103 protein-coding genes, 4 tRNA genes and 1 pseudogene are annotated in these 115,343 nt (G+C 38.5%); 64 read left to right on the top strand and 44 right to left on the bottom strand.

Going from position 1 to position 115,343, the window contains the following annotated elements; genetic code table 11:
• The first annotated feature begins 71 nt into the window (after nt 1-71).
• Both B2W36_RS03465 and B2W36_RS03460 read left to right on the top strand, forming a co-directional pair.
• A complete protein-coding gene (locus tag B2W36_RS03465) occupies nt 72-2,255 on the top strand; it encodes a bifunctional alpha,alpha-trehalose-phosphate synthase (UDP-forming)/trehalose-phosphatase (RefSeq protein ID WP_209579288.1) in 2,184 nt (727 codons plus the stop codon).
• The gene (locus B2W36_RS03460; protein ID WP_293883114.1) at nt 2,255-4,066 is read left to right on the top strand and encodes a glycoside hydrolase family 15 protein; all 1,812 of its coding nucleotides are present in this window, start codon (nt 2,255-2,257) and stop codon (nt 4,064-4,066) included. Before B2W36_RS03465 ends, B2W36_RS03460 begins: the two co-directional genes overlap by 1 nt.
• Nucleotides 4,067-4,188: 122 nt before the next feature.
• Here the strand turns inward: B2W36_RS03460 and B2W36_RS03455 are convergent, their stop codons facing one another.
• On the bottom strand, nt 4,189-4,458 hold the full coding sequence (locus B2W36_RS03455) for a hypothetical protein (RefSeq protein WP_293883112.1): 270 nt from the start codon (nt 4,456-4,458) through the stop codon (nt 4,189-4,191).
• 178 nt (nt 4,459-4,636) lie between these two features.
• Entirely contained in the window at nt 4,637-5,215 is a 579-nt protein-coding gene (locus B2W36_RS03450) for a hypothetical protein (RefSeq protein ID WP_209579285.1), read from the bottom strand.
• 156 nt (nt 5,216-5,371) lie between these two features.
• Between B2W36_RS03450 and B2W36_RS03445 the strand changes: the two genes are divergently transcribed.
• The gene (locus tag B2W36_RS03445; RefSeq protein WP_293883108.1) at nt 5,372-5,689 is read left to right on the top strand and encodes a hypothetical protein; all 318 of its coding nucleotides are present in this window, start codon (nt 5,372-5,374) and stop codon (nt 5,687-5,689) included.
• A gap of 103 nt (nt 5,690-5,792) precedes the next feature.
• On the opposite strand, the gene B2W36_RS03440 is transcribed toward B2W36_RS03445, so the two are convergent.
• Nucleotides 5,793-6,032, bottom strand: a complete 240-nt coding sequence (locus B2W36_RS03440; protein WP_293883105.1) for a hypothetical protein — start codon at nt 6,030-6,032, stop codon at nt 5,793-5,795.
• Between the two features lie 392 nt (nt 6,033-6,424).
• Between B2W36_RS03440 and B2W36_RS03435 the strand changes: the two genes are divergently transcribed.
• From B2W36_RS03435 to B2W36_RS03405, 7 genes are all read left to right on the top strand, one after another.
• On the top strand, nt 6,425-6,928 hold the full coding sequence (locus tag B2W36_RS03435; RefSeq protein WP_209579282.1) for an RNA polymerase sigma factor: 504 nt from the start codon (nt 6,425-6,427) through the stop codon (nt 6,926-6,928).
• Nucleotides 6,929-7,029: 101 nt separating this feature from the next.
• Entirely contained in the window at nt 7,030-7,224 is a 195-nt protein-coding gene (locus tag B2W36_RS03430) for a hypothetical protein (RefSeq protein WP_293883102.1), read from the top strand.
• 313 nt (nt 7,225-7,537) lie between these two features.
• Nucleotides 7,538-8,521, top strand: coding sequence for a DNA topoisomerase IB (locus tag B2W36_RS03425; RefSeq protein ID WP_293883099.1), 984 nt, complete (start codon nt 7,538-7,540; stop codon nt 8,519-8,521).
• A 107-nt stretch (nt 8,522-8,628) separates the two neighbouring features.
• Nucleotides 8,629-9,384, top strand: a complete 756-nt coding sequence (locus B2W36_RS03420) for a Ku protein (protein ID WP_293883096.1) — start codon at nt 8,629-8,631, stop codon at nt 9,382-9,384.
• Nucleotides 9,385-9,553: 169 nt separating this feature from the next.
• The gene (locus B2W36_RS03415; protein ID WP_293883093.1) at nt 9,554-10,180 is read left to right on the top strand and encodes a hypothetical protein; all 627 of its coding nucleotides are present in this window, start codon (nt 9,554-9,556) and stop codon (nt 10,178-10,180) included.
• 153 nt (nt 10,181-10,333) lie between these two features.
• Nucleotides 10,334-12,502 carry a GAF domain-containing sensor histidine kinase gene (locus B2W36_RS03410; RefSeq protein WP_293883090.1) on the top strand — a complete coding sequence of 723 codons (2,169 nt, stop codon included), beginning with the start codon at nt 10,334-10,336 and terminating at the stop codon, nt 12,500-12,502.
• Nucleotides 12,503-12,614: 112 nt separating this feature from the next.
• Entirely contained in the window at nt 12,615-12,857 is a 243-nt protein-coding gene (locus B2W36_RS03405; protein ID WP_293883087.1) for a hypothetical protein, read from the top strand.
• Between the two features lie 125 nt (nt 12,858-12,982).
• Here the strand turns inward: B2W36_RS03405 and B2W36_RS03400 are convergent, their stop codons facing one another.
• Nucleotides 12,983-13,639 (bottom strand): response regulator transcription factor, encoded by a 657-nt coding sequence (locus B2W36_RS03400; protein ID WP_293883084.1) that lies wholly within the window; start codon nt 13,637-13,639, stop codon nt 12,983-12,985.
• Nucleotides 13,640-13,649: 10 nt separating this feature from the next.
• Complete coding sequence (locus B2W36_RS03395) at nt 13,650-14,369, bottom strand: hypothetical protein (protein ID WP_293886456.1); 720 nt, start codon at nt 14,367-14,369, stop codon at nt 13,650-13,652.
• A 357-nt stretch (nt 14,370-14,726) separates the two neighbouring features.
• On the opposite strand from B2W36_RS03395, the gene B2W36_RS03390 reads away from it, so the two are divergent.
• From B2W36_RS03390 to B2W36_RS22615, 5 genes are all read left to right on the top strand, one after another.
• Nucleotides 14,727-15,233, top strand: a complete 507-nt coding sequence (locus tag B2W36_RS03390; RefSeq protein ID WP_209579273.1) for an RNA polymerase sigma factor — start codon at nt 14,727-14,729, stop codon at nt 15,231-15,233.
• A gap of 209 nt (nt 15,234-15,442) precedes the next feature.
• Nucleotides 15,443-16,165, top strand: a complete 723-nt coding sequence (locus B2W36_RS03385; RefSeq protein ID WP_293883077.1) for an SIMPL domain-containing protein — start codon at nt 15,443-15,445, stop codon at nt 16,163-16,165.
• Between the two features lie 277 nt (nt 16,166-16,442).
• The gene (locus B2W36_RS03380) at nt 16,443-17,795 is read left to right on the top strand and encodes a GH1 family beta-glucosidase (protein WP_293883074.1); all 1,353 of its coding nucleotides are present in this window, start codon (nt 16,443-16,445) and stop codon (nt 17,793-17,795) included.
• Between the two features lie 323 nt (nt 17,796-18,118).
• Complete coding sequence (locus B2W36_RS03375; RefSeq protein ID WP_293883071.1) at nt 18,119-18,634, top strand: hypothetical protein; 516 nt, start codon at nt 18,119-18,121, stop codon at nt 18,632-18,634.
• Nucleotides 18,635-18,654: 20 nt separating this feature from the next.
• Nucleotides 18,655-19,050 carry a DUF2809 domain-containing protein gene (locus B2W36_RS22615; RefSeq protein ID WP_409530110.1) on the top strand — a complete coding sequence of 132 codons (396 nt, stop codon included), beginning with the start codon at nt 18,655-18,657 and terminating at the stop codon, nt 19,048-19,050.
• A gap of 6 nt (nt 19,051-19,056) precedes the next feature.
• On the opposite strand, the gene B2W36_RS03370 is transcribed toward B2W36_RS22615, so the two are convergent.
• The gene (locus tag B2W36_RS03370; RefSeq protein ID WP_293883069.1) at nt 19,057-19,575 is read right to left on the bottom strand and encodes a VOC family protein; all 519 of its coding nucleotides are present in this window, start codon (nt 19,573-19,575) and stop codon (nt 19,057-19,059) included.
• A 220-nt stretch (nt 19,576-19,795) separates the two neighbouring features.
• On the opposite strand from B2W36_RS03370, the gene B2W36_RS03365 reads away from it, so the two are divergent.
• Nucleotides 19,796-20,824 carry a threonine aldolase family protein gene (locus B2W36_RS03365; protein WP_209579268.1) on the top strand — a complete coding sequence of 343 codons (1,029 nt, stop codon included), beginning with the start codon at nt 19,796-19,798 and terminating at the stop codon, nt 20,822-20,824.
• A gap of 89 nt (nt 20,825-20,913) precedes the next feature.
• Here B2W36_RS03365 and B2W36_RS03360 read toward each other — a convergent pair whose 3' ends face one another.
• Nucleotides 20,914-21,630 carry an MIP family channel protein gene (locus tag B2W36_RS03360; protein ID WP_293883066.1) on the bottom strand — a complete coding sequence of 239 codons (717 nt, stop codon included), beginning with the start codon at nt 21,628-21,630 and terminating at the stop codon, nt 20,914-20,916.
• A gap of 125 nt (nt 21,631-21,755) precedes the next feature.
• On the bottom strand, nt 21,756-23,972 hold the full coding sequence (locus B2W36_RS03355) for a DUF4838 domain-containing protein (protein WP_293883064.1): 2,217 nt from the start codon (nt 23,970-23,972) through the stop codon (nt 21,756-21,758).
• 489 nt (nt 23,973-24,461) lie between these two features.
• On the opposite strand from B2W36_RS03355, the gene B2W36_RS03350 reads away from it, so the two are divergent.
• Nucleotides 24,462-25,454 carry a 2-hydroxyacid dehydrogenase gene (locus B2W36_RS03350; RefSeq protein WP_293883062.1) on the top strand — a complete coding sequence of 331 codons (993 nt, stop codon included), beginning with the start codon at nt 24,462-24,464 and terminating at the stop codon, nt 25,452-25,454.
• 91 nt (nt 25,455-25,545) lie between these two features.
• Here B2W36_RS03350 and B2W36_RS03345 read toward each other — a convergent pair whose 3' ends face one another.
• Nucleotides 25,546-25,884 carry a winged helix-turn-helix transcriptional regulator gene (locus B2W36_RS03345; RefSeq protein WP_209579264.1) on the bottom strand — a complete coding sequence of 113 codons (339 nt, stop codon included), beginning with the start codon at nt 25,882-25,884 and terminating at the stop codon, nt 25,546-25,548.
• Nucleotides 25,885-26,002: 118 nt separating this feature from the next.
• Between B2W36_RS03345 and B2W36_RS03340 the strand changes: the two genes are divergently transcribed.
• Nucleotides 26,003-27,400 (top strand): MFS transporter, encoded by a 1,398-nt coding sequence (locus B2W36_RS03340; RefSeq protein WP_293883056.1) that lies wholly within the window; start codon nt 26,003-26,005, stop codon nt 27,398-27,400.
• Nucleotides 27,401-27,459: 59 nt separating this feature from the next.
• Here the strand turns inward: B2W36_RS03340 and B2W36_RS03335 are convergent, their stop codons facing one another.
• The 6 genes from B2W36_RS03335 to B2W36_RS03310 form a co-directional block, all read right to left on the bottom strand.
• Nucleotides 27,460-28,407 (bottom strand): hypothetical protein, encoded by a 948-nt coding sequence (locus B2W36_RS03335; RefSeq protein ID WP_293883053.1) that lies wholly within the window; start codon nt 28,405-28,407, stop codon nt 27,460-27,462.
• A gap of 87 nt (nt 28,408-28,494) precedes the next feature.
• On the bottom strand, nt 28,495-31,635 hold the full coding sequence (locus tag B2W36_RS03330; RefSeq protein ID WP_293886455.1) for an error-prone DNA polymerase: 3,141 nt from the start codon (nt 31,633-31,635) through the stop codon (nt 28,495-28,497).
• Nucleotides 31,636-31,637: 2 nt separating this feature from the next.
• On the bottom strand, nt 31,638-33,137 hold the full coding sequence (locus tag B2W36_RS03325) for a Y-family DNA polymerase (protein WP_293883049.1): 1,500 nt from the start codon (nt 33,135-33,137) through the stop codon (nt 31,638-31,640).
• Nucleotides 33,138-33,139: 2 nt separating this feature from the next.
• Nucleotides 33,140-33,880 (bottom strand): ImuA family protein, encoded by a 741-nt coding sequence (locus B2W36_RS03320; RefSeq protein ID WP_293883046.1) that lies wholly within the window; start codon nt 33,878-33,880, stop codon nt 33,140-33,142.
• A gap of 114 nt (nt 33,881-33,994) precedes the next feature.
• Nucleotides 33,995-34,732, bottom strand: a complete 738-nt coding sequence (locus B2W36_RS03315) for a LytR/AlgR family response regulator transcription factor (protein ID WP_293883043.1) — start codon at nt 34,730-34,732, stop codon at nt 33,995-33,997.
• Between the two features lie 13 nt (nt 34,733-34,745).
• Nucleotides 34,746-36,668, bottom strand: coding sequence for a sensor histidine kinase (locus tag B2W36_RS03310; protein ID WP_293883040.1), 1,923 nt, complete (start codon nt 36,666-36,668; stop codon nt 34,746-34,748).
• A 113-nt stretch (nt 36,669-36,781) separates the two neighbouring features.
• Here B2W36_RS03310 and lgt point away from each other — a divergent pair, with 113 nt between their 5' ends.
• On the top strand, nt 36,782-37,597 hold the full coding sequence (lgt, locus tag B2W36_RS03305) for a prolipoprotein diacylglyceryl transferase (protein WP_293883037.1): 816 nt from the start codon (nt 36,782-36,784) through the stop codon (nt 37,595-37,597).
• Nucleotides 37,598-37,643: 46 nt separating this feature from the next.
• Here lgt and B2W36_RS03300 read toward each other — a convergent pair whose 3' ends face one another.
• From B2W36_RS03300 to rocD, 8 genes are all read right to left on the bottom strand, one after another.
• Nucleotides 37,644-38,312, bottom strand: a complete 669-nt coding sequence (locus B2W36_RS03300) for a response regulator (RefSeq protein WP_293883034.1) — start codon at nt 38,310-38,312, stop codon at nt 37,644-37,646.
• A gap of 212 nt (nt 38,313-38,524) precedes the next feature.
• Nucleotides 38,525-39,595, bottom strand: coding sequence for a phytase (locus B2W36_RS03295; protein WP_293883031.1), 1,071 nt, complete (start codon nt 39,593-39,595; stop codon nt 38,525-38,527).
• A gap of 13 nt (nt 39,596-39,608) precedes the next feature.
• Nucleotides 39,609-40,871, bottom strand: coding sequence for a right-handed parallel beta-helix repeat-containing protein (locus B2W36_RS03290; protein WP_293883028.1), 1,263 nt, complete (start codon nt 40,869-40,871; stop codon nt 39,609-39,611).
• A 151-nt stretch (nt 40,872-41,022) separates the two neighbouring features.
• Nucleotides 41,023-42,855, bottom strand: coding sequence for a TonB-dependent receptor domain-containing protein (locus tag B2W36_RS03285; RefSeq protein ID WP_293883025.1), 1,833 nt, complete (start codon nt 42,853-42,855; stop codon nt 41,023-41,025).
• Nucleotides 42,856-42,954: 99 nt separating this feature from the next.
• Complete coding sequence (locus B2W36_RS03280; protein WP_293886454.1) at nt 42,955-43,809, bottom strand: carboxypeptidase-like regulatory domain-containing protein; 855 nt, start codon at nt 43,807-43,809, stop codon at nt 42,955-42,957.
• A gap of 205 nt (nt 43,810-44,014) precedes the next feature.
• On the bottom strand, nt 44,015-45,637 hold the full coding sequence (locus B2W36_RS03275; RefSeq protein WP_293883019.1) for a tetratricopeptide repeat protein: 1,623 nt from the start codon (nt 45,635-45,637) through the stop codon (nt 44,015-44,017).
• A gap of 201 nt (nt 45,638-45,838) precedes the next feature.
• Nucleotides 45,839-46,804, bottom strand: coding sequence for an arginase (locus tag B2W36_RS03270; protein WP_293883017.1), 966 nt, complete (start codon nt 46,802-46,804; stop codon nt 45,839-45,841).
• A gap of 3 nt (nt 46,805-46,807) precedes the next feature.
• The gene (rocD, locus tag B2W36_RS03265) at nt 46,808-48,067 is read right to left on the bottom strand and encodes an ornithine--oxo-acid transaminase (RefSeq protein ID WP_293883015.1); all 1,260 of its coding nucleotides are present in this window, start codon (nt 48,065-48,067) and stop codon (nt 46,808-46,810) included.
• Nucleotides 48,068-48,187: 120 nt separating this feature from the next.
• Here rocD and B2W36_RS03260 point away from each other — a divergent pair, with 120 nt between their 5' ends.
• Nucleotides 48,188-48,640 carry an Lrp/AsnC family transcriptional regulator gene (locus B2W36_RS03260; RefSeq protein ID WP_293883013.1) on the top strand — a complete coding sequence of 151 codons (453 nt, stop codon included), beginning with the start codon at nt 48,188-48,190 and terminating at the stop codon, nt 48,638-48,640.
• Nucleotides 48,641-48,691: 51 nt separating this feature from the next.
• Here the strand turns inward: B2W36_RS03260 and B2W36_RS03255 are convergent, their stop codons facing one another.
• Nucleotides 48,692-48,877, bottom strand: coding sequence for a hypothetical protein (locus tag B2W36_RS03255; protein WP_209579247.1), 186 nt, complete (start codon nt 48,875-48,877; stop codon nt 48,692-48,694).
• Nucleotides 48,878-49,069: 192 nt separating this feature from the next.
• On the opposite strand from B2W36_RS03255, the gene B2W36_RS03250 reads away from it, so the two are divergent.
• Both B2W36_RS03250 and B2W36_RS03245 read left to right on the top strand, forming a co-directional pair.
• Nucleotides 49,070-49,312, top strand: coding sequence for a hypothetical protein (locus B2W36_RS03250; RefSeq protein WP_293884611.1), 243 nt, complete (start codon nt 49,070-49,072; stop codon nt 49,310-49,312).
• A 78-nt stretch (nt 49,313-49,390) separates the two neighbouring features.
• Entirely contained in the window at nt 49,391-50,047 is a 657-nt protein-coding gene (locus tag B2W36_RS03245) for an NAD(P)H-binding protein (protein ID WP_293884610.1), read from the top strand.
• A gap of 96 nt (nt 50,048-50,143) precedes the next feature.
• Here the strand turns inward: B2W36_RS03245 and B2W36_RS03240 are convergent.
• The 3 genes from B2W36_RS03240 to B2W36_RS03230 all read right to left on the bottom strand — a co-directional run bounded on the left by B2W36_RS03240 (nt 50,144) and on the right by B2W36_RS03230 (nt 50,432).
• A tRNA-Thr gene (locus B2W36_RS03240) sits at nt 50,144-50,216 on the bottom strand.
• Nucleotides 50,217-50,249: 33 nt separating this feature from the next.
• Nucleotides 50,250-50,322 (bottom strand) — tRNA-Thr (locus tag B2W36_RS03235).
• Between the two features lie 37 nt (nt 50,323-50,359).
• A tRNA-Thr gene (locus tag B2W36_RS03230) sits at nt 50,360-50,432 on the bottom strand.
• A gap of 271 nt (nt 50,433-50,703) precedes the next feature.
• Between B2W36_RS03230 and clpB the strand changes: the two genes are divergently transcribed.
• On the top strand, nt 50,704-53,301 hold the full coding sequence (gene clpB, locus B2W36_RS03225) for an ATP-dependent chaperone ClpB (protein ID WP_293886453.1): 2,598 nt from the start codon (nt 50,704-50,706) through the stop codon (nt 53,299-53,301).
• 53 nt (nt 53,302-53,354) lie between these two features.
• Here clpB and B2W36_RS03220 read toward each other — a convergent pair whose 3' ends face one another.
• A complete protein-coding gene (locus B2W36_RS03220; RefSeq protein WP_293884608.1) occupies nt 53,355-53,849 on the bottom strand; it encodes a peroxiredoxin family protein in 495 nt (164 codons plus the stop codon).
• 158 nt (nt 53,850-54,007) lie between these two features.
• On the opposite strand from B2W36_RS03220, the gene purN reads away from it, so the two are divergent.
• The gene (gene purN, locus B2W36_RS03215) at nt 54,008-54,580 is read left to right on the top strand and encodes a phosphoribosylglycinamide formyltransferase (RefSeq protein ID WP_293886452.1); all 573 of its coding nucleotides are present in this window, start codon (nt 54,008-54,010) and stop codon (nt 54,578-54,580) included.
• Nucleotides 54,581-54,630: 50 nt separating this feature from the next.
• Entirely contained in the window at nt 54,631-54,813 is a 183-nt protein-coding gene (locus B2W36_RS03210) for a hypothetical protein (protein ID WP_293886451.1), read from the top strand.
• Nucleotides 54,814-54,825: 12 nt separating this feature from the next.
• On the opposite strand, the gene B2W36_RS03205 is transcribed toward B2W36_RS03210, so the two are convergent.
• On the bottom strand, nt 54,826-56,058 hold the full coding sequence (locus B2W36_RS03205; protein ID WP_293884607.1) for an MFS transporter: 1,233 nt from the start codon (nt 56,056-56,058) through the stop codon (nt 54,826-54,828).
• 92 nt (nt 56,059-56,150) lie between these two features.
• Between B2W36_RS03205 and B2W36_RS03200 the strand changes: the two genes are divergently transcribed.
• The 9 genes from B2W36_RS03200 (at nt 56,151) to B2W36_RS03160 (ending at nt 65,619) form a co-directional block, all read left to right on the top strand.
• Nucleotides 56,151-56,648, top strand: a complete 498-nt coding sequence (locus B2W36_RS03200; protein ID WP_293886450.1) for a DUF4442 domain-containing protein — start codon at nt 56,151-56,153, stop codon at nt 56,646-56,648.
• Between the two features lie 39 nt (nt 56,649-56,687).
• Entirely contained in the window at nt 56,688-57,110 is a 423-nt protein-coding gene (locus B2W36_RS03195; protein ID WP_293884605.1) for a transposase, read from the top strand.
• Between the two features lie 95 nt (nt 57,111-57,205).
• Nucleotides 57,206-57,853 (top strand): SCO family protein, encoded by a 648-nt coding sequence (locus B2W36_RS03190; RefSeq protein ID WP_293886449.1) that lies wholly within the window; start codon nt 57,206-57,208, stop codon nt 57,851-57,853.
• A gap of 1 nt (nt 57,854) precedes the next feature.
• A complete protein-coding gene (locus tag B2W36_RS03185) occupies nt 57,855-58,274 on the top strand; it encodes a c-type cytochrome (protein ID WP_293884603.1) in 420 nt (139 codons plus the stop codon).
• A 284-nt stretch (nt 58,275-58,558) separates the two neighbouring features.
• Nucleotides 58,559-59,146, top strand: a complete 588-nt coding sequence (locus B2W36_RS03180) for a TetR/AcrR family transcriptional regulator (RefSeq protein ID WP_209579236.1) — start codon at nt 58,559-58,561, stop codon at nt 59,144-59,146.
• A gap of 8 nt (nt 59,147-59,154) precedes the next feature.
• The gene (locus B2W36_RS03175; protein WP_209579235.1) at nt 59,155-60,480 is read left to right on the top strand and encodes a TolC family protein; all 1,326 of its coding nucleotides are present in this window, start codon (nt 59,155-59,157) and stop codon (nt 60,478-60,480) included.
• Between the two features lie 28 nt (nt 60,481-60,508).
• A complete protein-coding gene (locus B2W36_RS03170; RefSeq protein WP_293884602.1) occupies nt 60,509-61,666 on the top strand; it encodes an efflux RND transporter periplasmic adaptor subunit in 1,158 nt (385 codons plus the stop codon).
• A 37-nt stretch (nt 61,667-61,703) separates the two neighbouring features.
• Nucleotides 61,704-64,874: an efflux RND transporter permease subunit gene (locus tag B2W36_RS03165; RefSeq protein ID WP_293886448.1), complete on the top strand. Its 3,171-nt coding sequence runs from the start codon at nt 61,704-61,706 to the stop codon at nt 64,872-64,874.
• Between the two features lie 133 nt (nt 64,875-65,007).
• Nucleotides 65,008-65,619, top strand: a complete 612-nt coding sequence (locus B2W36_RS03160) for an HAD family hydrolase (protein ID WP_293884601.1) — start codon at nt 65,008-65,010, stop codon at nt 65,617-65,619.
• A 70-nt stretch (nt 65,620-65,689) separates the two neighbouring features.
• Here the strand turns inward: B2W36_RS03160 and B2W36_RS03155 are convergent, their stop codons facing one another.
• Together B2W36_RS03155 and B2W36_RS03150 are read right to left on the bottom strand one after the other, a co-directional pair.
• Nucleotides 65,690-67,012 carry a hypothetical protein gene (locus B2W36_RS03155; protein ID WP_293886447.1) on the bottom strand — a complete coding sequence of 441 codons (1,323 nt, stop codon included), beginning with the start codon at nt 67,010-67,012 and terminating at the stop codon, nt 65,690-65,692.
• Nucleotides 67,013-67,026: 14 nt separating this feature from the next.
• Nucleotides 67,027-67,632: an RNA polymerase sigma factor gene (locus tag B2W36_RS03150; RefSeq protein ID WP_293886446.1), complete on the bottom strand. Its 606-nt coding sequence runs from the start codon at nt 67,630-67,632 to the stop codon at nt 67,027-67,029.
• Between the two features lie 321 nt (nt 67,633-67,953).
• Between B2W36_RS03150 and lysS the strand changes: the two genes are divergently transcribed.
• From lysS to coaA, 6 genes are all read left to right on the top strand, one after another.
• Complete coding sequence (gene lysS / locus B2W36_RS03145) at nt 67,954-69,672, top strand: lysine--tRNA ligase (RefSeq protein WP_293884599.1); 1,719 nt, start codon at nt 67,954-67,956, stop codon at nt 69,670-69,672.
• Between the two features lie 436 nt (nt 69,673-70,108).
• Complete coding sequence (locus B2W36_RS03140) at nt 70,109-71,164, top strand: patatin-like phospholipase family protein (RefSeq protein WP_293884598.1); 1,056 nt, start codon at nt 70,109-70,111, stop codon at nt 71,162-71,164.
• A 31-nt stretch (nt 71,165-71,195) separates the two neighbouring features.
• Entirely contained in the window at nt 71,196-72,428 is a 1,233-nt protein-coding gene (locus B2W36_RS03135; RefSeq protein ID WP_293886445.1) for a nucleoside recognition domain-containing protein, read from the top strand.
• A gap of 70 nt (nt 72,429-72,498) precedes the next feature.
• Nucleotides 72,499-72,879, top strand: coding sequence for a methylglyoxal synthase (locus B2W36_RS03130; protein ID WP_209579226.1), 381 nt, complete (start codon nt 72,499-72,501; stop codon nt 72,877-72,879).
• Between the two features lie 11 nt (nt 72,880-72,890).
• Nucleotides 72,891-73,292 carry an OsmC family protein gene (locus B2W36_RS03125; protein ID WP_293886444.1) on the top strand — a complete coding sequence of 134 codons (402 nt, stop codon included), beginning with the start codon at nt 72,891-72,893 and terminating at the stop codon, nt 73,290-73,292.
• A 131-nt stretch (nt 73,293-73,423) separates the two neighbouring features.
• A complete protein-coding gene (coaA, locus tag B2W36_RS03120; RefSeq protein WP_209579224.1) occupies nt 73,424-74,383 on the top strand; it encodes a type I pantothenate kinase in 960 nt (319 codons plus the stop codon).
• Here coaA and B2W36_RS03115 read toward each other — a convergent pair.
• Complete coding sequence (locus B2W36_RS03115) at nt 74,380-75,228, bottom strand: mechanosensitive ion channel family protein (RefSeq protein ID WP_293886443.1); 849 nt, start codon at nt 75,226-75,228, stop codon at nt 74,380-74,382. The two genes, coaA and B2W36_RS03115, sit on opposite strands and share 4 nt — an antisense overlap.
• A gap of 181 nt (nt 75,229-75,409) precedes the next feature.
• Between B2W36_RS03115 and B2W36_RS03110 the strand changes: the two genes are divergently transcribed.
• The 4 genes from B2W36_RS03110 to B2W36_RS03095 all read left to right on the top strand — a co-directional run bounded on the left by B2W36_RS03110 (nt 75,410) and on the right by B2W36_RS03095 (nt 82,541).
• Nucleotides 75,410-77,509, top strand: coding sequence for a heavy metal translocating P-type ATPase (locus B2W36_RS03110; RefSeq protein WP_293884594.1), 2,100 nt, complete (start codon nt 75,410-75,412; stop codon nt 77,507-77,509).
• A 163-nt stretch (nt 77,510-77,672) separates the two neighbouring features.
• On the top strand, nt 77,673-80,258 hold the full coding sequence (gene gyrA, locus B2W36_RS03105; RefSeq protein ID WP_209579221.1) for a DNA gyrase subunit A: 2,586 nt from the start codon (nt 77,673-77,675) through the stop codon (nt 80,256-80,258).
• Between the two features lie 7 nt (nt 80,259-80,265).
• On the top strand, nt 80,266-81,366 hold the full coding sequence (locus tag B2W36_RS03100; protein ID WP_293886442.1) for a tetratricopeptide repeat protein: 1,101 nt from the start codon (nt 80,266-80,268) through the stop codon (nt 81,364-81,366).
• A gap of 2 nt (nt 81,367-81,368) precedes the next feature.
• On the top strand, nt 81,369-82,541 hold the full coding sequence (locus B2W36_RS03095; RefSeq protein WP_293886441.1) for a tetratricopeptide repeat protein: 1,173 nt from the start codon (nt 81,369-81,371) through the stop codon (nt 82,539-82,541).
• A gap of 49 nt (nt 82,542-82,590) precedes the next feature.
• On the opposite strand, the gene B2W36_RS03090 is transcribed toward B2W36_RS03095, so the two are convergent.
• Together B2W36_RS03090 and B2W36_RS03085 are read right to left on the bottom strand one after the other, a co-directional pair.
• Entirely contained in the window at nt 82,591-83,028 is a 438-nt protein-coding gene (locus B2W36_RS03090) for an FKBP-type peptidyl-prolyl cis-trans isomerase (protein ID WP_293886440.1), read from the bottom strand.
• Nucleotides 83,029-83,141: 113 nt separating this feature from the next.
• Nucleotides 83,142-83,552 (bottom strand): OsmC family protein, encoded by a 411-nt coding sequence (locus B2W36_RS03085; RefSeq protein ID WP_209579218.1) that lies wholly within the window; start codon nt 83,550-83,552, stop codon nt 83,142-83,144.
• 178 nt (nt 83,553-83,730) lie between these two features.
• Here B2W36_RS03085 and B2W36_RS03080 point away from each other — a divergent pair, with 178 nt between their 5' ends.
• Together B2W36_RS03080 and B2W36_RS03075 are read left to right on the top strand one after the other, a co-directional pair.
• Complete coding sequence (locus B2W36_RS03080) at nt 83,731-83,982, top strand: hypothetical protein (RefSeq protein WP_209579217.1); 252 nt, start codon at nt 83,731-83,733, stop codon at nt 83,980-83,982.
• A gap of 52 nt (nt 83,983-84,034) precedes the next feature.
• Nucleotides 84,035-85,219: an MFS transporter gene (locus B2W36_RS03075; protein WP_293884590.1), complete on the top strand. Its 1,185-nt coding sequence runs from the start codon at nt 84,035-84,037 to the stop codon at nt 85,217-85,219.
• Nucleotides 85,220-85,324: 105 nt separating this feature from the next.
• Here the strand turns inward: B2W36_RS03075 and fabV are convergent, their stop codons facing one another.
• Nucleotides 85,325-86,527 (bottom strand): enoyl-ACP reductase FabV, encoded by a 1,203-nt coding sequence (gene fabV, locus B2W36_RS03070; RefSeq protein ID WP_293886439.1) that lies wholly within the window; start codon nt 86,525-86,527, stop codon nt 85,325-85,327.
• Between the two features lie 161 nt (nt 86,528-86,688).
• Between fabV and B2W36_RS03065 the strand changes: the two genes are divergently transcribed.
• Nucleotides 86,689-87,627: a multidrug resistance efflux transporter family protein gene (locus tag B2W36_RS03065; RefSeq protein WP_293886438.1), complete on the top strand. Its 939-nt coding sequence runs from the start codon at nt 86,689-86,691 to the stop codon at nt 87,625-87,627.
• Between the two features lie 9 nt (nt 87,628-87,636).
• Here B2W36_RS03065 and B2W36_RS03060 read toward each other — a convergent pair whose 3' ends face one another.
• The 3 genes from B2W36_RS03060 to B2W36_RS03050 form a co-directional block, all read right to left on the bottom strand.
• Complete coding sequence (locus tag B2W36_RS03060) at nt 87,637-89,427, bottom strand: ABC transporter ATP-binding protein (protein WP_293886437.1); 1,791 nt, start codon at nt 89,425-89,427, stop codon at nt 87,637-87,639.
• Between the two features lie 321 nt (nt 89,428-89,748).
• Nucleotides 89,749-90,543 carry a S1/P1 nuclease gene (locus B2W36_RS03055; RefSeq protein WP_293884586.1) on the bottom strand — a complete coding sequence of 265 codons (795 nt, stop codon included), beginning with the start codon at nt 90,541-90,543 and terminating at the stop codon, nt 89,749-89,751.
• Nucleotides 90,544-90,665: 122 nt separating this feature from the next.
• Nucleotides 90,666-91,127 (bottom strand): DUF4268 domain-containing protein, encoded by a 462-nt coding sequence (locus B2W36_RS03050; protein ID WP_293884585.1) that lies wholly within the window; start codon nt 91,125-91,127, stop codon nt 90,666-90,668.
• Nucleotides 91,128-91,235: 108 nt separating this feature from the next.
• Here B2W36_RS03050 and B2W36_RS03045 point away from each other — a divergent pair, with 108 nt between their 5' ends.
• Complete coding sequence (locus B2W36_RS03045) at nt 91,236-91,766, top strand: lipocalin family protein (RefSeq protein ID WP_209579210.1); 531 nt, start codon at nt 91,236-91,238, stop codon at nt 91,764-91,766.
• Here B2W36_RS03045 and B2W36_RS03040 read toward each other — a convergent pair whose 3' ends face one another.
• Both B2W36_RS03040 and B2W36_RS03035 read right to left on the bottom strand, forming a co-directional pair.
• Nucleotides 91,767-92,069, bottom strand: a complete 303-nt coding sequence (locus B2W36_RS03040; protein WP_293884583.1) for a hypothetical protein — start codon at nt 92,067-92,069, stop codon at nt 91,767-91,769.
• Nucleotides 92,070-92,216: 147 nt separating this feature from the next.
• Nucleotides 92,217-93,521, bottom strand: a complete 1,305-nt coding sequence (locus B2W36_RS03035; RefSeq protein WP_209579208.1) for an ammonium transporter — start codon at nt 93,519-93,521, stop codon at nt 92,217-92,219.
• 289 nt (nt 93,522-93,810) lie between these two features.
• Between B2W36_RS03035 and B2W36_RS03030 the strand changes: the two genes are divergently transcribed.
• Nucleotides 93,811-94,863, top strand: coding sequence for a porin (locus B2W36_RS03030; RefSeq protein ID WP_209579207.1), 1,053 nt, complete (start codon nt 93,811-93,813; stop codon nt 94,861-94,863).
• A gap of 117 nt (nt 94,864-94,980) precedes the next feature.
• On the opposite strand, the gene B2W36_RS03025 is transcribed toward B2W36_RS03030, so the two are convergent.
• Complete coding sequence (locus tag B2W36_RS03025; RefSeq protein WP_293884582.1) at nt 94,981-95,388, bottom strand: NUDIX hydrolase; 408 nt, start codon at nt 95,386-95,388, stop codon at nt 94,981-94,983.
• A 270-nt stretch (nt 95,389-95,658) separates the two neighbouring features.
• Here B2W36_RS03025 and B2W36_RS03020 point away from each other — a divergent pair, with 270 nt between their 5' ends.
• Together B2W36_RS03020 and B2W36_RS03015 are read left to right on the top strand one after the other, a co-directional pair.
• A complete protein-coding gene (locus B2W36_RS03020) occupies nt 95,659-96,678 on the top strand; it encodes a L,D-transpeptidase (protein WP_293884581.1) in 1,020 nt (339 codons plus the stop codon).
• A gap of 81 nt (nt 96,679-96,759) precedes the next feature.
• Nucleotides 96,760-97,518, top strand: a complete 759-nt coding sequence (locus B2W36_RS03015) for a murein L,D-transpeptidase catalytic domain family protein (RefSeq protein ID WP_293884580.1) — start codon at nt 96,760-96,762, stop codon at nt 97,516-97,518.
• A gap of 69 nt (nt 97,519-97,587) precedes the next feature.
• On the opposite strand, the gene B2W36_RS03010 is transcribed toward B2W36_RS03015, so the two are convergent.
• Nucleotides 97,588-98,286, bottom strand: coding sequence for a prolyl oligopeptidase family serine peptidase (locus tag B2W36_RS03010; protein ID WP_293886436.1), 699 nt, complete (start codon nt 98,284-98,286; stop codon nt 97,588-97,590).
• Between the two features lie 242 nt (nt 98,287-98,528).
• Here B2W36_RS03010 and B2W36_RS03005 point away from each other — a divergent pair, with 242 nt between their 5' ends.
• The 6 genes from B2W36_RS03005 (at nt 98,529) to gap (ending at nt 106,112) form a co-directional block, all read left to right on the top strand.
• Nucleotides 98,529-99,734 (top strand): metallophosphoesterase family protein, encoded by a 1,206-nt coding sequence (locus B2W36_RS03005; RefSeq protein WP_293884578.1) that lies wholly within the window; start codon nt 98,529-98,531, stop codon nt 99,732-99,734.
• A gap of 4 nt (nt 99,735-99,738) precedes the next feature.
• Nucleotides 99,739-102,777, top strand: coding sequence for an AAA family ATPase (locus B2W36_RS03000; protein ID WP_293884577.1), 3,039 nt, complete (start codon nt 99,739-99,741; stop codon nt 102,775-102,777).
• A gap of 79 nt (nt 102,778-102,856) precedes the next feature.
• Nucleotides 102,857-103,054, top strand: coding sequence for a hypothetical protein (locus B2W36_RS02995; RefSeq protein WP_293886435.1), 198 nt, complete (start codon nt 102,857-102,859; stop codon nt 103,052-103,054).
• 99 nt (nt 103,055-103,153) lie between these two features.
• A complete protein-coding gene (locus B2W36_RS02990; RefSeq protein ID WP_293884576.1) occupies nt 103,154-104,248 on the top strand; it encodes an AI-2E family transporter in 1,095 nt (364 codons plus the stop codon).
• 229 nt (nt 104,249-104,477) lie between these two features.
• Nucleotides 104,478-105,083, top strand: coding sequence for a TlpA family protein disulfide reductase (locus B2W36_RS02985; protein WP_293886434.1), 606 nt, complete (start codon nt 104,478-104,480; stop codon nt 105,081-105,083).
• Between the two features lie 6 nt (nt 105,084-105,089).
• On the top strand, nt 105,090-106,112 hold the full coding sequence (gene gap / locus B2W36_RS02980; protein ID WP_293884574.1) for a type I glyceraldehyde-3-phosphate dehydrogenase: 1,023 nt from the start codon (nt 105,090-105,092) through the stop codon (nt 106,110-106,112).
• 102 nt (nt 106,113-106,214) lie between these two features.
• On the opposite strand, the gene B2W36_RS02975 is transcribed toward gap, so the two are convergent.
• Both B2W36_RS02975 and B2W36_RS02970 read right to left on the bottom strand, forming a co-directional pair.
• Complete coding sequence (locus tag B2W36_RS02975; protein WP_293886433.1) at nt 106,215-107,000, bottom strand: TIGR02757 family protein; 786 nt, start codon at nt 106,998-107,000, stop codon at nt 106,215-106,217.
• 2 nt (nt 107,001-107,002) lie between these two features.
• Nucleotides 107,003-108,037 (bottom strand): quinone-dependent dihydroorotate dehydrogenase, encoded by a 1,035-nt coding sequence (locus B2W36_RS02970; protein WP_293884572.1) that lies wholly within the window; start codon nt 108,035-108,037, stop codon nt 107,003-107,005.
• A gap of 60 nt (nt 108,038-108,097) precedes the next feature.
• On the opposite strand from B2W36_RS02970, the gene B2W36_RS02965 reads away from it, so the two are divergent.
• From B2W36_RS02965 to msrB, 7 genes and pseudogenes are all read left to right on the top strand, one after another.
• The gene (locus tag B2W36_RS02965; RefSeq protein ID WP_293886432.1) at nt 108,098-110,017 is read left to right on the top strand and encodes an ABC-F family ATP-binding cassette domain-containing protein; all 1,920 of its coding nucleotides are present in this window, start codon (nt 108,098-108,100) and stop codon (nt 110,015-110,017) included.
• A 131-nt stretch (nt 110,018-110,148) separates the two neighbouring features.
• Nucleotides 110,149-110,221 (top strand) — tRNA-Lys (locus tag B2W36_RS02960).
• A 96-nt stretch (nt 110,222-110,317) separates the two neighbouring features.
• Nucleotides 110,318-110,617 carry a hypothetical protein gene (locus B2W36_RS02955; RefSeq protein WP_293886431.1) on the top strand — a complete coding sequence of 100 codons (300 nt, stop codon included), beginning with the start codon at nt 110,318-110,320 and terminating at the stop codon, nt 110,615-110,617.
• 227 nt (nt 110,618-110,844) lie between these two features.
• On the top strand, nt 110,845-112,425 hold the full coding sequence (locus B2W36_RS02950; protein ID WP_293884569.1) for a discoidin domain-containing protein: 1,581 nt from the start codon (nt 110,845-110,847) through the stop codon (nt 112,423-112,425).
• Between the two features lie 188 nt (nt 112,426-112,613).
• Nucleotides 112,614-113,927 (top strand): sensor histidine kinase, encoded by a 1,314-nt coding sequence (locus B2W36_RS02945; RefSeq protein ID WP_293884568.1) that lies wholly within the window; start codon nt 112,614-112,616, stop codon nt 113,925-113,927.
• A 292-nt stretch (nt 113,928-114,219) separates the two neighbouring features.
• Nucleotides 114,220-114,795: pseudogene (gene msrA, locus B2W36_RS22575) on the top strand (peptide-methionine (S)-S-oxide reductase MsrA); the annotation flags it as partial.
• Between the two features lie 63 nt (nt 114,796-114,858).
• A complete protein-coding gene (gene msrB, locus B2W36_RS22570; RefSeq protein ID WP_349676355.1) occupies nt 114,859-115,323 on the top strand; it encodes a peptide-methionine (R)-S-oxide reductase MsrB in 465 nt (154 codons plus the stop codon).
• Nucleotides 115,324-115,343: the final 20 nt, after the last annotated feature.

Raw genomic sequence — 115,343 nt, 5'->3', positions numbered from 1 at the left:
TTGGATTAAATACCCACCGTTATATTCGATATAACTCTTCTACACGACAAATAAATCGATCTAATATTCTTATGAAAAAAAAGAAGAAAATAATAATTTCAAATAGACTGCCGATACAAATAGAACGAAAAAAAGAAAAATTAATCATCAAACCCAGTGCAGGAGGACTGGCCACTGGTTTAAATTCAGCCTTTGATACAGATGCCATCTTATGGGTTGGATGGCCCGGAATTGTGCCTAAAGATGAAGAGGAAAAGGAGAAAATTGTTGAGCTCCTAAAGCCGATGAACTTACTTCCTGTCTTCTTATCAAAAGACGAAATTCGCAATTTCTATGAAGGTTATTCAAATGAGGTGCTTTGGCCTATCTGTCACTATCAACCGAGCTACATCCATTTTGATCCCGAATATTGGTCTACCTATGTAGCCGTGAATAAAAAGTTTTGTGAAGCGGCTCTTTCTATCGATGAGCTTTCTGATTTCATCTGGGTTCAGGACTATCAGCTTATGCTACTCCCCCAGTTGTTACGCTCAGAAAATCAAGAACTCAACGTTGGTTATTTTCATCATATTCCCTTCCCTTCAGAGGAACTGTTTATGAACATCCCACAACGTAAAGAGTTAGTTGAAGGCTTGCTTGGAGCAGATCTTATCGGATTTCATACCTTTGCTGACAGTCAAAACTTTCTAAATGCCTGCAAAAAAATTCTGCACGTTTCGTCGGGCTATAATCAGTTAAAATATAAAGACCGACATATATTTATCGAATCTTTTCCCATGGGCATTGACTTTCACAAATTTGTTGAAGTCAGTACCCAACCAAAAATTCAGGCTGTAGCTACCCAATTTAGAAGTCACTTTCCTGATCAAAAAATTATTATCTCAGTCGACCGGCTCGATTATAGTAAAGGAATTTTAGAAAGACTGCGCGCTTACCTGACCTTCCTTCAAAAATATCCTGAATGGCACACAAAGGTTGTTTTATATATGCTAATCGTGCCATCTAGAGATAAGGTATCGCAATACAAAAAATTGAAAGATGAGATTAATCGAACAGTAAGTGAAATCAATTCTATTTATGGAAACCTCAGCTGGACACCGGTATTGTATTTCTACAAATCGCTTCCATTCGAAGAGTTGGTTGCGTTATATGTTGCATCAGATATCTGTATGATTACTTCCACTCGCGATGGAATGAATTTGGTGAGTAAAGAATACATCGCCAGTAAGACGTTATCGAAAGGTGTATTGATATTAAGCGAATTTGCAGGCGCTTCCAAAGAACTCGTTGATGCCTTGATTATCAATCCATTTAATCGTATGGAAACTGCAGATAGTATTTATCAGGCGCTAAAAATGGCTCCTGAAGAGATTCAAGAAAGGGCCGATGCCAATATGCAAATTATACAGAAATTTAATGTACAGCATTGGGTCCAGCTCTTTACCAATCGCTTAGCTGAAACTAAGGCTATACAGCGTGACGAATGGGCGAGACGAATTTCGGACAAAGTATTTAACAGTATTTCTGAACGCTATAGCAAAAGTAGCAATAGACTTTTCTTTCTGGATTATGACGGTACGCTGGTCAAATTTCAGAACCATGCGCAAAAGGCAACGCCAACAACGCTACTCTATAATCTTTTGGACAACATTATTTCAGATCCACTGAACACGTTAGTTATCATAAGCGGCCGTTCACAGGAAAGTTTATCATCCTGGTTTGATGGCCGGTCCTACTATCTTGTTGCAGAACATGGCATATGGTCTAATTTCCCCAATTTCAGCTGGTCATATAAAAAAGGATTAGCGCTACATTGGATGCCCGAAGTAAAAAAGCTGATGGAAAAATTAGCCGATCAAACCCCTGGTGCCTTCATGGAAGTTAAGCCATATTCTTTAGCGTGGCATTATCGCAAAGTCGAACTCGGATTGGGCGAACTAAAGGCAACAGAACTTAAAGAGGTATTAAATCCAATGTTGAACGAATATGGACTACAGTTATTGGATGGAAATGCTGTCATTGAAGTTAAAAATACAGAAGTTAATAAAGGTAAGGCTGCATTGGAAATCGCTGGCCATATAAAGCCCGATTTTATGTTGGCAATTGGTGACGATATTACCGATGAGGATTTATTTCGGTACTTACCTCAGTCAACCATAAGTATCAAAGTAGGCAGTAACAAATCTGCAGCAAAATATTATTTAGATGAACAAGAAGATGTTCTTCAATTTTTGAATCAACTTATTATAAAATAATGAGCGAAAACACTACTGAAAAAAGACATACCTATCAATCTGGAATCATCGGTAACTGTTCCTATATCGCGCACGTCGGCATTGACACAAACATATCCTGGTTGTGCTGGCCTTCGTTTGAGGACAGCTTTGTATTCGGCAGCTTGATTGACAAAAATCAAGGGGGAACGTTCAGGATTAGTTCTGAAGAGCCTATTGTTGAAACGAAGCAGTATTACATCAAAAATTCAAATGTACTCTGCACAGAAATACATACCGACTCCTATGGTTATCGTATCACAGATTTTGCACCGCGGTTCGAACAATTTGGGCGGTACTTTAAGCCGCTAATGTTGATACGGAAAATTGAGCCGCTCTATGGAGCTCCAAGCGTCAACATCAAGTGTCAACCAACTGGCGACTATGGCCGTGTGGCGCTAAAGCCGACACGCGGAAGCAATCATATTCTTTATACGAGTGACCAGATCAGAGAACGAATTCGGCTGACTACTGACTTGCCCATTTCTCACTTCTTTCAGGATGAGAGCTGGACCATCATAAGTGAGAACAGATATCTTGTACTCACCTATGATTCGGCCTTTGAATCGGCCATTGAGAGTACTTGTGAAGATTTTCTTCAAAAGACAATCAGTTATTGGCAACGTTGGATTAAACGATGCAGTATTCCCAACATTTACCAAAAAGAGGTTATCCGATCAGCGTTAGTGCTTAAGCTTCACCAATATGAGGACACGGGAGCAATTATCGCCGCCTCAACCACTAGTTTACCTGAATATCCAGGCTCTGGAAGAAACTGGGACTACCGCTATTGCTGGGTACGCGACAGTTATTATGTACTGACCGCCCTAACACATATTGGTCAATTTGAAGAAATGGAAAGCTTCGCAAATTACATTGCTGGCATCACTCATCGTAATCCGGGAAGACTTCAGCCGCTGTACGGTATTCTTGGTACCACAGAGCTTACCGAACAGATCTTACCGTACTTAGAAGGCTATCAGGGAAGTGGTCCGGTACGAATTGGAAATCAAGCTTTCGAACATATTCAAAATGATGTTTATGGTCAGGCGATGATTGCATTACTACCGCTCTTCACTGATCAGCGCTTTAAAATTCATGAGAATAAAAACGTTTTGGGATGGGTGAATTTCATCCTCGAAAAGATTGAGGCTACGATCGAGGAAAAGGATGCGGGCATCTGGGAATTCAGAAACTTTGCAAACCACCATTGCTATTCTAACTTATTTCAATGGGTCGGATGTAAAGCGGCACTACTAATTGCGCGCCAAAACGGTTATCAAGACATGGAGGATCGCGCAAATATCCTCCTAAAAAAGGCAGAAGCATATATTGAGGCTTGCTATGATGATGATCGTAAGGTCTATCAAAATGCAATAAATAGCAGTAATTTGGATGCCAGCACCTTGCAGCTGATCGTAATGGACTATTTAGATCCGAAATCGGAAAAGGCGCTACATCATCTCGAAATGCTTGAGAAAGAATTAAAGGGAGAAAATGGCCTTTTCTATCGATATAAACATCAAGATGATTTCGGAAGACCCAAATCGACTTTTTTGGTCTGTGCATTTTGGTATGTAGAAGCGCTGGCTTGTGTCGGAAGGGTCGATGAGGCGAAAGAAATTTTAGAGCGTTTACTGACCTATAGTAATCACCTCGGCTTATTCAGTGAAGATGTAACCGAAGAAAATGGCAGTCAGTGGGGTAACTTTCCTCAAGCATACAGTCATGTTGGATTGATGAACGCTGTTTATCGTTTAGCAATAAAGCTAGATAAGCCAATTTTTCATTAACACAAAAATGTGCGATCAATAAAAGTTGATCGCACATTTTACATACCCTATATTTTTTACATCTATCGTATTTAGGACAGATGACCGTTTTTGAATTGTGCTTGTTTCGATGAAGTAGCTACTTAAATGAATGCCTGTTTATATTGATTAAAATGTTCACAAATCTCCTCCGTCTCAATTCGCTTACCCATCAAATCGATAAACCGATTTTTGTACAATGAAAAAATATAAAGTCCTGTTGCCAAACTTCCTACAATAAAAATGCCCTCAAATTCATTGCTTTTCACTAGCTTGTTGTTAAGATGGCACTCGTTGAGTAATGGAATATTATAAGAAGACCATTTACCCATTCTATCTTTAAGTACCAATCCAATATTTTTTGTTGCTGTCATCGTCTCACTTGTTTTTGAAGAAACATCAACTGCACCTCAATTGTTTTCTGAATTGAATGCTTTTAAAAAAGAAAGGGTCTTTCTTACCAAAGAGCACGTAGTAATACGTTCGAAAAAAAAGCATGGTCCGAATTCTTTTGGAGCCATGCTTTTTGAGGTCTTAATTAATTTTCGCTACTTAGCGCTTACCAGGTAAATAGATTTGAAAACCCACACCAAAACCTAATCCACTTGCACCGCTACCGGTATTTATATTGGCTTTACTATAGTTATAACCGAAAGTCGTTTCCAATGCGACTGTTCGAGTTATAAAATGAGCATAACCAACATTTGCCCCTACCGCAAGAGCAACATCTTTACCCTTAGAGCTTCCCGAAATACCGATATCACCCTGCCCAAAAAACCTTCCTGTGGTTGAACCAGCATTTGGAAAATAATATCGCACAAATGGTGCTATCCCATACGTCCAATCGTTATCGGCATCCTTGATAGTAGTTAAACCAAGATTAGCCTGCGCACCAATAGCTAAACCATCCGAAACAAAATAACCAGCTCTAGGTTGAAGTGCTATATTAAATGATTTTCCTTCAAAACTATAACCCAAATTACCGATCGATCCACCAACCATCCAGTTGCCCTGACGTATCGGTTCAATGCCGACCTCTGAAGACATCTGAGGAGTTGTCTCAATCTTCTGGGCTTGCGCTTGATAGCCAATACCCGCTGTTATTAATAAAAGAAGTGTAAATTTTCTCATCGTATCTCTATTATAATTTATAAATAACTTTAATTGAACTAATAACAAGATCGATAAATGAAAAGTTTTGAATTTGTTATTAAACTTTACTGGATACATTTATAAAAAAGAATCAACCAATAAGAGTTGAAGAGTGTTCTCTTTTAAAAAAAAATTATGAATGCAACGATTCGATTTAATGATACCTATTCACAGTATCTCAACAACAATGCACTATTCCTAAATGGAATAGATCCCTTAGACAGCGATCCATCTACACATGATGGTAGCCGTACATATACCCCACCCAAGGTGCCCGATCTTGATGATGTAACTCCGGATCTGTACTATCCAGAAAATGCCGATGGGCCTGATCCAAGTGAGGAAGAACAACGTGATCGCAACAATGAGGAAAAAATCCAAACAGAAGAAGATCATGACGGAGCACAACCAAATCGTTCTGAACAAGATGATGATGATTTGGAATCAATTTAAAAACAAAAAAACTTCCTCGATTGAGGGAGTTTTTTTTAGACAAACGCTTTAACAAATTTATAGGGCTTATCCTTTATAAGCCGAATCGCCGTTATCAACAATACTACTTACCACTAATACTATCTTTTCTTAGTGTATCTGATAGACTCGTATCTTTCTGCATGCTCATCTTTTGCTGCTCGCTTAAATTATACCGTGTCTCATCGGCGTCAGTCGGCGCAATGTTGTCCGATTGCCCCGCTCCCTCAGATGTATTGTTTTTGGAATTTTGACAGGAGAATAACATTACGCCCCCCATCATTAATGTCGATGCAATTAATGCAAATTTTCTAGTCTTCTTCATAGTCTAATTGTTTTTATATTAAATATTTATCTAAGAACCACAATCAAAACTAATTAGTTTAACAAAAAGACAAAAAGACTTTTAGATACCTGTGGAAGAAAATAGACGATCATTACATTTAAACAAAAACGTGGCACCCCGTAATTTAGACATTTCTTTAGGGAACAAATACCCTTTCAAAATCACATCAATTGATGCTGATTGACGATTAAGATCGAGTGCAGTTTGCCTTATTGTAGTTTTTCTGCTACAAAAGCAATTATTCTGGTTATACGTATTTTTCACATATAGTTGCTTGAACAAAGTTTTAGAAGAATTAAAATCGAAAAATTAGCACTCTAATTGTACTTACTTCCCCAAATAAAACATCCATCAATTTAACAAACGGTATTATGAGCAATTACAATTTAAATTTATTAGTCGAAGAAAAGAGAAGCCTTTTGAAACATTTTGCTGGTAAATTTACGAATGATCCAGATGAAAAAGAGGATTTAATTCAAGAAACACTTATTCGTGCATTAAAATCGATTGATGATTTTATCCGCCATCCCAAATTAATGTCTTGGCTATATGTTATCATGAAAAATGTATATATCAATCAATATCGCAAGGCTAAACGAATTACCGATATCCACGACACGTATATCGGCCTGGAGAGCAGCAATACGGTAGAAGCCAATAAAAGCGAGAATAAATTTATTGCGGACGACATTGAAAAAGCCATGTGCAGTTTATCAGAAGAGAACTACCAGGTGTTCCAGATGTTCCTTGAAGGGTATAAATATCATGAGATAGCGTCCTATTTTGGCATTCCAGAAGGTACAATCAAAACGAGAATACACATGACGAGGAAGAAACTGCAAAAGCAACTCAAGGTGTATAAAAAAGCGGCTTAAGACTCAAAATTAAACTGAAACAAGTTAAATATTGTAAGGTTATCTTATTACGAAGATCTTAACGAGATATAATGATGCGCAAATTAATAGAAATAAAAGGTATGAAATCACGAGTTAAAATTACAAATCAGCAAGATATGGTCATTATGCTCATTATTTGCGGTGGTCCTATTGGAAAAGGAACTGTTAAAACAGTCGAACAGGGAGAAGTTTTGAATGCATCAGGAAACAAACCGATCAAAACGGATCATGAGAAAGGCAAAAAGAACTCCTATGCTGATCGAGAAAATAGATAGATTGACCATACGGGATATACCGACCTTTGCAACACCGCTAACTTGTTAGAATAATATTGTTGCTTTTCTAAAACGGAACTAATGTTTATTTCGTTCTTCTAAGCAAAAATAATTATTCACTCACCAAGAAATTAAATGGAACTCAACACTATAAAGGACATTAATCGAACAGGCGATGATATACGGGTTAATAGGGATAGCATTGCGAATCTATCCTCTTAACATACCATAGCAACGCAGGAGTATATCAAGATGCTTGCAAACAGGGCTAAGCTATCTTAAACATTGGATCACGTTGACTTTAAAGAGTAATATGAAAATAAAGGCTGGATATACCAGAAAGAAAATAGGCAAGTCTTTTAAATATTTCGATATGTCCGGAACGGAAGTTTCGGATCAAAAGATTTTAGATAGAATTACGAAGTTAGTAATTCCACCCAATTGGAAGGATGTGTGGATTGCCAAAAGTGCCAAAAGCGACTTACAAGCTTTTGGGTTCGACCAGAAAGAGCGTAAACAATATATTTATCATTCGAAATTTGTTGACGAAAGGCAAGCAGCAAAATTTAGCAACGTCCTCTTTATGGGGAAATACTTGCAGGAGTTGAGAAAAATCAGCACAAAACATATTAAGCGCGAACAGTGGGACATGAATAAATTGTGTGCGATTGCTTTTAAAATTATGGATAGTACACTGATACGTATCGGCAATAAGCGCTACACCCTCACCAATAAGTCTTACGGCCTGAGCACGTTGGAAAAAAGACACGTTACTATTGCGAATAATACGATATCGTTAGCATACAAAGGAAAAAAGGGAGTTTTTCAACAAAAATCATGGTCCAATAGTCAACAGGCAAAGCTACTGACGGAACTGCTAAAAATGAAAGGGAAAAGGATATTTCAGATTGATAGCGCAGATTGCGAAAGCAGCTTCTGTGGTTCCGCTTTTAATCACTATTTACGGGAAAATTCGAAAGGCCAAATCAGCTGCAAAAGTATTCGTATTTGGGGAGCTAGCCGGGAAGCATTTTATCAGCTTGCGCAAATCAAACCGGCGGAGGCTATCAATGCGCGCAAAAGACAGCTCAATAATGTCATTAAAAATGTTGCTGAGCAACTAGGTAATACTAAGACCGTTTCACAAAAATATTATGTCCATCCTGCAATACAGCGCGTGTTTATGGAGGGACAGTTCCCAACGATTAAAAATAAATTACCTTTAGCTAAACTGGAAGATAAATTATTCCGTTTTCTGCGGAAGAATAGTCAAGTAGGTGTTGCAGCAGCGAACTAATATGCGATCGCCTTTCTAAGCAGTTGATTTAGGAAGGCTATTTCATAAAAATTTCAAACCATTTCATGCGCATCAAGGTTCTGCTAATAACACTAAAAAGATTATTTATGCGTGCAATTTGGACTGGAGCTATTGGTTTTGGATTGGTCAATATTCCAATTAAATTATACAGTGCAACAGAAAGCGCTTCCTTAGATTTGGATATGCTCGATCGGAAAGATTTAGCCAATATCAAATTTAAGCGTGTAAATGAAAACACGGGTAAAGAGGTGAAATGGGACAATATTGTCAAAGGGTATTTTATGAAAGACCATTATGTTGTTTTGGAAGATGCAGATTTTGAAGATGCAAGTCCGGAAAAAACAAAATTGATCAATTTGCATGCGTTTGTAAAGGTAGCAGATGTTGATAGTGTATATTTTGAAACACCCTATTATTTAGAACCGCAGAAAGGTGGTGAAAAAGCGTACCAACTCTTGATCAAAGCGCTGGAAAAAACAAAGATGGCTGGTTTAGGATCTTTTGTTATGCGGAACGTTGAACACCTAGCTATTATAAAGCCTTATGAAAATGCATTAGTATTGAATAAAATTCGTTATCAACAAGAGATCAGAACGCTTGATGAACTAAAACTACCGAACAAAATAAAAATTCAAAAAGCAGAGATGGACATGGCAACACAGCTGATTGAGCAACATAGCAAATCTTTTGATATCAGTAGCTATAAAAATGAGTATATGGACGACCTTTTAAAAATAATTAAACAAAAAGATAAGGGTAAGCGACCAACCATTCGAAAAATGAAAGTAAAGCATACAAAAGCGGATGATTTGCTTGCAAAACTTAAAGCTAGTTTAGGTTAATCGAAGCATGTAGCATAGACCCGTAATCGTCAAAGTAAGGTCAAGTATAGGATAAATTCCGATTAACTCCATTGAGCATTAAATAGCATTACACGTTCAATTGATAGTATAATAGCGAAAAGGCTAAAAATAACGGTTGGGTTTAATTAGTCAAAGAAAAGGAGGAACTATGAAAAATATTATTCCAGAACAGAAAGATGGCAAACGATTAGATTGTTTTGAGTCGCTGGAGTTTCCAAGCGAGGCGATTGCCAGTATGGCTTTTGATTTGGCGGTAGATAATCTAAAAAACGTTAATCATTGGTATGAATTAGCAGAGCTTCCGGCAGCAGTATTTCAGCTCACTTCCGGTTACGGTACGCCCATCGAACGCTCCTTGGAATTGCACGATTACATCAGACTAGACATTCCTGGCCCCGGACTTCCAGCTAGTGACGGTTACGACTGGGTAAACGTAGTTAATCTGATGTCCGAGAAAACCTCGGATTACAAGGTATTCGCAATCACACTAAAGCCTTGCCCCGATCCAAGTCATCCAGAAGATAAAAATACAGCTCACTTTTTTGAAGGAATTTCTTCATCGACTTTTCTGATCGAACAACGTAGAAACAGCTTGCTGTTCCAATATGCTGGGAGAAATGAAATCATTAACGTAGACAACGAGAAAGTAAGTGACAACATCCGAAATTATTTCGTTGGTTTAGCGGCCAAATTGGGGGCTTCCTATCCACAGTGGAAATCACTGATCAAAGGTATGGCTAACGTCATAGCAAAAAAATTTGATGTGCGAATGTAGTTGATTTTTCCAAACAGAAGTTGCTGTACTTTCCTATTGGTGTTGTAAAGGACTCCAAAACTTGCTTTTTATAAGCTTACCCCCGTAATTTTTAGCTGTATTACAGTAATTTATCCGTATATTTAGCTATATCATAAGGAATCTTGGGGTAGCATGAATCATACATATCAATCTAACAGCCAATTACTCAATAAGCTTCAATCTTTTGGAAGTCTCGTGGTTCTAAACCGGGATTTTATTGTTGTCGGAATATCAGAATCTGCTTTACATGTGGATTGTTTAAAAGAAAATATATTAGGAACAAATTTTTTTCATAGTGTAAGCAATCTATTTGGCGAAGCATGGGTAAAGGTCAAAAATGCAGTGACTGATTTTATTGATGGACAACAATCAAGCCATATTTTAACCATTAAAGTAAATAAAGAACGTATCTATTTAAAATTGCGAAAACATGATCAATTCATTTATTTAGAATGGGAAAGACAGCACAAAAAAAACATCGCTGCTAAAAAAATTAATGAACTTAATTTCCTGCTTGATAGTATTCAACCCAATAATTGGGATCGTGTTTGTGCTGCAGTGAGCAAATTACTAAATTATGATCGGGTTTTTGTTCTACACATCCAGGAAACAGGCTATAGCACAGTGGTTGCCGAGCATACTACCACTGGGAAATCTCATTTCAAAGGAAAGGAATTCTCAAAAGATTTTATGCCCGAAGAAGCTTTGGAATACTATAAAAGCTATTCATATCGATATGCCCCACATATTGAAATCGAGGGGCAAGAATTTTATTATACGGACAATAGGGTTGATTCTCTTTCGAGTTTGTTATCTCCATTACCAGAACTCCATCGTCTCTTTCTAAAAAAAATAGATGTGCAAAGCGCCTTGTTTTTTCGCATTTGTATCGATGACGACTTTTGGGGACTTGTAGTTGCCCAAAACAAAGAAAAATGTTTAGTTGATCTGCAACAACGAAAACTATGTACATTCGCCATCCAGGCTGCAGCCAGCAAATATGAAAGCTATATTAAACAGAATCTTTTGGAAAGAACAGAACTTCTTAAAAATGCTGAAGAAGAACTGAAGAGAAGCCTAGCCGAAAATAAGATGGTAAATTGTGCTCTTATTCAGCATATGGATATCTTGACCAAATTAGTACATGCAGATGGTTTGGCTATATTTAATCATGGTGATATTTTTAACTATGGACATGCCCCCCATAAATCACAATTTTATGAAATCATCCAATTTCTCCAAAATTATACCGATAAGCCAGTCTTTAAAGATTACAATTTTCGTCTGAATCATCAGGATAAGTTTAACGATAAACTTGAATTTGCAGGTTTAATGTATTTAAAAGTCGGTTTGGAAAATGACTATTATATTGTTTGGTTTAGAATAGAAAACCGTAGTCAGGTGATGCAGATGATGTTGAAAAATACAAAACCTGAAAACAAACGACTCAAAATTTGGGAGGACATACGTTACGATGTCGCCAAACCCTGGAATGATGCTGAAATCAATTTCGTTCTTCGCCTAAACCAAATCATCAAAGAATCTATTTTTGCCAAATTAAAAGAACGCCAATTACTGAATGAGGAGCTTCTCAGTTTAAATAATGAGTTGGAAATGTTTACCCATACCTTATCTCACGATTTAAAGAATCCATTGTCCATCTTAAAAATGGGAATACAATTCCTACAACAGCACCCGGACAATATTGACTTGACAAAAATCAACAGATGGTATCAGAATTTCAACCGAAGTGTTACGAACATAGAAGATATCATTAATAATATGGTTCAAATAAGCCAGCACCGCTCCAGCATTTTGGACAAGGAACCGATTCCGATGGCATACACGATACAGCGTATTTTTCAAGAAAACAGCATGCTGTACAATGTTAATAATTGTGAGCCCCGTTTTGGAACGCTATTACCTATCTGGGGCGAGAAAAGTGCAGCATATCAAATTTTTTCAAACTTAATTATTAATGCAATAAAATATTCAGCACAATCAGATACGCCAATAGTAACAATTGATAGTTGCCATGAAAATGACCATACGCATTATAGAATTGAGGATAACGGTATTGGAATTCCGAGCGAGCAATTGCCACATATTTATGAAATGTTTACCAGGGCCGATAATGTAGGTTCAATACCTGGTACTGGCATTGGTCTTTCACTTGTAAAAAGAATAATGGAACGGTTAAGCGGAAGAATAGAAATTGAATCTGAAGTCGGCCAAGGTACTACCGTCCACCTGTATTTCCCTATTGTTAAACCGTTCCCTGAACAAATGTTGGTCGATTGATCCCTGATCTTGAATACTTAAATCTGTCAAACTATTTTCCACTAGACATTGTTTATTTATAAAAAGAATAGCATCCCTTAAAATGGGTTGTAATCAACTAAGGAAAATCGAAATGGAAGAAATATTATCACAAAGTGCAGTAGTAAAACGAGGTATTATTATTGCCTACTATTTTAGTAACATATGGTACGGAAAAGGGTTGCTTGGGAAACATACAGCACCGGATCCAAATGACACTGATCCTAGCGAGCATCCCCAACCAGACTTAGACGAAATCGATCCCGAAGAAGAGGAAAACATCAATTATAAACATCAGAATTTATCGGTGGAAGACGATAGTAAAAAAAGAGGTTAAAACAAATCCATACTGTGTTAAACATATCGAAGATCCAACTATTCTGAAAAATACAGATTGACCGTTACGTCAATCTGTATTGGATATGACAAGTCATCAAATACAGGGTTGAATTGATAAACCTATTAATTTAAAATACCTCTTTCGAAAGCAAATTTAACCAAATGTGCGGTATTTTTCACTCCTGCTTTATCAATTAGGTTTTGCCTATGGCCTTCAACTGTACGCTTGCTTAAAAAAATCTTATCTGCAATTTCCACATTGGTATACCCCTCAGCTATGAGTTTTAATACTTCGAGCTCTCTATCCGAGATGTCGAAATCGTCATACATTTCTCCTCGCAGCTGTGTATAGCTCTGTCCGGAGCTGACTTGATCCAATAGTATCATGGCGATTTCCTCACTCAGATACCGACCACCAGCAGCAATATGATTTAATCCAAATAGTAATTCGCTATACCCCACATTTTTAACCAAATAGCCAGATAGTCCAGATTCGAAAGCTTCAATAACATAATTAATTTGGTTCAGCATGGATAATATAACCACTTTAACTTTTTCATACTGCTTTTTTATCACCTGCAGTAGTTCCATCCCATCCATTTCATCCATACTGATATCGGTCAATACAATATCCGGGAGAGGATTCGAAGCTAAGAAATGAAGAGCCTCTTTTCCATTAGATGCCTCCCCTATAACTTCAAATCCATCTTGCGATTCCAATAGTAATTTTATTCCGTTACGAACAACCATGTGGTCTTCAACCAATAGGATTTTTATCATTATTATCTGTTTAAATAGTCAATTTAATTAAAATACCGGTCGCCAGCGAATCATTCATAATGCGTGCATTGTATAGTTCAGCAATCTTTGTTAAGCGCATAGGATTATTTACAGACGGTGTTTTTGAGAGTGCATCTCCCTGTCTAAAAAAGGGAGAAATTTTAATTAAGATCTCGCATTCAATCACCTGTACTGAAATCGCAATAGCCTGTGCAGATACCTCGTCATTTAAATATTGAAATAATGCCGTTATGAATTTAAATAGATGGACTTGTGTCTCCCGATGCAACTCGCTCAAATGCGGATCAAGTAACGTATCAATTGTAAAACCTGATTGATTTTTATAACTCCCTACCAATTCATCTACAGCATGAAAAATTCCTAAGTCATTTAAAATCGGATTGTAAAGTAAAACTGCTTTATTGCGAATTTCTATAACTAAAGTCCCCAATGAATCACGTAAACAACGTAATTCTTCAAAATCTCCATATCGATTCGTAAAATTTTGAAGTGATATACGCATTCCATAGAGCTCCTGAGCCAATTCGTCACGGAAATATCGTCCTATTTTTCCAAGATCATCCTGTTGATTTTTGATAATCGATTTATAGAAGTCCTCCTGACTACCATCCCACGCCTGCTTCAATTCCGAATGATCTTCCAAACTTTCGCACTGTTCTTTCGCTCCTTCCGATACGTCAAAATATATTTTTTTATTGTCGTTCCCCATATTGCTTTCCACGTCATGTTGTACTTATAACCATTAAAATAGGGCAACAGTTTTAAAAATTAATATCTATTTCTGTAAATAAAATGTACAAATTAATGTACTGCGTATAAATACGTATAAGCGATAGATAAAAAGGGGAAATTACACAGGAAAACACTCATTGTTTAAGCAAAATTGAGCAACTAAAAAATTTTGGCACTACAAAAAAACAATTTAAAAGTCTGATTTAAAACTATTTAAAAATAAACCATACCATACCCATGACTTAAAAATCAGTACAGCTACTATTTTCATACCTGTTTTCTAGCATCCTAATTGCAGTAAATCCACCAAGATAGACACTTAAAATTTGATAAAATGGAAAATACAACAATCGATCAACTGTTTAAGGAAAAAAGACCTACATTAAAATATTTGGCAGCGCAATTTACAAATGATCCGGATGAGCGGGAGGACTTGGTGCAGGAAACCATGGTTAGGTCACTAGCATCTATCGAAAAGTTCGTGAAACATCCTAAGTTGATGTCATGGCTCTATATCATTATGAAAAATACGTATATCAATCAATATACGCGTAATAAACGACTGGAGAACTATAGAAGTGAATATATCAGCACTGGCTATCGAAACGACATGACAACAAATCGTGGAGAGAGTAATTTTGTGGCATCGGATATCCAACACGCATTAAATAGTCTTTCAAAAGACTATTACAATGCTTTTGTAATGTTCTTAGAGGGATTTAAATATTATGAGATCGCTGAGCATCTGCAAATTCCTGAGGGTACCGTCAAAACACGGATACATATGGCTAGAAAGTCATTGCAAAAGCAGCTTAAGATATATTCAAAGAGCGTTGATTAGTATAATCGATACACTAAAAAAGACAGTTTACAAAGCAGTCATGGCCAGAAGAAATTCTGGCCATTTTTATTCAAACTATTCAAATAGCCTATTAAGTTTATTCTTGCAACCAATTCCTTCAAGTGATGTTTGCTAATAGGTATCTCCTATATATTTATTATATTTAAGAGATTACTTAACTATCAATATCATATCGAACATCATAATGTATGAAAAAGCAATTCATTTATATCTTTCTAATCGGCTTAAGCGGAACCATATTTTTATCTTCCTGCGGTAAAATATCCAATGACAATCAAAATAGAATTCGTGTCAGTGGTGAGGGAAAGATCAGAATCATGCCAGATCAAGTAACCTTAACAATCAATACGGCTTTTACAAAACCAAGGATGGTAGATGCTGTACGAGAGACGCAAGCCACTGTCGACACGGTAATAGCTTTGCTGCAAAAATACGAGAATGAGAAAGAAGATATTAAAACAAGTAGTGTTTCGGCCAACAAAGACTATCAATATGTTGCTAATACCAATAAATTTGTAGGTTACCAGGCGCAGCAAACAATCGATTTCGTTTTACATGATTTATCTAAATTCACCGAATTGACAGGAAAACTGTTAGAAACTAAAATAAGTGGAATTGGATCTATTTCTTTCGGTCACTCTAAAGCAGACAGTATTTTGAGAGAAGCCGACCTCATTGCGTATGATGACGCTTTAAAATCTGCAAAAAAACTTGCTTCTCGGGCTGATATTAAAATTGGGAAACTGTTGTATTTGTCCAATGATGGAAGCGCGTCAAACGAATCAAACCAATATCGAACAGGAATGGCTTTAGAGACATTCAATAAGGGATATGGTGGTGATGGCTTCAAAATTACACCAGAAGTTTTAGAATTCAAGAGAACGATATTTACGGAATTTGAAATCAAATAGTTCTTTTCTGCCAGCTGATCGAATCACTTATTGTCGTGATATTTAATCTTTCGTTCACATCGACTTCATATAAGTTTTGTTACTTTATAGTACGATAGTTACTGAAGTTAAAAGAGATTAACGTATGTATTATGAAAACAATAAGCTATTTTGTCGGGCGGATTTTATTTAGAATCTTTTTGGGTCAATTCAGTTCATTTTATTCACCGTTAAGATTTTACAAAACTTAATGGTTTAAAAGAATTGACATTAAGATCCAATAATTATATTATCATACATGCTTTTAACCAAAGACGCCTTTGGCGAAGATTTTATATGGGGAGTTTCCACAGCTGCCTACCAGATTGAAGGGGCTCACGACTTGCATGGGAAAGGGCCGTCAATATGGGATGTGTTCGTACAAAAAAAGAATCGCGTATTCCAAAATCAACATGGTAATGAAGCCTGTGATTTTTACAATCGGTATGTCCATGATTTATATCTGATGAAGGGAATGCATATTCCTAATTACAGATTTTCTTTATCATGGAGCCGTATATTTCCAAACGGAATAGGCGAAGTAAATCAAAGAGGTCTGGATTTTTATGACCGCCTAATTGATCTATCTCTTGAACTTGGAATTACTCCATGGATTACATTGTATCATTGGGATCTACCGCATGCATTAGAGAAAAAAGGTGGGTGGGTAAACCGTGAGGTGAAAGATTGGTTTGGAGAATTCGTTTCCAAATGTGTGCAAACCTATGGCGATCGTGTCAAGAACTGGATGGTGCTCAATGAGCCTACTGTCTTCACTGCCGCGGGCTATTTCTTTGGTGTACATGCGCCGGAAAGAAGAGGCTTGGGCAATTTTTTGGCTGCAGTCCATCATGCTGCTTTAGCACAGGCACAGGGAGGGCGAATCATTAAATCAATACAAGCTGATAGTCATGTTGGCACCACATTCTCCTGTTCTCATGTAGAACCTTTTTCTTTAAGAGATAAGGATATCGTAGCGGCAAAAAAAGCAGATGTATTGCTGAATCGTCTCTTTATAGAGCCGCTTTTAGGTATGGGCTATCCGACAGAAGAGATTAAAATCCTGAATAGAATCGAAAAGTACATTCAAGTGAATGATGAAAAAGATTTGAAATTTAACATGGACTTCATAGGGGTACAAAATTATACACGGGAAGTTATACGATACGCAATGTTTGTTCCTTATCTTCGAGCGAAAATAGTATCTGCGAAAGAGCGTAAAGTTGAAATGACCGAAATGAATTGGGAGGTTTACCCAGCTTCCATCTACTATATGCTTAAAAAATTTAGTACATATCCTAATATGCCCCCTTTAATAGTCACGGAGAATGGAGCGGCGTTTGCCGACCAAGTAGAAAATGGTATCGTTCATGATCCAAAAAGAGTTACCTATTTACAGGACGCTTTACAACAAATTTATCGTGCAAAACAGGAAAATGTAAATATCAAAGGGTATTTTGTATGGACTTTTCTTGACAATTTTGAGTGGGCAGAGGGCTATCGTCCAAGATTTGGACTTGTTTATGTTGATTTCAAAAATCAACAGCGTATTATAAAATCTTCTGGGCAATGGTACGCAAATTTCTTAAATAACAACTCTAGTCATTCTTAGTATGGTGATAAGACCGATTAGTAACTTTTAATAAAATTACTGAAAAAAGTATTGCTAAAACAACGACCAAAATCGTACCTATCAAAGGACCAATGCTCGCTTGCCAATCCCAAAATATACTGACAATCCCGAGGATTGAGCATACTGTATAATTCAATAATAGAAAATAATCCGACTTCTTTAACAAGTTAGTTCGCTTAATCTCAATGATACTCTCCAATGTTGCCTATAATAAAATTAAAAAATATGTATAACTAATCTGTCTGATTACATAAATATAAATATCTTTAATAAAAAACATCGAAAAATTAAAGGCGCATTTTATGAAGACTTTTCAATTTAAATCACATCATGTAAAAAAGGGCTTAATGTTCGGATTAGGTTATTTAGCAGTATTAATTGTGGTCCTTTATGTCTTTTTTGGTGGTATAAATGGGCTTGCCGATGCGGCAAATAATTTCGGTTCCGCGAAAGGTTTAGGCATATTGGTCACGGTAGTTGTAATTGGACCACTTATTATCCTCCTGCAATTCATTAATCCTAAAATCGATATACAGGTCGACAGTAAGAATTTATCCATTCAGAGCTCGAAAAAAATTCCCAAAACTATTCCACTAGCGACAATACATTCCATGGAAATCAACCAGAAGCTGGTCAACCAGCTTCAGATATTTGATCAAAACAAACAACTACTCGCTACAATACATCCTCAAACCGACACCAATGTGATTTTTTCAATTGCCAGTACGATAGCATTACATGGTGAATTTGTAGTGACAAAAGGAAACAAGAAGATTTTCGGGAATGCTGTTCCAACGGTCTCCTATTTAAGGCAATAAACTAGGCCCCTATTATCGTGATGAAAAAAATTACAAATATTCAGTACCTTGTTCTAGCCATAGCAACTATCATTCTCGGTCTGTTGTCCCGAAAAATAGTGGTAATACCACCGATATGCGGTGATGTCCTCTATGCTGTGATGGTATACTGGCTATCACGCTTTATATTTATTAAAAAATCAATACTCTTTTCCAGCATCATCACTGTCTTATTCTGTTTTACGATCGAATTTTTACAACTCATACAATCTCCGTTCTTTTTATGGATAAGAACCAATGTGCTGTTACGTCTTGCATTTGGCCAGGGATTCGTATGGTCAGATCTAGTCGCTTATTGTTTGGGGACTATCGCAGCTACGTCTCTCGATTGCGTTAGGCATCTCATGTTAAAATCGGTTCTTACTGTACGTGACTAAAATAGCTTATTTTATAGTTGTGACTCCCATATCAATTCCCATCTTTTCGTAAACCATATCATTCGGTTGCCAAAGCTCTATTTTGTTTCCTTCAATGTCCATGATATGAACAAATTTGCCATAGTCAAATGCTTCGATATTATCAAGAACGGTAACCCCCTCCTTCTTCAATTCTTCGACTAAAAGTTCAATATCTTCCACGCGGTAATTAATCATAAAATCCTTTTCCGAAGGGTCAAAATAGGCTGTGCTTTCCTTAAAAGGACTCCATTGAGTAAATGCTTTTTTTGTACTATCTGCTCCTTGATACCATTCAAATACACCGCCATAGGAATTGGTAGTGATACCTAAATGTTGCGCGTACCATGCTCTCAGTTTTTTTGGATCTTTACTCTTAAAGAAAAATCCACCTATACCAGTTACTCTTTTAAGTTCGGCAGACTGGTTTAAATGCTTAACGGTATTGAAAGCATAGCCCATTCCAAATGCCAGCAAGATACTTCCAACAAATACAACTCTTTTCATAATTTAATATAGATAAACAAGTGATTTACAATCGCTAGCCAATTTAGTCATTCGTTTTCAAAAATGCAGCTATAGTGGTTCAAAAAGAAATCTTTTTCAAGGTTAAGATTATAAAAAAACGGTAATGTATTTATACATTTGATTCGGTCAAAATTCATTGCTAATGCTAGTAACAGTTAGAACAAAATAGTTAAGAGCAGGTCAACTAAAAAATAAATCTATGTATAGTTTTAAAAACGATTATTCAGAAGGGGCGCATCCCCGCATCTTAGATAAACTTATTGAAACAAATCTCATACAGCAACCTGGGTATGGAGAGGATGAATATGCTAAAGAAGCAAAAGCCATTTTAAAGAGAAAGATAGCTAATGAACTAGCCTCCGTTTATTTTTTATCTGGAGGGACACAGACCAATCTATTGGTACTATCGTTTCTCTTACGCGTTCATGAAGCCGTCATTAGTGCAAAGACTGGACATATATCTGCCAATGAAACTGGTGCTATTGAAGCAACTGGGCATAAAGTTATTGCCATAGAAACTATAAATGGAAAATTAACTCCTGACGATATCATAAGAACATTGAAAGAGCATGCTTTAGCGCCACACGTGGTAAAACCACGAATAGTTTATATTTCAAATTCTACAGAAATTGGGACAATTTATACCTTGGTAGAACTACAGGCGTTATTCGGATGTTGTCAGCAACATCACTTGCTACTCTATCTGGATGGTGCCCGTTTAGGACATGCATTGACAGCGGAAAACAATGATTTAGCGCTATCAGATCTTGGAAAATATTGTGATGTATTCTATATTGGAGGTACAAAAAACGGTGCGCTTTTAGGAGAGGCTGTCATTTTCAATAAGTCCGAATTGGCGATGGATTTCGATTATGCGATCAAACAAAAAGGTGCTTTACTAGCCAAAGGTCGTGTGTTATCCGTTCAGTTTCTCGAATTGTTTAAAGATAATTTGTATTTTCAACTAGCGCAAAAAGCAAATTCATATGCGATGCAAATCACCAAAGCAATTAAAGAAAAGGGCTACTCGTTTTTAACTGATTCCACTACAAACCAGCTATTCCCTATTTTACCAAAGTCTCTCATTCAGGTATTGAGTCAAAAATATCAGTTTTACATTTGGAAAGAAATAGATCATGATAATGCTGCTATTCGCCTAATTACCTCTTGGGCTACCGAAGAGGAACAGGTGGTGAACTTTATTACTGACCTATCGAATTTCAGATAGGTTTATTGCCAGCAACGTTCTACTTTCATTTAACGAGTTTAATACGTAGATGCCTGCCTATAAAACTCGTTAAATGAAAGCGGAATAAACTAATCTTTGGGCTCCAAAACTCGCCATACTGCAGCTGCAGCGATGGCCCCTACGAGTGGTGCAACAATAAACAGCCATAGTTGAGACAATGCTTGCCCTCCAGCTAAAACAGCTGGACCAAACGAACGGGCTGGGTTAACGGATGTTCCCGTCACTGGAATAGCAACTAAGTGAATTAATAAAAGTGTAAAACCGATGGCAAGTCCAGCCATGGTGCTGTTGCCAAATTTCGATGTCGTTACCAATATAACAAATACAAAGAGAAAGGTTAACACGGATTCAATTAGAAAGGCTGAAGGTGTACCATATTCATTTTGATACCCCTTCCCCCAGCCATTGGAGCCAAAGGCCCATTCACCTGCTGTAAATCCAGCCAACTGCCCCAATAAAATCTGTTGCAAAACCAAAGCGGCCAAAAGCGCACCACTAAATTGAGCAACAATATACACAACCGCATGTTTGGCAGACAGACGTCCTGCCAATAACACACCAACAGTCACGGCTGGATTGATGTGGCATCCCGATAGCCCTCCAATCGCATAAGCAAAAACGACTACCGAAAGACCGAAAGCCACGGAGATGCCCAACAGACCAAGACCAGAGAGCCCCCCCGTGGTATTGGCTCCTGCAATCGCTGCGGCACCGCAACCAAAAAGCACTAAACCAAATGTCCCAATTAGTTCAGCGAAAAATTTTGAAGATGTTTTAATTTCCATAGCATTCTATTTACAACTTAGTTAACTCTAATTTAACCACTATCCATATAAAGTTAAAGTCGCAAAATATTTATTGTAGAACAATATCTACAACTATTGGAAATTAAATAAAGTATTTCAACCGATCAGTATAACCAAATTTCATCACACGCCATCAGTGGATGCTTTGTGGGATGATTACGCCATAGCGGTAATTTTCTAAATGGGACAGCATAAATATGAATAGCAGTAACCTTGCTATTTATTGATGTTTGATATCGGACTTTATCCACCTTATAATCTTCTTTCATGGATGCATGCTTCTGAACGGATACTTCTCGAAAATCTTTCCCATTTATAGCGACAGAAATATGTAATTCGTTTGGTGGAAATATCCAATGCCGGGCATCTTTCAGAAAATTGAGTTCGATTGTATCTATTTGTGTTGGTTGTTTAAAGTGGAAAGTAATATCCATTGGCTTACCATTCCACAATAGCCAATTGTAACTATAATCCAAATAGCCCGGAACGCTATCCGTTAATGTCTTTAACCCATTTGCTGGGGATGATGGTTCAAATGGATTTTTCGATGTAATACTTGCTTCTGAAGCTTTATTTATTCTAACTCCGGTATTGAAGATGTCAGTCCATTCTTTTGAATAACTATCAGGCGATGCTCCAGCTTCGGCGAGTTCTATTACCCCTAGCCTTTTGGCATCTTCAACGAATTGAGCGACCCTGCGCGCTACACTTGGTTTCGCTACCCATCGATTACCATCCCGCACAAATATACCACGATCATGGGAGCCGTAAAATCTTGCTTGCTGCAAATAGGTATAATCCAGCCCCAATTGGATACGTCTAACGCGTGATGCCAATAAGGGATTATCCTTACTGGTAGCTTCTGCCTTTTCTAATAACATCCTATATTGATCCATGGCCTCTGGACTTAAAAAATCAATTCTATTATCAATTGGATTTCCATAAATCGACAGAGCAGAGGACGGCCCAGGCAAACGACCTCTTCGCTGTTTAAGGTATGCTTTCACAAAAGGCCCGGCCTTACCGTAATAGCCCTCGATAAATTCATTCATCAATTGATCTTCTGAGCGAACGTTCGTATCCCAGGCAAGATTGGCCAAAACATAGGCATTTAGCTCCGCCATATCACTATAAGTCCCTCCACCGCCCTGTAAAAAGATGCCTTCTACCCCTTGTGTTTTCAAATAATGTAGACTTTTCTGCATCGTTCCTTGAATTGGAAATGGTGCAAGATAATTGGTAAACTGGGTCAAATAATCCCATACAAAGACATGTTTAGCTTTGGATTTCCAAGCGCTCAATTGCCTTCTGAAAGTTGCAGCCGAGGATTCAACAGTGATATCATTTTTCCGGAAAGCATCAATATTACTTAGTATAACTGACACATTATCTGCAACACATAAATGTGCAGGTGCATTGGCCGTTTCAAGATAAGCCAATGTCGTGAATTTCTTATCTGGAAAAATTGCGGCTACCCGGTTTACAAAGTGTATCAATGAGCCTTGCGGTCCCCCTTCGCGCTTATCTATAGCCTGACAACGATCGCACGTACAGCTTCCCCTATCATCATTAGCCGCAATAGACCAATAAATAGCCTTCGGATTTTCAACCATCCTGCGCTTAAAGTAAACAACGGTATGTGTAAAGACATCTTCATTAGAGAGGCAAAGCTGAGCCGGCTGGCGCTTCCCATCAAATAGAGAATAATACTCGGGATGACTTTTAAAATAAATCGATGGTGGCAATATTTTACTGGCCGTGTGTCCCCAATCCCCCCATTTGTCTTCCAAATAATGTAGCCCATACCAATCCATGTATTCCTGATCCAGTTCTACAGGGAAGTAGACCTCTCTATACTGAAAACTTGGTTTTGAAAAAATTTTTAGATCTGCAGCTACATATAAACTAGTAGACTTAGGAATATAGGTGTTTTCATGACCTGCATACCATTTTCTTCCGCCAATGATATCCCTTACATAACGGTATGCCGCAAATAGCACTCCTTTGCCACTCCCCTTAATCCAAATCGTCTTTCCCACAACATCAATAGAATAACTATCCTCAGGAAAGGATTCCGTTATGGGTAGGCTTTCTAGGATAATAGCATCCGAAACATCAACTTTAGCTTGTATAGCATAGTCTGCACCCGTACTTTCTTTTGTGTAAGATTTGATAACACCAGCGGCTTGCATTGAAACAGGATTGTCTATATCCGCTTGAATGATATAATCTGTTTTCCCATACTCAACTAATGTAATTCGCTCTTGTGCTTGCACTATCGTTACCAATGACAATAGACCTAACATACACTTCCACATCATATAAAAATTTATCCTACGGATAGATACGAGCAAAATAGCTCACAACCGTTGATTCAGCATGACCTATCCTTAACCGTATACGCGATATCAGCTCATACGGAGAAATAGGTTTTTTAATATAATCATTGGTGCCTACCTTAAATCCTTCTAAAATACTATTATCGTCATTCTCTTCTTTTCGTTCTTCATAGGGGCTTTAATTTTAGTACTTCATAGTACGACAAAGTTTAGAAAAAAAAACAAAAGTCGTTGTAGACGCACAACTACAAGACTGCAAAAATTAATTAGCATTGATTTCAATTCATAGCATGCTTTAGCATGTTGATTTCAAGTATTCACCAAGATATTGTTCAACTTATTATTTAATAGTCTTAACACGCTAAGTGCAATAGTTTAATGTGAATGGAGTAAATTAAACCGCTGGTATATCCCCCAATTAACTAATTTATACTGTATATTTATAGTATACTAATACGCAGCAAACAATTTATGAAAATCGCCTTCTTTTCCACAAAACCATATGACAAGTTATTCTTTGAAAAGGAAAACAGTACCTATGGCTTTCAATTTAATTTTTATGAAACGCATCTAGGGCCACACATTGTGAATGCTATTGAAGACGAGAAGGTAATCTGTGCATTTGTCAATGATAAACTAAACCGACAAGTTATCGAAGTACTTGCTGAAAAAAGCGTTGAGTTGATAGCCTTGCGCTGTGCGGGCTTTAATAATGTTGATTTAGAGGCGGCACGGGAGTTTGGAATAAAAGTGTGTCGAGTTCCTGCTTATTCTCCCGAAGCAGTTGCTGAACATACAATGGCCATGTTATTGACATTAAATCGTAAAACGCATAAAGCTTATAATCGGGTTAGGGAGCAAAATTTCGCATTGCATGGACTTTTGGGCTTCAATCTTTATCAGAAAAAAATTGGGGTAATTGGCACTGGAAAAATTGGAAAGGCTTTTATCAAAATCGCCTTAGGGTTTGGCGCGAATGTAATTGCCTATGATTTATATCCAGATCCTGAGCTTGCAGCAAAAGGCGTCGATTATAAATCGTTGGATGAGGTCTTTAAGGAATCAGACATCATTTCTCTTCATTGTCCGCTCACTCCCGACAACCACTATCTGATTAATAAGGAATCATTGGATAAGATGAAGTATGGCGTTACAATTATTAATACAAGTAGAGGTAACTTAATTAATACCAATGATGTTCTCAAAGCGCTTAAAGAGCGTAAGATTGGACTACTGGGTATTGATGTGTATGAACAGGAGGAAAAATTGTTTTTTAAAGATTTATCAACGACAATTATTGAAGATGAGACCATACAACTATTAATGAGTTATCCTAATGTTTTGGTAACCGCACATCAGGCTTTCTTCACCACTGAAGCGTTAACAGAAATTTCTCAAAGAACACTGCGGAGTATTTCCGACTTATTATCTAAAGGAACCACTGATGAAGACGTCTTGCTATAAGCAAGACGTCGTAAGCATTTCAAATCATTCCGGTATATACGTGCTCAAAAAGGCAGTTGGAATTAATTCGATTATTGTATTCGTTTTCCATCTATCCCCTTTCGCCCTGGTAACTTGCCCACCACTCATCAAGACGTTCGATGACCGGCAATAAAGTTTTTCCCAACTCGCTGAGTTTGTATTCTACCCGTGGCGGAGATTCGGCATAAATCTGTCTACATAAAATTCCGTCACGTTCGAGCTCGCGCAGCTGAACAGTCAATGTCGTTTGCGCCAAATCTTCCATTTCACGCCTAAGCTCACCAAATCTTTTGGGACATTGTTTCGCTATAGCTTTAATGAGCAATACCTTCCATTTTCCACCTATTATCTTAAAAATTCCATTGACATCACAACAAGCGCCAAAATTTTCACTTTTTTTTTCATTCATAATCACCTGATACTAACCATTAGTTCATAAAAACATACCAAGTACATAATTTGTAACTACTTGACTTAAAAAAATATCCAAACTATTTTTAGCCGTAAAAATATTAAAAACTTTCTATATGAGCTTTCAAATTAAAGATCTACTTCATATTTTGTTTCTTTCAACTGCTGTATTTCTTTTCGTCATCGACCTTTTTATTTTGAATGTTTCCCTTCCGAACATTCAACATGCGCTACACTTAAGTAATAGTGATACGCAATGGATTATTGTACTTTATATTGTTGGTTACGCAAGTATTTTGATTTATGCCGGCAATGCCGGCAATCGTTATGGAAAGAAAAAGTTATATTTAGTTGGAATGGCTGGTTTTACCCTCGCTTCTTTTTTATGTGGTGTTTCAAGCAATCTCTACGCCTTATTGCTCGGAAGGCTGGCCCAGGGAATTAGTGCTGGATTGATGGTTCCACAGGGTATTGCACTGATCACTTTACTATTTGAAAATCCAGAAAAGAGATCCATGGCATTGGGCATCTATGGAAGTATAGCAGGTATTGCTTCGGTGATAGGTCAGTTATTGGGTGGAATACTCCCGGATCAAACCTGGATAAACGAAAGCTGGCGCCTTATCTTTTTAATCAATGTACCTATTGGATTTCTTGCCTTCTTTGCTATATATCGGTATACGCCTAAAGATGATTCCAGTGTAAAGTCTTCGATCTCTTTTATGCCAATGCTCACATTGTTTGCACTTTTGATGGGGATAATTTTTCCATTAATCATGGGTCCGGAGTTGAAATGGCCGTTGTGGTCACAATTCCTGTTGGGAGGAACACTTTTTTTCGTTTTATTGTTTCTAAAAAAGCAACGAAAACTACAACAAAAAGGTTATCCTACCCTACTAAATTTCTTCCTATTCAACAATCGGATTTTCAACATAGGGCTTCTCGCTGCATTAGCTTATTATATGGTTCAGGATGCCTACTTTATCATTAATTCCAATTACCTTCAAAATCAAAAAAATTATACGTCTACAATGACTGGAATTGCCTTTATTTACCAAGGCATGGGTTATGTACTCGCTAGCGTTATTGTAAGTAGATTAATACAGCGTTATGGAAAAATAGTTATACTTAATGGATTAGGAATTATGATTTTGGGCTTGTTGTCTCATCTTTTTATTTTCAATACACAGTTTTTAGATCATGATCAATTACATGCACTCTTCTTTTTTTATGGTATTGGCTGTGGCAGTGTATTGCCCGCATTAATGACACTTGCTTTAAAAGATCTCAATGAGAGATTAATTGCTGACGCCACTGCCGTTTATCTTACCATACAACAATTATCGATCTGCCTAGGCATTGCTTGTATTGTTGGTGTATTTCTCCATCAAAAAGAAAGCAATTTTTTTGGTTGGCAGCATATCTCCTCATCCTATGGCTACTCAATGTCAATATCGGTCATATTGCTGTTGAGTGTCGTGTGTGCAGTAGCATGTTTACCTTCTAAAAAGTAAAATAGAACATAGTTTAGTTCAGCATTATACTTACCATATCTTGCAGAAAATTAAAGTAGTTACTCCATTGCCTTATATTTGTTTACCAAAGCATAATCATAGGGAATGGACATGCTCAGCGGGCTCGCTTCCCATTGACCAGAACCGCTGGGCAAATAAAAATCATAGGCATTACGCAGAAAATTTTCACCATTGGGAGCTTCTTGCCAGTTTTTCTTTTCCCTATTATAAAGTAATATCATACAACTCACGCAAGCTTGCTTATCTTTCCTGGTCGAATTTTCATAACACGTTCCTATTTTTACAGTTAATTTTTGCTGACCAATAACGTCTGTCAAATGCCCATTTGTAAGTTGAATTAAAGCACGTTGCGCATTTTCATCCGTTGGTGAATGCTTCGCCGGTCTCAATTGATCCAACTGAGCACGATTTATTCGCTCTATTTCTGCGGCCCTCAAGTCAAAGGGCAGAAGGTTGGTATCGACGGGATATAAGTCTTCCACATCTGCAACCCGAGTGACACCACCCGCTCGTAAAACTTTTTGTTTGGATGTATCAGCATCAATGGCAGATGAGCCGGCACTTTTATCAAATAACTGCGTAAATTCTGAAATATGGTGCCCTATTTGGTTAAAACCCACAACGTAATTTAAGATAACAAAAGCCAATAGGGCAAGGACAGAAAATATTAAAAATGACTTCCAAATACTGGTTCGGCCACTCTCATTTGTTTCAACTTCCAAAAAAGAAGATGCCTTGGGATTTGCAGTTTTAATATCATTGCTATGAGCTACTAGATCGTAATCCACCAGAAATAGGTCTTTACCATCAAAAAGATCAATCTGGTCTTCTTTAAACATCTCTACAATATCACGGGCAGTTTTATACGTTACATTCGCTTGTATGGCAATCAGATCAATAGCACTATTTACATCGCCCTGTTTAATGAATTCCCGAATAGTGGCTTTATCAATTTCAATCGTATTTACGAGAATATTTTTGATCATATCTTTTAATTTCCTATAGATTAGAATGCTTGCTACCTACGCGGAGTAAATGCATTTACTTCAAAAATGAGATTAATAAGGGAGAGATCAATGAAAATTTCTTCCTTTATGAAAAACGCCTGCAGCATTATCATTTTCTGCTGTTAGATCCTTTAACAATCCAGACATATCAAAGCAGCGCTGAGCAATGACATGAATAACTTCTCCTTCAGCTTGAATTTTACCAGCGATCATAAGGAGCTTTGCCCGAAGGATCTCTTTCCGATATTTTTCAAACACAGTACTCCAAACCACAATATTTGCAAAACCTGTATCATCTTCAATAGTGATAAATAAAACACCTTTAGAGGTTCCTGGGCGTTGCCGAACGGTAATTAATCCACATATCTTTATCGGCATATCATTTTTTATCCCTCCCAATTTTGCTGTCGGCACTACATGGAGAAGATCTAGCTTTCCACGCAAGAAGCTCACCGGATGTGCTTTAATGGATAGCGATGTTTTTGCATAGTCTGCAACTACATGCTGACTTTCCGTAAGCAATGGTAACTGGATCTGTCCCTCGGTTATACTTTCAGAAGCTTGCCCTTTAAATAATTCAATTGGCCGATCACCTAATGCTGTAATCTCCCAAAGTGCTTGCCGGCGGTCCATATGCAGCGACCTAAACGCATCTGCATGCGCTAACTTTTCTAAGGTCGCAAGCGATAATCCGACGTCCATCATTCCTATAATGGATGAAAATCCGTTGTGCCGACCAGTAATTAGCACAACAGCCTCTTCCATGGAAAATCCTTTGATTTGGCGTAACCCCAATTGAAGGGCATGCGGTTTACCCATCTCACCCTTTAAAGTATTGTCCCAGGTTGAATAATTTACATCAATAGGATGTACCATTACACCATGTTTCTGTGCATCAATAACAATTTGAGCGGGCTGATAAAAGCCCATCGGCTGACTATTCAATAAGGATGCAGCAAAAATATCGGGATAATAATACTTAAGCCATGAGGACACATATACCAGTAATGCAAAAGATGCGGCATGGCTCTCTGGAAAACCATAACTACCGAATCCTTCCAGTTGCTTAAAGACTCGATTGGCAAATTCTTCTGAATAGTTTTTTTTGACCATGCCATCGACCATTTTTTTGTGAAAAGAAGATACCTGCCCTTTAGATTTGAATGTTGCCATACTACGCCTCAACTCGTCGGCTTCTGCAGGTGTAAATCCCGCTGCAACGATAGCAATTTCCATGGCCTGCTCCTGAAAAAGAGGAACTCCTAAGGTTTTTTTAAGAATAGCTTCGATCTCTTGACTAGGATAATCAACATTTTCTTCTTTATTTCGACGACGTAAATAGGGATGCACCATATCCCCTTGTATAGGTCCCGGGCGTACTATAGCCACTTCAATGACCAAATCATAAAATTTTCGTGGTTTTAATCGTGGTAACATCGACATCTGGGCTCGGCTTTCGATCTGAAATACACCTAAGGTATCCGCATGGCAGATCATATCGTAAACTGCTTCATCGTCATTTGCCCCAATATCGGCGAGTGTAAGCTCTTTTCCGTAATGTTTTTTTGCGAGTTCAAAAGCCTTACGGATACAGGTCAACATTCCCAAAGTCAGTACATCTACTTTCAGAAAACCGAGAGCTTCCAGATCATCTTTATTCCATTCGAGATTGGTTCGATTATCCATTCGAGCATTTATTAAAGGACAGAGTTCATGTAAATTACCTTGTGTAATTACAAACCCACCAGTATGCTGGCCCAATTGCCTCGGAAATCCAATATATTGATGCGTCAACTCCAGCACTTTTCTCAGATGCTGGTCATCGGGATTAAAGCCCTGTTCAACCAAACGCTCCAAATTGATAACATCATCCCAATGACTACTTACTATGCCTGCTAAGCGCCCTACAGCATCTAAAGATAGTCCCATGGCCTTACCAACATCACGTATAGCTCCTTTTGAACGTACTTGTGTGACTGTAGCCACAATGGCAGCTCGATTGCGTCCATATTTCTCATAAATATATTGGATTACTTCCTCACGACGCTCATGCTCAAAGTCGACATCTATATCTGGTGGTTCATCGCGCGCATCGGACATGAATCGTGCAAAAAGAAGCCTATATTTAGAGGGATCTACCGAGGTAATTCCTAAACAGTAACAAACCGTAGAATTTGCCGCTGAACCTCGCCCCTGACATAAAATTCCTTTTTCTTTGGCAAATCGAACATAATCATATACCGTCAAAAAATAAGAAGCATAATTTTTACGCTCGATAAAATCAAGTTCCATTTGAATCGTTTCCCGAATGCTATCGGGGATATCACCGTCAAATTTTTTCTTGGCTCCTTCCCAAGTTAGATAGGTTAATTCCTCCTGCGTCGTTCGCCCATTAGAAGATAACTCATCTGGATATACATATTTCAAATCATCTAAGGAAAAATGACAAGCATTGGCAATTTTTACACTCTGTTCGATAGCCTCTGGATACCCCCTAAACAAGCGTTCAACTTCAGTGATTGACTTTAGATAGCGCTCCGCATTGGGATGCAAATTAAACCCAGCAGTTTGTATCGTACATTTTTGACGGATACATGTTAAAATATCCTGCAATTCACGTCTTTCGGGTATATGATAATATACATCGCCGACAACAACAAGTGGAATATCGCATTGTTTACCCAGTTGATTTATTCTAAACAATAGTTTTGAATCATCTCCACGATAGAGTTTTTTAATACCTAGACTAAGAAAGCCCTGGAGGAACTGTTGACATTGCTGTACAAATTCAATAAAAAAAGGATCTAGCTCAAAACCAGCCACCAATTTTTCAGGTGGACAAATAATAAACATAATTCCCTCAGCATATTGAAACACATCTTTTTTATACAACGCACATCTGCCTTTTTCAGTCCTTAAGTTCCCAACAGTTAATAATGTTGAAAGTCGACCATAAGCCTCTTTATCTGTCGGGTATGCCAGTAAGCTAGGGCCATCTTGTAAGTCCAAGCGACAGGCAGGAATAAGTCGTATACCGGCTTTTTTGGCCGCTATATGTGCACGAACAATACCAGCAAGGCTATTACGGTCAGTTACTGCTACAGCATGATAGCCCAATTGAGCCGCTTGTTCAATCAATTCTTCGGGGTGTGAGGCACCTTCGAGAAAACTGAAATTACTTGTTATCTGTAATTCACAATAATTCATCTTTATGCAAAAAAGCCATGTAAAAACCATTCATCTGCCTGTCCGCCGTAATGTCCAGATCGATACAGCCAAAACCGCCGGCCTTGTAGATCTTCCACGGCATAGTAATCCCGATGTTCACCTGGATCAATCCACCATTCACGCTCAATACGTTCGGGACCATCTGCTTTTCTGATATTATAGGTATCTCCCTTATAGCGGAACAGTAAGGGAGGATAATCGGGTATAGGTGCTGTGACTATAATACGCTCGGGAACCTTTAATAGTCGTGTCGGACGTGGACGCTCGGTTTGCCATTCAGCAGTTACGACCTCATCCATAGAAGCAGCTATTTTCATGGATCGTTCAGGCCAATAGTGTGCAGATGGAACATACCGTAGTATTTCACAACTGGAATCTCTGCTTTTTAAACGATCTAAAAGTTCGGTAACCAATGGACTTTTGAGTCCAATTCGATTGTCCCAAAGATTTTCCTGAACAGGATCTGCTGCCTCTACTTTGGATGCACCCAGCGTAAATAATTCAATGCCCAATGCGGGTTCAATTTGTGGAATTTTTATTTCAAATAACTGAAGAATATGTTTTACCTGAGCTGTAGCACGACTTGTTTCAATAGTAATTGTCTCTATTTTTCCATCTACCCGATGACAGTCCAATTCGGCTGCCCGTAATCCTTTACCTTCACCCGACAATCGTTTGCACAACTTATTTATTAAATCTTCTAAAGCCAATGCAATACCATTTGGTGTACATATTGGCTCAAGACAAGGTAAACGCTCTTCATATGGTAAAATAGACTTTATAGGAATAATAAATTCGTTCTCTAATCCCATGGCCTGATCTAGTCGAAGCAGCAAACTAGCGCCAAATCTCCTGCGCAAAACTGCCCGGGGCATGTGAGCAAAACTCCCTATAGACTGTAATCCAAGCGCTTGCAACCTCTTCAATTGAATATCTTCCAACCGTAATGCTGCTGGATGTAAAGGCAGAAGAGCCTCCAATTGGCCCTGTTCTTTTATAATACTATCATCAGATCCAAAATGCGCTATCGCCCAGGCGGCACCAATGGTATCAGCAATACCTATGCGGACAGTATAACCATGGTATTTAAATGTAGAGGCAATATGTGTTAAATAAGCAAATTCTCCGCCCCAAAGATGGGCACAACCACTGATATCTAACATAATCCCATCGGGTTCATCTATCGAAACCTGCGGTGTATACCTTATGCACCAACCAGCTATAAAATGGAGTAATTTATCAGACAGTCCTGCTTGTTCATGGATAATTTTAAGTGATGGAATAAATGCCCGCGCATCCGCTATGGCCATACCCGAATATACGCCCGCTTGCTCTGCTAGTAAATTATGCGCACTAACGATCAGTTTTCCTTGAACTACGATCGACAAAACAAAGGGAATATCTTGCAAATGTGGTTTACACACAGTAAACCAATCTGTTTTTAAGTAACGAAACCATAATGACGCAAATCTTTTTTTCATGACTAACCAAGATTTTGATAATTATAGTTCCAATTTTTTGACTCGACATCCTTGTTGGAGAATATTTTAAAGCCCTTCGGAGTCCAAACTATTTTTCCTTTGGCTGCTGTACCATTTCTTACTTTAAGCAGCTCGACATTCCAACAGGGGTTGCCAATACCGGGTAACCCTTCCTCCGATTGACTAGGCAAAGAAGTGACTTTCCAACGTGCGGCACAAGTGGTGGCCAACAATAGCTTTGGATTATGTTGGAGGATAAAACCCGTAACTTTACTTTTTTCTACAGCAAGTTGAAGCCGCCTTGACTGAACAAAATCCAGTTGGTGTATTTCGGCTAATACTGCTGTTATACCAGGACATTTCAACGCTTCTTCCATCGCCCATAAAACATCTTTTTGCTGCTTCATGGAAACAAAAATAATCGATGCAGGGTCGGCCCCAAATGTGCTGATTGCAGACGGAAATACGGTTTGTACCGAGCTTATCCAAATACAAATCCCGGCATTTTGCATCAGTTTTCCAAGGATACCAACGATAAATCCACAGGATGCAGCACTATCCATACGGCTAAAACTAACAAATTCATGTATTACACCTTTGGGAAAAGTACCATTTGGAAAAGCTTTTTCCAAAGGTCCCAAATCCATAGCAATTTCATCACTTGACCTTTCAGGTACCCCCTGCCAGGCAAGCAGATCCCTTTTAAGCTTGCTGATCAAAGCCTGTTTATCTTCTAACATCATAGCCCCTCCTATTTAATAACAAACAAATATAATACTAAATATTTTAGCAATAAAGAATACTGCTACATTTTTTAGTAATAAAGCTGATGTAAAAGGTATGTGCTGGTTTAGGGCTTATATTTCATTCAGGAATTGTTGGATAACATCTTTTTTTCTTGTCGCAACGGGGATCATTTTACCATCAGACATTTCAATCTGCCCATCTTTATAATACTTTTTTATATAGTTTGCATTTACTAAATAAGATTGATGACAACGGATAAAATCTGATTCTGGAAGCATGGTTTCAAAATGTTTGAGGACTTTTGAAACCATCATAGGTTTGTTGTCTTTGATATAGAATGTGGTATAACCTTTGTCGCCATGGCAATATAGAATATCATCAATATTGACGATCTGGGTATATTCAAATGTACGCAACGCTATTTTCCGAGGTCTGTTAGGAGACTTTAGATAGTTTTCAGCCATGCTTAACTGCATACTGTTGAATCTAAATTCTGTATTTTTCTTATAACATTTTTCAATTGCTTCGATAAATTGCTCCGGAACAAGAGGCTTTAATAAATACGCAATTGCACCTATGTTGAGTGCTTCTATGGCATACTGGTTAAAAGCCGTTATAAAAATGGTATTAATGTCCAATTTCAGCTCTGAAAGAAAGGATAGACTTGATCCGTCTTTTAATTGAATATCAGCTAAAATAAGATCCGGATTGGATATGGGCAATTCGCGCTCTGCCTGAGCAATGGATGGACTATACCCTACTATTTGAACATAGGGTATCGCATCTAATAAAGACTTAATATACAAATAGATATTATGCTCATCTTCAAGAATATAAACTTTCATCATTTCACGTATTTAATTAAAATGTAAAAACAAGTGGGATATGGATTTCTACACAATATCCGCTATTATCTTCCCTATAATTGGGTTTTATTTCAATCGTTGCTTTTTGCATCGGATCATTAAACATAAGCTCAAGACGCTCTTTAGTGATAATCTGTGATAAAGAAGTCTTATGCCCAGTATTTATCTTATCAGACTGCACTCCCCTGCCGTTATCACTGACAACAATATGCAATTGATCTGACGTCTGACTGAAAAGAATCTGTAAGTAACCACGATAATCTAAATTTTTAAAAGCATGTTCAATAGCGTTTTCAACAAACGGCTGTACTAACATGGGTGGAATCATGACATCATCGACATCAATATTACCGCTCTCGATTTCAAAATCAAATAGATCTTGATAACGCATCTGCTGTAAAAGTATATAATTCTTTAATGATTTAATTTCTTGGTCCAAAGAAATATACTCTTCTCTATTTAATTCGAGTATATCTCGAATTTGACGGGATAAGAGAAGGAGGTATTGATTTGCTTTTGATTTTTGCTCGCTACTAATCAAACCTTGCAAATTAGCAATTGCATTATAAATAAAATGTGGATTTAACTGATTTTGCCGTGTCTTTTGTTCTAAAATCAATTGTCTATTTTCTGCAATTATACGCTGATTTATATTTGTCAATAATTTCTGCTTATTTCGATAATAGATGAAAAATGCAAGGCTAAAGATAAGAGCAAATAAAATGACAAATATCCACCGCTGTTGAACCATAATCTGATAGTTAAAAGCATTGGTTGTTTTCAGAAGTTTTATAGCCTGGTCTTTTTTCTCGGTTTCATATCGCGTATTAATCTCGTTTATCCGATCATTTTCAATGTTTTTTATACTATTTTTGTAATCTTGATAAGCAGAATCCAATGTAAAATAAGCCCGCTCATAATCTCCTTTTAATGCATAGGCTAATTGCAAATTTTGATAAAAGAATAATTTATTTTGCTTGCTTTTATGCGTTCGGATAAACTGTAATCCCGCATTAAAATAATATATGGCCGAATCAATTTGACGATTATTTAAGAAATTTTTTGCCAAATTAGCATAAGCATAGGAATTGAGCATCTTGCTCAAAGATAAATAATTAAAATACTTTTGGGATGCCTCAACTGCTTTGCGATTATTACCGATGCTAAAGAAATATTGTGACTGCAGATTATACATACGCATGATTATCGCTGAATCCGCCGTCCTGTTAGCGTAATATTTACAGCTATCCAATGTTTCTTTTAATTTGTTATCATCATGTAATTCGATGTACTGCATAAATTTGATTTCCTGATACGCTTGCGCAACATGTGGATCGTATTTATTGGGGTGATAAGAGTACCATGATTCATTATCTTTTAATGCTTGCCTATAATCTGCCCGACGATAGTTTGCGTTGGCCAATAGATTGAAAAAAAGAAAGCTAAACCTACTTTTATTTTCTAATGCATATTCCTTAGCATCAATCATTTTTTCCATCGTACCAATATTGGTCACATCATTAAAACTAAAATTAGCCCTAATTTTAAAATAATCTTTCAGAACACGCAAATCTGGTGACACCTTCCCATCCAAGTTATCCAATGCAATTTCAATAGAATCAATTTTGTCTTGCAAAAGGTAGTTATACGCAAAAAAAATCCAATTATAGCCAGATTTATTGAAATACTGATCTTTCCCAAATTCATTTACTTTCTTAGTGATGATAGTCTGATCCTTAAAATCCTGTAAAGAGAGATATTTTAGTAACGTATCCTGATAGGTTAAAGTAAGTGAATTATCTTCCTGTTCTTTATTATTTTTAGATGTCTGGGAGCCATTTTGATGGCAGGAAAACAACTGTACCATCAATAGGAACAATAGAAAACAAAAAATAAATCTTTCCAAATTCTGTGTCATCAGTATTCTTTATATAACGATCTGTTTACAATTATATTTATTTTTTTTATGATAAGTGTAACGAAAAAGCATTATCACACACTTATCCCTAAAGCATCACGATAAATCATCATATGGTAAGTAATCTCACATTGAATGATATAACTTGGAAGATAGATCCTGAGATCTTCGTCATTCCAATTATTGACCATCCAATTCGCTGGTATGGTATATTTTGGCTATTGGGTATTATCTTATGTTATAGGGTATTAAGATCAATATTAAAAAATGAAGGCCGTACAATCGAATTTTTAGATCAGCTCAGCATGTACATTGTCTTGGGTACCATTATTGGCGCTAGACTGGGGCATGTAATTTTTTACGATCCGAGCTATTACTTAAATAATCCCTTAAAAATTTTTGCGATATGGGAAGGTGGTCTAGCAAGTCATGGTGGAGGTATAGGCATCGTTATTGCAATCTATTTATTCGCAAAAAAACAGCAACTTCCATTTCTTCATGTTGCAGACCGTATTGCTTTGCTTGTGCCTTTAGCAGGAGCCTGTATCCGTCTCGGTAACTTATTTAACTCCGAAATGATCGGGAAAGCCACTGACTTACCTTGGGCTTTTGTGTTTACCCATATTGATGCCATACCTAGACACCCAGCGCAGCTTTATGAAGCATTGTTCTGTTTCTTGCTATTTATAGTGTTATATCGATTGTGGAAAGAAAAACAGTTTCGAATTAACGACGGAAACTATTTCTCCCTATTGTTGATATTGCTGTTTTCATTCCGGTTTTTGGATGAATTTTTGAAAGTAAATCAAGAACATTTTGAAGACTCCTTATTCATCAATATGGGCCAAATACTTAGCCTACCCTTTATTGTTATTGGACTATGTGTATTTATTTACAATCGTTTTAAGAAATCATTAAAAGTAAATTAATACAATCCCATACGTTCCCTTTTGAAATACATTTGAAAAATATGATTTATGATTTTTTTAATAAACCATGCTGAAAAGCATATTTCACCAGTTCTGCTGTATTTTTCACTTTTGTTTTATCGAGCAAGTTCTGACGATACCCTTCTACAGTACGCTTACTCAAAAAGATTTTATCGGCAATTTCTAGATTTGTAAAACCATCCGCAATCAATTCGAGCACTTCTAGCTCTCGCTCATTTAGATCCAGCTCCAGGATGATATTAGCACCATCATCATTATACAGTCGATCCGAAGACACTTGCTCAAGCAGAGCTAAGCTAATTTCTTCACTTATATACCGACCACCTTCGGCGACATGCTTTAATCCAAAAAGTAATTCATTATAATCGATATTTTTTAGCAAGTATCCTGACAATCCATTTTTGAAGCCCTCAACAACATAACGAATTTGACTGAGCATAGACAATATCACAACTTTGACAAACGGATATTTTTGCCTAATATTCTTTAACAGCTCCATCCCATCCATTAATTCCATGCTTACATCCGTCAAAACAATATCTGGCACTACTCCGTCCGCCAACTGAGACAATGCTTCCGTGCCATCGGATGCTTCTCCTATTACTTTAAATTCTCCCTGAGATTCCAAAAGTAGTTTAATACCATTACGTACGACCATATGATCTTCAACCAATAGTATTTTAACCGTATTCATTTTCTAAAGCTTTTAAATAAAAATTCGATTCTCCCCACTTCCAAACCTATATCAAAATGACGGTTTACAATATTTCATGATTTGGAAGAAACAAGAAACAAAATACATAAACAGAATAAAGATACAAATTTCTGTTCACTGATCGTTTCGAACAAAAAAGAGCAACAGCTGCAAATCAAATAACAACTGTTGCAAAGCCACTTATTCCGTAACTATTTCTTTTTCAAATCCGCTCCGGCGATATCTTCCCATCGGTAATAATGAAATGTTTTATCGTCACTCATCGCGACAAACAGGCCATGTTTAAAGGTTTCGTTTAACCTAAAAGAGGTTGTTTCTGAACCGTCACTTTGTGTCGCCATGACCGGCACAGTTTTCAAATAGCTATGTTCGAATGGGTTGCTTTTGGTTCCTTCCCGGCTAAAAACCTGAAAACGATTTGCGCCTTGGTCAGACACCAAAATATAGCCGGTACTATCGGTTAGTTTGTAAATCGAAATACCCTCATGATCTTCTTTAAAACCTCCTGTAGCGAATAATGCCAATTGTTGGTTTCCCTTTGCTGGATCCGCATAATATTGTTTTACCCCAACTTGTTCATCGGAATAGTAAATATACCCAAGTTCGTTGTCCACTGCTATCGCCTCAATCTCTTTCTTTCCACTAAATGAACCAAACTTGCGAACCAAGGTAGCCCTGAGTTTACCAGAACCGTTATCCTCCAATAAATATTGCCCTAGATAACCATCCTTTGGTCCATTTTTCCGCCCCACGATCGCATAAATCTCTCCTTTTGGAGAAGTATATAAAGCAATCCCCATAAGATCTCTAAATTCAGGCCCGGTTTCACCAACAAACATATCTAATCCCCCTTGGTCAATAGGTTTCATATCGGGTAGTGAAAAGACACGCAATTTATGGGTCATACGCTCTGTTGTAACAGCGATATCAATAGGTTTGCCACCCAATACCAAACCGTACGCCACATCAACATTATTAGGTCGTTTCAAGTTTGAAACCACTTTTTCTTCGACCGTTTTGCCCTGTAAATCGTACACAAATAATGCGCCGTTGGCATCTTTGTCCGTTGCGATGACCAGACTCTTACTCGGATCGCTCTTATTGATCCAAATTGCAGGATCATCCGAGTCATAACGTACTGCATCAGTTACAATAACGGGTTTAACTGCGTTTACAGTATTTGTTTGCGCATTTTTGCATGCCGTTTGAAGGAAGCTTGACGCTGCTAAGGTTAACGTTAATATTGTTTTTGAATGTGTCATGATATGAAATAAATTAGAATTTGGATCCAAATGCTCCAACATATGCTGCCGGTTGGGGAGAATGATATGTTAGGCCGTTTGCCATCACCAGGCCAGTCGCAAAATGAGGTTTGAAAGTTAAAATACCTGCCTTTAATGCCGGTGAATTCCCTTGGAGATGAAAATCCCAGGTTGAATCAAATAGGTAATTGTCCACCGCTGTTTCTAAAGGATAAAAGCTAAATTTAGGGTTGTTTTCCCCGGCTAATTTGGCTCTCACATCATTACTCCCAGCTACAATATCATTTTTACCAACCTGAAATTGATCTACAGTCAATTGACTATAACCATAATACCAATTATTGCTGGAAATCGAACGGTTATCTTCTGGTTTTTTAGGGTCACGTTTCACGCCAAATCGCGTATTGGCAAAGAGATTATTATAAATTTCGGCTCTTACAGAGGCTTCTAACCATATAGAACCTCCTTTTGCTGTAGGTCTTCGCCATCCGGTATTGAGCATGGTATTGTTATAAACAATCACATAAGCCTGAGGCGTACGGTCTCCCGAGTTGGATAATTTTAATGCATTTGTATTTACACTGTACACCAGATTATAGGCGACGTCTGCAAGACTTCCCGATTTGAAGTTCATCGCTTCTCCACCTGTCACCCCATTAGAAAAGAAACGATTATTTGCAAAAATAATTTTCCCGCCTTCAATATACGTACAGTCTTCCTGAAAATGACTTATGGTACTATTTTGTACCACTAGCTTTCCGTCTGGATTTGAAAACCACAAAGCTGGCAAAGCTTCTCCAGACACCTTTTTATATAAACCCATTTTTACAGAAGTCGACGCATCCGATGTAATTGCACCACCATACTCAACAACGGTATTGTCCAAAACAAGTTCCTGGCAGCTTGGAGCGGCTAAAATTCCTCCCCATAACTTTCCAAACTCATTCGTCTTCGTCTTATAGCCTTCCTCAACCGTAAACTTGACAGGATTTTCAGCTGTACCTAGTGCATACAAATTACCCAAAACAACAATTTCAGGCTTATTAACGGAATCCATCAATACGGTTACACCTTCCTCAATCGTCAGGCTCTTGCCTTCGGGAATAATAATGTCTCCCTTGATATGCTGCACACTCCCTTTGCTCCACACACCGGAGACCTCACCAATAGCACTTCCATCAGCATCAGAAGTATCCACATCAATATTTGCTTTTTCACAGGCACTTAGCACCACGATAAAAAACGCTAGAAACGATAAAATACATTTATTTTTCATCTGTATATATTTAATTTTTAATGATGAAGCAGATTTCACTTATCCAAAACATTGGGCTTTCCAAAAAAGTGAAAGCTTCACCGAAACAAACTGTTGTTATTGCACGTCGCACATGTTCAGATTAAAACATGCCCTGTTTTACGCGGGTCTATTATTTATTAAACGAATACCGTAAACCAAGGATATAGTTCTGTCCATACAAATCCTTTCTAATCAATGTATTTCCGCCTTCAATAAGCTTTTCAGCGATCTTCTCATTTTCAGGATTTGTTCCTTTCACATACAATTCCATCGGTGTATTCAAGATGTTGTTGGCTTTGGCGAAAACAGCCCAACCAGCTTTAAATTTCTTTTCAATAGAAGCATCTACCTGAACAAATCCTTTTTGCCACAAATCATCGTTCAAAAATTGCGACACTGTATTGATGCGTGAACCCGTATAAGATCCAGCTAACTGTCCTTCCCAGCCATTATTAGCATCTTTGTAAAGTAGCGATAGATTAGCCACATGTGCAGCTTGCCCATATAACGGTCTCGTTTGATCCACGATAATCGCTTCAGGGTCTTGTGTTGTCTCATTGATTCGACGCGACATCTTTGCCGTCGTTATACGTGAATGTGTATAGGTGTAATTGGCCTTGACACCAAATTTCTTTATATACTTGATATAATCAACCTCAATACCATAGTTGTTGGCCTGACCGAAATTTCCAGGTGTGTAGTATACATCTTGCTTACGAATCTCATCCGGTTGAAAGGTATATTCAATTGGGTTTTTGATTTGCTTGTAAAACATACCTACAAGAAACTGAGAAGAAGCTTCTGGAAATACTTCATACCTTAAATCAAAGTTATCCGCCAAGGCATGTTTTAAATCAGGATTTCCTTTTTCTAGAAACTCTTCATTAACCACACTTGACGGAACAATCTCGTAAAATCCTGGACGGTTTAACGCACGGTAATATGCGGCATGAAGCTGCTGTTTTCCGTTCAAATGATATTTCATGGTCAAACTTGGCAGCCATTCAGTATAAATTTGTGATCCCGTAGGCCTTTTTTCTCCAGCCGGAAACAATAATTTATAATGCTGATTGGTATGTTCGAGTCTAACTCCACCGATCATTTGCCATTTGTCATTCTCATAATTAAACATACCATACGCTGCTGTAGTCTTCTCTCCAGCATCATACGTTAACGGATTTGCGACAGCTCCCGTAGGATCGGTAACGGTCAGATTGAGCTCAGTATACCGCTGAAAATCCACGCCATAGCTATACTTTGCTTCCTCCGCCGAAGCGGGTGATAAGTTGTAGTTGTTGTAGAAGCTACTACGCTGTTTATCCCGATACAAACCACCGGTGGACAATTCCAACTTACTATTTTCCATTGGGACCTTATAGGCCACATCCCAATAGCCTGCTCGATCATTATCCGTATTCCGTTCCCAACGGTAGGTTACAGGAGACTTGTTGACAAGAGAAGTACGTTTACGTTGAAAATTTTCTTCTACTCCATCCAAACTGATCATCGTATTTTGTGGCAATTGGTTGCGGGCAGAAGAAAGAACCCCTGACCACCGGACATTTAGCAGATTATCTAAAAATCGATGATCCCCCTGTAAGGTACCACTGTAGATCTCTTGCTGTGTTTTTCGGCTTCTCGTCACATAAGTCAGCTCGGCTTTACCAATACTGGGATCGTACTGGCCATTGTATATCGTATTAACCGCATCACGCAATTGTAAGTTATTTAAACTCACATACATTTGATAAAAGCTAATACGATGACTTGGATTAAATCGATAATCGATCTTATTATGCAAACCTAAGCGTTGTTGCTGTTCGTCATATTGACGATCACTCTGCTCAGTAATCACCGCGTTGGGATTTACGCCAACAACAGAAGATTTATAGAAAATAGAACGGCTACCTCGATGTAAGTTTTGATAACTTGCCCCTAAAATAACGCCCAATTTATCCGCCAAATACCGATTACCTATTGTCAGATTGCCGACAAGATCTGGTAGCGGCTTACTATAGGTATACGCTAACGCTCCCCTATTAAAGTCAGCAGCAGTTGCATTTTAACCCTTGCCATTCAGTTCGTAAGGAGATTTTGCCGAGGTTCCATTTGTCGAAAAACTTCCAAAATCACGATTAAAATAACGCTGGCTGTAGCCTGTTGCCAAATTTGCTTGAAGGAATAATTTAGTCGGTGCCGATTTCATAACCATATTGACAACCCCACCTATTGCATCGGCTTCCATATTTGGTGTTAGCGATTTGTATACTTCTAAACGTTCCAGCATATCAGATGGAAATAAATCCAAGGGCACATAACGATATTTATTATCTGGACTCGGAACCTTTACACCATTCACTAAAGTGGTGTTGTACCGTTTATCCATCCCCCTGAGGATAGCATATTGCCCCTCTCCATTCGAATTTCTTTCTATTGATACACCCGAAACGCGCTGTACAACATTTGCAACGGTAATATCCGGGGAGATTTCTATTGCACGTGCAGAAACAACATTCATAATTTGTGAAGCATTCTTTTCTAAACGCCTAGCGCTCGGATCATCATCTCCCCCATTCCGACGTCCCTTTATAGTTACTTCCATTAATGTCTGTTCTGTAGACGTCAGCTGAAAAATAATCTGGGGCGTATTTTCTTTTTGAATCTCGATTTCTTTAGTTAATACAGCATAGGCAATATGCTTGATATGAACCCTATCCACACCTGCTGATAATCCCTTGAATTCAAATGAACCATCCAATTGTGTTTTTGTCGATAGCCCACGCTGTTCCAGGAACACTGTAGCTCCAGCAATCGCTTCACCGGTCTGACCATCCAATACCTTACCTTTGATTTTGGTCGCATAGGCAGCGCTAACCGAAATAGTGGAGGCAAGTAATACTGTTAAAAAGTTTTTCATTTTGCTTAGATTATTATGAATCTTTGATTGTTGTCGCAAAGATGACAGCCAATTTTGATCTCACAAAATCCCGAGCGTTACGACAGGGAAACAAGGTAAAAAAGCACGATACATGGAAGAAACAAATGAAATTAAACTTCTAATAAACAACAGTTTAACAAAGAACAAACCACCATTAACTTTCCATTACCCTTGTGTTAAAAAATTATGAAACACTCAAGAGATAGCTCGCCAGGTCCTCTCCTTGTTCCAACCTTAATTTCTTTCTTAAGCGGTGTCGAGCAACACGAAGGCTATCTTGCGATATGCCCAATAAAACGGCGATATCGATATTATTCAAATTGATTTTAAGCAATGCTACTAACCGCATATCCGCGGCGGTCAAATCTGGGCATTGTCGAATAAGCTTTTCAAAAAAGCTATGATGTACCTTTTCGAAAGTTCCCATAAATTCTTTCCAGTGAATTCCCTGAGTAATATTTTCGTTGATTTGCAAGACTAGCTTCTGCATCTGTCTCTTTTGATCCCGGCGTTCGTCCTTCACCATTTCTTTCAATTCATCCCGAAGTTCTTCCAAGAATTGATTGTTGCGAATCAGATTTAGCGTATGGGATGTCAATTCTTTTTGCTTTAGTGATAGCTCTTGTTTGAGTTGCTTATCTTCAAGCAGTTGATTTTTAAGTGCTATTTCTGTTAACTCACGTTCGGCTTCCTGCTTTCGGGATTCGGCAATCTGATTTTTAATCTTAATTTTCTGACGACTATATAAGACATAGGACAATACGATTAACAAAATTAAAACCACGATCGTTCCCCACAGCATGATCAAATTAATTCTTTTTGTCACCTGCAGTCTTTCGATCTCTTCAGCCTTTTGATTCATATCGTATAGCGCCTGAAAAAAAGCAGTATGTCGAGCGCCATCTACACTATACAGTTCAAGAACGAGCTTTCGGCTTTTTTCAGCATAAAAATATGCGCTATCCATTTGGCCACGCAATGCGTAGGTTCTACTCAAATCTTTTGTCGTGGCAGCCATCTGATATACATCTCCCAAGTTTGCCGCCATCTGATAAGCCACTTGCGTCAATTTGATACTTTCCGGATAGTTGTTAGTCTTTCTAAAAATGTCACCCATGTTATTTAAGACCACAATTCTACCATAATTGTCTTTTGTCTCGGTGTATAACTTACTTGCTTTTTCAAAATGAAAAAAAGCACTATCATACCTAGCAAGGTCTTCATAAATACTACCTAAATTTTCATGAATCTTCGCTTCTCCATTTCTATTTCCCACACTACTATAGATGGATAACGCACGTTTTTGATAAATAAAAGCAGCGTCGTAATTCCCTTCTTTTTCAAATAAATGACCGATATTTCCTAGTGTTCCCGCCTCTCCAATTTTATCCCCTTCTGCCCGGAAAGAATCTAGCGCCTTGTTAAAATAAAGTTTCGCTACAGCATGTTGTTTGTTGAAAATATTGAGCACACCAATATCACTCCAATTTGAAGCAAGATGATGCTTTGAATCCAATTGCCTATAAATTTGATCCGCTTGAAAATAGTAATCCTGTGCTTGCCCATAATGTCCTTGATTGACGCATAACCACCCAATTGCCTGCAAACAATTTGCTTGTAATAATAGGTCTTTATCGGTCACAGCTTTTGCATAACGTTTTTTCACTAGTGCAATCGCAGAATCAGGATGATTTTGACTCAGAGCCCGAATATCGTTAAAGGATTCAACCTGAGCAGTACCTGGGTGCCACAAAAAAAGCTGTATAAAAAAAAGTAGAAACAAAATAATTTTATCAGAAATCCTCATATTTAACGTAAATAATCGATTTGCAAATGTACATGAAACATGTTAACACAATATTAAATCACATCAAGCAAAACGAGTTTTAACATAAGGAAGACTGACTTATTTTATCCAACAAGCAAAATGATAAGCAATTAAAAAAGCCCTTTTATTGCTCTATATTAGCAATAAAAGGGCTTTGAAAATAGACAATGCCAAAACCAGTTAATTACCCGATTTCAATTCAATTAGCGGGGTGATCCGTTCTAATATATCAAATGCCACCTCTGCCATTTTATTACCTTTATTGTCCAATAACGGATTAACTTCAACAATTTCAAAACAAACCACTTTACCGGATCGAATAATTTCTTCTAAAATCATTACAATTTCTTGTGGCAAAAAACCCTTCGGAACCGGTGTTCCTGTACCGTCCGATATCAGTTCACTATCCATACTATCCACATCAAAAGAAACATAGATCATATCACAGTCTCCAAGGCAGGTCAATGATTCCGCGACACAATCTTTTATGCCCCTTTGCCTGATATCTTCAACACGGTAATTCTTAATCCCAAGACGGTCAATTAATATATCCTCTGGCTCTTCAGTATCTCTTACGCCAAAATAAATCAAATGACTGGATGCTATTTTACCTGACGGACCGGCTATTCGCTTTAGTTTATTCCAGAATTCTTCTGTCGATTGGTCGATTTGATTGATCTTACATTGCATATTATCCTCGTCTAACATAGCCGCTAGAGGCATTCCATGCATATTTCCAGACGGTGTTGTATACGGAGAATGAATATCAGCATGCGCATCTACCCAGATCACTCCTAGTTTCCTGTCCGGATAAGCAGATTTTATACCACTGACAGTTCCCATTGCCGAGGAGTGGTCACCAGAAAAAACCAATGGAAAATTGCCCGAAGAAAGACTATCCTCGACGGTAGAAGCTACCTGCTTGCATTGCTCATAAATTTGCTGAATATGCTTACCAAAAGGATGATGATCGTTTTGGTAAATAGAACTATTTCGAGTCGGTACATCAACAAACGGGTAATTAATGAAATATTGACTTCCCTTATTAATTGCCGCAATTTCAATTGCGTCTATCCCCAAATCTGAGCCCCTAGTTCCAGCTCCGATATCCGACCTATTTTTGATCAATTCAATCATTCTCTCCATACACTATTTAAAATTAATCAACGATCGCTCAATGATCTCTAAACAAGTTTCGACCTGTTCTTTTGTAATCACCAATGGTGGAGCTAACCTAATTTTGTTCCCATGTGTCGGCTTCGCTAATAGTCCATTTTCTTTAAATTTGAGACAAATGTTCCAAGCCAAATCACTTGTTTCATCCGCATCAATGACAATAGCAGTTAGAAGTCCCTTTCCGCGCACTTCTTTAATTAACTCACAATTCGCAGCAATTCTGCGTAGCCCATCCAAAAATAAGTTACCCATTTGAAGCGCCCGTTGGGTTAAATTTTCATCCAATACAACTTGTAGCGCTTCCTTCGCCACTGCACAGGCAAGGGGATTTCCCCCATAGGTAGATCCATGCTCCCCTGGCTTAATGCACAGCATAATTGAATCGTCGGCCAATACAGCCGAAACAGGCAATACCCCGCCCGATAAAGCTTTACCTAAAATCAAAACATCCGGTTTACTGTCGCTATGCTCATCTTCAATGTTATAGGACGCCAACATACTTCCAGTACGAGCAATGCCCGTCTGAATTTCGTCTGCAATAAATAAAATATTATATGCCGTACATAATTGTCTGACACGCTTCAAATACTGTTCGTCAGGAACAACAATACCAGCTTCCCCTTGAATAGGCTCAACAATAAAACCAGCAATATCGCTGTCTGTTTTGAATAGCTGTTCCAAAGCATCAACATCATTATAGGGAACAAGCACTATCCCGTCTAAAAAGGGACCAAACTCATGGGTTGCTGCACGATCATCGGAAGCCGATATCACAGAGATGGTCCTACCATGGAAATTGTCTTTGGCAAAGACAATTTTCGCTTGATTAGGTACTACACCCTTTACTTGGTACGCCCATTTACGACAAAGCTTCATCGCTGTTTCTACCGCTTCTACTCCCGAATTCATCACTAGCGCCTTATCAAATCCAAATAGCAGACAAAGCATTTCCTCAAAATCACCCAATTTATTATTATAGAATGCTCTCGAAGTAAGTGTCAATTTCTCAGCCTGCTCTTTTAAGGCTTGAATTATTCTTGGATGACAGTGTCCCTGATTGACTGCAGAATATGCGGAAAGGAAATCAAAATAGGCCTTTCCATCAACATCCCATACCATTACGCCTTCAGCGCGTTCCAATACAACTGGAAGAGGGTGATAATTGTGCGCTCCGTATTTTTCTTCTTTGGCAATGAATAACTCGCCCTTACCGTGTTTAACAACTGTACTCATAATTCAGACTTTTTAAATAAAAACAAATATACAAATTCACTAATTTATTATTAAAAAAAATAAATTTTACACTAAATTAGCACTATAATATTAAAATTACCTTTTTAATCGTATATAAAAATGAATAGTATCGATGAATTCGACCGGCAGATTTTGAAATATTTAGAACAAGATGGACGAATGGCCTACTCTGCAATAGCAACTGCTATGGGAGTTTCCAATACCATGATCCATCAAAGAATCATGCGTTTGACAGAGCAAGGAATATTGACAGGAATAAAGCCGCTATTGAATGAAAAAAAGCTAGGTTATGATTGGGGAGCTTTTACTGGGCTAAGTTTAGAAAAAGATCATGACTCAAACCGAATAATTGAAGAACTTAAGAAAATACCAGAAGTTACAGAATGCTATTATATCACAGGTAACTACACGCTGTATGTGAAAATTATTGCTAAAAACCACGAACATATGCGACAATTGCTGTATGAAAAAATCGATAGCATTCCGGGAATTGCAAAAACGGATTCGATCATTGAATTAGGCTGTGCTTTCAAACGTAACATGATATTCTAATTACGAAGAGATAGCTACGGGATCCTGAATATGTGTTTCAGGGTCTCCGCGTTATCTACCAATATTCGCCAATTCTTCTTCTGTCCAGTAGATCAATTCTCGCAAAACATATACATTTTCATAACTTCCCAACCCATCAATATACTCCCACAAATCACCTTCAACCTTTACTGGCCTTCCATGATGAATGAGGTCATATCCATTATCCAACCAATTTTGTATCTGCTCTTTATCCATCTTTATAAAAACTTATTGTTAGTTATCTTAAAATGTCTCTATCAAATATAATGTATTTTACTATGCCTACCAAGGAAACTAAAATTTCAGTTAACTTTTTATATACTTGCTTTCGTAACTCAAGAAGTTGTCGCTTAATTGACGAATTTCAAAAATAAAAAGTATCTTCGTATAACATCATATATAATAATTATGGCAGATTTTTTTTATGTTGGACGCGAAGGTGAAGATGAATTACTCGAACTGGTAGCTGTGTCGACTATCCAATCCCTTCTATATTTCCAGGATGCAGATCAAGAGGATTTTACAACGATAAAGACCGCTATTGATCAAAATTTTATTGTCGAGGAGGATCTGATTACAGTTGCAGATACACTCCGATTGGATCAATCTATTGTTCGTTTTACTCCTGGAAAACCAAATTATAAAGATTGATACTGTGTCGTCAGAGCAAATCACGCTGAGCAGACAATTCATTCAACTTAATTATCAACGAAATAAGTAAAAGAAACAATGAAGGTAGTTTTAATTGGGGGTTCAGGTGCTACAGGAAGGGCCCTTGTTCAATTGATGCTGAAATGTGACAAAATTACAGAAATTATTGTTTTATTACGGCGTATCTCTTTCGAGGAGCATACTAAATTGGCACAGGTCATCGTCGATTTTGATCATTTAACTGACTTTGAACAACATATTCAGGGCGATATTGCTATTTCCTGCCTTGGCACTACGTTAAAGGATGCAGGAAGTAAAGAGGCACAATGGAAAATCGATCACGATATTAATTTGCAATTTGCAGCATTGGCAAAGAAAAATGGTCTTCCTACCTTTATGCTGTTGTCAGCTGTCCATGCTGATCCCGACTCGAAAATTTTCTACAACCGCATGAAAGGGAGCCTTGAGCAGGATGTGAAAGCGCTTGATTTCAATAGACTCATCATAGTACAGCCCGGCGCACTCATCCGGCCGAATACCGATCGCCTTGGTGAAAAAGCTGCGATAACTGCGCTTCGCATCTTCAATAAGATAGGATTGTTAAAAGCATACCAAGCACTGTCTGTAGCCCAGGTCGCAAACGCCATGTTACAGGCGATCAATCACTATATGGAAGGCAATCATACACTAACCGTGGAAGAAATTAAAAAATTATCGGCAGAAACCATTGCATAGTTAGAAGACACGTGATCTCTGCGAACTGAAAAAGCTGGATAAATTACAAAAGGGACTAAACAAAACAATCCCCAAGAAAATCTTGGGGATTGTCTGAGCCTCTTATCGGGATCGAACCAATGACCTACTGATTACAAGTCAGTTGCTCTACCAGCTGAGCTAAAGAGGCTTTCAATTGAATTTTAATGAGTGTCGCTCAATGAGCCTCTTATCGGAATCGAACCAATGACCTACTGATTACAAGTCAGTTGCTCTACCAGCTGAGCTAAAGAGGCTTTTTAAAGAAGTTTAAATGCTTGTGGCATAAAAAAGAGCCTCTTATCGGGATCGAACCAATGACCTACTGATTACAAGTCAGTTGCTCTACCAGCTGAGCTAAAGAGGCGTTACTTCTTTTCAATCTTAATCACGGCTCACCGTTTTTAAGATGTTGCAAATATCGAAACCTTACAGCAAAATTGCAAGTCAAAAACAAGAATTTTCTACAGCAATAAGGCAAATATTTAAAAATCAAGCGCATTATTTTCAAGGACTGCAAATTTGTCATGATTCAATAATTAATATTGCCATTTTTTCCGAAATCCAGCTAAAAACCCAAATGGCACTTCAATTGTTATAATCCAACATATCAACAAAACTTTAATTAAGACAATAAAATGAATTTTAACAATTATACAATTAAAGCGCAAGAGGCCATACAAAAGGCGTCCGAAATTGCTGCTGGCCATCAGCAACAGGCGATTGAGACAGCTCATATTTTAAAAGCTTTACTCTCCGTCGATGAAAATGTTGTCAGCCACTTATTGAAAAAATTAAATGTTAACATCAGCTATCTCGGAACTGAACTTGATAAACAAGTGGAGGGTTTTCCTAAGGTTAGCGGTAGTAATATTTATTTAAGTAGTGATGCAAATAATGCGCTGCAAAAAGCACAAGGTTATTTAAAGGAATTTAATGATGAATTTGTATCTGTTGAACATCTATTGCTAGGTATCTTGGCAAGTTCCAGTAAGACGTCGACATTATTAAAATCACAGGGAGTGACGGAGAAAGATCTAAAGACGGCTATCAAAGAGTTGCGTGGAAATAGTCGAGTAACCGATCAGAATGCTGAGGCGACATACAATGCTCTCGGAAAATATGCACGAAATTTAAATGAATATGCGGAGTCGGGAAAGCTGGACCCAGTTATCGGTCGTGATGAGGAAATCAGACGGGTGATGCAGATCCTCTCCCGTCGCACCAAAAACAACCCAATACTTGTCGGTGAACCTGGGGTCGGTAAAACGGCTATCGCAGAAGGTATCGCTTACAGAATTATCAAAGGCGATGCACCCGAAAATTTAAAATCTAAAACTGTTTTTTCGTTGGATATGGGTGCTTTGGTTGCCGGTGCCAAATACAAAGGAGAATTTGAAGAACGTTTAAAAGCGGTTGTAAAAGAAGTTACAGATTCCAATGGAGACATTATCCTATTTATCGATGAGATCCATACCTTGGTAGGCGCAGGAGGCGGTGAAGGTGCGATGGATGCGGCCAATATCCTTAAACCAGCATTGGCAAGAGGTGAATTACGTGCTATTGGTGCTACAACGCTAAATGAATACCAAAAATACTTTGAGAAAGATAAAGCATTGGAGCGTAGATTCCAAAAAGTTATGGTGGAAGAGCCTGACACGCAAGATGCAATTTCGATCCTCAGGGGTTTAAAAGAACGATACGAAACACACCATAAAGTACGCATCCTGGATGAATCAATTATCGCAGCGGTGGAATTATCACAGCGCTATATTGCCGATCGGTTTTTGCCGGATAAAGCAATTGACTTAATTGATGAAGCTGCATCTAAACTAAGGCTTGAAATGGACTCCGTACCGGAAGCAGTAGACGAGCTTGAACGCCGAATCATGCAGTTGGAAATTGAACGGGAAGCTTTGAAGCGTGAAAATGACGACAAAAAAGTTGCAGAGCTTTCGGAAAGTATCGCCAATCTATCTGCAGAGCGAGATACCTTAAGAGCTTCGTGGCAAGAAGAAAAAAGCCTTGTTGACAATGTCAACCAAGAGATCGAGAACATTGAGAATTATAAGCTCGAAGCTGAACAGGCAGAACGCTCTGGTGACTATGGGAAGGTGGCCGAACTTCGCTATGGACGGATCAAAGAAGCACAAGAAAAAGTGGACAGATTAAAGGCTGAACTTGCGGAAAAACAGGAAAGCAAGCGCATGCTTAAAGAAGAAGTTACCGCGGAGGATATCGCAGATGTGGTCGCCAAATGGACTGGAATACCGGTTAGTAAGATGATTCAGTCGGAGCGTGAGAAGTTACTAAATCTTGAAGAAGAACTTCATAAACGTGTTGCAGGTCAAGATGAGGCTATTGAAGCTATTTCCGATGCGATTCGCAGGTCACGCGCGGGTCTCAATGATGCAAAACGACCAATAGGATCTTTTATATTTCTTGGTACTACTGGAGTCGGAAAGACCGAGCTTGCCAAAGCGCTTGCCGAATTTCTATTTGACGATGAGCAATCAATGGTTCGTATTGATATGTCGGAATATCAAGAAAGGCATGCCGTGTCACGTTTAATCGGTGCGCCTCCGGGATATGTAGGCTATGATGAAGGCGGACAATTGACGGAGGCCGTGCGAAGAAGGCCCTACTCTGTGGTATTACTAGATGAAATTGAAAAGGCACATCCGGATGTATTTAATATCCTACTGCAGGTATTGGATGACGGGCACCTGACAGACAATAAGGGTCGTACGGTAAACTTTAAAAATACGATTATCATCATGACTTCAAATACAGGTTCGACCATTATACAAGAAAATTTCAGTCACTTGAACGATGATAATAGGGAGGAGATTATTGCTAAAACACGAACTGAGGTATTTGATCTTTTGAAACAATCGATTCGCCCCGAGTTTTTGAACCGAATTGATGAGGTGATCATGTTTACACCGTTAAGCCGCACCGAAATTGCAGACATTGTCCGTTTACAATTTGCCCATGTGCAAAGACAGCTGGCCGAACAAAATATATTTATCACAGCTTCTGATGAAGCTATGGATTGGTTAGCGCAACTCGGCTATGATCCTATTTATGGGGCAAGACCGTTAAAACGTGTCATTCAAAAAAGGATTCTAAACGAACTGTCAAAGGAGATTTTATCCGGAAAAGTAAATCGCGATTCAATCATTCGCTTGGATGTATTCGATGGTAAATTTGTCTTTATAAACAAAAATGAATAATAAAAGAGAACGTCCGATACATGTATCGGACGTTCTCTTTTATTATTTGCGATTTAAATTTTCGCACCTAACACCTTTAGCAGTTTATTTACGTCTTCTTCGCCATCTAAATGCTGTATGAGTGCCTTCGTCTTCGCATCATAAATATACAATGAAGGGTAGTTGGTAGGCTTAAACTTTTCGATAAACTGCGTACCGTTATCAAATAAGAATTTAACATTTGCGGCATTTTTCAATGCCTTTGCGTACATGTTAATGAAGCCATCGACATATTGTTTATCATTCATCGAGATAAAGTAAAATGATGTATTCTTTAATTTCGTCAAGTTCGTCGCAATACCAGCCCCCATTTTCTGACAGTGTCCACAACCAGGGTCATAGAAATTCAAAACAATAAATCCAGATTTCGGGAGTTTACCAGAATCATATTTGCCGGTCTGATAGACCTCGTCGAATGTAAACGGCGGAAGTGTTTTAGGAGCCTGCGCAAAGACTGGTTGAAACAAAAAATAAATACTGACAAAAATTAGGGAATAGAGGAATTTCATGTTAAAAAATTTTAAACCAATAGTAACCGTTCAATTAATTTCGACTAATAATACTTAAAAATATGGTTTATTCGACTATTGTTTTAGTTTTTTTACAAAAATTCCGTAAGTTTGGGCTAATTTTTAAATCGATCAAATCTAATTAATACTCATCAATCGTGAAAAAAAGAATTGCTATTTTTGCTTCAGGTTCAGGCTCCAATGCGCAAAAAATAATGGAACATTTCAAGTATTCGGACGAAGCTGAGGTCGCCTTGATTTTATCCAATAACCCAGATGCTTACGTTATTCAACGAGCTGACAATTTCGAAATACCTGCACATATTTTTGATCGTGAGGAATTTTACAACACCGACAATGTTGTCAATATTCTTAAAAACTTAAATATTGATCTGATCGTTTTGGCTGGTTTTTTATGGCTTGTACCCAATAATCTTCTGAAAGCTTTTCCGAATCAAATCATTAATATTCATCCTGCTCTGCTTCCAAAATACGGTGGTAAAGGAATGTATGGCGACCATGTTCATCGGGCTGTTCTAGCAAATAAAGAAGAAGATCACGGGATTACGATTCACTTCGCGAATGAGCATTTCGATGAAGGAGAAATCATCTATCAAGCACGGTTCAAAGTGGATCCAAATGATACCCTCGACACAATAAAATTCAAAGGGCAGCAACTGGAACATCAACACTTCCCCAAAGTCATTGAGAATCTGATCAAAAAAATGTAAAAACTACGCCATTGTTTAGAATTGTTTTAAACAAATCGTAACTTCGTGACATGAACGAAATTATTGAAACTGTGATAGAGATGGATGAGTCAGACAACAAAGGTGGTTTGTTCCAGTTTAGAAATACTGCAATGAACCCATTTTCTGATTTTTCCTGTGCTTGCTTTAAAAAGTGCTGCAAGAAATACAAAGAAGGTAAACGTTGTAAGAAATGTCCCGGCCGTAAAAAATAGTGTATCGGGCCATTATTTCTCCTGATAATCTAAATCTTTATCAAAACTTTCTTCTAACTGGGTTAGCGAATAAATTGCTATTCCCGAAAGAAGTAAAACCATTGTAATCGCTGCTGGTGCAATTCCAAATGCGTTTACCAAATATCCATAGAGCACAGTAGAGGGAATGAGTGCACCTCGGACAAAATTTGGTGCCGTTGTTGCAACAGTAGCCCGTAGATTTGTGCCAAATTGTTCCGCTGAGATCGTTACAAACGTAGCCCAATACCCCACTCCTAATCCCATGATAAATGCAAGAGTTAAGAACTTCGTAGCCGTGATACCGTCACTCAGCAAATACACAAGTGAACTTCCGATGATAACTAACTGACAAATAAAGACCACTTTTTTACGGGATTTTAAAACTTGTGCAAATACTCCGGCCAGTACGTCACCGATAGAAATACCAATATAGGTAAACATCACCCCCTGGCCGGCACTTAGTGTATCGATAGCCCCTAAAGCAGCCCCTATTTCAGGAGCTTGTGTAACCAAAACACCTACAACAAACCAAATAGGAAGACCGATGCATAGGCAATTGATATATCTTTTTAAACGGCTTCTGTCGGTAAAAAGCATCCGGATATCTCCTTTTGTGGTATCCGATTCATTTTGCTCTTTAAACAAGCCCGACTCAAAAGATCCAATACGCAAAAGTAATAACAGCAGGCCCATTCCCCCACCGACAAAGTAAGCTGTCCGCCAATCGAACTCTTCCGAAACAAAATAGGCTAATACCGCTCCTATAACACCCACAGCAGCAACCAACATAGTGCCATAACCACGTTTTGATTTATGCATGCTTTCGGAAACCAGCGTAATTCCGGCACCTAATTCCCCAGCCAAACCAATACCCGCTATAAAACGAATAATACCATAGATCAGTACATCCTGTACGAAGCCATTTGCAATATTTGCTAAGGAATACAAAAGAATCGATCCGAATAGTACTTTTAAACGCCCAAATTTATCGCCGACAATCCCCCAGATAATTCCCCCCAATAACAACCCTCCCATTTGCATGTTTAATACAAATTCACCTTGAACACGCATATCCGCTGCTGGAACACCAATATCAGTAAAGGACTGAATACGGACAATGGAGAAAATTACTAAATCATAAATATCGACGAAGTAGCCCAATGAAGCGATCATAATGAGTAACCATACTTTTCTGTCGGCTTGTTTTCCTTTTATTTCGGACATTTTAGGTTTCTTTAAGTTGTAAAAATACCATAGTGAAGCTATAAAACCAAGATTTCGCACAATAATCCGACACATTGTTCTATTTTTGTATCATGAGATATAGTCCACTTGCCTTAACATGGCTATTACGCATTTACCCCCCTTTTCTATTTCAGGGAATCTGGGTTAAAAAAATTAGCCCTGGCTTTCAGGGTGCCAAAGTAAAAATATATAAGACACCATTTAATATCAATACCAATAAAACATTATTTGGAGGGACGATATTTTCTGCAGCCGACCCGATCTTCCCTATCCTAATTGATCAATATCTACAAAAAATCGGCTTTAAGAAAACTGTAGCTTGGTTAAAATCATCACAAATTGTTTTTAAAAAACCAGGTAAAACTAGTGTAGAGTATAGTGTTGAGCTTTCCGATGAAATTCTCGAAGAATGTGCACATATCATCCGAACAAAAGGGCGGGTAGTAAAAGACTTTTCATTGGAAATTAAAGACAAATCGGGCGACCTGTGCGCTACTGTATGTTGCGAAACCTATATTCGTGACTTGAATTTTACATTCCCGTCGAGAAATCGAAATGTTGAGCCGTAAGAAATTAATATATTTGTCAAATTACCAAAAGATAATAACATGAATAAAATCGCGTTTGTAGCTATTGCATCCTTAGCAATAGCAGCATGTGGAACTCCGGGGAATGGTGCAACGACCGTAAAAGCCTTACAGGATTCAACAATTAAAATACATGATGAGATCATGCCTCAAATTGCTCATTTCGACCGCGATGCTGTCAAGATAGATTCCATTTTGGACAATTTAAAAAATATGAAAACAGCTAAGGCTGATTTAGATACTAGTTCAACGAGAAAAGAGCTTAGTATATTGAAAGCTAATTTAGAGAGTGCTACAGAACATATGATGGACTGGATGAAAGGATATAATCCTGATTCCACGGATGTTAAATATTTTGAAACTGAACTTCAAAAGGTAAGTGACATGAAAAAGATATTTGATAATGTTTCGAAAGAAAGCCGCGAAAAATTAAAGAGTTTTTAAACGAATTCATTCCATTTGACTAAGCCCGACATTTTAAAACGTTCACATTAACGTCTGAGCAAAAAAAGGGTCAGGCTTAAAAAAATAGTAGACTCATGAGATCCATAACTAAATTTTACTCCGCAGCTTGCCTTTTACTCGGTTTATTTTCCTGCAAAAACAATAACCAGACCACCTTACCCATCTATGGCGAAAGGGAAGCTATAGAAAAAACAGTTGACGGAAAAAAAATTGTAGATACACTTTATCATACTATTCCGACCTTTAATCTGCTTAATCAGGACAGTGTAATGATCTCGGATAAGGATTTTGAAGGAAAGGTATATATTGCCAATTTTTTCTTTACCCATTGTCCAAGTATCTGTCCGACGATGAATCGCAACCTGTTAAAAATATATCAACAATATAAGGATAATGAGGAAGTTCGCTTTTTATCGCACAGTATTGACTTTAAATACGATCAACCTTATGTGTTGAAAGATTACGCAACGAAATTGGGCGTAACCAATAATCACTGGCAATTTGTTTCAGGAACTAAAGCCGAGATATATGGTCTAGCCAATCAATACCTAGTCTATACGGCCGAAGATAAGAACGCACCTGGAGGTTATGATCATCAGGGATATCTGGTTTTAATAGATAAAGACAAAAAAATTCGAGGAGCCTATGACGGCACCAACGATGAGCAAGTGAAAAAACTAATGAATGACTTACCGCTACTATTGAGCGAGGGTAAAAAGTGACATGCGTATCTTCTTAACAACCGTAGGAACAATTGGCGTTATCTTATCAATATTGATAGGCTGTCAGCATGAAGTTGATATCAAAACTGCACAATATGCGGTCAATGGTCAAAAAGTATATCGGACACATTGCCAAAATTGTCACGGGGATAAGGGTGAAGGATTGGGCAATCTCTATCCTCCATTAACTGACACTACATTTCTTCAAAAAAATAGCGATCAACTGGCCTGTATCATCAAGTACGGAATATCAGGGGAACTCGAAGTTGCAGGTAAGAAGTTTAACAATACGATGCCCGCCTCAAATCTTTCTTCAATAGATATTGCTTATGTGTTGACCTACATTAATACTAAAATCAACAAAGGGAAACAGATTTATTCCCTAGAAAAGGTCGAAAAGAACTTAAAAAAATGCAATTAGAAGAAGCGGCTGTTAGATGAAACACGCCGCTTCTTCTCTTTTCTACGGCATCCCCAATCCAGCTAGTGCCTATAACACTAGGCTTATATTAACCATTAATTTGCTGTTGTTGGACACAGACCATCAAGCTACCCTAAAAAAATAAAAAACAATTTTATTTGTTTTCTCTTATTGTATTATTGATCCAATATTTCAAAATTTTTGATTTATTGATTTATAACAATATTCTGACATTTTGGAATCAAATTAATCGCTAATTTTGCAACCGAATGAACGTTCGATTGATGAATTATAATGAAAAAATTGCGGCTGTACTTGCGAGCACGCTAAAGCTGATACAGACCAACGGCTTCCATGGAACGCCGATGAGCAAAATCGCACAAGACTCTGATGTAGCTATAGGAACTATCTACCATTATTTCCCTTCAAAAGATGATCTGATTTTTGCGCTGTTCAAACACTGTAGAACATTATTAAATGATTATATTTTTGATGGTATAAAAGATGATTTCGAGTATAAAGATTCATTTTTTCATATTTGGCGCAACTTTGTCAAGTTCTATCTTGAAAATGGACATATCTTCAGTTTTTTTGAGCAATTTTTCTCGTCCCCTTACTACGAAAAAAATAAAGCGGAGATACAAGAGCCTTTGGGTGGGCAAAATAAAGTTGTCGATTTTCTGCAAGAGGGTATCGATCGGAAAATTTTAAAGCAAGTAGATGTCCATCTGTTAGTGGCCAGCTATATCGGAGTGGCATTATCGACAGTTCATAGTATCAAATTTAAAGATGTCAGTTTTTCCGAACAAAATGTAGAGGTACTGGTTGGGATTATTTGGGACGGAGCTATTAATAAAGAAAATAATAATTAATTACATATATGAAGTTTAATAAAATCGTTTATTCTTTAGCGACCCTTTCGCTTCTGAGTAATACAGGATTTGCACAACAGCAATCTGAAAGCTTGCCGCCAAATGCGACACTTCAGCAGCTGATAGATTATGCTTTACGGAATAAAATTTCGATTAAGCAAGCCGAGCTTGATGAATCCATCGGGGAAAGAGATATTGATATTTCACTTTCTGGCTGGTATCCACAGCTGGGTTTAACCGGCAATTTCAATCACAACGTCAAATTGCCAACGATGTTCTTCAATGGTGCTAATATCCCTATGGGAACTAAAAATAGTAGTGCATTAACGTTGCAGGCTGACCAACAAATTCTAAACCCGGCGTTAATGCAAGCCAAAAAAGGGGCTGACCTGCTTCGGTTAAGTAACAGACAAAATACCGAAAGTCAGAAAATCGACGCCGTTGTCGATGTCAGCAAAGCTTATTACGACATCTTGACTTCCGAGGAACAAATCAAAATTGTTCAGGAAAACATCGCCCGTCTTCAAAAGCAATACAATGATTCACATGTACGTTATGAAGTTGGTGTGGTGGATAAGACCGATTACAAGCGTGCACAGATCGCCTTGGCAAATGCCAGAGCTGACGAAAAGCGTACCGTAGAGATGCGCAAATATAAATATGACTATCTAAAACAGCTTTTGGCATTAGATAAAAGTCAAAACTTGACCTTATCTTTCAATAACGCTGATATGGAAAGTCAAATCTTATTGGATACAACCTCCGGATTGAATGTGACCAATCGCATTGAATTTCAACAATTACAGACTTCCAAAAAGATTCAAGAGTTAAACACGCAGTATTACAAGTGGACCTATCTGCCAAACATCAGTGCATTCTATAATTACGCATTTAACTACAGAAACAATAGTTTTGGAAAATTGTACAATGATAATATTCCAAGTTCAATCGCAGGTTTAAATCTATCACTCCCTATTTTTCAAGGGTTTAAGCGTAAAAATCAAATCAATAAATCCAGACTTCAGGAAGAGCGCATCGATTGGGATATTAAGAACTTAGAAACTTCGGTCAATACGCAATATTCCATGGCACGTGCCACTTATAATGCCAATCTAAGCGACTGGAAAACGGCCCAGGAAAACGTTACACTCTCCAAAGAAGTTTATGAGACAATCAAACTACAATATGACGAGGGGATCAAAACATATCTGGATTTGATGACTGCTGAGACCGATTTAAAAACAACACAACTGAATTATTTGAATGCGCTCTATGCCTTGTTGGCGAGTAAGCTTGATGTACAAAAAGCTATCGGATCAATTCAAACAAATTAATCAATTAAAAAGGAAACTAATACAAATCATGAATAAAAGACAATTATTATTCGCTTTCTTTCTAGGGACAGCTTTAGTATGGACCTCTTGTGGAAATAAAGATGCTAAAAAGCAAGGACCGCCACAGGCGCAAGCCGAGAAAGTCGTTCCAGTTACTTTCGGTGTAGCATCGCATGAGATTGTAACAGGTACAATAAGCTATCCTGCGACAGTTAAACCGCTGAATGAAGCAGATCTATTTGCAGAAGTAAGCGGTTATATCACCAAAATATATGTTTCAGACGGCGCAGCAGTCACTAAAGGACAGGCCCTTTATGAAATTGATGGCACACGCTATAATGCTGCGGTTCAGCAGGCCAAAGCTAGCCTCCAAGTAGCACAGACAGAGTTGGACCGTCAAAAAAGAGATCTAGGGAGATATCAAACATTGGCAGATAAGGATGCGATAGCAAAACAGACTTTTGATAATGCTCAATCAAGCGTTGCTGCTGCTCAAGCACAGGTGGAGTCTGCTCGCGCAGCTCTAGTAACAGCAAATACCAATTTATCGCGATCGACTATTCGGGCTCCCTTTAGTGGAACTGTAGGAATATCACAGGTACGGTTGGGGGCTTTAGTGAGTCCTGGTACTACCCTATTGAACACCTTATCTTCTACCAGCCCAATTGCTATAGAATTTCAGGTAAACGAAAAGGATATTAACAAATTTACCCAATTACAAAGTAGCCGTTCCTCTTCAGATCTTTCTCTTCTGCTACCAAATGGAAGCACTTATGAGGGCAAAGGAACGATCACAACGATTGACCGTGCAGTCGATCCTGCAACTGGAACAATCAAAGTACGTGCGACATTTCCGAACAATGCCAACGAACTGCGTGCAGGAATGAATATCACCATGAATGTATCAACAACCTCTTCCAAAGAAGAAATTGTTGTCCCCTACAAAGCTGTGTTTGAGCAGTTAGGTGTTTTCAATATATATACCGTCAACGACAGCAGTAAAGCGGAGATACATCAAGTAAAACTGGGTATCAAAGCTGGCGACAAAATCGTGATCAAAGAAGGTGTCAAAGACGGCGAGAAAATTATCGTCGATGGCACTATGAATGTCCAAAATGGAGTTAAAGTAGTGGATGCTGCGGTGGCAGCTCAACAGGCTGCGAAAGGAGCTCCTCAGGGAAAATAACACCACTAATTTTTAAAGAGAATCTAAAAAATATAGAATGATTTCAGAAGTATTTATTAAGAGGCCAGTTACCGCAATCGTTATTTCGATTTTGATTTCAATCATCGGGATTATTGCAGTATCTACGTTGCCAATTAGCCAGTATCCTTCTATTGCACCTCCAACTGTAACTGTTACAGCAAATTACACTGGAGCGGATGCACAGACGGTTGAACAAACCGTGACAACTCTTATTGAGAGTCAGATCAATGGTACACCTGGCATGATTTATATGTCGTCTAATAGCACATCCAATGGCCAAGCAACAATTACGGTGACATTTGAAGTAGGTACGGATATTGATATTGCTACCCTAGATGTACAAAACCGTGTGGGAATTGCTGAGCCAGCCCTTCCTGAAGCTGTTAGACGTCTTGGGATTACGACGCGTAAAGCCAATAACGATATCCTCATGTTGGTTGCGCTAACTTCTCCAAAAGGAACGAGAAGCGAAAATTTCTTAGCTAATTACAACAACTTATACGTAAAAGACGCACTCTTACGTGTAAAAGGTGTCGGTGACGTAACCGCCTTTGGCCAGCCATTCTCCATGCGGGTATGGCTCGACGCGAACAAATTAGCCAACTTGAGTATGACTCCTGCCGATATATCGACTGCAATTGCGGAACAAAATTCCCGTATACCTGGCGGTAGTGTTGGCGGACGTCCGCAAGAGTCCTCAACAGTATTTGAGTATCCGATTATTACCGATAGTGACCTTTCCAATCCAGAGGATTTTGAAAACATCATTGTGAAAACCAATAAGGATGGATCTATTGTACTTTTAAAAGATGTTGCGCGTGTAGAATTGGGTCAGTTCAATTATGGTACATCATCTACCGTAAACGGTATGACCTCCTCTGCCATGATGATCAACCAGACGCCTGGTGGTAATGCAGTAGAGTCGGCTGAAGGTATTGTTAATGCTTTGGAAAAATTGAAGAAATCTTTTCCAACCGATGTCGATTATACGATCAGTTATGAAACTGTATCTGTTGTAAATGCCTCAATTTCTTCAGTTATACACACGCTAGTTGAAGCGTTAATCCTAGTTACGGTTGTGGTGTTTTTCTTTCTTCAAAGTTGGAGGGCAACATTAATTCCTGTACTGGCGATTCCAGTGTCCATCATTGGTACCTTCATCTTCTTCCTCATGTTTGGTTTTTCAATCAACAACCTGACAATGCTTGCTTTTGTATTAGCCATCGGTATTGTGGTGGATGATGCCATTGTTGTTGTGGAAGCAGTACAGCATTACATCGACCACTATAAGCTGGATGCAAAAGAAGCGACACGGCGCGCTATGGGTGATATTACCGCTCCGGTTATTGCAATTGCATTGATTTTGGCAGCCGTATTTGTCCCAGTAGGTTTTATACCAGGCATGGTCGGTAAGTTGTACCAACAATTTGCCATCACGATTGCCGTATCCGTCATGTTATCTGCATTTATAGCGCTTTCTTTGACCCCAGCATTATGTTCAATTTTATTAAAGCCCACAGCAGTACATGAGGGCGCAAGAGGATTGAACAAATTTTTCTACAAATTTAATGTATGGTTTGAAAAAGTAACCATTAAATACTCAAATGGTGTAAAACAGGCAATCAAAAAAGCACCCCTGGTGTTAATTATTCTCTTGTGTATTTTTATTGGAACAGGCTGGATGTTTACAACCAAACCCACTGGATTTATTCCTTCTGAGGATGGTGGTGCATTTTTTGCAGGTATTACGTTGCCAGAAGGTTCGTCCTCTGCGCGTACAAATGAAGTGCTAAAAGAAATTGAAGCTGATCTGCATAAGACTTTCCCCGAAATCAAATATGTTACTGCAATCTCCGGTATCAATATCTTGAACCGTGCGTTTAAATCCAATGGAGCGACAGTATTCGTTTCGCTTAAACCTTGGGAAACGCGTACACGCACTGCAAACGATATTGCAGGCATGATTATGGGCAAGTATGCAGGCTATACGAAGGCCAGAGTATTGGCGGTAACGCCACCGGCAATTCCAGGTTTAGGTACATCTGGAGGTTTCTCTATGCAGGTACAGGATTTACAAACTGTCAACATCAAAGACTTTGAAGCAACAGTCGGTAAATTCTTAATGGCCGCCAACCAACGCCCGGAAATTGGAATGGCTTACACATTGTTTAACACCAATTCGCCAAACTACAAATTGGAGGTAAACCGTGAACAGGCAAAACGTATGGGTGTGCCGATCTCAAGTATCTATTCAACAATATCATCCTATTTAGGTAGTAGCTATGTCAATGACTTCACAAAGTATGGCCGTAGTTATCGCGTTGTTACCCAAGCCGATATACCATACCGCATGAATATTGAAGATGTCAACAAGTTGTATGTCAACAATATCTCTGGAAACCCTGTACCTATGGGTACCCTGGTTACCTATGAATTGACGACAATGCCTTCAATCATCAATCACTACAATATCTTTAGAAGTATTGAGGTCAACGGTAGTTCCGCCCCGGGTTATTCGTCAGGGGATGCTCTGAAAGCTTTACAGGAAGTAGCTGCACAAACTTTGCCAGAAGGTTTTGACTATCAGTTCTCCGGTCTATCGCTACAAGAAATGCAATCGGGATCCAAGACCATTCAAATTTTTGCACTGTGTATTCTATTTGTGTTCCTACTTTTAGCGGCATTGTACGAAAGCTGGTCTGTACCATTCTCTATTTTATTATCTGTGCCTTTGGGAGTATTTGGAGCAATCCTAACATTGACGCTGATTCCAACCTTGGATAATAATATCTATGCACAAATCGGTTTGGTAACAATTATTGGTCTAGCAGCCAAAAATGCGATCCTGATTGTAGAGTTTGCCAAGGAAAGGGTGGATATTGGAATGAACCTATATGAGGCAACATTAGATGCAGTAAAATTGCGTTTGCGTCCAATTATCATGACATCTTTTGCATTTATTTTGGGGATTATACCCTTGATGCTATCGCATGGTGCTGGTGCTATATCTCGGCAAACAATTGGTTGGACCGTATTTGGCGGTATGACTGCCGCTACGCTCCTTGCGATATTTATCGTTCCGGTCCTGTTCGTTGTGATTACACGTATGGCCTATGGTAAGAAAAAACTAGCGGAATTGGAGGCTAATTTCGATGCGGAAAAAGCTAAAAATTTAAGTGCGCACTAGTTATATGTTGCCCCCGGCGTTAAAATCAATGCCGAGCTAAACGCAAAGAAGCCTTTCCTAAAATTCAGGAAAGGCTTCTTTTTTGCTTGTCGAATTATATTTCTTTATTTTTACCATTCACTATTAAAAATATATGTCACCTGAATCACAACGTAAATTTGAATTACTAAACCTTCTCGCCGAGTCCTACGATGCGCTATTGTTTGATGTCGATGGTACTTTGGCAGATAATATGCACGCGCATAAACAAGCATACAAAGCTGCGGCAGAACACTATGGAATTGAATTGGATGTTAATTTGATCGACGAAACTGCTGGATGGCCAACTGTGGCTGTTGCAGAAGAAATCAGCAAACGCTATGAAGTGGATTTCGATTATCAAGAATTTTCCACGCTTAAATCTACTATATTTCGCGATGAGTATGTATTTAAAACCCAACCAGTAGATTATGTTGTTGAACATCTAAAATATCAAAAAGGCAAAAAACATATTGCAGCTGTATCTGGAGGAACGAGATCGACTTTATCGATGACATTGAATACCATTGGTGTATGGGATGATTTGGAAACATTAGTGTGTGCTGGCGATACTCCCGAAGGGAAACCCTCTCCGCAGCCTTTTCTTTTGGCAGCCTCACAATTAAATATTGATCCAAAAAAATGCTTGGTCTACGAAGATGGTATTCCGGGTGTTGAGGGTGCTAAAGCCGCAGGAATGGGTTGGGTTCGCGTAGATGAAATTTAATACAATTAAATGCGATAAAAAAAGCCGCAATAAATTAAACACTTATTGCGGCTTTGATTACCAGGTGGGGTTAAAAACTCGTAATTATTTTCACTCCCCCATTACTGTAGTTCAAATCGGAGGATTTTAGTCCTCCAATCGGGGCTTTATAATAAGGCTCTACAGAAATCGATAGTTTACCAATTTTCTGTTTCCTGCCAACTGAAAAATTAACAAAGCCATTTACACCTTTGTCATCCACATTTTTATCTGTAGATTTTTGTTTATATTCCGTATTATTAGTCTCATAAATCATTGCGCGTTCCTGATCCAATACACCTACATAAGATACGCCCACAGACGTGTAAAAGTTCTTCGTAATTGCATACCTCACATCCACAGGAATGTCCACTGTTAAGATTTTACCAGAAACTCGCTCATTGCTCTTCGCATCTTTTGCATCCGCGGTCCGCGTAATAAATGAATTACTGATAGTTGATTGTGAAATATAATTTGGAGCATCTAAACTAAATGAGTTTGAAGCCATAGCTGGAGTAATAGGTGTATTCCCAGAAACAGCACCATAATGTTGAATAGAGGCTCCGGATCGGAGACTTATTTTGCTCGAAATATTGTAAGCCAGTGCAACGCCACCGCCAAGTGTTATACTCTCCGAAGTTGAAGCTGGAGAAACAAAAGCCCCCATCTCCCACTTTTTCTCCCGACTGGTTTCATTCTGCATAATGCTGGTTCTCGTATTCCCTTGTTGCATAGCGTAGAGCTGTGAAAGCTTTGCCGCATCACGCTGTGTCAAATTACCAGAAGAAACTGCAACCGAATTAGATTGAGCTGCAGCACCTTCCACTTCATCTTCGCCCCAATGAATATTCGCTGAGAACTTATTATTCTTCAATGGGATCGATTGTAGGCTGGCAACCTCCTTCGAAAAAGTTAAATCAGTCGCTCGCATTACCCGTCCAGCATTTAATACCACACGGTTATTGTCGCTATGTTGAACTGAATGGTTTGTCACTCCTGCGTAGGTAAACGGTCTCGTTTGGAATGATTTCTCGCTAACTAAATCTTCATCATGGATAATATCCGATAGCGAGCGTTGAATGGACTCTTTCAAATCCTTATTATTTCCGATCACATCATCACTTGTCTGCTTCTTGATTGTGACCACAGACGGTGCATCCTTAGGCGTATCGATATTTAAGCCCCAGTAGCCAACACCAGCAAATACGAGTAAGGCAGCTGCTGCGCTCCAATACCTCCAATTCGAGGGACTACGTGGTACTGCGTCATACGTCGAGGCAAATTTTTCCCAGGAACCTTCTTTATAAGGAAGTTCATGGTCTTTTAATTGTCCAATGATCTCTTCTATCAATTCCTTTTTCTTATTGTCTTTCATCGTAACAACAATATTTATCTTATTTCTTGAGCTACGCCTGTATAATCCAAGTATAATTTCCTAAGTTTTTGCTTCGCTCGCGTCAAATAAGTACGTGACGTACTATCAGGTATATTGAGCATCTGGGCAATTTCATCGTGCGAATAACCCTCAATTTCATAGAGATTAAAAATAGTTTTTTGGATTTCAGGAAGCTGATCCAAAAGCCGCATAATCTCATTGACCTCCAAACGACTGTCCAGCTGAACCGATGGAGTGTGCATATCACCTTCTCCGAGATCTTCAACCGAATAAAGTTGCTTCTTACTCCGTAAAAAATCAATGGAAATATTCGCCGCTATTCGACCTATCCACGCTCGAAAAGATTTTTCCAGATTCTCATCGTCAATATTCCGATTAAAAGACGCTAATTTTCGAAACACCCTAACAAAACTTTCATTCACAAGCTCTTCAGCATCCACATCCTGTTTTACATAACGGATAATAATTGCCATGAGATATCCATAATATTTCTTATAAACGAAGGCCTTTCCGTCCTCACGATCTAGCAAGCAACGTGCTAAGGCATCATCTAAAGACGATAACTTCTTGTTATAAAAATATGATCGAATTATACCCACTTAAACTATTTAATTATCAAGTTTCAAACTTAGACAAATTGCCTTTGATATGCAATGAATTACATTATCTATGCAACAATTCATCAAATTTCCTCCGGTAACCAAAATCTTTTTTTGAGGAAATAACCGAATTAAAATCATAAAACTTAAAACTAAATAGCCAATTGTCCCCTTGTAATATCACTATTTAACTATTTTTTACTCTTTAACGATACGCTAAGCATTTTCGCTACAGCGATTTCATAAAAAAATCAATAAAAAGAATTGAAAAAAATGGCTATTTTTGCTTGATTTTCACATTTTAAATATTATTCATACCGAATGAGTACTGTATTATCCGAACAGGAACAACTTAGAAGACAAGCGATGCAATCGTTGTTGGATATGGGAATTGACCCATTTCCAGCGAATGAATTTGTCGTTAATGCACATGCTGCTGATATTTTAGAAAATTACGATAGAGATAAATTGAATTATAAGAACATTACCCTAGCTGGCCGGATTATGAGCCGTCGTGTCATGGGAAGTGCTTCATTTTTTGAAATTCAAGATTCTACTGGCCGTATTCAAGCTTATATTAAGCGGGATGACATTTGCCCGGACGAGAATAAGGATCTATACAACGTAGTTTTTAAAAAACTGTTGGATATTGGTGATATCGTCGGAATCAAAGGCTATGTCTTCACAACGCAAACTGAAGCGATTGCAGTGCACGTAGAACAACTTACTGTTTTATCTAAATCGCTACGTCCGCTACCAGTTGTCAAATCTGCTGAAGGAAAGACTTTCGATGCCTTTACAGATCCTGAACAACGCTATAGAATGCGCTATGTTGATTTGATTGTCAATCCAGGTAATAAAGATATATTTATCAAACGTACCAAACTTTTCAATGCAATGCGTCAGTTCTTTAACGATGCAGGTTACATGGAAGTAGAAACACCAGTTTTACAGTCTATTCCTGGTGGAGCAGCAGCACGTCCATTTATTACCCATCACAATGCGTTGGACATTCCATTATATCTTCGCATTGCTAACGAGTTGTATCTAAAAAGATTGATCGTAGGAGGATTTGACGGCGTGTATGAATTTTCTAAAAACTTCCGCAACGAAGGAATGGACCGTACACATAATCCCGAATTCACAGCGATGGAGATTTATGTAGCGTATAAAGACTACAATTGGATGATGGATTTTACCGAACGTCTTTTGGAACACTGTGCGTCAGCCGTAAATGGAACAACTGAGGTTACGTTCGGCTCACATAAAATTGACTTTAAAGCCCCATATAAACGTATCTCGATGACAGATTCTATCAAAGAATTTACTGGATTCGATATCACTGGAAAATCTGAAGATGAAATTCGTATCGCTGCCAAAGGAATGGGTATTGATGTGAATGAAACAATGGGAAAAGGTAAATTAATAGACGAAATTTTTGGTGCGAAGTGTGAAGGCAACTACATCCAACCTACTTTCATCACGGATTATCCTAAAGAAATGTCTCCTTTAACCAAAAAACATCGAGATAATCCCGATTTAACAGAGCGTTTTGAACTTATGGTATGCGGAAAAGAGATTGCCAATGCTTATTCGGAATTAAATGATCCGATTGATCAACGTGAACGTTTTGAAGATCAATTGCGGCTTTCCGAAAAGGGAGATGACGAGGCCATGTTTATTGACCAAGACTTCTTACGTTCACTCGAATATGGCATGCCGCCTACTTCTGGACTTGGTATTGGAATGGATCGTTTGATTATGTTCCTGACCGACAATGCCTCCATTCAAGAAGTTCTTTTCTTTCCGCAAATGCGGCCAGAAAAAGTTGCTCGAGTAGCAGAAACACAAGATTATGAGCAGCAAGGAATTCCTGCGGTATGGGTACCAGCACTGCAAAAAATGGGTTTTACAACGATTGAAGCTTTAAAAGAAGCAAATCCAAATAAGGTCTTTAATGACCTTGGTGGTATGCGTAAAAAGCTTAAACTAGATATCAATATGCCGACAAAAGACGAGGTATTTGCTTGGTTCAATTGAATTGATCCAATCTAAACAAAAAAGCTGTCTCAATGAATTTTGAGACAGCTTTTTTTATTTTGTAAAAACGGATAAAGAATTACCCCCTGTGATCGTGAACCGCAAAATCTTTAATTGATATAGCACCCGTTTTTATTAATGACACAATGCTACCAACACGCTACCAGCTCTGCCAATAGCAGGGTAATTACAGGGGGTTAACAGGGGTAAATCCCTGTGATCCCCCTGCTATACCCCTACAAAAATAGTGTCGACTCCCTCTTAAAGTAAGAGTTGGTATTGAGACATCAATAAGATGATTTGAGCGGATATGGCCAAAAATAGAGATAAAGCTTTTGAAAACAGTGGCTATGACCTGATTACTGCCAAGAAAATAGCTCGGCCAATTGTCTACATTTATTATATTTACATAGCATAAACTAAATCAGCTTTTAGTATGAAGAATATTCTCGCGCTTGACGGTGGTGGTATACGAGGCATCATTCCCGCAATGGTACTTGTAGCTCTAGAAGAGAAACTACAAAAGCAGACGATGGATACAAATGCACGTATCGCCTCGTATTTTGACTTCATAGCAGGTACAAGTAGCGGTGGAATTCTGACCAGTATTCTTCTCTATCCGGAAGAAGGAAATCCCGCCCAACCAAAATTCTCTGCGCGAGACGCGTTAAATTTATTTGTCAATCATGGTACTGAAATTTTCAATGCTTCCAAATGGCGGCATTTTTTAGGCGGTTTTGGATTGGTCAGTGAACTATATTCACCCATTCCTTTATCAAACGTACTGGAAAAATATTTTCAAAATGCGAGATTGAGCCATTTAATCAAGCCTTGTATTATCACAGCATATAATATCGAATTACGAAAAAATCATTTTTTCAGACAACAGAAAGCAATTACACATGGTGAAGCGAGAGATTTCTACCTCAAGGATGTCTGTAGAGCGACTTCTGCTGCACCCACATTTTTCCCTGTCGCTGAGATCTACTCCCTTTCAAAAACCAGATACCCCTTGATTGACGGTGGCGTCTTTGCCCAAAATCCTTCCATATGCGCTTTACTCGAAGTCCTAAAGGCATTTAATAGCACGCAGATAAATGATATGTTTATGGTATCTCTGGGAACAGGTGTCTCAAAAACCGCCTATAACTATGAGCATTTTAAGAAAAATCTTGCCATTCAAATCGGTCCAGCATTAGTGGATATTATGACAAGTGCGTCATCTGAAAGCACTGAATTTTTTATAAGGCAATTATTTCGAAGTAACGGCAAGCAGCAAAATTATCTTCGCATAGAACCTGCTAATCTTTCTAGCATCGATGCATCACTGGATGCGGCCTCGACTAATAATATACAGAAATTGATCTCCTTATCGGATAAAATAATTAGTGAAAATGAAGATACGCTAGATTATATTGTTGCTCATTTAATTAAAGAAAAGAATCAAAATGAGAAGAAAAATCCATGGAGCAGGTTGATGAATAAATTCTAAAAGATTACTTTTACGCATATTTTAAATCGATATGGCATTAAACTACGTTTGGGTTGCATTTTTTTTAATCACATTTGCCGTAGCCCTTGTAAAACTCATCTTTTTTGGGGATACTGAAATTTTCCAGCAAATTGTAAACTCAATCTTTGATAGTGCGAAAACAGGTGCCGAAATTTCCTTGGGACTGATCGGCATGATGAGTTTTGCCCTTGGCATCATGAAAATTGGTGAAAAAGGTGGAATGATTAATATCTTCGCGAAAATCGTAGGCCCTTTTTTTCATAAATTATTTCCTGAAATACCAAAAAATCACCCTGCGCTTGGTTCTATTCTTATGAATTTCTCGGCCAATGCGCTTGGTTTAGATAATGCTGCAACGCCTTTGGGACTTAAAGCGATGAAAGAACTACAGGAATTAAATCCAAACAAAGAAACTGCATCCAATGCCCAAATCATGTTTATTGTGCTCAATGCATCAAGTTTGACACTCTTGCCGATTTCTATCATGGCGTATCGAAAAGAAGCGGGAGCACCAGATCCTTCAGATGTATTCTTACCGATTTTAATAGCGACATTCTTCTCCACTCTGGTTGCATTGACACTTGTGGCTATTTATCAAAAAATCAATCTGTTGAATCGCGTAGTTTTGGGCTATTTGGGTGCGATGTGTCTGTTTATCGGAGGCCTGCTTTATTACTTTTCTGGACTACAACAATCGGAGATCGAAATATTCAGCAAAGTATTTGGAAATGTTATCTTATTTAGCTTATTTACTTCTTTTATAGGGTTAGCTCTTTTCCGTAAGGTAAATGTCTATGACTCTTTTATTGAAGGAGCCAAAGAAGGCTTTGAGGTTTCCGTGAAAATAATACCTTATTTGGTTGCCATGCTTGTTGGAATTGCCGTCTTTAGAGCGTCTGGGACGATGGATTATATGGTAGCGGGAATTGCTAAAGGCATTGCCTTATGCGGTTTGGATACGTCCTTTGTGGACGCCTTACCTGTTGCTTTTATGAAACCTTTGAGTGGCTCTGGCGCACGTGGACTGATGGTTGATTTGATGAATGCAAAAGGTCCAATGGATTTCGCGGCTCGGGTTGCGTGTGTTATTCAAGGATCAACGGAGACTACTTTTTATGTCCTTGCAGTATATTTTGGAGCGGTAGGAATTAAACGCACTAGACATGCGCTTCCATGCGCTCTACTAGCTGAATTAGCCGGAGTGATCGCTGCAATCATTATATCCTATATATTTTTTAAATAGCTAGCAAAATAGGATCAGAACGGTTCTTTTCCATATATAAGCCAATCGCTCAACACATAATTACATACTGATGAAGAAAACAATTGCATTGATAGCCCATGACGGCAAGAAACCAGAAATGGTTGCATTTGTCAAAGATCACCAAGATTTATTAGAACGCGCCGATATCATCGCCACAGGAACTACGGGTTCATATGTCAGACAAACTGGCCTCCCTGTAGAATTGAAACTAAGTGGCCCAATGGGTGGCGATGCACAGATTGCGGCATTAGCGGCTGAAGGAAAAGTTGATGGAATCATTTTCTTTCGCGATCCACTAGGAAAACACGCACATGAGCCGGATATTCAGATGCTTATGCGTGTATGTGATCTTTATAATGTGCCATTGGCAACAAATCCGGCAACAGGAAGCCTGATTATTGAAGGCCTATTGGAAGATGTTGAAGCTTAATTTCAAATTGTATGGATAATGAAGTAATCGTTTCAATAGGGAAAATTCCCTATACAACTACAGTACACTATGGAAAGCATCAGCTAACAGTGGATGAACCAAAAGATTTAGGTGGTGAAGATGAGGGCATCAATCCCATTCCCTTACTACTATCCTCCTTAGGGAGCTGCAAGGCTATTACCGTAAAAATGTATGCTGACAGGAAGGACTGGCCGCTAGAAGAAGTATTGGTTCGTCTAACTCATGAAGTACAAATGAGTGAGCAACAACAAACGACCTATATTCAATGCTATATTAGTTTTAAAGGAGATTTAGACGAACTCCAAAAGCAGCGGCTATTTAAAATTGCTGAGAAGTGCCCCGTCCATAAAATATTATCAAATCCTATTATAATAACGTCAAATCATTTATAGCGTTTCTTGGGATAACGAATAACAGTATTTATATTTGCCCGCGCAAAAACGACCTTTAAAATCGTTAAAATCGAATAGGAAAGGTTACTTATGCTGAAATAAAGATATTTGTATTAAAAATAAAGCAAACGATGCAATTGGATCCACAAATAGCAATAGACTCGCCTTTTCGATCGATCAAACGTGAAGACTGGAAAAATTTAAACGGGAAAGTCTTGCACAACTTCAGTGTCGAAGACTTGGAAACCCTCCATGCACTGAATGAACCCCTGACAAATCAGGAGATAGAAGAAGTCTATGTCCCTTTGAGTCATTTCCTTGAAATTCATATTGATCGTTTCCAAAGTCTTCATCAGCGAACAAATCGTTTCTTCGGCAAGGAAGAAAGCAAACTTCCGTACATCATTGGTATTGCCGGATCTGTTGCCGTGGGGAAAAGTACTACAGCAAGGGTTTTGCAGCGCGTACTCAGTCTGCTTCCTTCAAAGCCAAAGGTAGACCTGGTGACCACAGACGGCTTTCTTTATCCAAATAAGCAACTCATTGAACTCGGGATTCTAAACCGGAAAGGTTTTCCGGAAAGTTATGATGCCAAAAGATTGATCCATTTCCTTTCTGCCGTGAAGTCCGGTTCTCCAAGGATAGCAGTCCCTGTCTACAGTCACCTGATCTATGATGTGTTACCAGACGAAGAGCAACAAATCATCGAACAGCCCGATATCTTAATTGTAGAAGGGATTAATGTGTTACAAGTCAATTCGCAGCGGCCGAGAAAAGGCCATAGCGTCTTCGTTTCCGATTTCTTCGATTACTCGATTTACGTGCACGCCAGTGAAAAAAACTTGATAGAATGGTACACCAATCGATTTGAATCGCTTCGTGAAACTGCGTTCCAAAATCCAGCGTCATTTTTCCACAAGTATGCAAATATGACCACTGAAGAAAGCCAGTCTATGGCCGTAAGTATCTGGAATGAAATCAATAAGCCTAACTTAATTAAGAATATTCTGCCAACAAGATATCGCGCAGATCTGATTCTGGAAAAAGGGGGCCATCACTTCGTTAAAAATATCAAAGTCAGAAAAATTTAACCTTTGCCGCGCTGAAATTGCAAAATTTCATTCAAAATTCTGCTCTGCACCTGCTGATGTATCTTGTTGCTGGAAGAAATTGCACTAACTTCAACTTTGTACTTGATGTAATCTTTAGTGAGATCGGCAACCTTAACAATAAAACCTTGGGAGTGGTCCAAATTCGGATTCTGCTGAAATAATGGCGTTAAATAGCCTTCCAATTCTTCTACAGCAACAGCAATATCGATCGGTAATTCAAACTTAACAACAATTTTATTTGATTTTTGAGATGTTTTATTGACCAGCGTTGCAGTAAAAACTAAATTATTTGGAATCATTACTGCGTCGTCATCTTCATCTCGTACAACCAGATTGGCCAATGTGATATCGACAATCTTTCCTTGGTACTCACCAATTTTTATCCGGTCTCCCACCGAAAATTGATCGGAAAACATGATGATCAAACCAGAAATCATATTGGTGATATACTCTCTAAATATAACAGCGATCGCCATAGCAACGATTGTCATGCTGGTAATAAAATCTTTGGGATTTATACCAACGGCAATCATTAGGCTGACGATAATGAAAAACACATTACCAACAGTAGCGACGCGTGTAATTCCAAGTACAAAATTACCACGGACAATCTGTTGTTCATTTCTACTGTTGTATAATTTTACAAGTATAAAATGCCCAATTGAGATCAAAACACTTGCGGTTAAAAATGTATTTAATCCGTATGCGATATTTCGAATAATCTCCCGTTGCTTATAGAAGCTTTCAAATTGAACAAATGATGCCGTCAATGCAACTAGCAGTATCGTCCGTATAAAAAAAGAAATTGAAATTGACTTGCTCATTTTTACCCTAAATTTAAAACGGTTTTAATCTTTCAAAATTTGACGTTTGAACACCTTCCACACAAGATTATCTTTGTAAAAAGGGAATAAAACCGGCCTGCTAAGCTAAACAATTTTACTTTACGCAAAAAGCATTATCAGGAAATACCTATCTTTGCGTAAACACATTACTTACGATTAAATGAAGGAATCCAACGTGCATACTGAACTACATGTAACCGGAATGCACTGCGCAAATTGTGCTATTTCAATTCACAAATACCTGGAAAAAAACGGAGCTAAAGACATCTATGTTGATTTTGCCGCTGATGAAGTCAAATTTTCCGATATCCCCCAGGAACAAATACCAATGCTGGTCGAAGGGATTGAGTCTTTAGGATACAAAGTAATCGATGATCAGGATGATAAGCCTAGCTTTTGGCACTCAATTGAATTTAAGTTCTTCTGCTGTTTGATCTTTACTGTACCACTATGGGGCCATATGTTTACGGCGTATCCTTTACTCCATGATCCATATATCCAGCTCTGCTTGTGTATACCTGTATATTTTATTGGCTTTTCCCATTTCGGGATCAGTGCGTTACGATCCATTTGGAATAAAATGCCGAATATGGATGTGCTTATATTAGTCGGATCTACCGCGGCATTTATCTATAGTCTGATTGGCACATGCTACAATCTTGGTCACGATTATCAATTTTACGAAACCTGCGCGACGATCATTACTTTGGTTTTTTTAGGAAACGTATTGGAAAAACGGGCTATAACGAAAACCACGTCCGCAATCAAAGATCTGATTAAATATCAGAACGTGGATGCAATTAAGATCGATGGGGATCAGGAAATAACCATATTGGCCAAAGAAATTAAATCTGGCGATATTCTAAAAGTGAACACAGGAAATCAGATCCCGGTCGACGGCGATATTTTGGAAGGACAAGGCTGGGTAGATGAGTCGATGTTAACAGGAGAAAGTATGCCCGTTGAAAAACTGAAGTATGATGCTGTGATTGGCGGTACATTGCTGACCGAGGGTAATATCAGAATTGTCGCAACCAAAGTGGGATCTAAAAGTGTGCTCTATCAAATCATCCAGTTGATCAAAGATGCTCAAAGTAAAAAACCTCCTATTCAAAAATTCGGCGATAAGGTAGCCGCCTATTTTGTACCGATCGTTGTCAGTATCTCATTCTTCACTTTTTTTATCACGTATTTTATCGCACAATTACCACTGCAACAATCTTTGATGAATGCAATAGCCACCCTGGTGGTATCGTGCCCCTGTGCAATGGGACTAGCAACTCCTACAGCTGTTATGGTCGGCTTGGGTAGAGCTGCAAAAAAAGGTATACTAATCAGAGGTGGAAGCACTATTGAGGAAATGTCCGAACTCAAACAAATGGTATTTGACAAAACTGGCACCCTAACAACTGGCGATTTTAATATCAAGGCAATTCAAACATTCGGAATTGAACAATCTCAGGTCGAATCGATCATAGCACAGTTGGAAAGTTATTCTAGCCATCCTATAGCGAAGTCGATCCGAAAACAGCTGAAGGAAATTAAATCCTTCCGTATTATCTTTAAGGAAGTCAATGAGATACGAGGAAAGGGAATATTTGCCACAGATACCAATGGGAATAGTTATTCCATTTGCAATGCCAAACTTGGATCAAAGGATTATTCAAACCGTTATGACCTTACATTAACCATTAACGAAGTGGTTATAGCGGGTATTGTACTTGAAGATCAACTAAAACCTTACGCAAAAGAACTGATCCAATATCTCAAAGATAAGGGTATACGCCCTATTCTGTTGAGCGGCGATCGTCAAAGTAAATGTGAGCGCACAGCGCAGAAGCTTGGTATTGCCGACGTATATTGGGATAAATCACCGGAGGATAAATTAGAGATCTTGTATAAGCTTAAAAAGAAAGGCCCAACGGCAATGGTTGGGGACGGTATCAATGATGCGCCCGCACTTACTGCGGCGGATGCGGGCATTTCGCTTGGGGATTCAACTCATGTTGCGATTCAGTCTGCCAAAGTTATCCTACTGAATAGTGATCTCCGGTCCATTGAAAAGCTACTCAAGATCGGTCATCACACCTTACTGGCAATCAAACAAAATCTTTTTTGGGCTTTTGCTTACAATATTGTCGCCATTCCCCTCGCTGCCCTTGGTTTTCTTGGTCCTATGGTGGCGGCCTTAAGCATGGCATTTTCGAACTTAATTGTGATCGGTAATTCAATCCGTCTCCGCTTTAAAAAATTGAAATAAAATTGATAGCGCATCAGTACCATGACAATCCATAGTTGATTGTCTTTTTTATATATATTAGCGCTTCAATCTTTCGCTTTTGAGGTTAAATTTTTGTAACTTCGCATGCGTAGCAAGCCAGTTTATTGGGCTTGCTTACTAGTTTTATTGAAACCAAATTCATATGGCTGAAGAAACAGAAAACGACAACAATCTTGTTCCGGCAAACGACCGGATTATCCCAATTAACATCGAGGATCAGATGAAGTCTGCTTACATTGACTATTCCATGTCTGTCATTGTATCAAGAGCGCTTCCTGATGCACGTGATGGCATGAAACCAGTACACAGACGTGTTCTTTATGGAATGCTGGACTTAGGGGTTACCAGTGGCAAGCCTTATAAAAAGTCTGCCCGTATCGTTGGTGACGTATTAGGTAAGTATCACCCGCATGGTGATTCATCCGTTTATGACACCATGGTTCGTATGGCTCAAGATTGGAGTTTACGCTATCCGTTGGTAGACGGCCAAGGTAACTACGGTTCTATTGACGGTGATCCTCCTGCGGCCATGCGTTATACCGAAGCAAGATTAAAGAAAATTGCTGAAGAAATGCTATCCGATATCAACAAAGATACTGTTGATTTTCAAAATAACTTTGATGACTCTTTACAAGAGCCGACCGTACTCCCTACTCGTATTCCCAATCTTCTTGTCAATGGGGCATCTGGTATTGCAGTCGGTATGGCTACGAATATGGCGCCGCATAACCTTACCGAGGTTATTGATGGTACGGTAGCGTTCATTGAGAACCGCGATATCGAGATAGCCGAACTGATGCAACATATCAAAGGCCCTGACTTCCCTACGGGTGCACTTATCTATGGTTATGCGGGTGTTCAAGATGCCTGTAATACAGGACGCGGCCGGATTGTCATGCGGGCGAAAGCAGAGATAGAAGCAACTAAATCTGGGCGGGAACAGATTATCGTAACCGAAATTCCCTATCAAGTGAACAAGGCCAACATGATCGAGCGTACGGCCGAATTAGTGAACGAAAAGAAATTAGAAGGTATATCAGCCATCCGGGATGAATCTGATCGGACAGGTATGCGCATTGTATACGATATCAAACGTGATGCAAACGCGAACGTTGTTTTAAACAACCTGTTTAAATACACTGCACTACAAACCTCTTTCTCAGTTAATAACATCGCTTTAGTTAAAGGAAGACCTGTCCTCATGAATCTGAAAGATATGATTCATGAATTTGTGGAACATAGGCATGATGTCATCGTCAGACGTACACGCTATGAATTGGCTGAAGCGGAAAAACGCGCGCATATCTTAGAGGGATATTTGATTGCGTTGGATCATTTAGACGAGGTAATCAAATTAATCCGTAACTCCGAAACACCTGAAGATGCTCGTGTTGGATTAATGGAGAAATTTGGCCTTTCTGATCTTCAGGCCCGTGCAATTCTTGATATGACTTTACGTCGTCTTACTGGACTGGAACGGGATAAGATCAAAGAAGAATATGCTGAATTGATGAAAACAATCGACTATTTAAAATCAATTTTAGAAGACGAAGATCTTCGGATGAAGATTATCAAAGATGAGTTGATTGAGATCAAAGAAAAATATGGAGACGAACGTAGATCACAGATTGTACACTCTGCTGAAGATATGCGTATGGAAGATTTTATCGATGATGAAGAAATCGTGATTACAATCTCCCACAATAGTTACGTCAAACGTACTCCACTATCCGAATACAAGCGTCAGGGCCGCGGCGGTCGTGGATCTATCGGTACGAATACACGTGAGGAAGATTTTACGGAGCACATCATTACAGCATCTGCACATAATTATATGCTCCTATTCACCGAAGCTGGGCGTTGTTTCTGGTTGAGAGCTTTTGAAATTCCGGAGGGAAGCCGCACCTCGAGAGGTCGTGCACTGCAAAATATTATCAACGTTCCAAAAGAGGAGAAAATAAAGGCGTTTATCTTAGTGAAGAATTTGAAAGACCAAGATTATCTGGAAAACAATTTCATCATTATGTGTACTAAGAAAGGTACCATCAAAAAGACATCGTTAGAAGCTTATTCCCGTCCAAGAGCGAATGGTATAAACGCAATTAACATCAATGAAGGAGACCAGTTGATTGAAGCTTGTTTAACTACTGGAAGTAGCGAAATCGTTATGGCGCTTCGTTCTGGTCGAGCCATTCGTTTTAACGAGTCTACCGTCCGACCAATGGGAAGAACTGCGACTGGAGTACGTGGTATCACATTATCAACTGAAAGTGATGAAGTGATTGGCATGATTAGTGTGAATGATTCTGAAACAACTGTATTAGTGGTTTCAGAAAAAGGATATGGAAAACGTACAGACATCGAAGATTATCGGGTGACCAATCGTGGTGGTAAAGGTGTAAAAACCATCAATGTCACTGATAAAACAGGCGAGCTCGTTGCCATAAAAGGCGTAACAGACGCTGAAGATTTGATGATTATCAATAAATCTGGCATCGTTATCCGTATCGCAGTTGAAGGATTAAGGGTGATGGGTCGAGCCACGCAGGGTGTAAGGCTCATTAATTTAAAAGATAACGATGAGATCGCCTCTATTACTAAAGTCGATCGTGAAGAAGAACTAGAAGAGTCTGGCTTGACTGAAGAGTTAACCGATAACGACGATTCTACTTCGGAAGAGAACAAGGAATCAAACTCCGAAGAAAGCACGGAATCAAACGAAGAATAATTGACTAATGAAAAACTTACTGATATCATTTTTAATATCTGCAAGTAGTTTAACTGTTGTTGCCCAATCCAATTTGAAAGAGGGCAGCAACAGTTTTGCTTTATATACCAAAACCGGCGAGTTCAAAAATCTTGAAAACGCACGGAAATTTGCAGACGCGGCTTTTCAGTCAAGGAAAGATTCTGCTTCTGTTAACAATAATCTCTTAAGAGCACTGGTGTATAGTTCCTTGGCTGTTGCAGACTCAACAAGGAAGCAGCAATATAAGATGGATCCTATTGATATATCCATCAAATCACTTAAGCTTCTGGATCAAAAAAAAGCACGCCGAAATTTTCCTGCTGAAATGGACTATATTCGTCAAAATCTCGCTGGGGCCATCTCCTATCAAGCGGGCATTGCTTTAAAGGATGGTAAATTTGATAAAGCTTATAAAGCATATCTTCGAATAGATTCTCTTGGATTCAAAAATAATGATCTTAAATATAATCTCGCCGTACTCTCGGGTAAGAATAAAGATTATATGAACTCGATCAAGTATTATAATGAACTTATTAAGAGTGAACAACCTAAGCCCAATTACTTTCTTGAATTGGCACATATTTATTCTCTTGGAGGTACTAAACAGGATGTTTTAAACGTTCTTGAAAAAGGACATGTTGCATTTCCTGAAAATAAACAGATACTTTTTAGGTTGATTGATGTCTACTCGGCTAATCATTCTTATGATGCAATACTCAATGTTATCGCTGACGCTATCCGTTTGGAGCCAGAAAATGTGGAATTGAACTATATCGCCGGCTATTCCTACGAAAATGCCAATGATATCAAAAAGGCGAAGGAATATTATAATAACGTATTGCGATTGGATCCGAATAATTACGAGTCTAATCTTGCCTTGGGGCTGATCAATCTGGAAACTTTATTAAAGGAACCTACGAATCAGGATATACAGGAATTAACTATTGAATACCTGTTGAAAGCAAATGAAATAAAACCTTATGATGTTAATGCGCTCAAAGCCTTGGCTAAATATTATACGCTCATTGACGATGCATCGCAATTAGACAGGGTGAATTTATTATTGAATCAATTAACAGTTAAATAGATATGAATTTAAAATCTCTATTATTATTAGCCGCAATGGGTACTGTATGTACCTCAGTTTCCTTTGCGCAAACCGGTAATATAAAAAAGGCGAAAACTGGCCTGGCAAAATTTCAGGAATTGAAAGATGCTGGCACGTTACAGTTGGGTTTGCCCAACCTGAAAACTGCAAAGGAAGCTATTGATGCTGCTGTAATCAACGAAAAAACTAAAGATAACGCCGAGGCATGGACAGTTTATGCGTTAGTAAATGCTAATCTATCGACAATTGATAAATCTTCTGAATTGGCAAAATTGGCAGAAGATGGAATTGCTAAAGCAAAACAACTGGATACAGATGGTGCCAATAAAGCGAATATTTCGGTTGCAGAACAAATCTTAGGGCAATATAACTTCAATTTAGGTGCAGAAGAATATCAAGCTCAAAAATATGCTGATTCGTATAGCTCTTTTACAAAAGCATTGACCTATCTTCCTGGCGATACGTTAGTGACCTATTACAGTGGGGTTGCGGCATTATCTAACAAAGATTATAAAAATGCAATTGAACGCTACAAAGAATTGATTCCAAGAAAAGATTTCTCTTCGCATAAAACAATTATGGTAGACTTACCTAAGTTGTATCTATCGATGCAGGATACAACATCTGCACTGGAATATGCAAAAAAAGCAGCTGAAGCTTATCCTGACGACAACGCAGCAATGACGCAGAATATTGAGCTGAATTTAATTACAGGTCATGAAAAGGAAACAATTGATGCTATTACAGCGCAGTTAGCGAAAGATCCTAACAATAAAAGCTTAAATTATTACCTAGGTATCGCTCAATCTTCCGCAAAGAATGATGAGGCGGCAGTTGCAGCATATAAGAAAGCATTGGAAATCGATCCAAACTTTTTTGAGGCAAATACGAATTTGGCCATCACACTGATGAACAAAACGCGTGAAAAATTAAATGTTGTTAATAATAATAGAAAGTTAACACAGGCACAGTATGATGCTGAATTAAATAAGATTAAAGCCGAATTAAAGCCAGTGCTTCCTTATTTAGAAAAAGCAGTTTCTTTGCAGCCTAAAAATGTAGATGCATTAACCAATTTGAAGAACTATTATATTTTTATGCAGGATGAGGCTAAAACTGCCGAAATCAATGCTAAAATCAAAGAAGTAGAATAAAAATGAACTTCATAAAAAAAGGNNCCTTTTTTTATGAAGTTCATTTGCGCTAAGCTAAAATGGCAATTAACTCAATCTGAAATAATAAAGTACATTGCCCTCCTTTTCCAGAAACCAACTCCTCTTTTCCGTAAGCCAAATTTGGTGGAAGGCACACCTCCCAAATAGACCCGACAGGCATCTTTGAAATTGCTTCTTGCCATCCCACGATCAGTTCATTGATGTAGAACGTTTCTGGCCGCTTCCGCTTATAGGAACTATCGAATACGGTTCCGTCTAAGAGTTCACCCTTGTAATGACATATAACCTTTGCGGACTTTTTTGGTATCTGCCCGCCTCCTTTTGTCAATACCCTATAGTGCAAGCCCGAAGCGCATACAACGACACCATCTTGATGTGCATGCATTTCCAAAAATATCTTTCCCGCCTCACTATTTCTTTCTGCCAGTTCCGTGGAATTTACCTTGTTTTTCTTTTTCTGAACCAAAATTTGATTGATTAAAATTCAATATTATTACCTATTCTTTATCCGACCAAAATAACATCTTTTTGTTCTTTTTACGAAGAAAGAATACGTTTTTGTTCATTGTAGAAAATCGGTTACAACAACTCTGCATTTAACGTTTTTTCAAACGTAAATGCCCTACTTACGGGGCAGTTCTCTTTAGCCTTCTGCGCTATTGTCTGAAAATTAGATTCGTCTATTGAAGGAACTTTCGCTTTCAACTCCAGTTCAGACCGTACAATGGAGCCATTTTCCATCACAATTGTTGATACAGTTGTCAACTCATCAGGAACAAAACCTTCTTCAGAAAGATAGGCGCTCAATTGCATGGTAAAACATCCTGCATGCGCTGCAGCCAATAACTCTTCAGGATTTGTTCCAACACCATTTTCAAACCGCGTTGAATATGAATACTGGGTGTGATCTAATACTGTACTATCGGTAGTCAGGCTACCTTTTCCTTCTTTAAGATTGCCATTCCATTGGGCTGTTGCTTTTCTTTTCATGTTTTCTACGATAACTATTTAAACTAATTTTATAACATAAATTTCCCTGTCGGCTGTTCTAGCACTTCAGGTACTTTTATAGAACAAATGGCTGTTCAAAAAGTTGTATTCCATTTCACAAATTCGTGTCGCACTCCCAGCAATTGATACGTTAACTATCTTATTAAAAACTAAACTCATGAATAAACTATCCTTTCTTTTTATCGTTGTATCTATGCTCTTCTCATGCAGAACTCGTCAACTTGAGCAGCAGGTTTTAATACAAGACTGCCCCGAAGAAAAAATAGTAAACAAAATCCCTGGCCCCCCAGTAAAGGGCGAGGTCGAAAAAATTTATTACATCTACCAGGGTAAAAGAGTTTCCCCAAAACAATTTGATCAACAATGGCTCGAAAAGAATTGTGATATTAAAGAGACAGTTGTTTATTGATTTAATTTCAAAAAATAAGCTTAAAGACGTATTTTTGCCTAAAATTTTTAAGATGACAGTTTCTCTTCGGGAGGTCAATCAAAAGATTTTAGGCTATGTTTCTTTAACCTTCCTCGGTTATTTCACTATCGGCCTATCACTTGCTACCCTACCCATTTTTATTCACCAGACTTTGGGATTTAATACAATTGTCGCCGGATTGGTCATTAGCATTCAATACATTGCTACTTTTTTACTTCGCGGTTATGCCGGAAAAATAGTTGACACAAAGGGCCCAAAAGTTTCTGTTTTGCGCAGTATGCTATTTTTTGCCATGTCTGGTGTCCTGCTTCTACTTGTTTTCCTATTTAAATCACAGCCCTTTATCAGTTTAGGACTTTTGGTAATCACCAGATTACTGACTGGAATTGCTGAGGGTATGGTCGGTGCCAGCCCCATAAATTGGGCTCTTATGGAACTTGGCGATGAGCATGCAGCTAAAGCGATCTCGTTCAACGGCATAGCGAGCTATGGCGCATTGGCTATTGGCGCTCCCTTAGGTGTCCTCATGGTAAATCATATCAGTTACGAAGCTTTAGGTGTGCTAACAATTGTTGTTGGTATACTAGGCTATGTATACTGCCGCTCAAAAACGCCTTACCGGGTTGTTCGAAAAAGGACTGAAAAGGTCAGCTTCAAACGGGTATTACTTTTAGTAGCTCCGTTTGGAATCTGTCTTGCTTTGGGTGGACTTGGCTTCGGAAGCATTTCGACTTTCATGACACTCTATTATGAGCATTTTGACTGGCAAAACGGAGCGTCCTGTTTAACGGTATTTGGAATTTTCTTCATCTTGACCAGACTTGTATTCAATAAGGTTATTGATCAATATGGTGGTTTAAAAGTTGCACTGCTGAGTCTTTTTGTTGAATCATTAGGATTATTACTGATTGCTACAGTTATTAACCCTATTTGGACCTTATTGGGGGCAGCATTGACCGGTCTTGGTTTTTCACTAGTCTTTCCTGCGCTTGGTGTTGAAGCGATTAAAAGAGTCGACCAAAGCCAACAGGGCTCGGCTTTAGCAGCCTATGGTCTATTTATTGATATTTCTTTGGGAATCACGGGGCCTCTGATCGGTTTTGTGGCAAACAATATGGGGATGGGCGCTATCTATCCCTTTAGTTCAATTATGGTTGCTATTGGTTTTGCGGTGGTTGGAAACCTTATTTATACGAAAAGAAAAGCACTTGCTTAGCGACAGCATGAGTTCATAAAAGCGATTTACAGAAGATATATTTCATAAAAGAGCGGCTGAATTTTCACCTATCAGCCGCTCTTTTTTTATGCTAATTCGTGTATTTTAGCTTTCAATGCTCGGCACTCCAACAACTTCATTTGTATCTGCGTTGTAATCGATACCGTCGAAATTGAATCCGAACAAATTGAAAAACTCATTGCGATAGCCTTCAATATCTGAAATTTCTGCTAAATTTTCAGTGGTTGCTTTTTCCCATAATGCTGCAACTTCTGCCTGAACATCCGGACGCATCTCCAAATCGTCAACACGGATACGGCCTTTTTCATCGAGGGAAACTTTTCCGTCAGCAGTATATAGTCGCTCAGCGAATAAACGTTGCATTTGCTCAATTGTGCCTTCGTGGATACCTTTTTCTTTCATCACTTTATACAAAAGAGAAATATACAAAGGAACAACGGGAATAGCCGAACTTGATTGCGTGACCAAGGCCTTGTTAACCGATACATAAGAAACACCATGAATATCGCTCAAAATAGCATTTATTGCAGGCACTGTTCCTTCTAAATCGTCTTTGGCACGACCAATAGTACCATTACGGTAAATTGGATAAGTAAGTTCAGGTCCTATATAAGAGTAGGCGACGGTTTTCGCGCCCTCAGCCAATACGCCAGCAGCTTTAAGATCTTCAATCCAGAATTTCCAGTCCTCTCCTCCCATTACTGCTACTGTATTAGCAATATCTTCTTGATTTTCGACAGGCTGAATGGTAATATCTGAAATTACACCTGTGTGAAAATCTACAGTCTTATTGGTAAAAGGCTCTTGTATTGGTTTCAAAACAGAAGCATGTGCGACACCAGTCTTGGGGTGAGTACGGCGTGGTGAAGCCAAACTGTAAACCACTAAATCAACCTGTCCTAAATCTTTTTTAATAAGTTCGATAGTTTGCTTTTTCACTTCATCAGAAAAAGCATCCCCATTAATGCTTTTGGCATATAATCCCGCATCATGCGCCTCTTTCTCAAAAGCTGCAGAATTGTACCATCCGGCAGTACCAGGTTTGCCTTCGGCTGCAGGTTTTTCGAAAAACACACCGATTGTAGCAGCTCCAGAACCAAATGCTGCCGAAATCCGAGATGCAATACCAAATCCAGTTGAAGCTCCGATTACCAACACTTTTTTTGGTCCATTCGCGATTTCACCTTTGGATTTTACGTATTCAATTTGATTTTTAATGTTTTGCGCAGCCCCTTGTGGATGCGAGGTTAAACAAATAAAACCTCTAGTTCTTGGTTGTATAATCATCTTGATTAATTTTCTTACTACTTGTTTTATTGATTAGGCAAAATAAGGAATTTTAAATGAGAAAATCGTGATAAAAATCAATTACTTTTTGTTTCATTTTCAATTAAAGAGGCATTTGCTTACTTTCACAAATTGAAGTATACATCCTATTCACTTTAATTATGCTTTTCCAATTTACACTAAAAAAGAATAAAAATAATGCTATCCTTCTAGGGACTTTAGCGGCGCTTTTCTTTGCCAGTACTTTTGTTCTCAATCGCATTATGGCCGTCTCCGGCGGAAGTTGGCAATGGACGGCCTCTTTACGTTTTATTTGGATGTTACCCATATTATTCGTTATCGTCGCTATCCGGGGAAATCTCCGTAGTTTATTGAAAGAAATAAAATCAAATGTAGTACAATGGCTGCTGTGGAGTACGATTGGTTTCGGTTTGTTCTATGCAACGCTAACCTTTGGTGCCAATTACGGCCCCTCTTGGCTCGTGGCGAGTACCTTCGAGTTTACCATCATTGCCGGTATGTTCATTGGTCCTTTAATCGAGAAGAGGGGGTATCGAAAAGGAATATCAAAAGCTTCCCTCCTGTTTTCTATTATTATTTTTATCGGCATCCTTCTCATGCAAATTGCGGAGGCTCAATCCACTTCGCTAAATACCATGCTGTTGGGGACAATTCCAGTATTGGTTGGTGCCATCGCCTACCCTTTAGGCAACCGTAAAATGATGAAAATATCAGGGAATAGACTAGATGCTTTTCAGCGCACGTTAGGCATGACAATCTGTAGTATGCCTTTTTGGATCGTGCTTAGTCTATTTGGCTATTCAGAAAATGGATTACCAACAGATAGTCAGCTTTTGCAAACCTTCCTAGTTGCGCTATGTTCGGGCGTGATAGCGACACTTTTATTTTTTACAGCGACCGATCTTGTGCATCACGACCATAAGGCACTTGCTGCCGTAGAAGCCACCCAGGCGATGGAAGTTATTTTTACTTTAATTGGTGAAATCCTTATTTTACATGCTGCACTTCCAAATGGCTATTCCTCCATTGGGATTGTCATGGTGGTGATGGGAATGATCTTACATAGCCGATCGGCCTGACCATAATCTTTATCTTCCGCCACCCTGCAATGTCTTACTTATTTTACTCAGATTCAAACTATTGGCCATGGCAGAAAAAATAGCGTGATATGTGCCTTTACGCGCATAAAGATCCTCGTGTTTGCCCTTTTCGGCGACGCGACCTTTTTCCATTACAACAATCGCGTTGGAATCAATGATCTGAGAGATACTATGAGAAACAATGATTACTGTACGATCCTTTTTTATGGCATCCAAACTATTCTTAATCTGCTCGGTAGCGATAGCATCTAAATTCGCCGTTGGCTCGTCCAAAAAGATAATCGGCGGATTTTTTAGGAACAGCCGTGCGATGGCTATCCGTTGCTGTTGACCACCGGATAAAGATTGCGCATCTGAATCATAACCTTTTGGAAGCTCCATGATCTGTTGATGAATATAGGCTTTCTTAGCGGCTTCCATAATCTCATCTTTTGAACTCCCAATTTTTCCATATTCAATATTCTCCAAAATCGTTCCCTTAAAAATGTGATTTTTTTGCAACACCATTCCAATTTGTTGACGAAGAAATGCGGTATCATATTTCGCCAAATCCACTCCATCCAAAAAAATTTGGCCTTCAGCAGGTTCGTAAAATTTATCCAATAAATTGATGATCGTACTCTTCCCGGCTCCACTTAGACCGACCAAAGCTGTAATTTCATTCGGTCTGATATCGAAACTTACATCTTTCAAAGCGACAGTACCGTTTGGGTACTCAAAAAACACATTCCTAAGTTCCAAATGCCCTCTGATCTGCTCAGGTTTATATTCACCTCTAGATTCGATCTGCTCATCGGACTCTAGGATTTCAAAAAAAGACTCCGAATAGATCAATGCATCATTGACCTCGTCATAAATGCGATGAAGCTGACGTATTGGCGCAGAAACGTTGTTAAACAACATAATATGAAACATGATTGCCCCAATAGTGATCTGCCCCGAAAGCACTAGATAGGATGTTAAAACAATAATAATAACAACGGCAATCTGTTCGACGAAATTCTTAATGCTATCATATAGAAAACTAGTTTTCCGAGTTGCCATTTGATTTTCAGTCATCACGTATTGGATCGTCTCATGCCGCTTGGCCTCTTCCGGTTCCCGAACGAATGATTTGATCACTAATATGGAATCGATCAAACTAATAATTCGATTATTTTTGGATTCACGATATTTCCGCATTTGCCGTCTAAATCCGGTCAGTTTTGATGCTTGGGTTTGCCCAATGTACAGGTATAAGGGAATGACAGCAACCCCAACCAAACCTACATATACGTTCGCGTAAAACATACAGATAAGTGCAATAATCGCATTTGCAAATAACGGTAAAATATCAATAAAAAAATTCTGTACTAACCGCGTTAATGAACTGATCCCAGCGTCTATGCGAGTGGCCAATTTGCCGCTTTCGTTGTCTGAGGACGTGTAAAAGGCTAATTTATACGTCAAGATACGATTGACAATAGATTGAGAAAAATCCCTTGCGATATAGATACGAAGTTTCTCACCATAAAATTTCTGGCCAAACTGAACGATCGCGTAGATGATCTCTTTAACCAGCAAAATGATACTGATTATTCCAACGATATACATACCCTTAGACAAAGGCTCTTTGGCGACCATCAAATCGTTAATTCGATCGACTGTATAGCGCAAGATAAAAGCATTGATCTGTGCGGCAAAAGATCCCACGACAGTCAAAAGTAAGGTGTAAAAGATCAATCGCCTGTAAGGTTTGGCAAATGGAACAATTTTTTTAAGCAATTGGGAAATAGTCATCGAACTTTGATTTATTACGAAGAAAACAAATGATCTTTGGGCATTGTTTAAACCTAAACATAAAAACCTTTTTAGGGCTTCAAAAGATAGTATATACCAAGAAAAAAGAAGCTGTATTAAAAGTCTGTCTCATCAACTTGACAACAAATAATTTTTGAAGTTTTATGCAGCTTACATAAAAAAAGACCAAATTCTAACTGATTTTGGTCTCCTTTTTTTGGAATTAATACGTTAAAGCTGTCGCCCGAATCCAATTCTGATTTCTACTGGTAATTTTCGTTTATTCTACAGCCTTTCTCTATAAAACTTATAAGCGATATCTTAACCAAAGATCCGATTTAAAACTTTAGCCAGGCGTAAGCCACCTTTCAACATACATTGTTCCATCACATCTTTATTTTGATAAACATACGAATAGGATAAATTGGCATTATTTGCTACATCAGCATATATTTTTTCCGCTAATTGATTGGATTCATAGAGCCAATTTGAAAGTTCTCCAGCCGCCAATTGTAGGTTTCGCTCTTTACTATTCACATCGAGCACTGTTGCGTACTCCGTATAGCTATATTTTTCGTTATCCACTAAATCACTGTCCCATACACGGTGGATATTTGATTTTTTTCCGAACCAGCTTACTTCAATCTTATTTCCCCCTTGGTCTTCAGCACGGCTTACATGCATGGGTTGATGCGCATCCCCTAAGATATGGATCAAAAAATAAAGATTTTGCTTCTGCTGTTCCATAGCGATAGTCTTATCAGCGAAAGACTGTTCGATGCGGATAGCGGTCTTATACAAATTTTCATCGGCAGAATTTTCAAGCCCCAACTGGAACTCTGCCCAAGGTAAATTGGAATTTAAATTGATAAAATGTGAATTGCCTAATTTTTTAAATTCGGGATTAGGATCCGACTTAATGAAGTCACCCCAATTTGCCCAATAAGCAAGCTTTTGCTTACCAATAATTTTTCCGATATTCTTTTTCGCTTTTTTAGTCAAATGACGTTCTGCAATTTCAGCGACCACACGATGTCCGATCGTTCCCCATGCAAATACCGATGAAAGCTGAAAGCACAAAGTCAACACGAGCAAACCCTTAATTATTTTTCTCATTGAATAGTTGTTTTAAATGATGCTGTTTTTCCCCTCAAATCAACTTCCAGCGCAATTTAGCCGGTTTTTAAACTGTTGATTTGAATGGGTATCAACCCCATCTTTGTATAGTTAAATTAAATTTATTTAAATAAGTCGAACGCATATTTTGCGGACGACCAAAATTCATCCAGCGCAATCATTCGGGGCTTAAAAAACGAAATAAGTTCGGCCCAATCCGCTTCTCTAAAAACACTATGCCCTTGCATAGTGGTATAAATCTGACAAATTGGCTTTCCATATTCATCTCTTCCATCCATCTCCCAAATCCACTCTTCTCCGAGCAGATCATGCAGTAAAGCTCTAAACTGAAGAAACTGCTCAGCCATCAATGCCCTGATACCAGCATCCGGCTGCGACCACTGTATCGCGATTTTCGCTTCATTTTTATCTGCATCCATTTTAAAATACAAATGCTTAACACCTGTTTTGTAGTTAATCCAATTTGCTTTTTCTCCATCCGCAGATAAATGTAATGCCATAAATTGACCAAACTTCGTCCAGAACGAATGTTTTAATTGTTTTATCTCTTCCCTTGAATACACCAATACAATTTTTAAGTCAACAAAATTAATAAAATAGCCCGGCTTCTCTAAACCTTATTGGTATTAAAATTGTTGTTTTACTAACAAATAATTTCGAAAAAAATGAATATGGATAAGAAAAAATCACTCTTGCTTTTGGCCACGGTAGCACTAGGAACAGTCGCATACAATGCCCTTAAACCGGTCATTTCGCGGCCCGATGTTGTCGATCCATTCGATTTGGATAAATATCTTGGAAAGTGGTATGAAATAGCCCGGCTCGACTTTCGTTGGGAAACTGGCTTAAGTCAGGTTTCCGCCGAATATAGTAAGAATAAAAATGGTACGATCCGCGTAAATAACCAGGGATATTCCGAAGAGAAAGAACGATGGAAACAATCTATTGGAAAAGCCAAATTTGTCAACAGCCCGAATGAAGGAGCACTTAAGGTATCGTTCTTTGGCCCATTTTACAGTGGCTATAACATTGTCAAAATAACACCGGATTACAAGTATGCCCTGATCTTCGGCGATAATCTCGATTATATGTGGATTTTAGGCAGAGATACCGATATTCCAGATAAAATTAGAAATGAGTTTCTAACCTATGCTCTTCAATGTGGCTATAAGACAGGTGATCTTGTATGGACAAAACATTAATTAAAAAATCGGAGCGAGCAACTGGTAATTTAACGTTGCGTCCTGTGCAATCACGTCTGCAATTTCTTCAAGGTCTTTGTGACTTATTACATTTCTGATTCCTGCATTGTAAAGGTTAGCCAAAAACAACGCTGCTTCATGCTTTTCACTTATTGTCAGAATAGAACTCCCAACGTAGAAATTTAACGCTGATACCGCATAGTCACCAAAAAGATTGAATCCGAAATCTCCGTTTGTCTGTATGCAATAACGCATCATTTTTTCAAAATCAGAACGCAATGTTGCTTTGGTCTCCGTGTTCATACATTCACTTTTAGAAAATTTTTGCTTGAAATACTTAATCTGAGCCGCTATGTAACCTTGGCAAAGGTGCAAAAAATATCCCAAACAATACAGCTGCTAAGTAGAAGATTGTTTGGGATAACATATAAACAGTTTACTTTATCTAAATTACAAAGCTTCGGCGTGCTGCGTCACATCCAAACCAAGCTCTTCGTCCGTTTCTTCGACACGAAGTGGGGCAATAAGGTCAGTAATTTTTAATAAAACCAATGAGCCGACGAAAGCAAAAAAGGACACGGCAAATAATGCGATCATATGGACAAAGAATAATTTGGTTTCACCAAAAAACAGCCCGTTGTCTACCACCACAGGGTTGATGTTATGATGTGCAAATACACCTGTAAGCACCATACCCACCATACCACCTACTCCGTGACAAGGGAATACATCCAATGTATCATCAATACTTGTTTTACTTCTTAGATAAACGACAAGGTTGCTGACCAACGCGCCAACCAGGCCAATTATCATTGCGTGTGGGATACTGACAAAGCCGGCTGCAGGAGTGATCGCTACCAGTCCAACCACAGCACCGATACATGCACCCATTGCTGAAGGTTTCTTTCCGCGGATAATATCAACAAATATCCACGCCATAGCTGCCATAGCCGAGGCTGTAGTTGTTGTCGCAAAAGCATAAGCTGCTAAGGAATTTGCGCCTCCGGCAGAACCCGCATTAAATCCAAACCAGCCGAACCACAATAAAGCAGTACCCAATATCACATAGCTGATACGTGCAGGATTATGAACTTGTATTTTGCGCCCTTTTAAGTAGATCGCGGCCGCTAATGCCGCCCAGCCTGCCGACATATGCACAACAGTACCGCCAGCGAAATCAAGAACGCCAAATTTGGCTAAAATTCCTTCAGGGTGCCAAGTTGCGTGTGCCAATGGCATATAGATAAAAATGCTAAATAGAATAATAAATAGCATAAATGAATTGAAGCGAATACGTTCTGCAAAAGCACCAGTGATTAGCGCTGGCGTGATAATCGCAAATTTCAGCTGGAACATAGCGAATAAAACCAAAGGTATGGTTGGTAGCGCTCCCCATGCAACATTTCCCAATGTACCTTTCATCATAAAAAATGTACGTGGATCGCCCACAATGCCACCGATATCGTCACCGAAAGCTAAGCTAAAACCAACGATGACCCAAAGAATTGTCATCAGGCACATGCAGATAAAACTTTGCATCATGGTTGATATCACATTCTTTTTGCTAACCATACCACCATAAAAAAATGCAAGTCCTGGTGTCATAATCAACACCAATGCAGAAGAAGTTAACAACCAGGCTGTATCCCCTGTATCAAATTCTGCCTTATTTAAATCAGACAAGTCAATTGAAGGAAATACAAGTCCTAATACTCCTAAAAGAACTAGAACAATAAGTGGAATAATTTTTTTCATGTGTTTAAACTGATTAGTGTTTATTAATACTTTAATAAAATTGTTGAAAAAATACAAAAACAAAACAAAAACCTATAATCATTTAGATTTTTATCAAATATAAAGTCTTTTTATTAAAAAAATACCATGATAATTTATTTTTTGTGATTTTTTTTACATAATTTCACAATAACAAACACAAAAACCATTATTAATCTATAAAAATCAATTTATAACCATAAAAAAAAGAGAAATTATAAAAACAACTCGGCAAAAACACCAAACAAATCAAACTTAAACCTCCAAAAACATGAAAAAACTTCTTACAACAGCAATTTTATCTGTATTTCTTATAAATACAGCGATATCACAAGAAGAAAACAAAGAAAAGGGAATCGAAATATCCGGATCCGTTGACACCTATTGGAAATATGACTTCCAAAACAAACCAAATATTAATACCTATTTTACAGAAGACAACAATTCCGTTTCGATCGGAATGGTGGATTTAGCTGTTAAAAAGAAGTTTAAAAAAGCTTCATTTGTAGGCGAGTTATCTTTTGGACCTCGCGGTCAATATCGCTCTATCATGAATGGGGACGGTCAAGCTGGCGATGATAAAAATAGCTTTCACATACAAAATCTCTATGTAGGCTACGACCTCACTGATAAACTTAATCTCACTGCAGGTTTTATGGGAACATTTGTAGGCTTTGAAGTGATATCTCCCACATACAATTTTCATTATTCGACATCTTATCTCTTTGGTGCAGGACCTTTTCAAGATGCGGGACTGAAAGCAACGTATAGTTTCTCCGACAAGGTGGCGCTAATGGTCGGAATATTTAACGACTGGAACGTCTACCAAGATATGAACGGTGTGTCGCACGTAGGCTCCCAGCTAGCTTATACACCCAATGATAAAAGTAGCTTTTATCTTAACTTTCTCACCGGATCCTCAGCAGGTGGAAAAGCAAATTATAGTTCAGGAACATTGGTTGACCTGGTTGCTAACTATGATTTCACACCCAAATTTTTCCTTGGTTTAAATGCAACCAATTATAAAAAGAGAGATGGTGGCGGATATTCGGGCGTTGCTCTCTATCCAAGAGTTCACTTTTCGGAAAATTTTGGATTAGGATTACGTGAAGAATTTTTCCAAACACATAAGGAAGAGGAAAATGGTATCCCAAGTGCTAATATTCTAGCGACAACATTAACAGCAGAATATAGTTATCACGGCTTCAAATTTATCCCGGAGATTAGAATTGACAAAGGAAGTACAGAGAGATTCATCAAAAATGATTTAAGTCCAACGAAATCTGCAGGACAATTTCTATTAGCCTGCGTCTATAGTTTCTAGAAGGAATATTCATCAACAAATAAAAGAGCGGAATTCAGCTGGAACTCCGCTCTTTTATTTTAGCCAGACTGCTATCCCAAAATATGGATATTTAAAGATTACATCATTCTTTTAAATCTACAGCTTTCCAGACAGCCAACGGGGAACAACAAACTCTGCTGCCAGGTGCGCTAGCTTAAAACTGCGCCAATTGTCCTGTTTGATCCAAACCACCTCTACCAGCTCTTCATAAGCTTCAAAAGACTGAGTCGCCTTCAATTTAATCACGTAAATATTACCTTCTACCAATGTATTTACCTCATTTACGGCATGTGCAGTATGGCTACCTAAAAATTCTAAATCGTTTTCACGTACATCGAACCGTAGCTCTTCGCGAAGCTCACGAATCAATGTTTCCTCTTGATTCTCTTCAGGCGCTGCCTTACCTCCGGGTAACTGGAAATAAGCGGAACCCTTTTTCCGAACCATCAACAAATCACCATTGGGATGGAGGATCGCCGCAGAACAAATAACAATTTTATCCATATCGTGTATTTCAACTTACAAAACTAGCGTTTTTATTGCTCATGAAAAACATGTATCTCTTCAACCTGACTTTCATTAAGTCAGCATTTGAACAGATTCAGGTCGATTATCACCCAAAAACGACAATGTCATTCGTTCACATTACGTTCTTAAAACACCTATGGTTGACATTCTTCCCATAAAGTGTTCTTATTCACCCACAATAAAATTGCAAATCATCAACAATTTATCTAAGTTTAAACCATAAAGCAATAGTTTATAAATCTATATATGAGTCCAAGATTAACATGTCTAGTACTAAGTCTAATTTTCCTTTTGGCTGGATGCCAACAGGATAAAAAGGATATAGCAAAGACGCAGCCGCCCAACAGGCAACAAAAAAAAGTGGCGCCTGAAAAGTTGAATAAAAAACCAGAGCTAATCACAGACGAAGATATAATTATCAAAAAAGAGCTACAGTATAAAAAATATACCCTGGAAGATACCTATCCTTACAAAGATACTACACGAACTTTCCAATGGAGCAAAATTAAAGAGCGCTTAGCATTTGTTACGAATTTTCAACAAACTCCTTCGCTATACGCTGTACTTCAAAACTATCAAAATGAGAAAGGTGAAGCACCAACAATTGCGGGTTACAAGCGGGATACTTATAAAAGGGTGTCCGACAGCTTCAATGTGGAGCGTTATCAGGCCGCACCGCTCTGTGATCTTAACACCAATCAAGCGGTGCGTTACGGGCGCGATGGGTGGCTCGTCCGTGTTCAGGGCTCCGACAGCCTAGACAGGATTCCGGTCGAAGGTATTTCATTTGAAGGGAAATACAGTGTACCAAAGCGCTATCTTAAAATCATTCGCGATTCGATAGAATTTAAATTCGTTACAGTCGTAGACATTAAAAACCAAAATATCTGTACATTGGAAAAAGCTGGAAATGAATGGCTCGTCAGAAGCATGAATCCAGCAACCAGTGGACGACATAAACCTCCCCATGCCCAAGAAACGCCTACTGGTCTCTTTGTTGTCCAAGAACATAAATCAAAGATGTTTTATTACGAGGATGGAACCAAAATTTATGGTGGATTTGCGCCTTATGCCACGCGGTTTACTGCTGGGGCATATATACACGGTATTCCAGTCAATAACCCAAATGGCAATATCATCGAATATAGCGAAAGTCTTGGAACTATTCCAAAATCACATATGTGCGTCAGAAATGCGTCATCTCATGCTCAATTTGTCTATAAACGGTCAAAAGACTTTTCGTCGCTCGTCATAGTTATCGATTAACAATATTTAACATTCTGTAAATCAAATATGTATTAATTTTAATTATTACTTTTGTAAACATCTATACAGAAAAGGAGTAGAATGGGAAATACGTTTATGTTTCTTTTGATGGCATTGAATACAGCACTTTCATCACAAGAAGAATTAAAAACAACACAGCAAGAAACCAGCGAGCATCGTATAAATGTGGAGCGTCAACGCACAGAAGTTGATTCCTTATACGATGAAATGAACCTAGCGCAAGTGTTACAATACGAAGCGTTTCGTCAAGCAATGGAAGGCAGGAAAGCTCTTCCTATCCACAACAAAGACATTATGACGGTCATCGATTTCTCGCTGGCATCCACTGAAAAGAGGCTAGTAGTATTAGACCTTGCGCAGAAAAAGGTACTGTTTAATACGTTAGTTTCGCATGGCAAAAATAGCGGCGAGAATTACGCGGTAAATTTTTCGAATCAACAGGAATCACTCAAAAGTTCCTTAGGTTTCTTTACGACTGAAAATACTTACAATGGTGAGAATGGTTATTCATTGGTGCTAAATGGTCTTGAGAAAGGCATAAATGATAATGCCAAAGCAAGATATGTCGTAATGCATGGTGCAGATTATTGTAGCAATGGAACAATAGCGAGTTTAGGTAGACTTGGAAAAAGTTATGGCTGCCCTGCCGTACCGAGAGAATTTGCAGCCCCTATCATTAATACCATCAAAGATGGCACATTATTGTTTATCTACGCAGATAACGCTGAATATTTAAGCAAAACCCACTTGATCCATCAACCGAATATTCTGATGGCCCAGTTTCATAAAAGACAGTCTATGTTTAACAGTGAAGGCTAATAAAAAAACCTGATGAATCATCATCAGGTTTTTTTTATTCAAAGCCGTTATGCCGGTTGACAAAATCTTTTAAGACTTATGCCTTTTCCTAAATTTCAACATCCAATTGTAAATTGCATCGTCGTGAAATAATCGCTCTACACTCCCATGCGTACCTCCTTTTATTACATTCAAACTCACATTAGCATCTGGATCCTCTTTTTTTATAGCCCGCATAATCTTTTTAGATTCCGAAATTGGCACTGCCCGATCGGCTGTACCATGGTGCAACCAAATGGGAACCTGAGTCAAATTGGACGCATACTGACTGGATCCACCACCACATATGGCCACCGCTGCCGCTACCCTTTCCGGATATTTTCCAGCCACATCCATTGTACCGTAGGCGCCCATACTCATGCCACACACATAAATACGGTCCGGGTCAGCATTATAATGTCCGATGACATAATCCACAATTTCCATTACTTTATCTGCATCCCAGCCGCCCTTTGACTGTGGCGCAACAATAATCCCTGGAACTTCCTGGCCTTTATTGATAGCATACAGTACACCATAGCGCTTTACACGATCCAAATTTGTCCCGGAAAGACTCCTCCCATGCAAAAATACAAAAACAGGTTGCTTCTCAGTGGTGGAAGAATCTAGCCCGGAATTTTTGAATAAAAAGGGATACGCCGTTTCTCCTCTAATCGCCTGTACTTCCTGCGCATTTACACGCATCAGTAGCATAAAGAAAACACATAGGTATAAATAAACTTTTCGCATACGTTATGTATATAAATTTTAGCTTAATCTGGAACATTAAAAATACAATTAAATGATTTTTGACAGCCGTATTTAACAAGTTTTAACATTTTAAGCAGGCTGTATTTTACCAAGCTACCACTACGAAGCTAAATCTATAGTAAGGAATGAGCAGTAATTTATACGATTCCATCCAATTATAATTGCATTTCAGATCAAATTTATCTTAGTTTGTAACTGTTGACGCAAATCGAAGCTCTCACATGAAAATATTACATACCGCCGATTGGCACCTTGGAAAAAGACTGGAAAGTTTCTCTCGAATAGACGAACAGACCCTGGTAATGGATGAGATCGTTCAGATTGCCGATCAGGAAAATGTCGACCTAGTTGTGATCGCCGGAGATCTATTCGATGCTTTTAACCCGGGAGTCGAAGCAATTGAGCTGTTCTATAGAACAATCAAACGTCTTAGCAAGGATGGTATGCGTCCTGTAATTGCTATTGCTGGCAATCACGATTCACCACATTTGGTTGATGCACCCGATCCGTTGGCAAGAGCATCCGGTATCATCTTAATCGGCCATCCGCGCGCCGTCGTCTCTCCTTTTGCTACGGAAGGCTTCGCTGTCGTACATGCAGACAAAGGCATTATCGTCTTAAAATTACCTCACTATGAGCATCCGATTCGAATCCTTCATACCGCTTACGCGAATGAGATCCGCTTAAAACAATACTTAGGTGAAGATAAAGAAAGTAAGCTGAATGAGGTTTTGTCTTCCGAATGGAAAAAAATTGCCGATACCTATTGCGATGAAAAAGGCATTAACATCCTCATTGCCCATCTTTATATGAATAAGTTAGGTCGTCCACTTTTGGAAGAGCCGGATGGTGAAAAGCCGGTCAAAATAGGAAATGCAGACTTGATCTATTCACAAGCTATTCCGGAACAAGTCCAATATACCGCATTAGGACATCTACACGGTTATCAAAATATAGGTTCTCTAGAGAAACCAGTCATCTACGCATCATCTCCCCTATGCTATAGCTTTTCAGAAGCTGGACAAACCAAATTTGTAGCACTAGTCGATGTATCGCCCGATACACAGGCCGCCGTAACCCCAATCCCACTCACACAAGGTAAGCCATTATTTAGAAAAACATTTGAGGATATTGAAAGTTGCATTTCCTGGCTAGAAGAAAATCCAGACGCCTTGGTAGAATTGACATTTAAATCCGACACCTTTTTGAAAGCGGAAGATCGCAAGCGTATCTATCAGGCACATTCAGGAATAATCTATTTGATCCCAGTGGTTAAAGAACGGGATAGCGAATTTATAGACACCAAAGAAATCAATCTTAAGCAAGACATATCTGTATTGTTTCAAGAATATTTCAAATCCAAAAATGCCAACCAGGCGCCCAACGACGATCTCATTGATCTATTTCGCGAAATTTTAAATTCTTAATTGCATGATTCCATTAAAGCTAACACTAGAGGGCATCTATTCCTATCAGGATCGCCAGACGATCGATTTTACCGCACTTTCCGAAGCTGGACTTTTTGGTATTTTCGGCGCAGTGGGCTCTGGTAAATCGTCTATATTAGAAGCTATTACTTATGCGTTATATGGGGAAACAGAACGTTTGAATGCACGCGACAAACGTGGATATAACATGATGAATCTCAAGTCAAATAAGTCATATATTGAACTTGATTTTGTCAATTTTGAAGAACGCACATTTAAAGTTACTCGCGAATTTAAACGCAACTCCAAAAACTTCGATGACGTAAAATCGCCAACTGTCGTGCTCTATGAGAAATTAAATGAAACATGGGTTCCATTAGAAAGCAGTAATACACAACAAATAATAGGACTACGCTATGAGAACTTCAAAAGAACAATCATCATTCCACAAGGACAATTCAAGGAATTTATAGAACTTGGCGCCAGGGAACGCACAGATATGATGAAAGAGATTTTTCAATTGCATCGGTTTGACCTACAGGATAAAGTTTCTACGTTATATAAGAAAAATCAATCCGAATTAGATCACTTGAACGGTCAATTATCGGGATTTGAGGAGATCACTTCAGATCTTGTAACAGCCACCAGCGAAAAGTTACAGGCTGAACTTCAATCTTTCGCATCCATAGAATCTTCGCATAAATTACAGCATGAAAAATTCATGCAGCTCCAAAAACTTAAAGCGGATTTCATTGAATTGAACCGGACGAAATTACGTTACGAAGAATTACTTGAACAGAAAGGACAAAAAGAGAATTTAAGGCTACAATTAAATCAGTTTGAGGAGGCCCAGACCAAATTTTTACACAGTCTCAAGTCCAAAGAAAAATTAGATCTTGAAAAGGGATCAACGCAAAGAAAATTGGCGAACGAAGAAGTAAAAAAAACAGAAATACAACAGCTTCTACAGGAGCATCAATCTCGTTTAAATATATTAAAACCAAGGTATGAACTACTACCGCAACGTCGTATTCAGGAATTAGATCTTGAATTGATACAGCAATTGATTACCTTTTCCAATGAAATTAAAGGCTTGCAAGATCGCGCAGAGAAAGGGCGTCATTTTGTCGAAGAAGCGAAAAAACAACAAGTACATTATAAAGCAAAAATCCTGGGAACTGAAAGTGAAATTTCGAATTTAAAGCGTGCTAAACCTTCGCCGCATGAATTGATGGAATTAGGCCAATGGTATACTAGACAACAGGGGATAAAACAACAAGAAAACGATCTTAATAAGCAATTGGTCGATTTAGAAAACAATGCCAGCGAAATTAGACGAGAATTACAAAATTTCAGCGGCAACCTAGAAGAATTTCAATCAACCCATGCCCATGTTGTTCAGGAATTGGAACAAAAGCTCAATAAACTACAGGATGAAAGGGCGCATCTGCTTTTACAGCAGCGGCTAACACAATATGCTAAAAATTTGAAAGAAGGGTCGCCTTGCCCCCTATGTGGTGCAATTGAACATCCCATGGTCAACCATGGGCAGGATATTTCGCTTGAAATCCTTGCTCATGAAAAATTAATGACCGACACGAATGAACTCCTAAAACTAAAACAGGATCAAAAATTCCAAGTGGACAAACTTCTTCTTCGTTTGCAATCCTTGACAGATCAAAAACACGAACTGAATACGAAAATTCAATTGCATAAGTCCATAAAAATGGCGCATTTCAATGAATTTGTATGGACAGGCTACAGCAGCACAGATGAATCTATCTATGCTTCCAAAAAACAGGAGCTTTCCAAAATTGAAACCCTAATCCAGGCCCTCGAAAATAAGCTTGCAGATGATCAGACTGCTTTAGCTTCTGTAGAGGATAATCTGGAGAAATACAACAAGGCCCTGGGGCAATTTGAACGCGACGAAGTAAGCAAGCAAGCACAGATCAATCAAAATATTGGAAATTTAAAACTGCTCAGCTGGTTCGATTACCAATCGAAAGACGCCCAAACTGTCGAAGAAGAATACAACACGATCAAAAACTCAAATATTACGGTAGAAAAAGAGTTTGTTGCGATAAACGATAAGTTAAGCGAGTTAAACAGTCAATTCGCAGGGCAAAATAGCGTGGTGAATGCCATCTCGGAACGACTTCAAACAATTAAAAGTGAAATTCTGGAAGTTGACGGCACGTTGCAGCAGCATCTTTTAGCCTCGCCGTTTAACGCTATCGAGGAGGTTAAGCAGATACTTGCCCAAAATTTACCCGTACAGCAGATCCGACTTGAGCTGGAGCAGTTTCAAATTGATTTTGAAACTGTAAAGGCGCAGATTGCTCAACTGGAACACAAGCTTGCTGGTCAAGTGTATGAAGAAACAATCTTTATTGAACAAGAAAAGGCGCTGGAGGAAAGCGCTCGACAATTGAAAGAAAGTACTGAAAATGTGGCCAAGCTGAGACAGGAACTCAACCAATTGATGATTTCTTACGCTAAAAAAGAGACGCTTCTGCAGCAACAAATGAAGCTAAACGTCCGTAATGAAAATTTGAAACAGCTTTTCAATCTATTTAAAGGTGCCGGTTTTGTACAGTATGTTTCTTCAATTTATCTACGTCAATTGTGCGACCACGCCAATATTCGTTTTCACCGTATGACACGAAATCAACTTAGTCTACAGATCAACGAAAACAATGAGTTTGAGATTATAGATTATTTGAATGAAGGGAAGAGCCGTAGTGTAAAAACCTTATCCGGCGGCCAGGCTTTTCAAGTATCGCTAAGCTTGGCGCTCGCGCTCGCGGAAAGCGTACAGTCGAGTACGAGAGCGAGCAAAAACTTTTTCTTTATTGATGAAGGTTTTGGGACACAAGACACCGCTTCAGTCAATATTGTTTTTGAAACCCTGTTAGAGCTACGCCGCGAAAATCGTATTGTAGGGATCATTTCCCATGTTGAGGAGCTTAAAGAACGAATTCCGATATCCCTTTCCATAGAAAAAGATGAAGAGCGCGGTAGTCAAATTTTTATTAATTAAGATCAAAAGTTATTTTGTATATTAGTTATTGCGGTCATATCCGTTACAGAAAGGCCGCAATAACTAATATACAAAGATTATGGGCTTATTTTCAAACAGCAAAAAAGGAAAAGGGTCTCATCCTTTTTTTCATAAGGGAAGCAAGACGAACAGCAATAATTTCCAATCTGGAAGCGGTTCCGATTCCCCGCACATTCCGCAGTCCATGCTATTTATCAAGCACTATGATATCCTGACTATCTTAAGAGAGATTCTTATGCCGCACAACCAAAACTAAGATTTGAAAAAAAGAAGTTTAATTTAACATTGTAAAACTTTTCTAAAGAAATATTGTCATACGATAAAATAGGTCAAAGACAGTATATTTGTCAACTATATGAAATATAAACAAATCAACAATAACTCCATTAATCAAATTATGCTTATCCTTATCATCCTAGCGATATGCATATTAATCTTTACGAGCTTATTTTATTATTTACCCGGTTTTTTAGGAGCGATAACGCTGTACATTCTATTTAGAAAAATCAACTATAAGCTTACCGAAGAAAAAAGATGGAATAAGTCGGCGGCAAGTATTCTCTTAATCTTACTGACAATTGTTTTTTTGGTTGGCCCGCTTTATCTGCTAATCAACTACATGGTACCCCAGGTTACAGAAGTCATTAGCAACAAAGACGAACTGATGCAGAAATTCGATTCTGTAAAGAGCTATTTAAAATCCAGTCCCTACTTCAGTAATATTGACCTTTCAGATTCTGCATTAATGCAAACACTCCAGCGAGCAGCTAAATTTATCCCCAACATCCTTAATTCCGTCGCAGAGGTTGGAGTCAACTTACTGGTCGCATTATTTGTACTTTATTTTATGCTTGTAAGCAGCAAGAAGCTGGAAGAAACTATTTATCACGCCATTCCGTTTACCAAAGCTAGTAAGGCTGAGTTATGGAAAGAATTCGATATGATGGTCAAATCCAACGCTATTGGTATTCCAATTTTAGCCATGTGTCAAGGTATTGTTGCCGGGCTTGGCTATTGGTTTTTTGGGTTGGAAAGCCCTATTTTCTTAGGAATATTAACGGCTGTCTCCACGATAATACCGATTTTGGGAACAATGGTGGTCTATTTACCAGCTGCACTATTTCTACTCGCCAATGGGCAATCCGGAAGTGCTATAGGTCTTGCTTTGTATGGAATCATTATTATAGGAAGTATAGATAATGTTCTCCGCTTTACCATTTTAAAAAAGCTGGGTGATGTACACCCCCTAATTACGGTATTTGGTGTCTTACTTGGGTTAAATCTGTTCGGTATGCTGGGATTAATATTTGGTCCTTTAATTCTATCCTGTGTTGGCGTACTTCTCAAAGTTTACAGTATCGAATTCGGAAAAAGCGCACCAGAAATTATTCAGTCAACGTCCTTAATAGAACCTAAGTCCATAGGTGACAAACCAGATATCATCGAATAAGCAAGGCTAGGCGGATCGCAGTGTATCTATCGAAGTGTATCTAACGATCAAACTCGATATCCAGTAAACTGTCATAAATGAAATTGTAAAGTATAAAATCCGCTTTTTTTCATAGTTTTGGTTCGTTAATGTATTCGAGTATCGCTGATTTTATTTAAAAATCTGATATTGGATGCAAACGAAAGAAAAGATCAAATCATTGATACTGATTTAAAAGCAAATGTAATCTATGAACAAAAAAATAGTTTTAGGAGTAACAGCGGTATTCATGGCTGGAATCCTTTACTCATGTGGCGATAACAACAAAACAAAAACTGACGGTACAACAATGCCTACACAAGAGGCTGCTGCAGAAAATCATGACCATGCGGGACATGATCACGGGCAGACGGCCCCTACCCAATCTTCCGAACCAGCTGCAATTCTCCCTAATTTTACTTTTTATCAACTTCGCTCCGGGATAAGAGTTACGAACGAGAATGTCGCCAAAGACAAGAATACCGTATTTATTCTTTTTGATCCGGGCTGTAGCCACTGTCAGCATGAGGCTATCGAGTTAGAAAAAAACATGGATCGTTTAAAAGATGTAAATATCTATTATATCTCAATGAATGACCCGGCGTTAGTATTGGGCTTTTTTGACAGTTTTGCTCCAAAATTATCCAAAGCATCGAATGTTGAAGTATTGATCGATAAAGACCAGACGTTTATTCAAAAAATCCATGTGCCGACACAATTCCCAGCGAATTATGTTTATGGAGCGGATGGAAAGCTGAAAGCACATTGGGAGGGCGAAAAAAATATCAATGAAGCAATAAGCCAATTTCATAAATAATCTAAAATGCTCAACATAGCAATCAACGGATTCGGTCGTATCGGCAGAAATACATTGCGTAATATTTTTCTTCGCGGAGCTTGTGATGAGCTAAAAATCATTGCAATAAATGATTTGACAGATACAAAGACGCTTGCCCATTTATTTAAATATGATTCGGTGCACGGCCCTTTTTACGGCACTGTGTCCCACGATGAAAATCACATCATTATCAATGGCAAAGCTATCCTTGTTACCAATCAAAAAGATCCTTCGACGCTACCGTGGAGAGAATTAGGTATCGATGTTGTGATAGAATCAACAGGGCATTTTACGACACGTGCCAAGTCAGCTTTACATTTAGAAGCAGGTGCAAAAAAAGTAATTATCTCAGCACCGGCACAAGACAAGGATATTCCGACAGTGGTACTCGGCATCAATGATCGGACTATCGATCTTTCGGCATCCATTTTATCCAATGCCTCTTGCACGACCAATAATGTTGCTCCCTTAGTAAAAATTTTAGATGACCATTGGGGCATAAAAGATGGCTATATTACCACGGTGCACTCCATGACGGGCGATCAAAATCTTCATGATGCACCACATAAAGATTTACGGAGAGCGCGAGCAGCGTCATCTGCAATCATTCCAACAACAACAGGTGCGGCCAAAGCAATCACCAACGTTTTTCCCCATTTACAGAATAAGCTCGGCGGCGCTGGAATACGTGTACCCGTACTAAATGGATCATTAACGGACTTTACTTGCACCCTTGAAAAACACACCACAGTTGAAGAAATTAATAAGGCCTTTCGATGGGCAGCCGAAAATGAATTGAAGGAAGTGCTGTATTACACAGAGGATCCAATCGTTTCAGTTGATATTATCAATAACCCATATTCCTGTGTTTTTGATGCTCAACTTACTTCTATTGTTGGGGGCTTGGTCAAAGTGGTGGGTTGGTACGATAATGAATTTGGTTATTCCAATCGATTGGTTGATTTACTGATTAAGATCGATCATTTAAATGAAAAGTCTTTTGCCTAAATGAACTGCTGTCCGCTATACTGATTAAAGACAGCGATTCTGATTTATTTGATGAGAAGTGGCATATAATAAGAAAGCCTGTATTAAATACAGGCTTTCTTATTATAGCTCCCTTTCTACTCCCAGACCAAATAAGGCAAAATCATATTTGACGGGATCCAAAGGATCAAGTAAACGTAGGTTTGTTGTTAACTCCTGCGCTGTATTCCAATTGACTTTATCAAGTGTAATCAAACCAAATTTTCGCGCTACACGCTCCACATGAACATCACAAGGGCAGATCAGATCTTTTGGTGAAAGGCGCTTCCAGATACCAAAATCAACGCCTTTGTCATCCTGCCTAACCATCCAACGTAAAAACATATTAATCCTTTTAACGGTAGATTTCTGTGCTGGACTACTTATATGCTTACGTGTGCGATAGGGATAGTCCGGCAGTGAAAAAAAATACATTTTAAATGCATTAAGCGCCAGTTCCACATCAATACGCTTATTGTGCTCCTGTCCTACCAGAAAAGCATCTTCCAAAGATTCAAAATGACCATAATGATATTTGAAAAATTCAATGAAGTAAAGAATATCCGTGTCCTTAAATGTACGGTGTTTAAACCCCAGCAAACTTTTTAGATCTTGCTCTTGATGATTCATAATATAGTCGTACGGTGAACCATCCATTCGATCAATAAGCTCCTTGCATTTATTGATGATCGTCTTCCTTTGGCCCCAAGCCATAATTGAAGCCAGGAAACCCATGATCTCAATATCCTGCTTGGCAGAAAATTGATGTGGAATAACTATCGGGTCATTGGGTATAAAATTAGGTTGGTTATATTCCTCAACTTTCTTATCCAAAAAATCTTTCAGATCAAAATCAGCTGCCATCGTCATTATTACCTTCCTGTCTGCAGTATACCCTTACAAATATTGGCGATCAAACCAGGTCCTTCATAAATAAAGCCCGTGTAAACCTGAACAAGGCTAGCACCTGCATCTAATTTTTCAATTGCATCTTTAGCCGAATGAATCCCACCAACACCAATAATTGGAAAAGCCTTATTCGATTTTTGACTTAGGTACCGAATAACTTCCGTAGATCTTTTGGTCAAAGGACGGCCGCTCACTCCACCCGCTTCCTGTCTTAATGCCGTTGCACTCTTTAATCCATCTCTTGAGACGGTGGTATTGGTTGCAATAACGCCAGCAATCTGCGTTTCCATAACAATCTCCACGATATCATCCAATTGACTATTTGTTAAATCGGGAGCGATTTTAAGTAGAATAGGCTTCGGAGTTAATTTGTTGTTATTCAATTCCTGCAAGGTGTTTAGGATGTGTTTTAGCGGATCCTTTTCCTGTAAATCGCGTAGACCAGGCGTGTTGGGAGAACTGACGTTTACGACAAAATAATCCACATGCTCAAATAGTGCATTGAAACAATAGATATAATCATTGACTGCGTCTTCATTAGGCGTAAGTTTATTCTTCCCGATATTCCCTCCAATCAATAACCCCTGACGATCTGTCAAGTTTTTTAATCTATTCGCAGCGACATCAGCCCCCTGATTGTTGAATCCCATCCTATTGATCAGGGCCTCATCCGGTACCAGACGAAACATTCTAGGTTTATCATTACCGGGTTGCGGTTTAGGAGTTACTGTTCCAATTTCAATAAAACCAAATCCCAAATTAGCCATATCAGCGATATACTCCGCATTTTTATCAAATCCTGCTGCAAGACCTACGGGGTTTTTAAACTTCAACCCAAAAACTTCGCGCTCCAAACGTGGATCTTCGACTTTAAAAAAAGCATTCAATAGTTGTTTTGCACCCCAAATTTTTGAGAAAACATTTAATCCTCCGGTCACTTTGTGGTGAGCCGTCTCGGGATTCATCGTAAAGAATATAGGCTTGACTAATTTATACATAATCGCAAAGTTACTCAAACAAGAAGAAATATTCATTACTTTTGTACTTTTGCAGTTGAAATGATATCAATAAATAATTTAACATTTGAAATAGGATCTCGCGCCCTATATGATGAAGCAAACTGGCATATCAAACCAGGAGATAAAGTTGGCCTGATCGGCGCTAATGGTACAGGTAAATCTACTTTGCTTCGGCTTATTGTAGGTCAATACACACCGACATCAGGATCGATTTCTATGGCGAAAGATCTGAAGATTGGCTATTTAAACCAGGATTTATTATCTTACCATTCTGAAAAAAGCATTTTGCATGTTGCAATGGAAGCTTTCGAACGCCAAAATCAATTACATACCGAAATCGAAGAGTTACTTAGTAAATTAGAAACAGACTACTCCGATGATATTCTGAATAAATTGAGTGATAAACAGGTAGAATTCGAAGCCCTAGATGGGTATAATATTGAATTTAAAGCTCATGAAATTCTAGCGGGTCTTGGCTTTTCTGAAGCAGAGCAAAAAAGACCGCTAGCTACGTTCTCCGGGGGTTGGCGAATGCGGGTCATGCTAGCCCGTATCCTTTTACAGACTCCGGATATTTTATTGCTCGATGAGCCTACCAACCACATGGACTTACCGTCGATTAAATGGCTTGAAAACTATCTTCAGGCGTTCGATGGTGCCATTGTGATTGTTTCCCATGATAGATATTTTCTAGACCGTATCATCAAGAAAACGGTCGAATCGCGTAAAGGGAAATTAACACTTTACGCAGGTAACTACAGTTTTTACCTTGAAGAAAAAGAACTACGAAATGAACTTCAGGCTAATCAATTCAAAAACCAACAGGCAAAAATAAAACAGGAAGAACGCTTAATTGAGCGCTTTCGAGCCAAGGCATCGAAAGCAAAAATGGCTCAGTCACGCATCAAGGCTTTGGATCGCATGGAAAGAATTGACGACGTGGATGATGATAACCCAACTGTAAACTTTAGTTTTAAATTTTCAAAACCTTCTGGTCGCCATGTCGTTACTTTGGAAAATATCTCCAAGTCCTACCCTAACCTAGAGATATTAAAAAACACCTCAGCAATTATTGAAAAGGGTGATAAAATCGCTTTAATCGGTGCCAATGGTAAAGGTAAATCGACACTATTACGCATTGTGGCTGACGCGGATCACGAGTTTGAAGGAAAGGCAGAGCAAGGCCATAATGTGTCGCAAACATTTTTTGCGCAGCACCAGCTTGAGGCCTTACACCTGGAGAATTCCATCCTTGCAGAATTACAAGCCTTTGCACCAAAACATACAGAGACTGAATTACGTTCTATCCTAGGCTGTTTTCTTTTTACAGGTGATGATGCCTTCAAGAAAATTAAAGTCCTTTCTGGAGGCGAGAAATCACGTGTGGCACTTGCTAAAGCTTTAACGGCAGATGCCAACTTCTTGGCACTCGATGAGCCTACCAACCATTTGGATATGCAGTCGGTCAACATTCTGATCCAGGCTTTACAACAATACGAAGGCACATTTATTGTCGTATCCCACGACCGTTATTTCTTGGATAATGTCGCGAATAAAATCTGGTACATAGAAGATAAACAAATCAAAGAATACCCCGGTACGTACCAGGAATATGAAGAATGGGCGGCAAAACGGATCGTCAAACCTGAAGGTAAGACGGAGAAGAAAGCCAAGGAAGAACCGAAAGCAAAGAAAGAAAAGCAACCGCTTACGGAAGATAAAACGCGTTTATTGAGCAAAAAGAATAAAGAACTCACATCATTTGAACAAAAAATAGAAGAACAGGAAATTTTGGTCAAAACATTAGAGTCAAAGCTTGCCGATGAAGCGGTTTATTCGGATGCCGCTAAATTACAGGACACTACGCGCTTATATAACTCGGCGAAAGCAGTATTGATACAATTTCAGGAAAGCTGGGAACAGTTGGCAGAAGAAATCATGGATTTAGAAAACGATTAATTTTTTCGACTTAAAATCAGGTTATTATCTGTTTAAACGTGATTTTAATCCAAAAACATTTGCAGGAATAGGATTAAAGCCCTACTTTTGCATCACTTCAAACAACGAACAATAGTTCTAAAACGAAGTACGATTCCGTAGCTCAGCTGGTAGAGCAATACACTTTTAATGTATGGGTCCTGGGTTCGAATCCCAGCGGGATCACAAACAAAAGCTAATCTTTCGATTAGCTTTTGTTGTTTTAATACTTTAACGCTCGAAATATAAGTCGGTCGGGTTGGAATAATAAAAAATACTGATATGTTAGACTTTTACACAATAGCGGATTATCAGATGAAACCAGATTTCCCCGAAAAAATAGGGCTAGAATTTGCTGGACAACTCGACTTCAAAACTTTCAACAGACTTCAGCAAAAAGGAATAATTGCTCAGCAGTTTGACTATCATACGGACTTCAGGCTCGATACCGTTATGACCAAACAGATTCTTCAACTTATTTCCGATAAGAGATTAGAAATGGATGCTGACGTTAAGCGATTAACCCCGATTCTCGACCTCGCAAATAGCAAGCAAAGTGGCCTGGTTGCCTATAGTGATTAAAATCTATCCTGAAAACTTACTACCAAGTAAATAGCTCAATTTCTGTCCCATTTTTTTTAAATCCCTGGTTAAGTCAATTCATTGAGAGAAATTTAAAATGTTACAAAACAATTCTCAAACTTGACTAATCAATCGATTGACTAAACTGATTGTACCAAAACTTCAATTTCTTACACCGAAATAAAAGACCTTTCATTTATATTTATTGATACACAATATAAACCATTATGAGAAAATTTTTAAATCTAATAGTAGCTTCCCTCGCTCTGCTTACTGCGTCTTGTAGCAAAACTTTGATAAACACAACAGAGAGCGTCGGCACTCTAAAAGCAAAAAACTCAACAGCAACCGTGATCAACGAGTGGAATAGCAACCCTTACAAACTGAACGTGATCTATTTCGTTCCCAATGATGTGGATTCTATTCCCAATTTCCGAAAACGTTTAAGCAGAATTCTATTGAATGCGCAAAATATGTTTGCCAATAATATGGACCGTGAGGGATTTAGCCGAAAATCTTTTGGTTTAGATCTAGTCAATGACACGCTAATAAATATTCATTACATTACTGGGCAATTTGGAAAAGCAACTTACCCTTATTCTGGGGGCAACGGAGCAGTAAAAACTGAGGTAGATGCCTATTTTGGTCAAAATCCATTAGCAAAGAAGAGCGAACATAACCTGATTATTATTCCGACTTACAACACCGATCCTGCAAATCCAGGCGGCCCTCCATTCTATGGTACGGGTACTAGTTGTTACGCATTGGACTATGTAAATCTTGACGCTAAAAATTTGGGAATTGGCGGCGATATTGGGTGGAAGGCAACGGTATGGATTGGTGGTATGATTCACGAATTGGGTCATGGCTTGAATGCCAGCCACAACAGAATGAATAAGACATTGGCACCAACTTTAGGCACAGCCTTAATGGGCTCAGGAAATTCCACGTATGGAATCTCAACAACCTCCCTGACAAGTAGCACTGCCGCGACATTTAATAATAGTCAAGTATTCAGTTCTGTGACTAGAAGTGATTGGTATGCATCTGCATCAGCAGAAATTATATCTTTGTCTTCGAGCTTTACAAACAATACAATTATCATATCCGGAAAATTTACAGCGAACAAGCCTGTCAATGATATTGTTGTTTGGCATGATAGAGAACCCTTCGGTGGGAACAACGATTATGATGCCGTACAGTGGGCGACAAAAATCATCGGTCAGGATAGCTTTAGATTCGAATGTCCACTCGCTGATTTTTATGACCTCACAGGCAATTATGAAATGAGAATTGGCTTTATGCACATCAATGGTGTTCGTACAACCATACGTTACGCCTATAACTTTACCAACAATATCCCCGATCTATCCAAAGTTGTTACTTATAAACTATTGCCTACGACAGGTTGGTCCATCGTCGGAAGCGACAGCAATGAGCCTGGATCAACAGCGAGTAATGTCCTGGATATGAACCGAAGCACTGTTTGGCATACCCCATGGTCATCAACCCAAACACCCCAACCACATTTCTTCTCCGTGAATATGGGAGATCTACGCACTATTAAGGGGCTTGCATTTCGTAATCGCGATAATTTAAATGGAGCAATGAAAGATGTCAATATCTATTCAAGTGTAAACGGTACGACCTGGACCCTAATCAAAACAGCACAATTGACAAAAGTTTCAGGTTCTTGGATTAATGTCGATCTCAACGAATCAATTAGCACGCGTTATCTTAAAATAGAATCTACCAGCTCTTGGGGCGATTTCTTCTATTCGCATCTTGCTGATTTTGGGGCGTATTAAGAATGGCTGAAAAATTACCATCACAAGATTAATTATTAACAGCGGCTAGATTAAGGATTATCTGCAATCAATATGGGAGACAAATAGCGTAGTATAGAAACAATGAAATATTGAAAAATCATTGTTGAACTCCTGATTTATGTTAATTTTGAATATTAAGACATTATAAGTTAATCCGACGCGTCTTTATGAATAAATTTCGTAAATATTGGAAGCTATTTTCCCATATTGGTGCACATCCGGGCATGTCATACATCGATTTCAAACGCGTGTACATGATCAATCTGATTGCATTGTTATGTTTATTTCCAACAATTTTCTTTGCAATCCTTAATCTTATCGATCAACGCTATATTTTATCTGCGATTAATTTTTCCAATTCAACATGTGCCTTTGCTGTGCTTGTCCTCCAATATTACGGTAAATACAACATCGCTAAGGCCACATTGTTAACAACTAATTCTGTATTTTACTTCGCAGGAGCTTTGCTCTATAGAAACGGCGGAGAATATTTTCTATTGTGCACATTGATCGTCGCGATGTTGATGTATGAAAACCGAAAGATTCATATAGTCCATTGTATTACGATAGCTTTTCTAATTTCACTTTTATATCTGCTACCCGATATACTTCCACTAAGCCAGCAAGTTCCGCGATCAAGATCTGTGTTCAATATTATCAATGCGCTTGCTTTTATCGTCGTTGCGGTCAACTTTTTTCTTGATATCATCTATAAGAATATGAAAAAGATCGAGCAGCAGCGCCTTAATTTAGAATCTATGAATCGCGACAAGGAAAAAATATTTTCGATTATTGCTCACGACATCAAAAGCCCTTTTGCCAACCTTGAAGCACTGGTATTTATGTTCCGTAACCAAATGCTAGACAGTACCACGTCACAGGAATATATTCAGCAAATCTATCAACAGATCGCGCAACAGAATCAGACGTTAGATGAACTACTGCAATGGGGCAGCAGCAATATGCAAGGCATGAATTGTAGCACATCAAAACTATTGATTAAACCCATTATCCAACACATTATTAAAAGCTTCAATGATAATGCGCAAGCTAAACATCTCAAAATCAACTTGGATATACCTCCAGATACACAAATAATTGCCAATAGAGATCATACGACAATCATTTTGCGCAACTTGATCAGTAATGCGATAAAATTTAGTTATGTTAATGGGAATATCAACATTTACATTAGTGTGGACGATCTCTATACACATATCCATATTCAGGATGAAGGTATAGGTATAAATCCGTTGAAATCTGCCGCGCTATTTAATGAGATTCAGCAAAAGTCCTTTGGAACAGAACATGAACCTGGATCGGGTGTTGGACTTGTATTGTGCAAAGATCTGATTGAGAGAAATAAGGGCATTGTAAACATTCAAAGCACACCTAATGAAGGATCCATTTTTAGCGTAGGACTACCCTCCTCTCCAGTTCATATTACCCAAACTAAGGTAGAATTACCCTCATGCTGTTAGTAGAAAAACTAACTGCTTAGAAGGGAATACGGCATACACTTCGAACGTCGATAAGAACCAACATCGACGATGTAATTGAAATGACCTGCCAACTATGCTGCGAGTAAATCTATTCTTTACTATCATTTTGTCAGATTTTAGCGTGAATTGATATGCTTAGTCTTACAATTGTAAAAAGAGCACATAGAATCTATACAAATGAAAATCCAATAATATACTACTACATACAGGTACGGTCTTTGTTCACTATAAGTAACAGACAATTTTGTTTCACAGCTTACGACTCATATTCATGAAACACTTCATAACCCTCCTTACGATAGCCTTTGGTGTATTTCTAATTGTTAAGGTGTGTTATTCGCAAAAGGGGAATGATTTAAAATTGACAAAACAGATAACTATGAATACTATAAATCAAACAGATCACGTAATTTATTTCGCAGGCGGTTGTTTTTGGGGAACCGAACATTTTTTTAAACAAGTCCGTGGCGTTACCGAAACCGAGGTTGGCTATGCCAATGGAAACCTTCAAAATCCTTCTTATACACAAGTTTCCACTGGAACAACTGGCTTTACTGAAACCGTTAAGGTGAACTACGATCCTCAAATTGTAGATCTCAACCTACTAATCGACCTTTTCTTCAAAACGATCGATCCCACTTCACTGAACAAACAGGGTAATGATATTGGCACACAATATCGCACGGGTATATATTATACCAATACAAGTGACGCCCCTATTATCAAAGAACGCGTAGCCGCACTTGCAAGTCAATATCCAAAAGAAATAGTCGTAGAAGTAGAGCCTTTACAGAATTTTTATGATGCTGAAGCCTACCATCAAAAATATCTGGACAAAAACCCTGGCGGTTACTGCCACATAAGCCCTGATTTATTTGAGCTGGCTCGCAAAGCAAATCCGCAAAAAGTGATACAGGACAACGAAAAACCCTACAAAAAAGCTGATAAAGAGACGCTAAAAAAAGTACTTACACCATTGCAATATGATGTGACACAAAATGCCGCGACTGAACGTGCATTCGATAATGAATATAATGACGAATTTAGAGAAGGTATCTATGTAGATATTACCACTGGCGAACCACTATTTGTTTCTACTGATAAATTTGAATCTGGATGCGGATGGCCGAGCTTTTCCAAGCCAATCAGTGATAGTATTATTGACGAGCTATCTGACAATTCTTACGGAATGCGCAGAACTGAGGTCCGTAGCAAAACGGGAGATGCACATCTTGGACACGTTTTCAATGATGGTCCGGCTGATAAAGGAGGATTAAGATATTGTATAAACAGTGCTTCACTCCGATTTATTCCAAAGGATAAAATGAAAGAAGAAGGCTATGAGAAATATCTGCCACTGCTGGTAAAAAAATGAGACTGTCTCAAAATGACAGT

The sequence above is a fragment of the Sphingobacterium sp. UBA3549 genome (genome assembly GCF_002376635.1).
GTDB lineage: Bacteria > Bacteroidota > Bacteroidia > Sphingobacteriales > Sphingobacteriaceae > Sphingobacterium.
Note: the sequence above shows the minus strand (reverse complement) of the source record. Positions and strands in the feature narration are given on the sequence as shown.

Excerpts from the sequence above, each read along its gene's own strand:
- B2W36_RS03115 (WP_293886443.1), bottom strand. The coding sequence starts at position 75,228 with ATGAGCAAGTCAATTTCAATTTCTTTTTTTATACGGACGATACTGCTA.
- B2W36_RS03460 (WP_293883114.1), top strand. The coding sequence starts at position 2,255 with ATGAGCGAAAACACTACTGAAAAAAGACATACCTATCAATCTGGAATC.
- B2W36_RS03035 (WP_209579208.1), bottom strand. The coding sequence starts at position 93,521 with ATGAAAAAAATTATTCCACTTATTGTTCTAGTTCTTTTAGGAGTATTA.
- B2W36_RS03395 (WP_293886456.1), bottom strand. The coding sequence starts at position 14,369 with ATGGGGAACGACAATAAAAAAATATATTTTGACGTATCGGAAGGAGCG.
- B2W36_RS03275 (WP_293883019.1), bottom strand. The coding sequence starts at position 45,637 with ATGAGGATTTCTGATAAAATTATTTTGTTTCTACTTTTTTTTATACAG.
- B2W36_RS03400 (WP_293883084.1), bottom strand. The coding sequence starts at position 13,639 with ATGATAAAAATCCTATTGGTTGAAGACCACATGGTTGTTCGTAACGGA.
- B2W36_RS03080 (WP_209579217.1), top strand. The coding sequence starts at position 83,731 with ATGAATAAACTATCCTTTCTTTTTATCGTTGTATCTATGCTCTTCTCA.
- B2W36_RS03380 (WP_293883074.1), top strand. The coding sequence starts at position 16,443 with ATGCTTTTAACCAAAGACGCCTTTGGCGAAGATTTTATATGGGGAGTT.
- B2W36_RS03310 (WP_293883040.1), bottom strand. The coding sequence starts at position 36,668 with ATGACACAGAATTTGGAAAGATTTATTTTTTGTTTTCTATTGTTCCTA.
- B2W36_RS03455 (WP_293883112.1), bottom strand. The coding sequence starts at position 4,458 with ATGACAGCAACAAAAAATATTGGATTGGTACTTAAAGATAGAATGGGT.
- B2W36_RS03340 (WP_293883056.1), top strand. The coding sequence starts at position 26,003 with ATGAGCTTTCAAATTAAAGATCTACTTCATATTTTGTTTCTTTCAACT.
- B2W36_RS03295 (WP_293883031.1), bottom strand. The coding sequence starts at position 39,595 with ATGACACATTCAAAAACAATATTAACGTTAACCTTAGCAGCGTCAAGC.
- B2W36_RS03330 (WP_293886455.1), bottom strand. The coding sequence starts at position 31,635 with ATGAATTATTGTGAATTACAGATAACAAGTAATTTCAGTTTTCTCGAA.
- B2W36_RS03260 (WP_293883013.1), top strand. The coding sequence starts at position 48,188 with ATGAATAGTATCGATGAATTCGACCGGCAGATTTTGAAATATTTAGAA.
- B2W36_RS03370 (WP_293883069.1), bottom strand. The coding sequence starts at position 19,575 with ATGAAAAGAGTTGTATTTGTTGGAAGTATCTTGCTGGCATTTGGAATG.
- B2W36_RS03405 (WP_293883087.1), top strand. The coding sequence starts at position 12,615 with ATGGAAGAAATATTATCACAAAGTGCAGTAGTAAAACGAGGTATTATT.
- B2W36_RS03045 (WP_209579210.1), top strand. The coding sequence starts at position 91,236 with ATGGATAAGAAAAAATCACTCTTGCTTTTGGCCACGGTAGCACTAGGA.
- B2W36_RS03435 (WP_209579282.1), top strand. The coding sequence starts at position 6,425 with ATGAGCAATTACAATTTAAATTTATTAGTCGAAGAAAAGAGAAGCCTT.
- B2W36_RS03025 (WP_293884582.1), bottom strand. The coding sequence starts at position 95,388 with ATGGATAAAATTGTTATTTGTTCTGCGGCGATCCTCCATCCCAATGGT.
- B2W36_RS02995 (WP_293886435.1), top strand. The coding sequence starts at position 102,857 with ATGGGCTTATTTTCAAACAGCAAAAAAGGAAAAGGGTCTCATCCTTTT.
- B2W36_RS03300 (WP_293883034.1), bottom strand. The coding sequence starts at position 38,312 with ATGAATACGGTTAAAATACTATTGGTTGAAGATCATATGGTCGTACGT.
- B2W36_RS03085 (WP_209579218.1), bottom strand. The coding sequence starts at position 83,552 with ATGAAAAGAAAAGCAACAGCCCAATGGAATGGCAATCTTAAAGAAGGA.
- B2W36_RS03095 (WP_293886441.1), top strand. The coding sequence starts at position 81,369 with ATGAATTTAAAATCTCTATTATTATTAGCCGCAATGGGTACTGTATGT.
- B2W36_RS03065 (WP_293886438.1), top strand. The coding sequence starts at position 86,689 with ATGCTTTTCCAATTTACACTAAAAAAGAATAAAAATAATGCTATCCTT.
- B2W36_RS03195 (WP_293884605.1), top strand. The coding sequence starts at position 56,688 with ATGAATAAAATCGCGTTTGTAGCTATTGCATCCTTAGCAATAGCAGCA.
- gap (WP_293884574.1), top strand. The coding sequence starts at position 105,090 with ATGCTCAACATAGCAATCAACGGATTCGGTCGTATCGGCAGAAATACA.
- B2W36_RS03415 (WP_293883093.1), top strand. The coding sequence starts at position 9,554 with ATGAAAAATATTATTCCAGAACAGAAAGATGGCAAACGATTAGATTGT.
- B2W36_RS03190 (WP_293886449.1), top strand. The coding sequence starts at position 57,206 with ATGAGATCCATAACTAAATTTTACTCCGCAGCTTGCCTTTTACTCGGT.
- B2W36_RS03385 (WP_293883077.1), top strand. The coding sequence starts at position 15,443 with ATGAAAAAGCAATTCATTTATATCTTTCTAATCGGCTTAAGCGGAACC.
- B2W36_RS03220 (WP_293884608.1), bottom strand. The coding sequence starts at position 53,849 with ATGAAATTCCTCTATTCCCTAATTTTTGTCAGTATTTATTTTTTGTTT.
- B2W36_RS03290 (WP_293883028.1), bottom strand. The coding sequence starts at position 40,871 with ATGAAAAATAAATGTATTTTATCGTTTCTAGCGTTTTTTATCGTGGTG.
- B2W36_RS03155 (WP_293886447.1), bottom strand. The coding sequence starts at position 67,012 with ATGAAAGACAATAAGAAAAAGGAATTGATAGAAGAGATCATTGGACAA.
- B2W36_RS03255 (WP_209579247.1), bottom strand. The coding sequence starts at position 48,877 with ATGGATAAAGAGCAGATACAAAATTGGTTGGATAATGGATATGACCTC.
- B2W36_RS02950 (WP_293884569.1), top strand. The coding sequence starts at position 110,845 with ATGAGAAAATTTTTAAATCTAATAGTAGCTTCCCTCGCTCTGCTTACT.
- coaA (WP_209579224.1), top strand. The coding sequence starts at position 73,424 with ATGCAATTGGATCCACAAATAGCAATAGACTCGCCTTTTCGATCGATC.
- B2W36_RS03060 (WP_293886437.1), bottom strand. The coding sequence starts at position 89,427 with ATGACTATTTCCCAATTGCTTAAAAAAATTGTTCCATTTGCCAAACCT.
- B2W36_RS03180 (WP_209579236.1), top strand. The coding sequence starts at position 58,559 with ATGAATTATAATGAAAAAATTGCGGCTGTACTTGCGAGCACGCTAAAG.
- fabV (WP_293886439.1), bottom strand. The coding sequence starts at position 86,527 with ATGATTATACAACCAAGAACTAGAGGTTTTATTTGTTTAACCTCGCAT.
- B2W36_RS03210 (WP_293886451.1), top strand. The coding sequence starts at position 54,631 with ATGAACGAAATTATTGAAACTGTGATAGAGATGGATGAGTCAGACAAC.
- B2W36_RS03015 (WP_293884580.1), top strand. The coding sequence starts at position 96,760 with ATGGGAAATACGTTTATGTTTCTTTTGATGGCATTGAATACAGCACTT.
- B2W36_RS03445 (WP_293883108.1), top strand. The coding sequence starts at position 5,372 with ATGAATGCAACGATTCGATTTAATGATACCTATTCACAGTATCTCAAC.
- B2W36_RS03175 (WP_209579235.1), top strand. The coding sequence starts at position 59,155 with ATGAAGTTTAATAAAATCGTTTATTCTTTAGCGACCCTTTCGCTTCTG.
- B2W36_RS03355 (WP_293883064.1), bottom strand. The coding sequence starts at position 23,972 with ATGATGTGGAAGTGTATGTTAGGTCTATTGTCATTGGTAACGATAGTG.
- B2W36_RS03170 (WP_293884602.1), top strand. The coding sequence starts at position 60,509 with ATGAATAAAAGACAATTATTATTCGCTTTCTTTCTAGGGACAGCTTTA.
- B2W36_RS03365 (WP_209579268.1), top strand. The coding sequence starts at position 19,796 with ATGTATAGTTTTAAAAACGATTATTCAGAAGGGGCGCATCCCCGCATC.
- B2W36_RS03135 (WP_293886445.1), top strand. The coding sequence starts at position 71,196 with ATGGCATTAAACTACGTTTGGGTTGCATTTTTTTTAATCACATTTGCC.
- B2W36_RS02965 (WP_293886432.1), top strand. The coding sequence starts at position 108,098 with ATGATATCAATAAATAATTTAACATTTGAAATAGGATCTCGCGCCCTA.
- B2W36_RS03360 (WP_293883066.1), bottom strand. The coding sequence starts at position 21,630 with ATGGAAATTAAAACATCTTCAAAATTTTTCGCTGAACTAATTGGGACA.
- B2W36_RS03430 (WP_293883102.1), top strand. The coding sequence starts at position 7,030 with ATGAAATCACGAGTTAAAATTACAAATCAGCAAGATATGGTCATTATG.
- B2W36_RS02970 (WP_293884572.1), bottom strand. The coding sequence starts at position 108,037 with ATGTATAAATTAGTCAAGCCTATATTCTTTACGATGAATCCCGAGACG.
- B2W36_RS03410 (WP_293883090.1), top strand. The coding sequence starts at position 10,334 with ATGAATCATACATATCAATCTAACAGCCAATTACTCAATAAGCTTCAA.
- B2W36_RS03375 (WP_293883071.1), top strand. The coding sequence starts at position 18,119 with ATGAAGACTTTTCAATTTAAATCACATCATGTAAAAAAGGGCTTAATG.
- B2W36_RS03315 (WP_293883043.1), bottom strand. The coding sequence starts at position 34,732 with ATGATGAAAGTTTATATTCTTGAAGATGAGCATAATATCTATTTGTAT.
- B2W36_RS03245 (WP_293884610.1), top strand. The coding sequence starts at position 49,391 with ATGAAGGTAGTTTTAATTGGGGGTTCAGGTGCTACAGGAAGGGCCCTT.
- B2W36_RS03420 (WP_293883096.1), top strand. The coding sequence starts at position 8,629 with ATGCGTGCAATTTGGACTGGAGCTATTGGTTTTGGATTGGTCAATATT.
- B2W36_RS02975 (WP_293886433.1), bottom strand. The coding sequence starts at position 107,000 with ATGACGATGGCAGCTGATTTTGATCTGAAAGATTTTTTGGATAAGAAA.
- B2W36_RS03165 (WP_293886448.1), top strand. The coding sequence starts at position 61,704 with ATGATTTCAGAAGTATTTATTAAGAGGCCAGTTACCGCAATCGTTATT.
- B2W36_RS03110 (WP_293884594.1), top strand. The coding sequence starts at position 75,410 with ATGAAGGAATCCAACGTGCATACTGAACTACATGTAACCGGAATGCAC.
- B2W36_RS03450 (WP_209579285.1), bottom strand. The coding sequence starts at position 5,215 with ATGAGAAAATTTACACTTCTTTTATTAATAACAGCGGGTATTGGCTAT.
- B2W36_RS03440 (WP_293883105.1), bottom strand. The coding sequence starts at position 6,032 with ATGAAGAAGACTAGAAAATTTGCATTAATTGCATCGACATTAATGATG.
- B2W36_RS03350 (WP_293883062.1), top strand. The coding sequence starts at position 24,462 with ATGAAAATCGCCTTCTTTTCCACAAAACCATATGACAAGTTATTCTTT.
- clpB (WP_293886453.1), top strand. The coding sequence starts at position 50,704 with ATGAATTTTAACAATTATACAATTAAAGCGCAAGAGGCCATACAAAAG.
- B2W36_RS02990 (WP_293884576.1), top strand. The coding sequence starts at position 103,154 with ATGAAATATAAACAAATCAACAATAACTCCATTAATCAAATTATGCTT.
- B2W36_RS03205 (WP_293884607.1), bottom strand. The coding sequence starts at position 56,058 with ATGTCCGAAATAAAAGGAAAACAAGCCGACAGAAAAGTATGGTTACTC.
- B2W36_RS03465 (WP_209579288.1), top strand. The coding sequence starts at position 72 with ATGAAAAAAAAGAAGAAAATAATAATTTCAAATAGACTGCCGATACAA.
- B2W36_RS03200 (WP_293886450.1), top strand. The coding sequence starts at position 56,151 with ATGAGATATAGTCCACTTGCCTTAACATGGCTATTACGCATTTACCCC.
- B2W36_RS02985 (WP_293886434.1), top strand. The coding sequence starts at position 104,478 with ATGAACAAAAAAATAGTTTTAGGAGTAACAGCGGTATTCATGGCTGGA.
- rocD (WP_293883015.1), bottom strand. The coding sequence starts at position 48,067 with ATGAGTACAGTTGTTAAACACGGTAAGGGCGAGTTATTCATTGCCAAA.
- B2W36_RS03140 (WP_293884598.1), top strand. The coding sequence starts at position 70,109 with ATGAAGAATATTCTCGCGCTTGACGGTGGTGGTATACGAGGCATCATT.
- B2W36_RS22615 (WP_409530110.1), top strand. The coding sequence starts at position 18,655 with ATGAAAAAAATTACAAATATTCAGTACCTTGTTCTAGCCATAGCAACT.
- lysS (WP_293884599.1), top strand. The coding sequence starts at position 67,954 with ATGAGTACTGTATTATCCGAACAGGAACAACTTAGAAGACAAGCGATG.
- B2W36_RS03325 (WP_293883049.1), bottom strand. The coding sequence starts at position 33,137 with ATGAAAAAAAGATTTGCGTCATTATGGTTTCGTTACTTAAAAACAGAT.
- B2W36_RS03125 (WP_293886444.1), top strand. The coding sequence starts at position 72,891 with ATGGATAATGAAGTAATCGTTTCAATAGGGAAAATTCCCTATACAACT.
- B2W36_RS03320 (WP_293883046.1), bottom strand. The coding sequence starts at position 33,880 with ATGATGTTAGAAGATAAACAGGCTTTGATCAGCAAGCTTAAAAGGGAT.
- B2W36_RS03100 (WP_293886442.1), top strand. The coding sequence starts at position 80,266 with ATGAAAAACTTACTGATATCATTTTTAATATCTGCAAGTAGTTTAACT.
- B2W36_RS03075 (WP_293884590.1), top strand. The coding sequence starts at position 84,035 with ATGACAGTTTCTCTTCGGGAGGTCAATCAAAAGATTTTAGGCTATGTT.
- B2W36_RS03280 (WP_293886454.1), bottom strand. The coding sequence starts at position 43,809 with ATGAAAAACTTTTTAACAGTATTACTTGCCTCCACTATTTCGGTTAGC.
- B2W36_RS03020 (WP_293884581.1), top strand. The coding sequence starts at position 95,659 with ATGAGTCCAAGATTAACATGTCTAGTACTAAGTCTAATTTTCCTTTTG.
- B2W36_RS03335 (WP_293883053.1), bottom strand. The coding sequence starts at position 28,407 with ATGATCAAAAATATTCTCGTAAATACGATTGAAATTGATAAAGCCACT.
- B2W36_RS03130 (WP_209579226.1), top strand. The coding sequence starts at position 72,499 with ATGAAGAAAACAATTGCATTGATAGCCCATGACGGCAAGAAACCAGAA.
- B2W36_RS03005 (WP_293884578.1), top strand. The coding sequence starts at position 98,529 with ATGAAAATATTACATACCGCCGATTGGCACCTTGGAAAAAGACTGGAA.
- B2W36_RS03185 (WP_293884603.1), top strand. The coding sequence starts at position 57,855 with ATGCGTATCTTCTTAACAACCGTAGGAACAATTGGCGTTATCTTATCA.
- B2W36_RS03270 (WP_293883017.1), bottom strand. The coding sequence starts at position 46,804 with ATGGAGAGAATGATTGAATTGATCAAAAATAGGTCGGATATCGGAGCT.
- B2W36_RS03030 (WP_209579207.1), top strand. The coding sequence starts at position 93,811 with ATGAAAAAACTTCTTACAACAGCAATTTTATCTGTATTTCTTATAAAT.
- B2W36_RS03000 (WP_293884577.1), top strand. The coding sequence starts at position 99,739 with ATGATTCCATTAAAGCTAACACTAGAGGGCATCTATTCCTATCAGGAT.
- B2W36_RS03345 (WP_209579264.1), bottom strand. The coding sequence starts at position 25,884 with ATGAATGAAAAAAAAAGTGAAAATTTTGGCGCTTGTTGTGATGTCAAT.
- B2W36_RS02945 (WP_293884568.1), top strand. The coding sequence starts at position 112,614 with ATGAATAAATTTCGTAAATATTGGAAGCTATTTTCCCATATTGGTGCA.
- B2W36_RS03160 (WP_293884601.1), top strand. The coding sequence starts at position 65,008 with ATGTCACCTGAATCACAACGTAAATTTGAATTACTAAACCTTCTCGCC.
- lgt (WP_293883037.1), top strand. The coding sequence starts at position 36,782 with ATGGTAAGTAATCTCACATTGAATGATATAACTTGGAAGATAGATCCT.
- B2W36_RS03010 (WP_293886436.1), bottom strand. The coding sequence starts at position 98,286 with ATGCGAAAAGTTTATTTATACCTATGTGTTTTCTTTATGCTACTGATG.
- B2W36_RS03390 (WP_209579273.1), top strand. The coding sequence starts at position 14,727 with ATGGAAAATACAACAATCGATCAACTGTTTAAGGAAAAAAGACCTACA.
- gyrA (WP_209579221.1), top strand. The coding sequence starts at position 77,673 with ATGGCTGAAGAAACAGAAAACGACAACAATCTTGTTCCGGCAAACGAC.
- B2W36_RS03040 (WP_293884583.1), bottom strand. The coding sequence starts at position 92,069 with ATGAACACGGAGACCAAAGCAACATTGCGTTCTGATTTTGAAAAAATG.
- B2W36_RS03055 (WP_293884586.1), bottom strand. The coding sequence starts at position 90,543 with ATGAGAAAAATAATTAAGGGTTTGCTCGTGTTGACTTTGTGCTTTCAG.
- B2W36_RS03425 (WP_293883099.1), top strand. The coding sequence starts at position 7,538 with ATGAAAATAAAGGCTGGATATACCAGAAAGAAAATAGGCAAGTCTTTT.
- B2W36_RS02955 (WP_293886431.1), top strand. The coding sequence starts at position 110,318 with ATGTTAGACTTTTACACAATAGCGGATTATCAGATGAAACCAGATTTC.
- B2W36_RS03250 (WP_293884611.1), top strand. The coding sequence starts at position 49,070 with ATGGCAGATTTTTTTTATGTTGGACGCGAAGGTGAAGATGAATTACTC.